Genomic DNA, 107,220 nt, shown 5'->3' with positions numbered 1-107,220 from the left:
GCGAGCGGGCCGACGCGGCTGGTGAGCGGACCTACGGCACGGGCGAGCGGGCCGACGCGGCTGGTGAGCGGACCTACGGCACGGGCGAGCGGGCCGACGCGGCTGGTGAGCGGACCTACGGCACGGGCGAGCGGGCCGAACTCTAGGCGGCCTTGGCCTTCGTGGCGTACATGTCCACGTACTCCTGGCCCGACAGCTCCATGACCTCGGCCATTACCGAGTCCGTCACGGCGCGCAGCACATAGCGGTCGCGGTCCATGCCCTCGTACCGCGAGAACTCCATCGGCTCGCCGAAGCGGACCGTCACCCGGCCCGGACGCGGCAGGCCCGCGCCACCCGGCTGGATCTTGTCCGTGCCGATCATCGCGAACGGCACCACCGGCGCACCCGTCATCAGCGTCAGCCGCGCGATGCCGGTGCGGCCCCGGTACAGGCGGCCGTCGGGGGAGCGGGTGCCCTCCGGATAGATGCCGAAGATCCGGCCCTCCTCCAGGACGCGGCGGCCGGTCATCAGCGCCGCCACACCGCCGTTGGCGCCGTCGCGGTCCACCGGGATCATTCCGACGCCGGTGAAGAACCACGCCATGAGGCGGCCTTTGATTCCCTTGCCCGTGACGTACTCGTCCTTGCCGATGAAGAAGACCTGACGGTCGCAGACGAGCGGCAGGACCATCGAGTCGATGAACGTGAGGTGGTTGCCGGCGAGAATGACCGGACCCGTGCCCGGGATATTGCCCGCTCCTTCCACGCGTGGGCGGAACAGCAGGCGCATGATCGGTCCCAGCACTGTCTTGATGAGCGCGAAACGGGACAACGGGTCCTCCGGTGTCGTGGATGTCCGGCCAAGTACGTACAGAAGTATGTGCAGGTGAGGACGATACTCGTGGGTTCCGCAGCATCGCACGTCGGGTTGACCGGTCCGATACGTGGTGTTGACGTGTGTTACCACGGCGTTCCGTCCATTGTCTCCCTTGCGAAAGGCGTAGCCGCTTACGATCAGCGCGTTGTGGGTCAGGTGTGCGACACCGCAACATCACACATTCGCAGTGCACCGTTACGGCGCAATGAGCCATAGCGGGCGCACGGACGAAAGGCGAGGGAGTGGTTATGGAGCAGGAGCAGCGGCCGGGCCGCAGAGCTCTACTGGGCGCGGCGGCCGTCCTCGGCGCGGGAGCGGCCATGTACGGCGCGGCGGGCACGGCGGCGGCCGAGGGGACGGCCGGCGGCGTCGGCCGCGGCCGCCTGCCGGTACCGACCGTCATCGGCCACCGCGGTGCCAGCGGCTACCGCCCGGAGCACACGCTCGGTTCGTACCAGCTCGCTCTCGACATGGGCGCGGATGTGATCGAGCAGGACCTCGTACCGACGAAGGACGGGCACCTGGTCTGCCGCCATGAGAACGACATCACCGCCACCACCGACGTCGCCCAGCACCCAGAGTTCGGTGACCGCAGGACCACCAAGAAGGTCGACGGCAATGACCTGACCGGCTGGTTCACCGAGGACTTCACGCTCGCCGAGCTCAAGACGCTGCGCGCCAAGGAGCGCATCCCGGCCGCCCGCCAGGAGAACACCCTCTACGACGGCCGCTGGGATGTGCCCTCCTTCGAGGAGGTGCTGCGGTGGGCCGAGGAGCAGGGGCGGCGGCGCGGCCGCCCGGTCTGGCTGCACGTCGAGACCAAACACCCCACGTACTTCCGCAAGCTCGGGCTGGGCCTGGAGGAACGTCTCGCCGGGCTGCTGCGCAGGTACGGACGCCACCGCGCGGACTCGCCCGTCTTCCTGCAGTCGTTCGAACCGAGCAGCCTCGAGCGGCTGTCGAAGCTGGTGTCCTCGCCGCGCGTCGTCCTGCTGGACGCGGCGGACACCAGGCCCTGGGACTTCGTCGAGGCCGGTGACCCGCGGACCGTCGCGGACCTCGTCAAGCCCGAGGGGCTGAAGTGGATCGCGAGCTTCGCGCAGGGCATCGGCCCGTGGCTGAACCTGATCATCCCGCTCGACGAGAACGGCAAGCTGGGGACGCCGACCACGCTCGTACGGGACGCGCACCGGGCGGGGCTGATCCTGCACCCGTACACGATGCGCAACGAGAACCAGTTCCTGCCCGCCGACTTCCGGCGCGGCACGGACCCGGCCGCGTACGGCGACGCCTTCGGTGCCTTCAAGACCTACTTCGAGACGGGCATCGACGGCATCTTCTCCGACAACCCCGACACCGCGCTGCTGGCGCGGAACGACTTCCTGGGGAAGTAGCGAACCACCTGAGCCCCCGGCGACGCCCCACCCGGGTGTCGCCGGGGGTCTTGCCGTGCCGAACCGCCACCCGGGTGTCGGGGGGAGTCCCGCCGTGCCGATCTGCCACCCGGGGCGTCCGGGGGAGTCCCGCCGTGCCGATCTGCCACCGGCCGCGTGGCAGGTTCCGCGTTTCGGCCGACTTCCCACGGACGGGTGAGCCGGCGGTCCGCGGGAAACCGGGGGCCGCACCTCCGGAGTCCCGCACGGTATGGGACCGGCAGAGCTGCTCACCGCGTACCGCCCGCTGCTGGCCGCCGAGGCCGAAGCCGAGGCCTACGGCACCGGCGTCGAACCCGGCGACCTCGAACAGGGCGTATGGCTGCGCCTGTTGGAGCGCACCCGCACCACCGGGCCTCCGCCCGCCCCCGCGGCCTGGCTCCTCGACGCGGTGCGCACCGAGGCGCGCGGGGCCCGCCATCGGGCCCGCCGCGAGGTGCCGTACGACGGCAGTGGTTCCACCGTTGACTCCACGGACGGGCGTGAGGACCCCTGGATGCCCCGGGGAGCGGCCGGTTCCTTCGGCGCTGACGCAGTCGGGGAGGAAGAAGAGGACGGGAAGCGCGGCGAGGAGACGATCCGCGACCCGGGAGCCGCCGTGGAGGACCGAGTTCTGGCCGCGGAGACCAGGCGGGCCGTCCATGCGGCGGTCGCCCGGCTCCCGGGCCGCTGCCCGCGTCTGCTGGCTGCGATGTTGTCGCCGAAGGACCCGACCTACCGCGAAGTCGCAGGCGAGTTGGGAATCTCACAAGGCAGTTTGGGGCCAGTACGTTCCCGATGCCTTGGATGTTTGCGCAGAATGCTCCTGGCGGAGGTTGCGGTGGCGGACTACAGGGGAAGGGAGCGTTAGCTCACCGGCGCCACGGAAGCCGGTGGCATCTCCCAGCCCCGCTGGGGGAGCACCCCACGACGGCTCCGCACAGGGCCCACAGCCCGGGCAATCCACCACCCTCACCGCCCGGGTGGACCGAACCTAGGGGAGGCATGCGCACATGGGCACGAGTGTGACCATCTCTGACGCGTCCGAGCAGGATGCCGAGCAGATCCTGAAGCTGCAATATCTCTGCTACCAGGGCGAGGCGGAACTCTACGGCGACTACACACTCGCGCCGCTCACGCAGACGCTGGACGACCTCCGCACGGAGCTGAACCGGGGCCGGGTGCTCGTGGCCCGGCTGGGCGACGAGGTCGTCGGCTCGGTGCGCGGCACGGTCGACGAGGACGGCACCGCCAGCCTCGTCAACCTCATCGTCCATCCCCGGATGCAGCGGCACGGCCTGGGTGGCCGGCTCCTCGCGGCCATCGAGGCGCGGCTGGCGGAGGACCTGGCGGCCAAGCGGTACCGGCTGTTCACGGGCCATCGCAGCCAGGGCAACATGAGGCTCTACCGCAAGTACGGATACGCGCAGGTCGGCACGGAAGAGATCTCCCGCAGGCTGAGCCTGGTGAGGATGGAGAAGGAAGCGGCGCCGCGGGCGTTCGTCGCGAGCGCCTGACGGCCGGCTGCTCGTATCTCGTACGAGGCACCGGCCGACCGGCCCATTGCGGGACGGGCGGACCGGTGCCCGGCCCTCTCCGGGCTTGGTGCCCGCCGACGGTGCCTCGTGCCCCGTGCCTCGTGCCCGACGGTGCCTCGTGCCCGACGGTGCCTCGTGCCCGACGGTGCCTCGTGCCCGACGGTGCCTCGTGCCCGACGGTGCCTCGCGCCTCGTGCCTCGTGCCCGACGGTGCCTCGTGCCCCGTGCCTCGTGCCCGACGGTGCCTCGTGCCCCGTGCCTCGTGCCCGACGGTGCCTCGTGCCCCGTGCCTCGTGCCCCGTGCCTCGTGCCCGACGGTGCCTCGTGCCCCGTGCCTCGTGCCCGACGGTGCCCCGTGCCCCGTGCCTCGTGCCCGACGGTGCCTCGTGCCGCGTGCCTCGCCGACGGTGCCTCGTGCCTCGCCGACGGAGCTCAGCGGTCGGCGGTGCGCCGGGAGTTACGCACGGCGGGCCCGGCGCAGCCAGATCAGCCCCGTGACAGGCAGCACCAGCGGCAGGAACAGATAGCCCATCCCGTAGTCGGACCAGACGGTCGCGTCGGGGAAGGCCGACGGTTCGACAAGCGTCCATGTGCCCACGCTCAGCACGCCGATGAGCTCCGCTCCACAGCACACCATCGCCAGGCGGCGGGCGGTCTCGCCGCCGCGCACGAGCGAGACGAGGATGAACGCGTAGACGACCGCGGCGACGGCAGAGAGGACGTACGCCAGCGGCGCCTCCTCGAACCTCATGATCATCTGTGCGATCGAGCGGGACGCGGCACCAACGGTGAACACCCCGTACAGCAGGACCAGAAGACGTCCCGGACCCTGTCCCAGGCCGCCGGTCCGAGGGGACGCGGAGGACCGGTCGCCGGCGCCAGTCCCGCCCGGGGGCGCGCCGGATGCGGTGGACTCGGGCACGGAAGCAGCGGATTCAGGCACCGGAGCCTCCCCAGATGTCGAACAGCCGTACTTCGAGCACGGCCAGCACCACCGCGCCCGCCGACACGGTCACCGAGCCCCAGCGCGTCCGCTCGGACAGTGACATGAAGCCGGCGGCCGGCACTGCGGCGGTCGCGCCGAGCAGATACGCGATGAAGATGCCGGTCCCGTCGTCCGGCTTCTCGCCGCGCGCCAGCAGCACCACGCCGATGACGAGCTGCACGACGACGAGGACCGTCACCACGGCCATGCCGATGAAGTGCCAGTCCTTGGTCGGCTGGTCCCGGTAGCCGGCGAGGCCGCACCAGGCGGCAAGCGCCAGCGCGGCCGCACCGACCGCGACGGTCAGCGCGTCGATCACCATGACCTCGCCGGCCTCGCCGCCAGGCACGCCGCCATCACAGGGAACGCAGCCGCCGAACGCCTCGCGACCGGGGCGGAAGAGCGGTTGAACAGCATGGGAAGACTGTAATGCGCCCGATCGATCCCGCGGGGGGCGCCCCCGGAGCGACCCCGTAGGCTCCCGGGCCGTGGTCACCTCCGCGACGCGCCGACTGGCCGAGGCGCGCCTGCACGAGGTCGGCATCCATCCCCCGCTGCTGATCGCCGCCGACGACATCACGCGCGGCAAACCCGACCCGGAGCCGTACCTGTTCGCCGCAGTGAAACTCGGCGTCCGTCCGTCCCGCTGCGTGGTCTTCGAGGACGCCCCGGCGGGGCTGGCGGCCGGGCGTGCCGCGGGCATGAGCACGGTGGCCCCGGCCACGACGCACGAGCACGCGGAGCTGGACGCGGATGTGGTCGTCGCAGATCTGTCGTACGTATCGGCGCGGCTCGGCACCGCGGGCAGGGAGATGACGCTCGCCGGCTGAGCCCGGACGGGTCGTCGAGCCCGGTACCGCCGCCGAGTGCCCGCGACCCGGGGCGGGCCCCACGCCCCGTACGGAGGCGTGGGGCCCGTCGCCTGCGTCCGCGGAACGCGACCGGTGTGTGACCCGGTGCTCCCCTCGTACGCCCCCATGCTGCATGCTGGGTTCCCGATCCCCCCATGACGGAGAGGCGCATGACATCCACCTTCCCGGACATTTCCATCAGTACGGAGCGCCTCGTGCTCCGCCCGTTCGAGGAAGGGGACGTACCCGCGCTCGCGGACATGATGAACGACGAACTGGTGACGGCCTGGACCTCCGTGCCCCACCCGTACTCCCTTGACGACGCCAGCGCCTGGGTCACGCGGATCGCGCCCGCCGAGCGCGCCGAGGGACGGGGCATCGTCTTCGCCGTCACCGAACTCCTCACCCAGGGTCTCGTCGGCTCCGTGCACCTGCAGCGCACGGACTGGCGCGTCCGCTCCACCGAAGTCGGATATGTCACCGCGCCCTGGGCGCGCGGTGAGGGATACGCCTCCGAATCCGTGCACGCCCTGGCCCAATGGCTCTTCCGGGACCAGAAGTTCGAGCGCATGGAGCTGCGCACCGCGGCCGACAACACCGCCTCCCAGCAGGTCGCGCAGAAGATCGGCAGCATCAACGAGGGCGTGCTGCGCAACGCGTGGATAGCCCGCTCCCGCACCGAGGACGGCGGCTGGACCGACATCCGCACCGACCTCATCGTCTGGAGCCTGCTGCCGGAGGACCTCGAAGACCTAGCGGAGGCCACGGCGGACGGCGACGGATTCTCCGCGTACCCCGACTGGGACTGACCGACCTCACCAGGGATGATCCGGTCCGGGCCACCGGGGTACTGTGCTCGTCCGGGGCGAACCCGCGTACCCCCACACGTGCCAACCGGCCCGCCCACCTCGCGGGCCGGCGACCTGCGACTTGCCCAGGAGACTGACGACGATGGCCGACCGGGTCACGGTGATCGGCTACGACGGCTCGGCACTGACCGCCGCGGCCGCCTCCGCGCTGGGCGCGGCCACGCTCGTGGCCGGCGCCGCGCACCATCTGGCGCTGCCCGAAGTGCCGCATTCCGCCGAGCGCATCAGGCTCGGCAGCGTCGACCTCGCCGCCCGCCGTATCGCCTCCCACCGCGGCACCGCGGTCGTCCTCGCCGACGGGGACCCCGGCTTCTTCGGCGTCGTCCGCACCCTGCGCGCGCCCGAGCACGGCCTCGAGGTCGAGGTGGTGCCCGCGGTGTCCTCCGTCGCCGCCGCCTTCGCGCGCGCCGGCATGCCGTGGGACGACGCGCAGATCGTCGTCGCGCACAGCCGCGATCTGCGCCGCGCCGTCAACGTCTGCCGGGCCCACCCCAAGGTCGCCGTCCTCACCTCGCCCGGAGCGGGCCCCGCCGAACTCGCCCTGCTGCTCGGCGAGGTGCACCGCACCTTCGTCATCTGCGAGGAACTGGGCACGGACCGCGAGCAGGTGACCGTCCTGACCTCCGACAAGGTCGCCGACCACACCTGGCGCGACCCCAACGTCGTCATCTCCATCGGCGGCTTCCAGACCACCGCCGCACCGGGCGTCGCCGTCCAGGGCGGAAGCTGGATCGCGGGACGCGACCCCGGCCAGCCACCCACCGTCCGCGGATGGGCGCTCCCGCCCGCGGACTACGGATTCGGGCCCGGCGCCCAGGACGCGCCGGGCGAGGGGGAGTCGCCCCACCTCCGCGCCGCCCAACTCGCCCGCCTCGGGCCCCGCGTGGGCGACCTCCTCTGGGACATCGGGTCGGGTACGGGCGCGGCCGCGGCCGAGGCCGCACGATTCGGCGCGGCCGTCATCGCCGTCGACCACGACCCGGACGCCTGCGGCCGCACCGCCGCCGTCGCCCGCCGCTACGGCGTCCAGCTCCAACTCGTACACGGCACCGCACCGGAGGTCCTCGAAGACCTGCCCGAACCCGACGTCGTACGGGTGGGTGGCGGCGGCGCCCCGGTGGTCGCCGCCTGTGCCGCGCGCCGCCCCGAACGGATCGTCGCCCACGCCCCCACACGCGACGCCGCGGAGGCCATGGGAACCGCCCTCACCGACGCCGGATACGGCGTGGAATGCGCCCTGATCCAGTCTGTGGAGTTGGACACGTCGGTCACCTCCTCGTGGACGGAACGCGAGCGCGCAGTGGCGTTTCTCCTGTGCGGCCACCGCCTTTCGCGGCGCTGACCCCCGCCCGGTTCCGCCCCTCGTACCCCGCCCTGGGCGGGGCGTGGGCGGAAGTCGGCCGGTGAACTGCCGCCAATGCGTGGGCGGTAGGCTGGCCGACCGTTGTACCGCCGCGCGGCGTTCGCTGTTTCGTTCGCCAATGTCCGGGACGTACCCCCGTTTTGGGTGCGAGTGGTACGACGGTCGGGGGACGCTCGACGTGCCGCGGGGCGTACACGCTCGTTGTTCTCACGGGGCGGTCGCTGCGTCGCGTCCGGGCGGCCGGACGAGCGGTTGGAAGGAGCACTACCTATGGCGAGGGGTACGCATGACTGACACCGGTCAGGTCCCGGGCGAGGGACTGCCGGAGAACGCAGGCGGACAGCAGGAGATGCCGCCGTACGCGGCTCCCGCCACCCCCGCAGGCTCCGGCCTGCCGGAACGGCCGGGCGGCGCCCCGGCCCAGGGTGCGTACGCCTTCCACGACCCGGCCGAGAGCGGTGCGGGCGGGGGTGAGGAGGAGGACGCGCTGCTGATGCCCGGCGCTCAGGGCGCCTGGGGCGACCTGCCCGCGGGTGCCGTGCCGTCTCAAGCCCAGGCGTATCAGCGTCCGCAGGCCCAGGCGAACGTCCCTTCGGCAGCGGGGCCGTCCGCCGGGTATCCGCAGCAGGCGTCCGGCCACCCGCAGGCGCAGCCGTCGCCGTACGCCTCCGCCGGGCACCCGCACGCGTATGTGCCACCGCAGGCCCAGCAGTCCGCGGACTCGGGAGCCTACGAGCCAGGGATACTCGGCCACGCGCCGACGCATACCGGGACGCCCGCCGGGACACACGAGACCGGCGGCCGTGACACCGGGTCCGTCGACTACGGTGCCGTGCGCATGCCGCAGCAGTCCTCGGTATCCCAGTCCGTCTCCCGGCCGATGGCTGCCCCCTCCCATCCGGCGCCCGTCTCCGCAACGCCTCCTGCGGGGACACCGACGCCCGGCCGGCGTCCCCTGCACCGCGGGCCGCAGGCGCCGGACACCTCGGGCGGGGTCGTCCGCTCGCTCGCCGATCGCGGCCCCGCGGGCGCGCCCGCGCAGGGCGCCGTCCCCTCTGTTCCGGCATCCGGTCCGGTACCGGGTCCCGAGTACCTCGACGTACCGCCCGGGGAGTCCGCGGTCGCCCTGTCCATGGCGGCGTACGCCGATCAGTACGCCGCGTCGCTCCCGGGGCCGCAACTCGGCGAGATCCCGCCGCAGAGCGCGCACTGGGACATGCAGCCGGCGCCGGACGGTGCCGCAGGGCCCGCCGACCATGCGCCTGCCTCCGCGGCGGCGCCCCAGGCTCACGACGCCGCCGGTCGCGCCGTCGTGGATCCCGCGGCCAGCGCAACGGCCAACCACCTCGCAACCGGCGGTGGTTCAGGCGCCGACGGCGCGGCGGACGTGCCGTACCAGGCCCCCGAGCCGCAGCCTGCTCAGGGCGACCCGGGGCAAGCCGGACACGTCCCGGCCGGATCGGGAGCCGCGTCCCTCCACGAGCCTCCGCTGCCTCAGAGCGGCGGGCCGGTTCCGCAGACCGCATCGGCCCAAGACCCGTCCGCCCACCCGGAGTCGGGGCACGGGCAGCTGCCGGGCGGTGACGTGGACGGGGAACCGCCCGCCGCGGACGAGGGCGTGAACGGCGGAGGTATGCACGGCCGGACGGCTGGCGCGGCCGACGGATCCGTGGCGGCGGGGAGCGCCGACGGGGCCGCTGTGACCAATGCGGCCTGGACTGTGACCGAGGCGGCCTGGACTGTGACCGAGGTGACGACGCAGGGTGTCCAGCAGCACGCGGCTGCCGCCCAGCCGGGCGACGTACAACCCACCACCACGGAACCGCCGTTGCACGTCACCGAACCCCATCAGTCGGCCGCTTCGGGAGCACCCGGCCCCGAGGCGGCGCGGCCCGCGGAAACCGAGGAAGCGCCGGCCGCGAGAAGCGATGTTGCCCCTGAGGCGACCGGTGGGACTCCGGCGCAGCCCCAGGAACCGGTAGGGGAGCAGGCGTCGGACACCTCCGAGGTGCAGTCCGAGAGCCCGGCCGGAGAGCCGGAGTCCGGGTCGGCGCCGGAGGCCGCCGCACCGTCGTGGCCCGAGCCCCCGGCGGAGCGTGAGACGCAGCCCGAGCCGCGGCCCGCCGCCGATCCCCAGCAGGGACAGGATGCCGCGCCGGTGGCCGAGCCTGTGCCCGCGACCGAACCCGTCGCCACGACGACGGCCCCGGGTACCGGCACCCCGGGATCCGCCGACCAGGAAGAGCCCGGCGCAGGGCATCGCCCGGTCCTGGCCGACGAACTGGTTGCGCCCAAGTCCCGGCCGCAGCAGCCCGCTGCGGAACCGGCCGCCGAGCCTGTGGCCGCCGCCGCGGCTGCCGACCAGGAAGGCGCCCAGGCCGCCGACCACGATGCAGCCACCGCTGCCGACGCCGAGGTGCCCGTCGACCCCCCGGCGTCCATCGACGCCGAGACACCCGTCGTCGCCGAGACACCCGCCGATGCCGAGGCGTCCGGCGACCGCGCCGTTGACGTACCCGATGCGTACGACGCGGGAGCCGCGGACGGCCGCGCCCCCGCCGAGGGCTACGGGGACGCCGAGCGCGAAGCCGTGCTCCGCGTCATCCGCGAACGCCGCGACATCCGCAACGGTTTCCGCTCCGACCCGATCCCGCACGACGTACTGCTGCGGGTCCTCGAAGCCGCCCACACCGCACCCAGCGTCGGCCACTCCCAGCCGTGGGACTTCGTCGTCATCCGCTCGGCCGAGACCCGGCGGACGATGCACGAACTGGCCATGCGCCAGCGGGAGGCGTACGCCCAGTCACTCCCGAAGGGCCGCGCCAAGCAGTTCAAGCAGCTCAAGATCGAGGCGATCCTCGACACCCCGGTCAACATCGTCGTCACCGCCGACCCCACCCGGGGCGGCCGCCACACCCTCGGCCGTCACACCCAGCCCCAGATGGCGCCGTATTCCTCCGCGCTCGCCGTGGAGAACCTCTGGCTCGCGGCGCGCGCCGAGGGTCTCGGCGTCGGCTGGGTCAGCTTCTTCGACGAGCGTGAGATGGTGCGCGCCCTCGGCCTCCCCGACCACCTCGAAGTGGTCGCGTACTTGTGCGTGGGATACGTCGACGAGTTCCCCGACGAGCCCGAGCTGATGCAGGCGGGCTGGTCCAAGCGCCGTCCGCTGTCCTGGGTCGTCCACGAGGAGACGTACGGCCGCCGCGCCCTCCCCGGCGCGGAACCGCACGACCTGCTCGCCGAAACCCTCCAGGGCATCCGCCCATTGGACGCCAAGGCGCTGGGCGAGGCATGGGAACGCCAGAAGCGGATGACGAAGCCCGCGGGTGCGCTGGGCATGCTGGAGATCATTTCCGCGCAGCTCAGCGGGCTGTCCCGGCAGTGCCCGCCGCCCATCCCGGAGCCCGCTGCGGTGGCGATCTTCGCGGGCGACCACGGTGTCCACGCCCAGGGCGTGACCCCGTGGCCGCAGGAGGTGACCGCGCAGATGGTCGCCAACTTCCTCGGTGGCGGGGCGGTCTGCAATGCCTTCGCCAACCAGGTCGGTGCCGAGGTCTGCATCGTCGACGTGGGTGTGGCGGGCGAACTGCCCAGCACGCCCGGGCTGTTGCCGCGCAAGGTCCGGCCGGGCACGGGCGACTTCACGGCCGGGCCCGCGCTCACCCAGGAAGAGGTGCTGCGGGCGATCGAGGTCGGCATCGAGACGGCCAGGGACTTGGTCGCCGCCGGCAACAAGGCGCTGCTCAGCGGCGAGATGGGCATCGCCAACACGACGGTCTCGGCGGCCCTCATCTCCGTTTACACCGACCTGGACCCGTCCGAGGTCACCGGCCGCGGCACCGGCATCAACGACGAGACGCACGCACGCAAGGTCGACGTCGTACGGCGTGCGCTGGAGCTGCACCAGCCCGACCCGGCCGATCCCATCGGGGTCCTGGCCGCGGTGGGCGGTCTGGAGCATGCGGCGATCGTCGGCCTGTTGCTGGGCGCCGCGTCACTCCGTACGCCGGTCATCCTCGACGGCGTGAGCGCGGGTGCGGCGGCCCTGGTCGCGCGAGCGATCGCCCCGGAGGTCCTGGCCGCGTGCATCGCGGGTCACCGCAGTGCGGAACCGGGGCATGTGGCGGCGCTGACGAAACTGGGGCTGCGCCCGCTGGTCGATTTGGACCTTCGCCTCGGCGAGGGTACGGGCGCGCTGTTGGCGCTCCCGCTGGTCCAGAGCGCGGCGCGGGCGATGCACGAGGTGGCGACGTTCGACTCGGCGGGCGTCACGGAAAAGGCGTAGCCCTCGCCGGGCGGGCCGCTCCGCGCTGGGGGTGCTCTTTCCCGGCGCGGGGCGTCCCCTGCGTGTAGGTGGCCGTTGGGCTGTTGTCGGTGGGTGCCGGGGGCGAGGTGGGACTGTCCCACCCCCCACCCCCCGACCACCCCCGCGCAGAGCGTCCCACCCGCACCGACGACCGCCCGCACACCATACGGATCCGCGGTGGCTCCGATCAGCGACGGGACGGCAGGCACGTCCTGGCACGTTCCGGCACGTCCGCCGAGGCCGCCCGGACGTCCGAGGCGGCCTCACCGTAGGGTGGGCGGCGAGGGCCGACGCTGTCGGCCTGCCGCTCCAGTGCCGCAGCGGCCATGTTCCAGCCTCTCCGCACGGAGGACTCGCACTCGCCATGACCGAGAACGCCGCCGGCGCCCCGACGCCGTACCCCGCCTACCCCGTCGGACTGCGGCTCGCAGGACGACGGGTCGTCGTGCTCGGCGCCGGACAGGTCGCGCAGCGGCGGCTCCCGGGGCTGCTCGCCGCGGGCGCGGACGTTTCGGTGATCTCCCCGTCCGCGACCCCCTCGGTCGAGGCCATGGCCGACGCAGGCGAACTGCGGTGGGAGCGGCGCCGCTACCGCGACGGCGACCTCGCCGAGGCCTGGTACGCGCTGATCACCACGGACGACGACGAGGCGAACGCCGCGGCCTCCGCCGAGGCCGAGGCCCGCCGCGTCTGGTGCGTGCGCAGCGACGACGCCGAGGCCGCGACCGCCTGGACCCCGGCCACCGGCCGCAGCGAGGGCGTCACCGTCGCGGTCCTCACGGGCCAGGACCCGAAGCGTTCTGCGGCCGTGCGGGACGCGGTCGTCGAGGGCCTGCGCGACGGTACGCTCACCGCTCCCCACCACCGCTCCCGCACTCCCGGTGTGGCCCTGGTCGGCGGTGGTCCGGGCGACCCGGACCTGATCACGGTCCGCGGGCGCAGGCTTCTCGCGGAGGCGGACGTCGTGATCGCCGACCGCCTCGGCCCGCGTGATCTGCTGGACGAACTCCCGCCGCACGTCGAGGTGATCGATGCCGCGAAGATCCCGTACGGCCGCTTCATGGCGCAGGAGGCCATCAACAACGCCCTGATCGAGCATGCCAAGGCGGGCAAGGCGGTCGTCCGGCTCAAGGGCGGGGATCCGTTCGTCTTCGGCCGGGGCATGGAGGAGGCCGAGGCGCTCGCCGAGGCGGGGGTTCCCTGCACGGTCGTGCCCGGGATCTCCAGCTCGATCAGCGTTCCCGCGGCGGTGGGCATCCCCGTCACGCACCGGGGCGTCGCGCATGAGTTCACGGTCGTCAGCGGCCATGTGGCGCCGGACGACGAGCGATCCCTCGTCGACTGGGAGGCGCTCGCCCGGCTGCGTGGCACGCTGGTGCTGCTGATGGGGGTGGAGCGGATCGGCGCCATCGCCGAGGCGCTCATCGCGTACGGCCGTGGCGCGGACACACCGGTCGCGGTGATTCAGGAGGGCACGACGGCGGCCCAGCGCCGGGTCGACGCGACGCTCGCCACCGTGGCGCAGAGGGTGCAGGCGGAGGGCGTACGACCGCCCGCGGTCGTGGTAATCGGCGAGGTCGTCGCCGTCGGTTCCCATAACCGCCGGTAACCTCAGCGCGTAGGGCGCCGTTGGCAGCACGACCAGGACAAGGCAGTATCACCCTGTGGCAGAACTCATCACGGTCGACGACCCCGACGACCCCCGCCTCGGCGACTACACGGGCCTGACCGACGTCGAGCTGCGCCGCAAACGGGAGCCCGCGGAAGGGCTGTTCATCGCCGAGGGTGAGAAGGTGATCCGGCGCGCCAGGCACGCCGGGTACGAGATGCGGTCGATGCTGCTGTCGTCCAAGTGGGTCGACGTGATGCGCGATGTCATCGACGAGGTGCCCGCCCCCGTCTACGCGGTGAGCCCCGATCTCGCGGAACGCGTGACCGGCTATCACGTGCACCGCGGCGCCCTCGCCTCCATGCAGCGCAAGCCGCTGCCCACCGCGGCGGAACTCCTCGCCTCCGCGCGCCGCGTGGTCATCATGGAGGCGGTCAACGACCACACCAACATCGGCGCCATCTTCCGCAGCGCCGCGGCGCTCGGCATGGACGCCGTACTGCTCTCCCCGGACTGCGCCGACCCGCTCTACCGGCGATCGGTCAAGGTCTCCATGGGAGCCGTTTTCTCGGTCCCGTACGCACGGCTGGAGACCTGTCCGCGCGGGCTGGAGTCGGTGCGTGAAGCCGGGTTCAGGCTGCTGGCCCTGACGCCCGACGAGAAGGCCACCTCCATCGACACGGCCGCATCGCACCGGCTCGAACGGGTCGCCCTGATGCTGGGCGCGGAGGGGGAGGGCCTCTCCACACAGGCGCTGGTGGCGGCGGACGAATGGGTCCGCATCCCGATGTCGCACGGCGTGGACTCGCTCAACGTGGGCGCCGCGGCGGCGGTCGCCTTCTACGCCCTGGCAAGCGGCCGCCCGGACGCCTGAACCTCAACCCCCCGGCCCGCGTGGTCGGCCGGGGCCGCCAGGCCCGAATCCGGCGGCGGGGCGGGCAGTTGCGCCTGCGACCCGTACGGCGCCTCGCGGTCCGGGGCCAGGCCCGGGCCCCGCGCCGGCCCCTGGCAGCCCTGAGCCGCCGCGATGCCCAGCGCCACGAGCAGCGTGACCGTGACGAACACGATCAGCCGCTGGCGCAGCAGCCGCCGGTTGACACGGGGGCGCCGGGCGGGCGGCTGACCCGGGCGTGTGTGCGTACGGGTGTTGGGGCGAGTGTTGCCCCGCGCCCCGCCGCGGGCAACCGGAGTGCGCGGACCCGGGCTGGGCGCCGTACGGGGCGTGGAGGCCCGGGGCGACTGGGCGCGGGACGAAGGCGTGGGCGTGGGCTGGCGCCGGACCGTGCGCTGCCGCGCGTAATCCTCGGCGGGCCCGCCTCCTGCCGCGTGCGGCGACTCCTCGCGCGACGCCGGGGGACGGTTTTCCGGCAGGCCGTGCGCCTCGCGCGCCGCGATCTCCTTGAGCCGCATCGAAAGCTGCAGGGTGGTGGGGCGGTCCGCCGGGTCCTTGGCAAGACAGGCCTGGATGAGCGGGGCGAGGGAGTCCGGTACACCGTGGAGCTGCGCTTCCTCGTGCACCACGCGGTAGAGCATGACCTCCGAACTGCCGTGCCCGAAGGGGGAGTCCGACGTCGCGCAGTACGCGAGGGTGGCGCCCAGCGCGAAGACATCGGTGGCCGGTGTCACGGCCGCGCCGCGTACCTGCTCGGGGGCGAGGAAGCCGGGGGAGCCCACGGCCGTACCGACGTGGGTCAGCGTGCTCGCTCCGGTCGCCCAAGCGATCCCGAAGTCGATGATCCGGGGGCCCTTGGGGGAGAGGAGGATGTTCGACGGCTTGAGGTCGCGGTGCACAACACCCGCGTCGTGCACGGCGACCAGGCCCTCGGACAGGGCCGCGCCGATCGACGCCGTACGCGCCGCCGAGAGGGGGCCCTCCTCGGTCACCTTGTCGTGCAGTGAGGGGCCGGGCACGTACTGGGTGGCGAACCACGGCCGGTCCGCCTCCAGGTCCGCCGCCACCAACCGGGCCGTGCACCCGCCGCGGATCCGCCGCGCCGCCGACACCTCGCGGGCGAACCGCGACCGGAACTCCTGATCCTCCGCCAGATCGGGCCGGATCACCTTGAGGGCCACGCGCTGACCGCGCCGGTCCGAGCCCAGGTAGACCACACCCATACCGCCGGCACCCAGCCGCCTGTGAAGCCTGAACGAGCCGACGACACGCGGGTCCTCGCGCCGGAGCCGCATCATCGCCATGTCCATCCCTGATAGCCGGTCCGCCTGACGTGCCACAGCTTACGGATTGCCGACCCGGTGTGCTCATAGGCGCCGCATGCGTCGGCCGACGGATTGTCAGTGTCCGGTGGGAACCTGGGAGTACGGGGTGAGAGGGCTGCTCATCGAAAGGCCGAATCCGACTGCGAGATCTCAACGGTCCATCGCATAAGGGGGATTGATCGAATGAAGGGTGACGGACCGGAGACAGTGATTGACGCCGGGGACACGACAAGGACGTACGAGACGGTGGTTCAGCGGGCCGGCCCCAGGTGGCGTCGGAGGCGGACAGGGGCCTGGTGGAAGTGAGCGAAGTCACGCTGCTGCGAGGCCTCGCGGGTGCCCGGGTTTCCGTGGTGCGCAGTGTGCTTCATGGCGGACCGGCCGCGCCCGGTGCCGGCGCCCGGTGGGCCCTGCCCAGGACGGCCGCTCGGGGACTGTCCCGTGGGGGATGACCCGCAGGTTTGGAAGCGGATCTCCACCCAGGGGAGTATCCGGTTCCGCCCCGCGTCATCCTCCGGGAGAACGGCCAATCGATACGGAGGCATGACGACCGGAGGTTCCGGCGTCCGTAATCTTGAAGTCAAGCGGCGGGCGATCACTCGTCCCCCGAGGCCGGACGCCCGCCGCTCCTGATCGGCACGTAGGGCGAGGGGAAGGGAGCGGGCCATGGCGGACACGGCAGGACGAGCGACTTTCGTGTCGCAGGGGCGCAAGGCAGTGGCCTCGTTCGGCATCCGCCCCTCCGGCACGCGCCACCCACTGGTCGCCGCCGCGATGGTGCTGCCGCTGGCAGCCGTGCTCTCGGTGGTCTTCGGCGGCTGGGAAGCCGTCGTCACACAAGCGTCGTCCGTGGTCGGGATGCTGGGGCGCTGAGCGGCGCCCCGAGCCCGGGAGAGCGGCCCGGGCCGGGGACAACCCGGCCATCAACCCCGTGGGGACGGGGGTGCGGCGGACGGCACGAATGCCCGGACAGCTGGGGAGCTGTCCGGGCATCGCGCTTTTTGCGCACCGCCCTCGCCGGGTGGGGGCGTTCCGCGCTGGGGATTGTCGTCGCGGTGCGGGGTGATCTCTGCGTGGCGATCGTGGGCCTGTTGCCGGTGGGTGCGGGGGCGGGGCGGGGTGGGTCCTCTCCCGGCGGCATGATTTTCGGGCCGGCACGAGTATCGGCTTTGACTGCGGCCCGTGTTCGGTCGGCCCACACATCACGCTTTGGCGCCTGGACAGGACCACCCCACCCCGCCCCCTCCTCCGTATGGCCCGCCGTCCCTTTCAGTGTGAAATGCCTTCCGGTAAGGGTCAGTTGAGGCGTGCCCGTGCGGATGGTGTATGTCCACTGGGTCATGGCGTTTGCCGGACGTTTCAAGCACGGGGCCTGCCTGGCCGGGTGCGCGCCGGCCTGTTGCTGAGGCCGCGGGTGTGGGGGTCGGTCGCGGGACGGCATGAGGGGGTAGGGCGGGACGGTCCCGGCAACGGGCGTAGAGCGTGATGTGTGGGCCGACCGAACACGGGGCAGCAGACAAAGCCGATACCCGTGCCGGCCCGTAAATCATGCAGCCCCGGGGGGACCGTCCCGCCCCGCCCCCGACCCACTCCCCGCTCGGAGCGCCCCGCTCGGAGCGCCCCGCTCGGAGCGCCCCCGCACCGACCACAACACCGCACCCACATCGGTCGTAGGATCCGCCCAGGGGCGGCACACGCGCTCGCCCCGGTCGGGGGAGAGGGGGCCACCGTGCGGACACCGACCGCCGAGGAGTTGCGGCAATTCGCCGGCCTCGGGCACGTGACCATGGCCCGCCCCGCCGTACAGCCGGGCCCAGGGGTCGCGAACGCACCCGCGTCCGCCGCCACGATTCCGCACCCGCTCCCCACCCCGGAGCCGGTCGTCCTCGCCGACCGGCCCGATGGCACCGTCGTACGGATCGGGGACATCGTCTCCAAGGCGCACGCCCCCGGCATCGACCCCACCGCGCTGACCGCACGGCTCCACGTCGCCGCTCACCCGCGGCTCCATGGCGTGCTGCTGCCGCCGTTGCCCGTCTCACGCGACGGCGGATTGCTCGGCCGCCTCCACGACGGGCGCGCGGCCAGTCTCTGGCCGTCGGGCCGGCCCGTCGCCCCCGACGACCCGGCCGCGGCCCCGTGGGAGGAGGCAGCGGTTCTCCTCGCACGGCTGCATTCCACCCCGCTCGCCGAACTCGCCCTGCCCGGGTCCGTGCCGCCGATGTGCGGTCCGGCCAAGGCCGCGCGGGCCATGGCCCGGCTGCGGGTGGCCTCGGTGAGCCCCGCCGCCCGGGACGCCGTCGAGGGCGCCTGGCACGGCCTGCCGCCCTGGGCACGCGACGAGGCGCCCGCCGGCGCTGCCGCCGCCCCCCACGCCGGATGCGTCGGCAACGCACGTATCGACCTCGCTGCTGTTGATCGCGACGCAGTCGATTCCGGGGTCGACCCCGCAGAGGTAGCCGTCGCCGCTCACGGAGCGGCGGTCGACCCCGCCGCCGTCGACCGTGGCGCCCTGTGCCACGGCGACTGGCATCTCGGGCAGCTCGTCCGGCACCCCGATCCCGACGGCCCGTGGCTGCTGATCGATGTCGACGACCTCGGACTCGGCGACCCCGCGTGGGACCTGGCCCGCCCCGCTGCCTGGTTCGCCGCGGGGCTTCTCGCGCCAGACGTCTGGCAGCGATTCCTGGACGCCTACCGCTCCGCCGGAGGACCGGCCGTACGATCCGAGGGCGACCCCTGGCCGCAACTGGACGTCCCGGCACGCGCGTTGACGGTCCAGACGGCGGCGCTCGCTCTCGTCAGGGCCGCAGCGGAGGGTCGAGTTCCGGACGAGGACGAGATGGCGTTGGTCGAGGCCTGCGCCCGAATCGCGGATCTGGGATCCGGAGGCATGTCGCAATGCGTCATGACGTAGCGAGAAGTATCTGCTGCCGGGCAGAATTCCCGGCAGTTCGACGTCCTACGGCGAGGAGCTGAGCCGAGCAATGCAATGTCCCAAGTGTCATGCGCCGATGCATACGTACAACCGCAACGGTGTCCAGATCGAGCAGTGCAGCGGGTGCCGGGGGATCTTCCTCGACTACGGGGAGCTGGAGTCGCTGACCCGGCTCGAATCGCAGTGGGCGCAGCAGGCTCCGCCGGCGCCGCCTGCCCCTCAAGCCTACCCCGCGGCCCCCGCGTGGGGCGCGCCCCATCACGGCCATCACGGTCACGGCCACCACGGCCATGGGCACCGGGGCTTCGGCCGGATGCTCTTCTCCTCCTGAGAAGACGCGCACCGGGCGTACGCAGCGCCTGCGCAAAAGCCGGGGCCGGAGCTTCAACGCTCCGGCCCCGGCCCATCGTGTGGACGATACTGGGATTGAACCAGTGACCTCTTCCGTGTCAGGGAAGCGCTCTCCCGCTGAGCTAATCGTCCTCGGTACTGCTGCTCGCGCGTACTGCGGTTGCTATGTACTGCTGTTGCGACGCGCTGCGCTTGCTCCGCGCTGCCGCATCTACGGACCGTAGTACGGCGGTTGGTGCGTGCGCGATACTGGGATTGAACCAGTGACCTCTTCCGTGTCAGGGAAGCGCTCTCCCGCTGAGCTAATCGCGCCGGGATCCCCGCCTGCCGTCGGGGCGAGGTCCTTGCGTGCCCTGCCCCCTGCCGAGGGAAGGTCCTGCGGACCAGTGGACGATACTGGGATTGAACCAGTGACCTCTTCCGTGTCAGGGAAGCGCTCTCCCGCTGAGCTAATCGTCCGTGGAGGTGGAGACGGGATTTGAACCCGTGTAGACGGCTTTGCAGGCCGTTGCCTCGCCTCTCGGCCACTCCACCAGTGCGGGGGTTCGGGTGGATCCCCCACGTCGAGCGGACGACGAGATTCGAACTCGCGACCCTCACCTTGGCAAGGTGATGCTCTACCAACTGAGCCACGTCCGCAGGTGCCTCCCCCGGAGTTCGTCCGGGAGGTGCTCCGAGCCCCCGGGGTGCATCCGCATCCCGGCGACGTGTTGAACTTTAGCGGATTCCTGGGCCAGCTCAAATTCCGTTTGCCCAGCGTGCTGCGCTCGGCTCCGCCGTGCCCGCGGCCCATCGCCGCCGGTCGTCCCTGTTCGGTATCCCTGGCGCCCCGCTCGGCAGCCCCGAACGTCCATGGCCGACACTCCGAACGTCCATGGCCGACATCCGCGAACGTCCGTGGCCGGCACTGCTGACGACCATGGCGGGCAGATCTGACGTCCACGCTCTGCGCCCTCGGGCGTGCGCCCCCGCCTCCGCCCCAGCGGCCGGTGCCCCCGCCCGGGCCACGGGCCGCCCACCATAGACTCGCTGCCGTGCACGACCTCGCCCCTCTCGCCCGCTTCGGGAACCTCGTTGCCGCTGACCTGCGCGATGTCACAGGCGACCCCGAAGCGCTGGACTCGGCGGGCTTCTGGGCGGTGGTCGCGGACTTCGAGGGCCGCCTGGTCTGCGCGCGCTTCGGGGACGTACGGCACGAGCCGGTGCCCGAGCCCGTACCGGGGGCCTGGACGGCTCCTTTGCCCGGCGACTGGTCGTTCTCCCTCGACCGCGCCGCGTACACGGCGGGCGTGCGGCGGATACGCGAGTACATAGCAGCGGGCGAGGTCTATCAGGTGAACCTCTGCCGGGTGCTGTCCGCGCCGCTGCCCGATCCCGGCGCGGCGGATGTCGATGCGCTCACCGCGCTGCTCGCGCGTGGGAACCCGGCCCCGTACGCCGGTACGGTCCGGCTCCCCGCGCATGGAGTGGAGGTGGCCACCGCCTCGCCCGAGCTGTTCCTGCGGCGAGCGGGACGGGTGGTGGAGTCGGGCCCGATCAAGGGCACCGGGCGCACCGCGGCGGACCTGCTGGAGAAGGACCGCGCGGAGAACGTGATGATCGTGGACCTGGTGCGCAACGACCTGGGCCGTGTCTGCGCCACCGGCTCGGTGACGGTCCCCGCGCTCTGCTCCGTCGAGCGCCACCCGGGCCTGGTGCACCTCGTCTCCACGGTGCGCGGCGAGCTGGCGAAGGGAGCGGGCTGGCCCGAGCTTCTTGCCGGAACGTTTCCTCCCGGCTCGGTCACCGGCGCTCCCAAGTCCAGCGCCCTCCGCATCATCGACGCGCTCGAGCCCGTGCCCCGCGGCCCGTACTGCGGCGGCATCGGCTGGGTCGACGCGGATCGCGGTACGGGCGAGCTTGCCGTCGGAATCCGGACGTTCTGGATCGAACGTACCCAGTCCGGGGGACCCGTACTGCGGTTCGGCACCGGTGCCGGGATCACCTGGGGCTCGGATCCGGACCGCGAGTGGGAGGAGACCGAACTGAAGGCCTCCCGGCTGCTCGCGGTAGCGTCGGGAACGTACGAGGAGTCCGGGAGGACACGACGATGAAGATCTGGCTCGACGGGAACATGCGGGACGTCGAGGCGGCGCGTGTGTCAGTGCTCGATCACGGGCTGACCGTCGGCGACGGCGTCTTCGAAACGATCAAGGCGGTCGAAGGGCGGGCCTTCGCGCTGACCCGGCATCTCCGGCGTCTGGCGCGCTCCGCCCGCGGCCTCGGACTGCCGGAGCCGGACCTCGACGAGGTGCGGCGGGGCTGCGAGGAGGTGCTCGCGGCCGAACCGGTGCCGCTCGCCCGGCTGCGCATCACGTACACCGGCGGGCTCTCGCCCCTGGGATCGGATCGTGGCACGTCCCCGGCCACGCTGGTGGTCGCCCTGGACGAGACGACCCCGCGGCCCGACCGCACGGCCGTCGTGACCGTGCCATGGACCCGTAACGAGAACGGCGCGCTGGCCGGCCTGAAGACCACGTCGTACGGGGAGAACGTCGTCGCGCTCGCCCGGGCGCGGGAGCACGGGGCCTCCGAAGCACTCCTGGCCAACACCGCCGGTCTGCTCTGCGAGGGGACCGGGGCCAACGTGTTCGTGGTCGTCGACGGCGAGCTGCTCACCCCGACGCTCTCCTCCGGCTGCCTCGCGGGCATCACCCGCGCCCTGGTCGTGGATTGGGCCGGGGCGAAGGAGACCGACCTGCCGTACGACGTACTGCGGCGGGCGGACGAGGTGTTCGTGACCTCCAGCCTCCGCGATGTCCAGGCCGTGCACCGCGTCGACGACCGGGAGCTGCCCGGCGCCCCGGGCCCGGTCACCGCCAAGGCGATGCGGATCTTCTACGAGCGCTCGGCCACAGACTTCGATCCGCGCTGAGGGCCGGGGATGCGGCAACCTCCCCGCGGGCCCCTGCGCTGTGAAAACGGGTGACGCCGGAGTGCGGCGCGAGGTAGAACACCTCTGATGACCACCACCCTGCGGCCCACGGGGCCGGACCGGCACGGCGCGAACGGGACGCGGTCCCGCGACTACGAGGTGTGTGTCAACGGCCGTCGCGTCGGCACGACCGGGCTCTCCACGGACGGACGGTTCGGTCCATCCGTGGGCCGGATCGTGGACCTGCGGATCGACGAGCCCGACCGGCGGCGCGGTCGCGGCACCGTCGCCGCGCTCGCCGCGGAGGAGGTTCTGCGCGGCTGGGGCTGCTCGCGTGTCGAGGCCACGGTCCCGGAGTCCGCGGAGGTGGCGCTGCGTCTGGCGACCGCCCTCGGATACACCGAGCGCAACCGCAGCATGGTCAAGCGCGTGCCCGACCAGCCGCTCCCGCTCCCCGAGGGCAGCGCCGTACGCCCCATGAGCGAAGGGGAGTTCGCGGTCTGGAGCGCCCGCGCCAAGCGCACGTATGCGCGGAGCTGGACGGAGAGGGGCGTGGCGGAGGGGGAGGCGTGGGCCATGGCCGAGGCCGACGACGCGGCGATGCTGCCGGACGGGATCGGGACCCGCGCGGCTGTGCTGCGCGTGCTCTCCCACGCGGGGGAGGACGTCGGAACCCTCTGGGTGTCGCTCGCGGACCGGCTGCCCGCTGACATCGACGCGTTCGTCTTCGAGGTGGAGGTCGCCGAACGGCACCGGGGAAACGGCCACGGGCGGGCCCTGATGCTGGCCGCCGAGCAGGAGTGCCGGACGGCCGGGGCCGATCGGCTGGGCCTGAACGTGTTCGCGGGCAACACCCCGGCGCTCGGGCTGTACGAGTCGCTGGGCTATGCGACGACCCGCCGCCACTTCTGGAAGCCCTTGATCTGAGCCCGGCCGCCGTCCGGGGCCGGTACCCGCGCCGGCCGTGGCTCAGCGGCCCAGGAGCCGGTCCGCGATCTCCTCGATCCGGGTGCGCAGCCCCTCTTGGCTCTTGCCTCCGTCGAGCCGCTGTCCGTCGATGACGTACGTGGGGGTGCCGGTCACCCCGATTGCCTTCCCCTCGGCCTGGTCGGCGTCCACGATCAGCATGTGGCGTCCGTCGATCAGGGAGGTGTCCATCTCCTCGGTGTCCAGGCCGAGTTCGCCCGCCACCTCCACGAGCAGGGGCTCACCGCGCGCCGCCAGGTCCTGCGTACGCGCCAGCACTGCCTCGATGTACGCCCATCCCTGTCCCTGCGCCGCGGCCTCCTCGGCGGCTTGGGCCGCCGCGTACGCGTGCTTGTGCTTCTCCAGCGGGAAGTGCCGCAGGCGCAGTTCGAGCGCGTCGCCGTAGCGCTCGCGCAGTGCGTGCAGGTCGTCGAGGGCTGCGTGGCAGTCCGGGCACTGCAGCTCGCACCAGATGTCGAGGACGGCGGGGGCGTTCGGGGTGGCGTTGCTCATGGCGACAGTCTCGCAGTACGCGGTGACGGGTCCGGACCGGGACCTGGGGAGGATCACGCCCCGGAGATGTCCCTGAAGGGGGCCGGGAGGCATGGCCGCTGTCGTCGCGACGGTGCAGGATGGAGGGCGGAGGACGGAACACCCACGACCGGGATGGGAGTGCGCCATGCTGACCACGACCGTATGCGTGGCGCTGTCCGCCGCTGGCCTGGCGATCGCGATCCTCACGGCGTACCGGCGTCGCTATGTGCGCGCGACGCGGATCGCCGCCTTCGCGCTGATCCCGGTCGGTCTTGCGATGGCGGGCCTGGCCGAGCTGGGCGGGAAGGTGGGGCGTGCCGTGGGCGACTGGGCCGCCGACCTGGTGTTCAAGCCCTCGGTGTGGACGGGTTTCGCCGTCCTCGCTGCCTCCGTGGTGCTCTTCGTGATCGCCAGAGCCGCCGGAGGGCGCAAGGGTCGCCGAGGTGCCGTCGAGGGGGCCGGGCGGCAGGGCGTGGAACCGGGGGCCTCGGCTCCCGCGGTCGGCCCGGGCCGGGCGGCGCCGCAGACGGCGCCCAAAGCGAAGCAGGAGGCGCCGAAATCGAAGCAGGGCCGGTCCGACGCCCTGGACGACTTCGAGGACATCGAGGCGATCCTGAAGAAGCACGGGATCTGACAAGAACCGTCACGTCACGACGAAGTCCCCTGAAAATTGCGCGTGTTGAGCGTGGGCAGCGGCGCCGCTGCGCCATCATCGGCGGGAGATGAACGACGACCTCGCCACCCCGGGCGCCGACCCCTCCCTGTCCCCTGGCACAGCCCATCTGTCCCACGGCACAGGGGAATCCGGCGCCGAGCCGCGCGGCTGCCTCTTCGCGCTCTCCCAGCCCCCGTTGATGCTCTTTCTGGCTGTGATCGGAGCGCTGCTGTTGTTCACCGCGCTCTACGACCTGTATGCGTGGTGACACCGACCGTGTCCGCCGCGGCGACCGTGCCCGCCAAATCGACCGTGCCCGCCGCGGCGACCGTGCCCGCCGTAGTGGGCCGCCGTCGGGCCGCTCCGTGACCGGTCAGTGCGCGGCTTCCCGGCGTCGCGCCCGGTACGCGGCCACATGCAGACGGTTGCCGCACGTCCTGCTGTCGCAGTAGCGCCGCGAACGGTTCCTGGAGAGGTCCACAAAGGCCCGCCGGCAGTCGGGGGCCTCACAGCGCCGCAGCCGCTCCTGTTCGCCCGCGACCACGAGGAAGGCCAGCGCCATGCCCCCGTCCGCCGCCAGGTGGTCGGCGAGGGATGCGCCGGGGGCGAAGTAGTGCACATGCCAGTCGTAGCCGTCGTGGTCCGTCAGCCGGGGCGTGGTGCCGGCCCCGGCGACCATCTTGTTGAGCAGCTCCGCCGCAGTCCGGGTCTCCTCGGCCGCGAAGACCTCGGCGAAAAGGCCGCGCACGGCTCGTACGGCATCCAGATCGTGATCGTCGAGCCGTCCTACGTCGCTGATGCTGTGCCGCTCGACGAAGCCGCGCAGCGCCGCGACGTCGGGAAGCGCGTCGGGCTCTTCGCCGTCGGGGGTGGTGTTCACCAGATCGACAACCGATTCGAGGGCGCACCGGGTGTCGTGGTTGATCAGCACGGTTTGCTCCCTGGCCGGTGGTCGGCTGCCGCCGGCGCCGCGCGCCCGCGCATCGCCGGATGGTGGCCGACTCTAGCGCCCGCAACGCAGCGGCGCCTTCGTCGCGGGTGCGATCCGCGGCGAAGGCGCCGTTGGCTGCTGTATGCGATGTTCCGGGCTCGCGCCGTCTCCCCGAGTCGGACGGCTACGGGCTGTGAGCGGTTGGGGCGGTTGGTCCCTGGGTGCCTCTCGGATGTCCCCCGGCTCAGCTTTCGGCCAGGATGTGGGAGAGCTCGGTATCGAGGTCGAAGTGGCGGTGCTCGGTGCCGGGCGGAACGGCGGCGTCCGTCCGCTTGAGGAACGATTCCAGCGCCCGCGCCGGGGCCTCGAGCAGCGCCTCACCCTCGGGGGAGCTCAGGGCGATGCAGACCACGCCCTGACCATGGCTGCGGGACGGCCAGACCCGGACATCGCCGGTGCCGGTCGGCCGGTGCAGTCCCTCGGCGAGGAGGTCGCGGGCGAACACCCACTCGACGGTCTCCTCGGCTCCGGTGTGAAAGGTGGCGTGCACGGCGTAAGGATCGGCCGTGTCATACCGCAGACCCGCTGGGACGGGCAGGGAGGATTCGCTCGACACAACGAGGCGCAGGTGCAGCTCGCAGCTGACCGTGGTGTTCATAAGCGCCAAGGCCTTTCGCTCAGTGTGCGCTCGGGGATTCGCACGTCGGCGAAATCGACATGCCACCTACGGTGTCGTTGTAAACCCCTCTGCCCGTTTTGAGGTTGTTCAGGTACCCCGAATGGTGGAGTTCTCGATCATCCTCGGCGCCCATTCCGGTGACGCTTCGTCGTCGGGTACTTTGGGTCGTATGAATGCGGAGAGTGACGAGCGGCAGGAGCTCGCCAAAGTGGCGGCCACCGGCCCGACGGGGGACGGTATGACGGGGAATGCCATGACGGATACCGGTGCGACGGCTGTCGGAGGGCGGCTCGGATCGAAGGCTCCGCAGTTCATCAAGGCCTCGAAGCCGCTGCATCTGAGCTGGCAGGTGGGGGTTTTCCTGGTCGGGCTCGCCATCGTGGTGGGCGGTGTGATCCTGCTGCCGCTGCCCGGGCCCGGCTGGTTGGTGATCTTCGCCGGCATGGCGATCTGGGCGAGCGAGTTCGTCTGGGCGCAGCTCGTGCTGCGCTGGACGAAACGGAAAGTGACCGAAGCGGCTCGCAGGGCGCTCGACCCGCGGGTGCGCCGGCGCAACATCATTCTGACCTCGATCGGCCTGGCGATCATTTTCGCTGGCGTCGGGGTGTACATCTCCCGTTACGGCCTGTTGATGCCGTGGCAGATCGGCCGCTGACGCCGAGTTGAGTCAGGGCACCCGCTGACATGCGGTAATCTGTGCCCTGCGCCGGGGCGATTAGCTCAGCGGGAGAGCGCTTCGTTCACACCGAAGAGGTCACTGGTTCGATCCCAGTATCGCCCACACCGGCCGAGGGCCGGAGGTTTTGAGCCTCCGGCCCTCGATGCTTTTCGGATTCCTTCGGGCGAGGCTCGGCCCGGAGAAGCTCGGCCCCGGAATTACCGCATTCGGCCGAGCGCATCGCGGATTTTCCGCGCGTCGCGCAGCCGGTGCTCGTAGGTCGCCCCGGTGGCCAGCAGAAGCAGCCCTGCGACGGCCGGTGGGAGCCAGCGGGGGAGGGCGTCGACGACCTGCACGATGTACGGGGCCAGCTCGTGCAGGGCGACCAGTGTCAGGACGGTGCCGCCGAGCAGCAGCGGCGCCTGGAGTCCTCGGCGGGCGCCGACCATCGTCACGGCCAGGGCGGCGAGACCGAGCAGCAGCGGCCTGACCCAATGCGTGTCGTGCCAGACCGCCATGAGGCTCGGCAGGAGCGTCGTGCCCAGGCCCGGCCCGTACGCCGTCCAGGACGACACGGGCGGGTCCTGACGGCGCTGGCGGAAGCCGATGAACAGGGCGGCGGCGGTCACCGGCAGGGTGTACGCCTCGGGGGCGGACACGTCCCATGCCGCGAGCCTGGACCACGCCGCCATGACGAACAGCGCAGCGGCGGCGTGGCGTGCGGCCCGGCGGTCCCGGCGCAGGGCCGTGGACGACATGACCACGCCGGCGAGTGCGAGGACGGCGGCGAAGATCGGCGGATCGCCCGCGGCCAGGCCGATCGCGAGGAGCAGCGCGGCGTAGCCCGTGCATTCGACGGCGAGACCGGCGGGCAGGGCACGCAGCCGAGCCGCGACGGTCGCCCCGGCCGCGGCGACCGCCACGACGGTGAAAGCGGTCCTGTGGGGCGGGAGATCCGCGGCGGCGCAGACCGCGACCGTGAGCGCAACGGCACAGGCGGTCGCGACGCCCGCCGTGACCCTCTGCCGTACGTGCGCCCAGGCGGCCGTTCCTGCGGCGGCCGAGGCCGCCGCGTGGACGACGAACAGACCGCTGAGGGCGCCCAGGGTCACCGGCTGCTCCGCCAGGCTCCAGAGGGCGGCTGTCAGCGTCATGACGGCGGCGCTGAGCAGCGCGGCGAGCGAGGGCGCCTCCGTCCACGTGCCGGCGTCCGGGCCGGCGGGAGCGGAGTCCTGGGCACCCGGTTCGCCCGGGGAGGACGTCGGCGGGTGCTCCTCCGCGGCGGCGGGCCCGGGGTGTGCGGAGGCCAGCGTCACGGAGGCCACGAGCAGCACCGCCACCTGCGCCACGAGCAGTGCCACGGCGACCGGGTGCGCGAGATCGAGGGCGACCGGCAGGACCGCGCCGAGGGCGCACCAGGCGATGACCGCCGCGGCCGCGAATGCGGCATGCCGCCGCCCGCTCGCCGTCCCACGGTTGGGCACCCCACGGTGTCGCACCGTGACCCTGCGGTGGAGCGCCATTGCCGTCACGGCGAGGACCCCGAGGACGGCGGGTACGGCGCCGGTGCCCGGCCAGTCGATGTCCACGCTCACGCTGCCAGGCGCGAGTGCGTCCCGGGCGCCGGAGGGTGCACCGGACCAGACGGCACCGGTCCACGTCACCGGCGCCAGGACGGCCGTCGCCACGGACGGCAGGGTCCAGAACACCGCGCCCGCGTGGACGAGTCCGCCTGCCGCCGACAGACCGGTCGCCATCGCCGTACGTGCGGCCGCGGCCCGGGCGGCGACCAGGACGACTGTGCCGCTCAGCAGGTAGCCGAGGACCGCCCAGGACCCCGGCAGGGCCGTCCTGAGCAGACCGCCGACCGCGCCGACCACGGCCAGGCCGCCCGCGCCCGCAGGCCAGGCGAGAGCGGCGGCGCGGCTCGCGGGCCATGGCGCGGGGCGGGGTACGGCTCCCGCGGCGGGGCCGGTGACGATTCCGGCTTCGGCTTCGGCTCCTTCGCCGTCATCCGGTCCCGCGGCGCCGGCCGCCGGTCCCGCCTGTGCGGGTGGCTCCGGCGAACAGGTCGGTGCGCCGTCGCCCGTGTGCTCCTCGCGCGAGTGGCGCCATGAGCCGGTCAGGCCGAGCGCGGCCGCCAGGAGCAGCAGCGCCGCGGCGCGCGCCGTCTCGGACAGGCCGGGAGACGTCGCCGACACCCCCGCCGCGAGCAGTGCGCCCGAGATGCCCGTGACGGATGCGCACACGGTCGCGGCCAGGCGTACGGACCGCTCGCGGAAGCCGAGGGCGAGTGCCAGGTCGGCCGCCGCCGTGACGAGGAGCGCCGAGCCGTAGCCCAGGGGTCCGGCTCCGGCGGCCAGAGCCGAGAGCGGCAGCGGAAGCTGGGCCAGGAGTACGGCGATGGGCAGGGGCAGCCGCAGCCTTCTCGCGCCGGTGTCCACCCGTGTACCGGAGTCGTCGGCGTCCCCCGCGGCGGGCGGCAGGCGAAGCCACAGCCCGTACGCGGCCCAGATCGCGGCCACCACGGCGGTTGCGAGCGCCGAATAGCCGGCCGGGTCCGCAGCCGCCAGGGCCACCTGGTGCACTGCGTATGCGTCGAGCAGCAGCAGGACCAGCCCGAGGCACGCCACCGCTTCCGCGGTCGCGGCGAGCGCACGGCGGAGGAGCAGAAGCGCGGGCGTGCCCATGGCGGTCAGTGTGAGGACGGCGAGTACGGCGGCCCGGCCGCCGATGCCCATGGCCCCCCAGCTCACGACGGTGAAGGCGGTCACGGCGACGGCGAGGAGCACCCCGCCGAGGGCGAGGAGCACGTTCTGAACGGTCGGCGGCCGGGCATCCCGCCGCGACGGCTGCGCGGCCCACGGACTCGGCGCCGGGGACCACGGACTCGGCGCGGGGGCCGATGGTCCGTGCGCCGGTGCGGACGGTCCGTGCGCCGGTGCGGACGGTCCGTGCGGCGGGGCCCAACGGGCCTGGGGAGCGGCAGCCGGGCCGGACTGCCGTAGCTGGTCCAGCAGTTGGGCCCTGCGCGTGAGCAGCCAGGCGCGGTGCGACTCCACCCGGGCCAGCGTGTGCTCGAGCTGTTGCAGCTCGGCTGCGGGCGGGAGGGCCGGGGGCACGTTGTTCATGTCCCCGGAGTGTGGTGGCCGCCACACGCCCGGGCATGGGTACGGATACTCAGATCCGGTGAGTACGCGACGCCCGCAGGCCTCTGCGCCCGTACGCCCGGTCGCGTTGCCGAGCCGGCCGCCACGGGCCCGTGCCCGGTTCCGGGTCCCGTGCCGTCGGGTCCTGCGATCTCCGCGGGTCAGGCCTGCGCGGACCGCGTCGCGGGCCCCGGATGTCGTTTGATGGAACTCTCCTGGGCACGGTATGGTTCTGGCCGTGCCGCCGGGGAAGCCCCCGGTCACAGGGGGCGATTAGCTCAGCGGGAGAGCGCTTCGTTCACACCGAAGAGGTCACTGGTTCGATCCCAGTATCGCCCACACCCCTACGAGGCCGGAATGCCAACGGGCAGCCCGGCCTTCGTCTTTGGCGAAGGCCGCGGGGCCCTACCCACCCTCGGGTGCGCCTGGATGTGCGCGGGCACGGTCCGGGAGCCCCGGCCCGCGTTCCTACGCCGCGGCCGGCAGGTCCGGTCGCAGCGGCCACGCCGGATCGACCGCCTCCTCCGTGCCGTTGCGTTCGAACCACGACTGCAGCCCCCGCGCCTGCGCCGCGTGCCAGACCGCTTGGCGGGCGTGCAGTTCGGCCGGACTGAGCTCCTCCAGCCGGGGCCCGAACCGCAGGCACAGAGCGCGTACGACCTCCAGTGCGCCCACCGCGTCGGCCGCCGCGTCATGTGCGGCGGACAGTGTCACGCCGTAGTGCTCGCACAGGTCGGAGAGGGTGCGCCGGCCCTTGCGGTACCGGTCCAGGTACTTGTCGAGGACCCGGGGGTCGAGCACGCACATCGATGTGCACCCCAGGTAGTCCGCAAGGGACTTGGCGCGGTGCCGCCTCAACTCCCGGTCCAGCAGGGTCAGATCGAATGGTGCGTTCATCACCACCAGGGGGGTCCCCGCGGCCGCCTGCGCGGCGAGAGCCCTGGCCACCTCCTCCATCACAGGCGCAGGCCAGCGGCCTTCCCGGTTCAGGTGATCCTGCGTCAGACCATGTACGGCGATGGCCTCTTCGGGTATCGGTACTCCCGGATTCACCAGCCACCGGTAGATGCGCGGTACCGCTCCCGAGGAGCTCTGCACCACCAGTGCGGCGGAGACGATACGGTCCTGCTCGACGTCGATGCCCGTTGTCTCGGTGTCGAATGCGGCGAGCGGTCCCTCGAACCAGCACGACATGTCAAACTCCTCGCGCGTTACCGGCAGATCGGAAATGAGACCCTCTGTCCGAGCTGGTGATACCCGGGCCGTTTGCGCCGTACGCGGGGCGGAGACAACACAATTGACGGGCCGTTCGAAAGTCACTCGGTCCGCAACGGGGATTCCATCGACAAGGCCCGGAAGGCTTTTCGGACATGGCGCTCGCGCAGCCCGAACAAGGGGGGCTGCTGCCCGAGCGGACAGCACCGCTGCGCGGCGGACTGGCCACCACCGCCTGCATGGAAACGCTCCAGGTGGGCTATCTCCACGCGGTCGCGGCCGCGGCGGGCTGCTCGCTTGCGCAGCCCTTTCCCGACAACGGAATCGACTGGCATGTCAGCCACAGTGCGCCGGGCCATGCGGTCGACGACGAAGTGACCATCAAGGTGCAGCTCAAATGCACCTATCAAATAGCGCCGCACCCGTCCGGTCCTTCGTTCTCCTTCACGCTCGACAACGAGCACTTGGTGAAGCTCGCACGCACCCCGGTGTCGGTGCACAAGATCCTCGTCGTGATGCTCGTGCCACGCAGCCCGGAGGAATGGCTGCGCGCCTCTCACGACCTCCTAGAACTACGGCACTGCTGTTACTGGACCAATCTGGCCGGTCACCGGGTGACCGGCCGGCGCAGGACCACGGTGCGGATCCCCACGACGCGGATCTTCGACGACCGGGCCCTCTGCGAAATCATGACCCGGGTCGGGGTGGGAGGGAGACCGTGATGCACCGGCCGTTCGACAAGTCCGTACGCCCCCACCCCCGAGAGTCCGGCGAGACCGCGGGCAGTGGCCCGGTCCCCGAGCGGGTCGACCCCGCCGTCCTCGGCGCGCTGCTGGGCCGCCACGGCTGGCGACGGCGCGGTGGCGAGGCCGGGCGCTACACGCGCTGGACGCCGCCCGGCCACGTCGCGGCCGGCACCAGCCTGCTGGTCCCCGAGAGCCGTGCCTTTCCCGACAGCGGGGACCTGATTGCCGAGGCCCTGATGGCGCTGGCCCGCAGCGCCAGCCCCTCCGCCCGTGACGTCCTCATGGGGCTCGCCGTGCCGAGCGACGAGATCCGGTGGTGGCGGGACGTGCCGCTGTCCGGGAGCGCCGGTGCGGCCTGGCCCGCGCAGGAGCAGCTTCGGACGGGGGCGCGGGCGATGCTGATCGCCGGGGCGCTCGCCGCGCGGGGGCGGGCCGGCTACCACGGCGCCCGCCACCGCCGGTACGCGGAGGCGGCCCTTGAGCACGTACGGGTCGGGCCGGAGCCGGGCAACGGCCGCCGGCTCACCGTGTTCGTGCCGGTCGAGCGCGGTCGTGCCGCGGTCACCGGTCTGCTGCGCGCCCTGCACGCCGCTCGTGACGCGGCCGACTACCAGCGCGCCACCGGCCGCATGGAGGCCTTCGACGCGGCCGTCGAACTCGGGGTGAGCCAGGAGCTGACCGAGGCGGTCGTGGCGCTGGTCCGCGGCTCGGAGGGGATCCGGACGGCCGTCCAGTGGTCGCCGGCGGCGGGCGCGCCCGAGGGGTTCGCGGACGGCCCGGAACCGGTGGAGTTCTCGCCCGGCGATCTGCCGGCCCTGCGCGAGGCGGGCGCGCGGTACGTACGGGACGAGCCGTCGGTTCCCGTACGGATCACGGGCGCGGTGGTGCGGATGCGGCGCTCGGCGCCCAGGGGGCCCGGGAGCGTACGGCTGCGGGTGCTCGCCGGGGCGGATGTGCCGCAGGTGCGGGTGGCCCTGGACGAGGACGCCTACCGCATCGCGGGCCATGCACACCTGGTCGGACTGCCGGTGCGGCTCAGCGGCCGCCTGGAGAGCCGGGGCGGGTTCCGCCGGCTCACCGGAGCGGAGGGGGTGGTGCCGGTGCACGTGGACGAGGAGGAGCGGGACCGGCTGCTCAAGTCGCTCCACGAGAACCTGGACTTCTTCCAGGAGGCATGCGGCGAGGAGGAGTGAGGATCAGCGAGAACGAGCGGACGACGCGGGTCGGGCCGCGTCCCAGCAGTTCCGGAAGAGACCGGAGTTCTAGAAGATGCCGGATTTCCGGTACCGGTAGAGGTCGCGCAACAGAGCCAGTTCCGCCCCATGGTGGATCATCTCGCGATTGATGTGCAGCACCAGGGCCGTCATCGTCCGCTCCGCGTACGGCCCTTCGGCCGGACCGCAGGGGCGCTGCAGACCCTCGTCCCCGAGTGTGCGCACACCGGCTGTCCACGCCGCGTACCCCGCATCGAGCCGCGCGAGGGCCTCCTCCGCCGTACCGGGGTAGGCGTACGACTCGTAACTGACGGGCGGGCCGCCGAAGTGCGAGGCGACCCGCGCCCCGAGGACCCCGACGAGGAGGTGGCCGAGCCGCCAGGCGATCGTGGTCACCGGTGCCGGGTCGGGCTCCGGGACGGCGAAGTCGATCGTGTAGGCGCCCGCTCCGGCAGCGATGGGGGCCGTGGATTCACCTCTGGGGCGCACGTTCCAACAGCCGGGCACCGGCTCCCAGAAGTACTCGTCGTCGGACAGCCCTTCCAGCCGCGGGCGCAACTGGTTCTTCCAGTGCCACTCGAGCTGTTCGACGAGCTCGTGGTTCCAGTCGTTGGCCATACCGGTCACGGTAGGCGGCGGGCTGCTCTTTCGCGTCGCCCCCGCGCGGCTCGGTACGATTCAGGCGCGCAGTGTCCGCTGCGCCAACACCCACAGTCAGGAGAGTCCGGTGTCAGACGTCCGTGTGATCATCCAACGCGATTCCGAGCGGGAAGAGCGCGTGGTGACCACGGGCACGACGGCGGCGGAGCTCCTCGGCGGCGACCGCAGCGTTGTGGCGGCCCGCGTCGCGCCCGCCGGCGGGGTCGCGACCCTGAAGGACCTCGCGCACGAGGTGGCCGACGGGGATGTCGTCGAGCCGGTCCTCATCTCCTCCGACGACGGTCTGAACATCCTGCGCCACTCCACCGCGCATGTGATGGCGCAGGCGGTGCAGGAGCTGTTCCCGGAGGCCAAGCTCGGCATCGGCCCGCCCGTCAAGGACGGCTTCTACTACGACTTCGACGTCGACACCCCGTTCCAGCCCGACGACCTCAAGCGCATCGAGAAGAAGATGCAGGAGATCGTCAAGCGCGGCCAGCGGTTCTCGCGCCGCGCGGTCTCCGATGAGGACGCCCGCGAGGAGCTGTCCGGCGAGCCCCACAAGCTGGAGCTGATCGGTCTCAAGGGCTCCGCCGCGGACGCCGCCGAGGGTGCCTCCGCCGAGGTCGGCGCCGGCGAGCTGACGATCTACGACAACCTCGACGCCAAGTCGGGCGAGCTGTGCTGGAAGGACCTCTGCCGCGGCCCGCACCTGCCGACCACGCGCGTCATCCCGGCGTTCAAGCTGATGCGCTCGGCTGCCGCGTACTGGCGCGGCAGTGAGAAGAACAAGCAGCTCCAGCGCATCTACGGCACCGCCTGGCCGTCGAAGGACGAGCTGAAGGCGTATCTGGACTTTCTCGCCGAGGCCGAGAAGCGTGACCACCGCAAGCTCGGCTCCGAGCTGGACCTGTTCTCCATCCCGGAGGACATCGGTTCGGGACTGGCCGTCTTCCACCCCAAGGGCGGCATCGTCCGCCGGGTCATGGAGGACTACTCGCGCAAGCGGCACGAGGAGGCGGACTACGAGTTCGTCTACACCCCGCACGCGACCAAGGGGAAGCTGTTCGAGAAGTCGGGCCACCTGGACTGGTACGCCGAGGGCATGTACCCGCCCATGCAGCTCGACGAGGGCGTGGACTACTACCTCAAACCCATGAACTGCCCCATGCACAACCTGATCTTCGACGCGCGGGGCCGCTCGTACCGTGAACTGCCGCTGCGGCTTTTCGAGTTCGGGACGGTCTACCGCTACGAGAAGTCGGGCGTCGTGCACGGCCTCACCCGCGCCCGCGGCTTCACCCAGGACGACGCGCACATCTACTGCACGCGCGAGCAGATGGCGGACGAGCTGGACTCGCTGCTCACCTTCGTGCTGAATCTGCTGCGCGACTACGGCCTGGAGGACTTCTACCTGGAGCTGTCCACCAAGGACCCGGAGAAGTTCATCGGCTCGGACGAGAACTGGGAGCAGGCCACGGAGGCGCTGCGCGAGGCCGCCGAGAAGCAGGGCCTGGACCTGGTGATGGATCCGGGCGGTGCGGCTTTCTACGGCCCGAAGATCTCGGTGCAGGCCAAGGACGCGATCGGCAGGACGTGGCAGATGTCGACGATCCAGGTCGACTTCAATCTGCCCGACCGCTTCGACCTCACCTACACCGCGGCCGACGGCTCCCGGCAGCGCCCGGTCATGATCCACCGCGCGCTGTTCGGCTCGATCGAGCGGTTCTTCGCGGTGCTGCTGGAGCACTACGCGGGAGTGTTCCCGGCGTGGCTCGCCCCGGTCCAGGCGGTCGGCATCCCGATCGGTGACGACCACGTGCCGTATCTGCGGGAGGTGGCCGCTGCGCTCCGGAAGCACGGCATCCGGGTCGAGGTGGACGCGTCGGCGGACCGTATGCAGAAGAAGATCCGCAACGCGCAGAAGTCCAAGGTGCCGTACATGCTCATCGCGGGGGACGACGACGTGTCGAAGGGCGCGGTCTCCTTCCGCTACCGCAACGGTGAGCAGAAGAACGGAGTGCCGGTGGACGACGCGGTCGCCGAGATCGTCGGCGCGGTCCGCGACCGCATCCAGGTCTGAACCGCCGCCCGGCCCCCGGCAGCGGGCCGGTTCGCACACCGCGCAGCGGGCCCCCGAGCCATCACCGCTCAGGGGGCCCGGGCTCGTCCTCCGGCCGTGCGAATGTCTGCAGCAGCCAGGAGGAGAACGAGCCGGTGACGGAGCCGAGCAGTGCGAGCCCGCATGCCATGAGCAGCACGGCGATGGCCCGGCCGGTCGGCGTCACCGGCGCCACATCGCCGTAGCCGGTCGTCGTCAGCGTCGAGCAGGCCCACCACACCGAGTCGCCGAACGTACGGATCGTGGCGCCGGGCGCGTCCCGCTCGGCCGCGTAGACGGCCAGTGCCGAGGCGAAGCCGATCAGCAGCGAGGTCAGCGTGGCGTAGGTGATCACCCGCGCGTAGAGGCTGAGAACGGGCTCCTCGTGGCGCTGCTTCATCACGTTGTACATCTGCACCATGCGCAACGGCCGTAGCAGCGGCAGCGCAAGCACCACGGCGTCGAGCGGGTGGCTGGGGACGAACCGCAGCCCCTGGCGGCTCAAGCCCAGTCGGACCGCGTAGTCGACGGCGAACGAGGTCCAGGTCGCCGCCGTCACCGCCAGCCAGAAGTCGTCCCAGCCGGACGAGAGGTCCTCGTCGAGAACCCGCACCGCGTACGAGGCGAGGAACAGGAGCGACGCGACGAAGAGCGGGACGGTGGTGCGCCGCTCCCAGCTCCGCAACCGGCTGTCGTCGTTCATCGGCTCAGCATCGCGGGCGGCCCCGGGGCGACCGCCCCGGCGACACGTTGCGAACGGGCGAAGCCATATGCTGCACAGCATGACGAGTGAGCCGGAACAGCAGATCGGAGTCGGGACGCCGGACGCGTTCCAGCGGATGTGGACGCCGCACCGCATGGCTTACATCCAGGGGCAGAGCAAGCCGAGCGGCCCCGGTACGGGGGACGGCTGCCCGTTCTGCACCCTCCCGGACAAGTCGGACGAGGACGGGCTGATCATCGCCCGAGGCGAGCACGTCTACGCGGTCCTGAACCTGTACCCGTACAACGGCGGCCACCTCATGGTGGTCCCCTTCCGGCACGTCGCCGACTACACGGATCTTGACCCCACCGAGACGGCGGAGCTGGCTGAGTTCACCAAGCGGGCGATGACCGCGCTGCGCACCGCCTCCGGGGCGCACGGCTTCAACATCGGCATGAACCAGGGCACGGTCGCGGGGGCCGGTATCGCCGTCCATCTGCACCAGCATGTGGTGCCGCGGTGGGGCGGCGACACCAATTTCATGCCGATCGTCGGACACACGAGGGTGCTGCCGCAGCTCCTCGCGGATACCCGGCGGATCCTCGCCGAGACATGGCCGGCCCAGGACTGAGAGGCTCAACCGCAAGGGCGCGGGCACCTTGGGTGCCAGCGCCCTGCCATGCGTAGGTACCGTGCGCGCACCCACGCGTACGGATGCGGGCGCTCCTGCGCGTACGGAAGAAGGAGCGCCTCCGCGGTACGGATGGGAGTGAGACGACGGACGAAGGAGGAGCGCCTACGCGTACGGATGGGGGTTCGTTTACGCGTCGTAGACGTCGGCCTTCATAGGTGTCGCGCCCTGGACGCTGCCGCTGAGCAGCGTGGAACGCGTGCCGAACTGCTCGGTGTCGACGCCGTTCTCCTCCAGGACCCGGATCGCGGCCGCATGCACCACCCGCAGGACCGGGGTGGCGGCACGCAGCGCGTCGTCCGCCATGAAGCGGTGGCGCCACGGCTTGTCGGCCCAGGCGTGCCGGAGCCCGAAGGGCTCCGGCAGCACGACCTTTCCGCCGAGGTAGTCCAGGACCGGCGGGAACCAGGTCAGGGGAGCGCGGGCGGCCAGCCGCACCACCTCCTTGGCGTCCACCAGTGGCAGGCCCACCTCCTTGGTCTCCCAGAACTTCACGGCCTTGGAGACCTCTTTGGTCTTGGCTGCGGGCTTGCTGGTGAACAGCGGGTGGACCGGGCCGAGCGCGTGCCCCGTCACCTCGATGCGCAGCGTCTCGTGGAGCACGGTGACGGTGACCAGCATCGTGATCACGAGCTGTCCGTCCCAGAGGACGAACTGCACGCCCAGATAGTGGCGGTTGCCGCTGCCGAACTGCTGCTCGTTGCAGATGCGCTGGATCTCGTGCCCCCTGATCTGGAAGGCGTCGGTGTCGCTGTCCTGCTGCCTGGCCACCTCGTCGGCGCCCTCGCCGATGGGGGAGACGATCCAGTGCGTGACCGACGGCTTCGGGAAGCCGCCGGTGTGCAGCGGCCCCCGCTCCAGCATCCGCAGCTGGTCGTGGACCGCTTTGATGACGTCCCAGCTCCGGAAGGGGTTGATCTCCTTGTCCGGGTCGCGGGAGATCAGTTCCTCCGCCAGATGCCAGCTCCCCCAGCGGGTGCCCATGCCGAGAATGCCCTTGGGGCCCGCGTAGAAGACGAGGTTGCTGCGCTCCTCTGCGGACAGCTTGGCCAGTCCCAGGCGCAGCCGCTCGGCGCTGGTCTCGTTCGGGTTCTGCGGTACGGCCTCGGGGATCTTCGCGCCGATGCCTCCGCCGGCGAGCATGCCGGCCCAGCACTCGCGCAGCACCTTCGCCGTACGCTCGCAGATCTGCTTCGCCCACAGCCAGCCGATCACCGGGGCGACCACCATCGCGCGCAGATAGATGCCCAAGAAGCCGGTGAACGGGAGGCGGATGAGGAAGATCACCGCAAGCACGCCCATGGCGATGAGCACGGCCGTGCCCAGTGCTCCCGCTCCGCGGTTCTGCGAACCGGCGAGCGTGCGGCGGAGCTGGAACGCCCCGAGCCACAGCAGCATGCCCGGCAGGAACAGCAGCCCGAAGACCACCATCACCACGGTCAGCCTGGTGTCGCGCTCCTTGCGGATGCGGTTGGCCGCCAGGCAGTGCTCGACCACGGCCTGCGGCTCGGTGCCGAAGGACTGGATGATCGGCTTCCGGGCGCCGCCGAGCAGCCGCACCTGCACGGCACGCGAGAACGCCTCGCCGAGGTTGGGCTCGAACAGGGACAGCCGCGCAGCCTTCACCTGCGACTTGTGCCAGTCGCTGTTCGCCTTCAGCAGGTCGGCGACCGGACTGTCCCGGTAGGCCGCCGAGGCCAGGGCGTTGGTCGCCGCCGTCTGTCCCGCTGCGCCCGTGAGCGGAACCTGCGCTCCGGGACTGAAGTCGAAACCGCCGTCTGCCACTACCGCCCCCAAGCCGCTGCGCTTCCGCTCAACGATCTTCCCGACTACAACGCCCGGCAACCATGCCCGTGTTCAGGACGTACCGTCGGACGTGCATCTCAGCGTATCGGCGGAGTGCCGCCCGCCGCACGGCAGTTGGACGGGCGACATCTCGACGACGGGCCGGATCCGGCCTCTTGCGAGCCGGACCCGGCCTCTTATATGCGCCCGGCCGGGCGTTCCGCGCCCGGATCCGGTTTCTTCTATGCGCTGGATTCCGCCTCCTCGCGGATCTTCGTGGCGAGCTGCGGCGGCATCGGCTCGTGCCGGCTGTACGAGCGGCTGAACCGGCCCGTGCCGTGGGAGAGCGACCGCAGATCCACCGCGTACCGGCCGATCTCGATCTCCGGCACCTCGGCCCGTACGAGCGTCCGCCCGCCCGGGGTCTGTTCGGTGCCCACGACGCGGCCGCGGCGCCCGGACAGATCGCTCATCACCGAGCCCACGTACTCGTCCGAAACGAGCACCTGGACCTCCGCATACGGCTCCAGCAGGTGGATCCTGCTGGAGGACGCGGCCTCGCGCAACGCGAGCGCGCCCGCCGTCTGGAAGGCGGCGTCCGAGGAGTCCACCGAGTGCGCCTTGCCGTCGAGCAACGTCACCCGTACGTCCACGAGCTGGTACCCGGCGGCGACGCCGCGGGAGGCCTGAGCCCGCACACCCTTCTCGACCGACGGGATGAACTGGCGCGGCACGGCACCGCCGACGACCTTGTCGACGAACTCGATACCGGAGCCCTCGGGGAGCGGTTCGACCTCGATCTCGCAGATCGCGAACTGCCCGTGCCCACCGGACTGTTTGACGTGCCGTCCGCGCGCGGCGGCCTTCTCGCCGAACGTCTCGCGCAGCGACACCTTGTGGAGCACGGCGTCGACCTGGACGCCGTACCGGCTGCGCAGCCGTTCGAGCACCACGTCCATATGGGCCTCGCCCAGGCACCACAGCACCACCTGATGCGTGTCCGGATTCTGCTCCAGACGCATCGTCGGGTCCTCGGCGACCAGACGGGACAGTCCGACGGAGAGCTTGTCCTCGTCCGCCTTGCTGTGCGCCTCGATCGCGACCGGGAGCAGCGGGTCGGGCATCACCCACGGCTCCATCAGGAGCGGGTCGTTCTTGGCGGACAGGGTGTCGCCCGTCTCGGCCCGGTTCAGCTTCGCCACACACGCCAGATCACCGGCGATGGCCTCGGGCATGACCCGTTGCTGCTTTCCGAACGGCGCCGAGAGCGCGCCGATCTTCTCGTCCACGTCGTGGTCCTCGTGACCGCGGTCCTCCAGGCCGTGGCCGGAGACGTGCACCGTCTCGTCGGGGCGCAGCGTCCCGGAGAAGACCCGTACGAGACTGATCCGGCCGACATACGGGTCGGAGGCGGTCTTGACCACTTCCGCGGCGAGCCGCCCCTTGGGGTCGCACGTCAGCGCGGGGCGCGGGGCGCCCTGCGGGGTCGTGACAGCGGGTGCCTCGCGCTCCAGCGGGGTCGGGAAGCCTCCGGTGATCAGCTCCAGCAGCTCGACGGTGCCGATGCCCTGCTTGCTGCCCTCGGAGGGGGGCGCCGCGGCCAGGACCGGGTGGAAGCTGCCGCGTGCCACGGCGCGCTCCAGGTCCTCGATGAGCGTCTTGACGTCGACCTCCTCGCCGCCGAGGTAGCGGTCCATGAGGGTCTCGTCCTCGCTCTCGGCGATGATCCCCTCGATGAGGCGGTTGCGGGCCTCCTCGATGAGCGGCAGGTGCTCGTCGTCGGGTGCCCGGTCCACCCGCTCGCTCGCGGAGTAGTCGTAGACGCGCTGGGAGAGCAGCCCGATGAGCCCGGCGACCGGGGCATGCCCGTCCGCGCTCTCCTCGCCGTGCAGCGGCAGATACAGCGGCAGGACGGCGTCCGGGTCGTCGCCCCCGAAGGCCCGCCGGCACACCGCCGTCATCTCCTCGAAGCCGGCGCGGGCCGACTCCAGATGCGTCACGACGATCGCGCGCGGCATGCCGACGGCCGCGCACTCCTCCCACACCATGCGTGTCGAGCCGTCCACGCCGTCCGCCGCAGAAACGACGAAGAGGGCCGCGTCCGCTGCTCGCAGACCGGCCCTCAGCTCTCCGACGAAGTCGGCGTATCCGGGTGTGTCCAGAAGATTGATCTTGATCCCGCCCCATTCCACAGGGACGAGGGAGAGCTGTACGGATCGCTGCTGGCGGTGCTCGATCTCGTCGTAGTCGGAGAGACTGCTTCCGTCCTCGACCCGGCCCGCCCGGTTCACCGCGCCCGCTGCGAGGGCGAGTGCTTCGACCAGCGTGGTCTTTCCCGATCCGCTGTGGCCGACCAGCACCACATTCCGCAGCGATGAGGGCTGGTCGGCCGATACTGCCCTGCCGGCGGCCCCGGGGTTTGTGTTCGTCCTGTCGCCCATGTGCCTCGCCTCCCGGTCTGCACCTGTTGCGTTCTTTCGAGCTTTCCACCGCTGCCAGGCCGCGTCCATACGTCGAACCCCGGGCACGCGCCGGGTGCGCTCGCCCCGGGCAAGCGCCTGCTGGCTACGATGGGGCGGCGCCGGTGGCCGCAAGGGCCGCGCGGCCCCCACCGACCCTCGGGAAGGCCATGCTGAACAAGTACGCGCGTGCGTTCTTCACGCGTGTTCTCACACCGTTCGCGTCACTCCTGCTGCGCCTCGGCGTCAGCCCCGATGCGGTCACCCTCACCGGTACCGCGGGCGTCGTGGCGGGTGCGCTGGTCTTCTATCCGCAGGGCGAGCTGTTCTGGGGCACTGTGGTTATCACCCTGTTCGTCTTCTCGGACCTGGTGGACGGCAACATGGCCCGGCAACTGGGCAGGTCGAGCCGGTGGGGCGCCTTCCTGGACTCCACGCTCGACCGGGTCGCGGACGCGGCGATCTTCGCGGGGTTCGCGCTCTGGTACGCGGGCGGCGGCGACAGCATCGCGCTGTGCGCGGTCGCGATCTTCTGCCTGGCCAGCGGGCAGGTCGTCTCGTACACCAAGGCGCGCGGCGAGAGCATCGGCCTGCCGGTCAATGTGAACGGGCTGGTGGAGCGGGCCGAGCGGCTGACGATCTCGCTGGTCGCCGCGGGCTTCGCCGGGTTCGAGACATTCGGCGTGCCCCACATCGGCATCCTGCTGCCGATCGCTCTGTGGATCGTTGCCGTGGGCAGTCTGGTGACACTGGGGCAGCGTATGGTCACCGTACGGCGTGAGGCCGCGGAGGCGGACGCGAGTGCGGCCCCGGCGCAGGGGAGCGAGGCATGATGAGCGGGATCGCGCACCGGCTGACCGACGGGCTCTACGGCCTGGGCTGGAGCACCGTCAAGCACCTGCCCGAGCCCGTGGCCGTGACGCTGGGGCAGCAGATCGCCGACACGGCCTGGAGACGGCGCGGGAGGAGCGTGCTGCGGCTGGAGGCCAACCTCGCCCGCGTTGTGCCGGAGGCGGGAGCGGAGCGGCTCTCGGAGCTGTCCCGCGCGGGCATGCGCTCCTATCTGCGCTACTGGATGGAGTCCTTCCGCCTCCCGGCCTGGAGCAACGAGCGCATTGCGAGAAGCTTCGAGGTCAAGGACCTGCACCTGCTGGAGGAGGGCCTGGCCGCGGGCAAGGGCTTGATACTGGCACTGCCCCACCTGGCGAACTGGGACCTGGCGGGCGCCTGGGTCACCACCCGGCTCGGGGTGCCCTTCACCACCGTGGCCGAGCGGCTGAAGCCGGAGACGCTCTACGACCGGTTCGTGGCCTACCGCGAGGGCCTGGGCATGGAGGTCCTTCCGCACACCGGCGGCAGCGCATTCGGAATGCTCGCGCGGCGGCTGCGCGCGGGCGGGCTGGTGTGCCTGGTCGCCGACCGCGACCTCTCCGCGTCGGGTGTGGAGGTGTCCTTCTTCGGGGACACGGCGCGGATGCCCGCCGGGCCCGCGATGCTCGCCCAGCAGACCGGCGCGCTGCTGCTCCCGGTCACGCTCAGGTACGAGGAGCCGCCCCTCATGCGGGGCCGGGTCCACCCGGCGATCGAGGTCCCGGCGACCGGCACGCGGACCGAGAAGACCTCCGCGATGATCCAGGCCCTGGCCGATGTCTTCGCCGCCGGGATCGCCGAGTCTCCGCAGGACTGGCACATGCTGCAGCGGTTGTGGCTGAAGGACCTCGAACCCCGGGAGGCGGCCGCCGGCTCGCCGACCGGCCCGGCGGAGTCCGGCGTGGTGTCCGACGAGGTGCCCGGCGGCGGCGTGGCGCGCGGCGGTTCCACCGGCCGGGACACCGGCTCCAGGGACGACAGTTCCGGAACGGAGAAGCCTTGAGGATCGGCATCGTCTGCCCGTACTCGTGGGACGTGCCGGGCGGCGTCCAGTTCCATATCAGGGACCTGGCCGAGCACTTGATCCGTCGCGGGCACGAGGTCTCCGTCCTGGCCCCGGCGGACGACGAAACGCCGCTGCCGCCGTACGTCGTCTCGGCCGGACGCGCGGTCCCGGTGCCGTACAACGGCTCGGTGGCCCGCCTCAACTTCGGCTTCCTGTCCGCCGCGCGGGTCCGCCGCTGGCTGCACGAGGGCGACTTCGACGTTCTGCACATCCACGAGCCCGCCTCGCCCTCGCTCGGGCTGCTGTCCTGCTGGGCGGCGCAGGGCCCGATCGTGGCCACGTTCCACACCTCCAACCCCCGCTCGCGCGCGATGGTCGCCGCGTACGCGATCCTGCAGGCGGCCCTGGAGAAGATCAGCGCCCGGATCGCGGTGAGCGAGTACGCGCGCCGCACCCTCGTCGAACACCTCGGCGGCGACGCGGTGGTCATCCCCAACGGCGTGGACGTCGGCTTCTTCGCGGACGCCGAAGCGAAACCCGAGTGGCAAAGCGGCACGATCGGCTTCATCGGCCGCATCGACGAGCCGCGCAAGGGCCTTCCGGTGCTGATGAAGGCGCTGCCCCGGATCATCGAGGAGCGGCCGGAGACCAGGCTTCTCGTCGCGGGACGCGGCGACGAGAAGGAAGCGGTCGCCGGGCTGCCCGCCGAGGTGCGCGAGCGCGTGGAGTTCCTCGGCATGGTCAGCGACGAGGACAAGGCGCGTCTGCTGCGCAGTGTGGACCTGTACGTGGCGCCCAACACCGGCGGCGAGTCCTTCGGCATCATCCTCGTTGAGGCGATGTCGGCGGGCGCCCCGGTCCTGGCCAGTGACCTGGATGCGTTCGCGCAGGTCCTGGACGGGGGAGAGGCGGGCGAGCTGTTCGGCGTCGAGGATTCGGACGCGCTGGCGGCCGCGGCGGTACGGCTGCTCGGCGACCCGGAGCGCCGGGAGGTACTGCGCGAGCGCGGCAGCCGCCACGTACGGCGCTTCGACTGGGCGACGGTGGGCGCGGACATCCTGGCCGTCTACGAGACGGTCACGGACGGCGCGGCCTCGGTCGCCGCGGACGACCGCACGAGCGGCCTGCGCGCCCGCTTCGGCCTGGCCAGGGACTGACGGACGGCAGGCAGGCGTACGGGATCGGACCCGAGGGCCATCGCCTTCTCATGCAGCCGCGGAGCACGGCATGGCCGCGCCCGGGCTCAAGTCCGCTTCCGCGGCGGCCTGTTGGTCCGTGCACGGCATGGCCGCGCCTGGGCTCAAGTCCGCTTCCGCGGCGGCCTGTTGGTCGTGGGCGAGGACTGGCTGGGCAGGGTGCCCGGGAGCGGCCGTCGTCGGTTGCGCGAACGGGGTGCCGGGGGGCCCGTCGTTGAGAGGGCCTGACCCGAAGCAGCCTTTGCGGCAAGCGATTTCAGGCCGGGTGCCGGGGGGATGGCTGCTGCGGCTCCGGGCGCCCTGGAATACCGCTCACCGGGGCCTCGCTGCGGCCCCGGCCGTCACCGGCGCCCGTGCCGGACCCGATGCTCGTCCTATCCGCCGCAGTGGAGAGATGGGGCACCCTGGCCCTGGGGCGGTCCGAGCGACCCGGGTCTGCTGCGGGAAGCGTGAACGGGAAGCCTGAACGGGAAGCGGGAAGCGGGACTCCGCCGGAGCGGTCCGCGCGAGCGCGGCGGGAATCCGCCGTGCCGGGAATGGAATTCCCTGCCGGTAGCCTTGCCGCCCGTGACCTCGACTTGGATCTGGATCGCGGTGGCGCTCGTCGCGATCGCCTTGTACCTGAGCTGGACCGCGGGGCGGCTAGACCGGCTGCACGCACGCATCGACGCCACCCGCGCCGCGCTCGACGCGCAGCTTCTGCGCCGCGCCTCCGTCGCGCAGGAGGTGGCGACGTCGGGGGTCCTGGATCCGGCCGCCTCGATCGTGCTGTACCAGGCTGCTCATGCCGCCCGCCAGGCCGAGGAGGAGCAGCGCGAGGTGACCGAGAGCGAGCTCAGCCAGGCACTGCGCGCCGTCTTCTCCGAGTCCGCGCAGGTCGATGCCGTACGTGATGCCCCCGGCGGCGAGGAGGCGGTCGGGGAGCTGGCGGCGGCGGTGCGCCGTGTCCCCATGGCGCGGCGCTTCCACAACGACGCCGTACGCGCCGCGCGTGCCCTGCGGCGGCACCGCAAGGTGCGCTGGTTCCGGCTCGCGGGACACGCGCCGTTCCCGCTCGCTTTCGAGATGGACGACGAGCCCCCCGCCGCTCTCGCCGCCCGCACGAGGACCTGACTCGCGCCGAACGGGTCGCAGCTCGCGCCCAACGGGGCCCGAGCTGCGACCCCGGTCCCTGACTCGCGCCCACCGTGCCCCGATCCGCGACCCCAGGCCCCTGACCCGTACCACGCCAGGACTCCGCGCCGGGTGCGACTCCTCGCGCCGGGCGCCTGAGCCGCGCCATGGTGCGGCGCCCCCCTTTCACCATCACGGCACGAGCCGCGGTCCGACCGGGCCACCGGCGAATGATTGGCCCTTGTCCGGGTACGGCGGCACACGGTTTGGTCTTCCCCGTACCAGTCAGGCGGTCCCCCCGAACCGGGTGCCGGTCGGGGACGGACATCGAACGGCCCTACGATGGGCTCATCGCACATTCGTCATCGAGTGAGGTCAAACCGTGTCCAGCACGCTCCCCAGCACGTCTGCCAACGCTTCCTCCGGGGCCCCCGAGACCGGCACCGCGCGCGTCAAGCGCGGCATGGCCGAGCAGCTCAAGGGCGGCGTGATCATGGACGTCGTCACGCCGGAGCAGGCGAAGATCGCCGAGGACGCCGGCGCGGTCGCGGTCATGGCGCTGGAGCGCGTGCCCGCCGACATCCGCAAGGACGGCGGCGTGGCCCGTATGTCCGACCCGGACATGATCGAGGGCATCATCGGGGCCGTGTCGATCCCGGTGATGGCCAAGTCCCGTATCGGCCATTTTGTCGAGGCCCAGATCCTCCAGGCCCTCGGTGTGGACTACATCGACGAGTCCGAGGTCCTCACCCCGGCCGACGAGGTCAACCACAGCGACAAGTTCGCCTTCACCACCCCCTTTGTCTGCGGCGCGACGAATCTGGGCGAGGCCCTGCGTCGGATCGCCGAGGGGGCGGCCATGATCCGCTCCAAGGGCGAGGCCGGTACGGGCAATGTGGTCGAGGCCGTGCGCCACCTCCGCCAGATCAAGAACGAGATCGGCAGGCTGCGCGCCCTCGACAACAACGAGCTGTACGCGGCCGCCAAGGAGTTGCGCGCCCCGTACGAACTCGTCAAGGAGGTCGCGGAGCTGGGCAAGCTGCCCGTCGTGCTGTTCTCCGCCGGCGGTGTCGCCACCCCGGCCGACGCCGCGCTGATGTGCCAGCTCGGCGCCGAGGGCGTCTTCGTCGGCTCCGGCATCTTCAAGTCCGGCGACCCGGCGAAGCGCGCCGCCGCCATCGTGAAGGCCACCACCTTCTACGACGACCCCAAGATCATCGCGGACGCGTCCCGCGGCCTGGGCGAGGCCATGGTCGGCATCAACTGCGACACCCTCCCCGAGACCGAGCGGTACGCCAACCGCGGCTGGTGACCGAGTACTTCGCGACGGGTGGGCGGCCGTGGGGGACCGCGGGCCGCCCACCGGCCGCGGAGCGCGGGAATCCCCGCCCGCGTCACCCCGCAGCACCCGCAGACCGCTGACACAACAACCGCACCGCTGAGAGGTCTTCTCCCGTGTCCACCCCAGTCATCGGCGTCCTCGCCCTCCAGGGCGACGTCCGCGAGCACCTCGCCGCGCTCGCCGAGTCCGGCGCCTCGGCCCACCCGGTCCGCCGGGCCGGGGAACTCGCCGAGATCGACGGCCTGGTGATCCCCGGGGGCGAGTCGACCACCATGTCCAAGCTGGCGATCACCTTCGGCCTGCTGGAGCCGCTGCGCGAGCGGATCCGCGGCGGCCTGCCCACGTACGGCACCTGCGCCGGCATGATCATGCTGGCGGACAAGCTGCTGGACGGCCGGGACGACCAGGAGACGCTCGGCGGCATCGACATGATCGTGCGCCGTAACGCCTACGGGCGGCAGAACGAGTCCTTCGAGGCCGCCGTGGACTTCACCGGCATCCAGGGCGGCGAGGTCGAAGGCGTCTTCATCCGTGCCCCGTGGGTGGAGTCCGTCGGCGGGGACGTGGAGGTCCTGGCCACGCACGAGGATCACATCGTCGCCGTGCGTCAGGGGCATGTGCTCGCGACGTCCTTCCACCCGGAACTCACTGGCGACCACCGCGTTCACCGGCTGTTCGTGGACACGGTGCGCAACGGCGGTTGAACCGATCCCGGTAGGATCACCGGTGTTGGTCCAGGAATGGGTTACGTGAAGGAGACAGGCGGATGTCCGGCCACTCTAAATGGGCTACGACGAAGCACAAGAAGGCCGTGATCGACGCCAAGCGCGGCAAGCTCTTCGCGAAGCTGATCAAGAACATCGAGGTCGCGGCCCGTATGGGCGGGGCGGACCCTGACGGCAACCCGACGCTCTACGACGCCATCCAGAAGGCGAAGAAGCAGTCGGTGCCGAACAAGAACATCGACTCCGCGGTCAAGCGCGGCGCGGGTCTCGAGGCCGGCGGTGCCGACTACGAGACGATCATGTACGAGGGTTACGGCCCCAACGGCGTCGCGGTGCTCGTCGAGTGCCTCACCGACAACCGCAACCGCGCCGCCTCGGACGTGCGCGTCGCCATGACCCGTAACGGCGGCTCGATGGCGGACCCGGGTTCGGTGTCGTACCTCTTCAACCGCAAGGGCGTAGTGATCGTCCCGAAGAACTCGCTGGGCGAGGACGACGTCCTGGCCGCGGTTCTCGACGCGGGGGCCGAGGAGGTCAACGACCTCGGTGAGAGTTTCGAGGTCCTCAGCGAGGCGACCGACCTCGTCTCGGTGCGCTCCGCGCTCCAGGAGGCGGGCATCGACTACGACTCGGCGGACGCCAACTTCGTCCCCACCATGCAGGTGGAGCTCGACGAGGACGGCGCGCGCAAGATCTTCAAGCTGATCGACGCTCTGGAGGACAGCGACGACGTGCAGAACGTCTTCGCCAACTTCGATGTCGCCGACGACATCATGGAGAAGGTCGAGGCCTGACAGCGGGTCACCCACGGGGTCAACAGTCGTACGGCAGTGGGCCGGCAGGGCAACATGCCCGGCCGGCCCGCCGCCGTATTGCGGGAGTTGTCAGCGAGGCCCGATAGCCTGCGGGAACGCAGGAACGGATGCGCTAGACGCGAGGGGAGGGCCGCGGTGCGGGTGCTCGGCGTGGACCCGGGGCTGACCCGGTGCGGCATCGGCGTGGTCGAGGGCGTGGCGGGCCGGCCGCTGACGATGCTCGGTGTCGGCGTCGTACGGACCCCGGCGGAGGCGGGCGTCGGCGAGCGCCTGCTGGAGATCGAGCGCGGCGTCGAGCGGTGGCTGGAGGAGCACCGGCCCGAATGCGTCGCAGTGGAGCGGGTGTTCAGCCAGCACAACGTCCGCACCGTCATGGGCACCGCCCAGGCCGCCGCCGTGGCGATGCTGTGCGCATCGCGTCGCGGGCTCCCGGTCGCCCTGCACACCCCCAGCGAGGTGAAGGCCGCCGTCACCGGCAACGGCCGCGCCGACAAGGCACAGGTGGGCTCGATGGTGACCCGTCTCCTGCGGCTGGACGCCCCGCCGCGCCCCGCCGACGCGGCGGACGCCCTCGCGCTCGCCATCTGCCACATCTGGCGCAGCCCGGCGATGAACCGGCTCCAGCAGGCGCACGCGGCGGCCCGCCGCTCCGCGCCGTCCCGTATCCCGCCGACCCCGAAGGGCACCGTCCGATGATCGCCTTCGTCAGCGGCCCCGTCGCCGCTCTCGCCCCGGACACCGCGGTCGTCGAGGTCGGCGGTGTCGGCCTCGCGGTCCAGTGCACCCCGGACACCCTCTCCGGGCTCCGCCTCGGACAGCCCGCGCGGCTCGCCACCTCCCTGGTCGTCCGCGAGGACTCGCTCACGCTCTACGGCTTCGCGGACGACGACGAGCGGCAGACCTTTGAACTGCTGCAGACCGCCAGCGGCGTCGGCCCGCGGCTCGCGCAGTCCATGCTCGCCGTGCACTCGCCGGACGCCCTGCGGCGCGCGGTGGCCACGGGGGACGAGAAGGCGCTCACCGCGGTCCCCGGCATCGGCAAGAAGGGTGCCCAGAAGCTGCTGCTCGAACTGAAGGACCGGCTCGGAGCGCCGGCCGGCGCGGTCCAGGCCGCCGCGCCCGCGGCGAAAGCGGCGGGTTGGCGCGACCAGCTCCACACCGCGCTCGTCGGCCTGGGGTACGCCCCGCGCGAGGCGGACGACGCGGTCGCCGCCGTTGCCCCCCGGGCCGAAGCCGGGGACGGCCCGCCCCCGCCCGTCCCCCAGCTCCTGCGCGCGGCCCTGCAGACCCTGAACCGGGCCCGGTGACGCCTGCGCGAGTCGGGCAGGGGATGACCCGCGGACCGAGCCGCGGGCGCACAGCCGACAACGACAGCCAAGGAGCGACGAGTTGAACTGGGAAGACGGCGCGGACCGCCTGGTGGGCCCCGCCGCCGACGGTGAGGACCAGGCGGTCGAGGCCGCCCTGCGTCCGAAGGACCTCGAGGAGTTCATCGGCCAGGAGCGGGTGCGCGAGCAACTGGACCTCGTACTGCGGGCGGCGCGCGCCCGCGGCGCGACCGCCGACCACGTCCTGCTCTCCGGCGCCCCGGGCCTCGGCAAGACCACCCTGTCCATGATCATCGCAGCCGAGATGGGCGCCCCGATCCGGATCACCTCGGGTCCGGCCATCCAGCACGCCGGAGACCTGGCCGCCATCCTCTCCTCCCTCACCGAGGGCGAGGTGCTCTTCCTCGACGAGATCCACCGGATGTCCCGCCCCGCCGAGGAGATGCTCTACATGGCGATGGAGGACTTCCGCGTCGACGTGATCGTCGGCAAGGGCCCCGGAGCCACCGCCATCCCCCTGGAACTCCCGCCCTTCACACTGGTCGGCGCCACTACGCGGGCCGGGCTGCTGCCGCCTCCGCTGCGCGACCGGTTCGGCTTCACCGGGCACATGGAGTTCTACGAGCCGGAGGAGTTGGAGCGCGTACTCCACCGCTCCGCCCGGCTGCTCGAAGTCACCATCGAGGCCGAGGGGGCCGCCGAGATCGCCGGCCGCTCCCGGGGCACCCCGCGCATCGCCAACCGCCTGCTGCGCCGGGTGCGCGACTACGCCCAGGTCAAGGCGGACGGCGTCGTCACCCGCGAGGTGGCCGCCGCGGCCCTCGGGGTGTACGAGGTCGACGCCCGCGGACTGGACCGCCTCGACCGCGCCGTGCTCGGCGCCCTGCTCAAGCTGTTCAACGGCGGGCCGGTCGGTCTGTCCACGCTCTCGGTCGCTGTGGGCGAGGAGCGGGAGACCGTCGAGGAGGTCGCCGAACCCTTCCTCGTACGGGAGGGGCTCCTGGCCCGTACGCCGCGCGGGCGGATCGCGACACCCGCGGCATGGCAGCACCTGGGCCTCGTACCCCCGCAGCAGAGCGGTGGGGCGCCGGGGCAGCAGGGGTTGTTCGGGGTGTGACCGCCGGGTTACGGCGCGGGGACTCGCCGAGCGCGGAACCCGGGTGCCATGCTGAACGTTGTTCCTCTGGTGCGGACTCGCTTAGACTCCGCCGATGCCGTCTTTGTCGATGGCTCGCCCACCCCCGAATACCAGGCCGCTCCCGTGCGGTCGTGCGAAGGAAACCTCGTCCCGTGAATAACGTCGGTCTCTTCCTCCCGTTCCTCGTGCTGATCGGGGCCATGTTCCTGATGACCCGGTCCGCGAAGAACAAGCAGCGCCAGGCCGCACAGATGCGTGACCAGATGCAGCCCGGCACCGGCATCCGCACGATCGGTGGCATGTACGCCACGGTCAAGGAGGTCGGCGACGACACCGTTCTTCTCGAGGTCGCCCCCGGCGTCCACGCGATCTATGCGAAGAACTCCGTCGGCGCCGTTCTCGACGACGCCGAGTACAACCGCATCGTCCACGGCATCGAGCCCGACGACGACCTCAAGGCAGACGGTCCCGTGAAGACCGACGGCCCGGTCGTCCCGGACGACGCCTCCTCGCTCATCTCCGACGAGGCCGCCCCGGCCGACGGCGACAAGCCGCGCATCGACCTCGGCAAGTCCGACGAGGACGCCGAGGCCGACACCGACGCGGCGGCCGGCACCAAGGGTGCCGCCGAGGCCAAGGACGGCAAGAAGGACGGCGACGCCGACGCGAAGTAGCCGGCCCCGGGACCGCGCCGCATCCACGGGGGTGCCCGGCGCGGTCCCAGGACGGTCAGGCAGCGGCGGGGCGCCGTCCCACAAGACTTCGTGGCCGCCTCCGCACACCTGATGCGGAGGCGGTTGGACAGGGAGAAACGAGAAGGTGGCAGCACCGAAGAAGGGCCGTAAGCCCTCCGGGGCACAGGGCAGGCCGGGGCGCGCCCTGGCGCTGATTCTGATCGCCCTGGTGGCGCTCACCGGGGGGATGTTCCTCTCCGGGCACACCAAGCCGCGGCTGGGCATTGACCTCGCGGGCGGTACGAGCATCACGCTCACCGCCAAGAACCAGCCCGGTGAGAAGAACGCGATCAACCCGACCAACATGAACACCGCGGTCGGGATCATCGAGCGTCGCGTCAATGGTCTGGGTGTCTCCGAGGCCGAGGTCCAGACGCAGGGCGATCAGAACATCATCGTCAACATCCCGCGGGGGACGAACGAGAAGCAGGCGCGCGAGCAGGTCGGCACCACCGCCCAGCTCTTCTTCCGCCCCGTTCTGACCGTCGCCCAGGGCAGCAAGACCCCCGAGCCCAGCACCAGTCCCAAGGCTCCGGACAAGGCCAAGGGCGGGGACCAGAAGAAGAGCGGACAGCAGGCCAAGCCCTCGAACGAGCCCTCCTCCGGCCCCACCACCCAGGGCCGTGCCGTGACCGACGCGCTGAAGGCCGACGGCGACCCGAAGAAGGCCGAAGGCGCGCCGCAGGGCGACGTCGCCGAGGCGGCCCCCTCTCCCCCCGGTTCCGGTGAGCCCTCCCAGTCCCAGCCGCCGGCCCCCCAGCCGCAGCCCGGCGCCGCCATCCCGGCCGACCTGCAGAAGAAGCTGAACGCGCTGGACTGCTCCACGCCCGAGAAGCGCGCTCAGGCCGGCCAGGGCAGCAGGCCCGGCGAGCCCACCGTCGCCTGCGAGGAAGACGGGTCGGTGAAGTACGCGCTCGGCCCGGCGGACGTCGAGGGCGTCGACGTCGACGACGCCAAGGCCCAGTTCGACCAGACCCGCGGCTCCGGCTGGGTCGTGACGCTGGACTTCAACGACAAGGGCGCGAAGAAGTTCGCGGACTCCACCGGCAAGCTGGCGGGCAAGCAGCAGCCGCAGAACCAGTTCGCGATCGTCCTGGACGGCGAGGTCGTCTCTGCGCCCGGCGTCGACAACGCGATCACCGGTGGCAACGCCGAGATCTCCGGCAACTTCACCCAGCAGAGCGCCGAGGACCTGGCGAACGTCCTGTCGTACGGTGCGCTGCCGCTGACGTTCGAGGAGTCCAGCGTCACCACGGTCTCCGCCGCACTAGGTGGTGAGCAGCTCCATGCCGGTCTGATCGCCGGTGCCATCGGCCTCGCGCTGGTGGTCATCTACCTGGTGGTGTACTACCGCGGCCTGGCGTTCGTCGCGGTGCTGAGCCTGATGGTCTCCGCGGCCCTCACGTACACGATCATGACGCTGCTCGGTCCCGGCATCGGCTTCGCGCTCAACTTGCCGGCGGTCTGCGGTGCGATCGTGGCGATCGGTATCACCGCGGACTCGTTCATCGTGTACTTCGAGCGCATCCGCGACGAGATCCGTGAGGGCCGCACGCTCCGCCCCGCGGTCGAGCGCGGCTGGCCGCGCGCTCGGCGCACCATCCTGGTGTCCGACTTCGTGTCGTTCCTCGCCGCGGCCGTGCTCTTCATCGTCACCGTCGGCAAGGTGCAGGGCTTCGCCTTCACGCTCGGCCTCACCACGCTGCTCGACGTGGTCGTGGTGTTCCTCTTCACCAAGCCGCTGATGACGCTGCTGGCCCGCCGGAAGTTCTTCGCGAGCGGCCATCCCTGGTCCGGTCTGGACCCGAAGCGGCTCGGTGCCAAACCCCCTCTGCGCCGCAGCCGTCGTACCCCCGGCGTTCCGACCGACCCCAAGGAGGCGTGAGATGTCGCGACTGGGCAATATCGGCGCCAGGCTCTACCGCGGTGAGGTCGGCTACGACTTCGTCGGCAAGCGGATGATCTGGTACGGCCTGTCCGTCCTGATCACCATCACCGCCATCGTCGGGCTCGGGGTCCGCGGCCTGAACATGGGCATCGAGTTCTCCGGCGGCGCGGTCTTCACCACTCCCAGGACCAGCGTCTCGGTGGCCGAGGCGCAGGAGGAGGCCGAGAGCGCGTCCGGGCACCAGGCGATCGTGCAGCAGCTCGGCAAGGACAGCCTCCGCATCCAGATCAGCGAGGTCGAGACCGAGCAGGCCGACAAGATCCGCGAGGAGCTGGCGAAGGACTTCGGCGTCCAGGCGCAGGACATCAACGCCGAGCTGGTCGGCCCGAGTTGGGGCGAGCAGATCGCCAACAAGGCCTGGCTGGGCCTCGGTGTCTTCATGGCGCTGGTGGTGGTCTATCTCGCCATCGCCTTCGAGTGGCGCATGGCGCTGGCCGCTCTCGTCGCCCTGATCCACGACCTCACGATCACCGTTGGCATCTACGCCCTCGTCGGCTTCGAGGTCACCCCGGGCACCGTGATCGGTCTGCTGACCATCCTCGGCTACTCCCTCTACGACACCGTCGTCGTCTTCGACGGTCTGAAGGAAGCCAGCAGAGGCATCACCAAGCAGACCCGCTACACCTACAGCGAGATCGCCAACCGCAGCCTCAACGCGACCCTGGTCCGCTCCATCAACACCACGGTCGTCGCACTGCTGCCCGTCGCGGGCCTGCTGTTCATCGGTGGCGGTGTACTCGGTGGCGGCATGCTGAACGACATCTCGCTGTCGCTGTTCGTCGGCCTGGCCGCCGGTGCGTACTCGTCGATCTTCATCGCCACCCCGCTGGTCGCCGACCTCAAGGAGCGCGAGCCGAAGATGAAGGCCCTGGCCAAGCGTGTGCGGGCCAAGCGCGCCTCCGCCGCCGCCAAGGCGGAGAACGAGCCGGAGGACTCGCCACGGGACGCGGCGCCGGGCGACGGTCTCGACGGCGAGGCGGCCGTGGTCGGCCAGCGCAGCAGTCCGACGCCCCGTAGCGGAGGCCGCCGCGGCCGTCCGTCGGGCAAGCGCCGGTGACCGCCGTGGAGCAGGAGGCGCTGAAGGATCTGCTTCTCGCCCGTATCCGGGACGTGCCGGACTATCCCAAGCCCGGGGTGCTGTTCAAGGACATCACGCCGCTGCTCGCCGACCCGGCGGCCTTCGGGGCCCTCACCGAGGCGCTCGCGGAGCTGTGCGTCCGCAACGGCGCCACGAAGGTCGTGGGCCTGGAGGCGCGCGGGTTCATCCTGGCCGCCCCAGCGGCGCTCCGGGCCGGGCTGGGCTTCGTCCCGGTGCGCAAGGCGGGCAAGCTGCCCGGCGCGACCCTGAGTCAGGCGTACGAGCTGGAGTACGGCACTGCCGAGATCGAGGTGCACGCGGAGGACCTCGTGCCGGGCGACCGGGTCATGGTCATTGACGACGTGCTGGCCACGGGCGGTACGGCCGAGGCCTCGCTCGAGCTGATCCGCCGCGCCGGGGCCGGGATCGCCGGCATCGCAGTCCTGCTGGAGCTGGGCTTCCTCTCCGGCCGCGACCGCGTTCGGCGGGCATTGGGCGGCGCTCCGCTCGAAGCCCTGATCACGGTGTGAGACAGGGCGCACACGGACCGTAGGAGCGCATCGCGGCGCGAAGGGGCGGGCACCCGGGACAACCGGGCGCCCGCCCCTCGGTCGTGCGCCGGTGACGGACTGCCGACTTGCTTCACGCCTCGGGTCGATACCATGGAGATTCTCCGGTCCTGATCGGAGGCCGGACGATCCCTCCTGGCATGCCCTCGCGAGGAGGGGCACACCCGAGGAGTGCTCTTGCCCGACAAGGCTCAGCCGCTGACCGCCGCGCAACCGGAGCAGCCCGCGGCCGAGGCCGCCGCGGCCGGAGACGGGTCTGCCGAGACCGCCTCCGAGGCCCCCAGCACCCCGGCCACGCAGGCTCCCGCCTCAGGCCCGCAGTCGTCCGCAGGCGAGCGTCCGGCCGGTGCCGTCGCCGCAGCCACCGGCTCCTCCGCTGCCGGACGCCCGACGCAGGGCCCGGCAGCCAGATCGGCCTCCTCCAACCGCGTACGCGCCCGTCTGGCCCGCCTCGGTGTGCAGCGCTCCAGCCCGTACAACCCGGTGCTCGAGCCGTTGCTGCGCATCGTCCGGAGCAACGACCCGAAGATCGAGTCGGGGACGCTGCGCCAGATCGAGAAGGCGTACCAGGTCGCCGAGCGCTGGCACCGCGGCCAGAAGCGCAAGAGCGGCGACCCGTACATCACGCACCCCCTCGCCGTGACCACCATCCTCGCCGAGCTCGGGATGGATCCGGCGACGCTGATGGCGGGCCTCCTGCACGACACCGTCGAGGACACCGAGTACGGCCTGGACACCCTGCGCCGCGACTTCGGCGAGCAGGTCGCCCTGCTCGTCGACGGCGTCACCAAGCTGGACAAGGTCAAGTTCGGCGAGGCCGCGCAGGCCGAGACCGTACGCAAGATGGTCGTCGCCATGGCCAAGGACCCGCGCGTCCTGGTCATCAAGCTGGCGGACCGCCTGCACAACATGCGCACCATGCGCTATCTCAAGCGGGAGAAGCAGGAGAAGAAGGCCCGCGAAACCCTGGAGATCTACGCCCCCTTGGCGCACCGGCTGGGCATGAACACCATCAAGTGGGAGCTGGAGGACCTCGCGTTCGCGATCCTCTACCCCAAGATGTACGACGAGATCGTGCGGCTCGTCGCCGAGCGGGCACCCAAGCGCGACGAGTATCTGGCGGTGGTCACCGACCAGGTGCAGAGCGATCTGCGTGCCGCCCGGATCAAGGCGACCGTGACCGGCCGCCCGAAGCACTACTACTCCGTCTACCAGAAGATGATCGTCCGCGGCCGGGACTTCGCGGAGATCTACGACCTGGTCGGCATCCGCGTCCTCGTCGACACCGTCCGCGACTGCTATGCGGCGCTCGGGACCATCCACGCACGGTGGAATCCGGTGCCCGGCCGGTTCAAGGACTACATCGCGATGCCCAAGTTCAACATGTACCAGTCGCTGCACACGACGGTGATAGGGCCCAGCGGCAAGCCCGTTGAACTCCAGATCCGCACCTTCGACATGCACCGCCGCGCCGAGTACGGCATCGCCGCCCACTGGAAGTACAAGCAGGAGGCGGTGGCGGGCGCGTCCAAGGTCCGCAGCGACGCGCCCAAGGGCAAGGCCGGCAAGGACGACGCCATCAACGACATGGCGTGGCTGCGGCAGTTGCTCGACTGGCAGAAGGAGACCGAGGACCCGGGCGAGTTCCTGGAGTCGCTGCGCTTCGACCTCTCCCGCAACGAGGTGTTCGTCTTCACGCCCAAGGGCGACGTCATAGCGCTCCCGGCAGGCGCCACCCCCGTGGACTTCGCGTACGCGGTGCACACCGAGGTCGGCCACCGCACGATAGGAGCACGGGTCAACGGCCGGCTCGTCCCGCTCGAATCGACCCTGGACAACGGCGACTTGGTGGAGGTCTTCACCTCCAAGGCGCCCGGTGCGGGTCCGTCCCGCGACTGGCTGGGCTTCGTCAAGTCCCCGCGCGCCCGCAACAAGATCCGCGCATGGTTCTCCAAGGAGCGCCGTGACGAGGCGATCGAGCAGGGCAAGGACGCCATCGTGCGGGCCATGCGGAAGCAGAACCTGCCGATCCAGCGGATCCTGACCGGCGATTCGCTCGTGACGCTCGCGCACGAGATGCGCTACCCCGACATCTCCGCGCTCTACGCGGCGATCGGTGAGAGCCATGTCTCCGCGCAGAACGTCGTGCAGAAGCTGGTGCAGGCCCTCGGCGGCGAGGAGGCAGCCAATGAGGACATCGCCGAGACCGCGCCGCCGATCCAACGCCGTACCAAGCGCCGGTCCAGCGCGGACCCGGGCGTGGTCGTCAAGGGCGTCGACGACGTATGGGTCAAGCTCGCCCGCTGCTGTACGCCCGTGCCCGGCGACCCCATCATCGGGTTCGTCACTCGCGGCAACGGCGTATCCGTGCACCGCGCCGACTGTGTCAACGTCGATTCGCTGTCCAAGCAGCCCGAGCGCATCCTCGAGGTCGAGTGGGCCCCCACACAGTCCTCGGTCTTCCTGGTCGCCATCCAGGTCGAGGCGCTGGACCGCTCCCGGCTCCTCTCGGACGTCACCCGCGTTCTGTCCGACCAGCACGTCAACATCCTGTCCGCGGCGGTCCAGACCTCCCGCGACCGGGTCGCCACGTCCCGCTTCACCTTCGAGATGGGCGACCCGAAGCACCTCGGCCATGTGCTGAAGGCGGTACGTGGTGTGGAGGGCGTCTACGACGTGTACCGCGTGACCTCGGCCCGCAGGCCGTAACGGATCTGTGGTCCCGATACGAAGCGGCCCCGGCGCTCGGCGCCGGGGCCGCCGGTGTCAGAGGCGGTCAGGGATCAACCACCGAACTCCTGCAGGCCCTTGAGCGCTTGGTCGAGCAGCGCCTGGCGGCCCTCCAGCTCCTGCGAGAGCTTGTCCGCCTTGGCGTTGTTGCCCGCGGCCCGGGCCTGGTCGACCTGCTGGCGCAGCTTGTCGACGGCGGCCTGGAGCTGGCCGGTGAGGCCCTCGGCGCGGGCCCGCGCCTCAGGGTTCGTACGCCGCCACTCGCTCTCCTCGGCGTCCTCCAGGGCACGCTCCACCGTGTGCATCCGGCCCTCGACCTTGGGGCGGGCATCGCGCGGTACGTGGCCGATGGCCTCCCACCGCTCATTGATCGAGCGGAAGGCGGCCCGCGCCGCCTTGAGGTCGGTGACCGGGAGCAGTTTCTCGGCCTCGGCCGCCAGCTCCTCCTTGCGGTCCAGGTTCTCCCGCTGCTCCGCGTCACGCTCGGCGAAGACCTCGCCCCGCGCCTGGAAGAAGATGTCCTGGGCGCCGCGGAAGCGGTTCCACAGGTCGTCCTCCGCTTCGCGCTGCGCACGCCCCGCGGCCTTCCAGTCCTGCATCAGCTCGCGGTACCGCGCCGCGGTCGGGCCCCAGTCGGTGGACCCGGACAGCTCCTCGGCCTCGGCGACGAGCTTCTCCTTGATACGCCGGGACTCCTCGCGCTGCGCGTCCAGCGCCGCGAAGTGCGCCTTGCGGCGCTTGGAGAACGCCGAGCGTGCGTGCGAGAACCGGTGCCAGAGCTCGTCGTCGGTCTTCCGGTCCAGGCGAGGCAGGCTTTTCCAGGTGTCGACCAGTGCGCGCAGCCGCTCTCCGGCGGCCCGCCACTGCTCGCTCGCGGCCAGCTCCTCGGCCTCGGCGACCAGCTCCTCCTTGGCCCTGCGGGCCTCTTCGCTCTGCCGCGCCTTGGCCGCCTTGCGCTGTTCCCGGCGCGAGTCGACCTCGCCGGTGAGCTTGTCGAGGCGCTGCTTGAGCGCGTCCAGGTCACCGACCGCGTGGTGCGCGTCCACCTGCTCACGCAGGTGCTCGATCGCGGTGGTGGCGTCCTTCGTGGACAGATCGGTGGTCCGCACGCGGCGCTCGAGGAGGCCGATCTCGACGACCAGCCCGTCGTACTTGCGCTCGAAGTAGGCGAGTGCTTCCTCGGGAGACCCTGCCTGCCACGATCCGACGACCTTCTCGCCGTCGGCCGTCCGCACGTACACGGTCCCCGCCTCGTCGACGCGTCCCCATGGGTCGCTGGTCACAGCGCCTCCTCCACATGATGCTCGCGCAGGGGTGCAGGCCCACGGGCATCGTCCACAGTTTCGTCACCGCCAACATAGGCGAACCATGGGTCGGCTGTCCGCATCCAGCACGACCGAAATTTGACGTTCGCGCGTGTCAGGACTTGCTCACGCGCCCGTCAGGACTTGCTCACGGTGGCCCTGTCGATCACAACTGTCGCGTTGGGCGCGGTGTTCTGCGCGGCGTCCCGCGGGGTGGCTCCGGCATCGGCGATCTTCTTGAGGACGTCCTCGCCGCCGGTGATGGTACCGAACGGGGTGTAGTCGGGCGGTAGCCGGCTGTCCTGGTAGACGAGGAAGAACTGGCTGCCGCCGCTGTTCCGCCCCTGCCCCGACTGGGCGTTGTACTGGTTCGCCATCGCGACCGTGCCCGCCGGGTAGACCTTGCCCTTGAGCTTCGGGTCTTTGAGGTTCTCGTCCGGGATCGTGTAGCCGGGGCCGCCCTGCCCGGTGCCCTTCGGGTCACCGCACTGCAGCACGTAGATACCACGCGTGGTCAGGCGGTGACATCTGGTGTGGTCGAAGTATCCTTTGCCCGCCAGAAAGTTGAAGGAGTTCACCGTGCGCGGGGCCTTGGCGGCGTCCATCGCGATGTCGATGTCACCGCAGGTCGTCTCCAGCTTCATCGTGTACGCGGCTGACTTGTCGATCGTCAGCGGCGGTTCCTTCTTCCACTGCTGCGTGCCCGGGGAGCCCTTGGCGGGCTCCGCGCAGGGATCCTTGGCGGTGGGGGAGGAGGAGGGGGCGGCGCTGTCGCTCTTCTCGTCCTCGCCGCCGAAGCCGGTCATCGCGTACGCCGCGGCGCCCGCCGCCAGTACGGCCGCAAGGCCCCCCGCGAGCACGACATTGCGCAGCCGTGTCCTGCGCCGCTGCACGGCACGTCGCTGCTGCTGCCGCTGGAACTTCTCCCGGGCGAGCTGCCGCCGCCGCTGGTCCTTCGTTGCCACCGGGTCCTCTCCCTCGCATGCGTCGTACGCCTTGCGGGCGTGATGTGAGTCGTACGGTAATACGGGTTCGCTGTGCGCCGTGCGCCGCCGGTAGGCTCTGAACTGCTCAGATTGCTGATGCCGGACGACACTGAGGAACGATCGTGCTGATTGCCGGGTTCCCTGCCGGAGCCTGGGGGACCAACTGTTACCTGGTCGCCCCCGCCGCAGGTGAGGAGTGCGTGATCATCGACCCGGGCCACGAGGCCACCGAAGGGGTCGAGGAGACGCTGAAGAAGCACCGACTGAAGCCCGTCGCCGTCGTCCTCACCCATGGCCATCTCGACCATGTCGCCTCGGTCGTCCCGGTGTGCGGTGCCCACGACGTCCCTGCCTGGATCCATCCCGAGGACCGCTACATGATGAGCGACCCGGAGAAGGCGCTGGGCCGGTCGATCGGACTGCCGCTGCTGGGGGACCTGACCATCGGCGAGCCCGACGACGTACGGGAGCTGTCGGACGGCTCCGGACTGAAGCTGGCGGGCATGGAGTTCACGGTCGCGCACGCGCCCGGTCATACCAAGGGGTCGGTGACCTTCCGGCTGCCCGAGAGCGCCGACATCCCGCCGGTGTTCTTCTCGGGAGACCTGCTGTTCGCCGGCTCCATCGGACGCACCGACCTGCCCGGCGGCGACCACGCCGAGATCCTCGAGTCGCTGGGTCGCGTGTGCCTGCCGCTCGACGACTCGACCGTGGTGCTGTCCGGCCACGGCCCCCAGACGACCATCGGCCGCGAGCGCGCCACCAACCCGTTCCTGCGGGAGGTGGCGGCCGGCCTCGGAGGCGGCGGAACTGCCGCTCCGCGACGAGGAATGTGACGACTTCTTCCGTGAGCACCTTCAAGGCCCCCAAGGGTACGTACGACCTGATCCCGCCCGTGTCCGAGACGTTCCTCGCCGTACGGGAGGCTCTTGCCGCGCCGCTGCGGCGTGCCGGGTACGGCTATGTGGAGACCCCCGGGTTCGAGAGCGTGGAGCTCTTCGCGCGCGGTGTCGGGGAGTCCACCGACATCGTGACCAAGGAGATGTACACCCTCACCACCAAGGGCGGTGACGAGCTGGCGCTGCGCCCGGAGGGCACCGCGTCCGTACTGCGCGCGGCCCTGGAGGCGAATCTCCACAAAGCGGGCAATCTGCCCGTGAAGCTCTGGTACTCCGGCTCGTACTACCGCTATGAGCGGCCGCAGAAGGGGCGCTACCGCCACTTCTCGCAGGTCGGGGCGGAGGCGATCGGTGCCGAGGACCCGGCGCTGGATGCCGAGTTGATCATCCTGGCGGTCGACGCGTACAGGTCGCTGGGTCTGCGGAACTTCCGGCTGCTCCTCAACTCGCTGGGCGACAAGGACTGCCGGCCGGTCTACCGCGCCGCGCTCCAGGAGTTCCTGCGCGGCCTCGACCTCGATGAGGACACCCGCCGGCGGATCGACATCAACCCGCTGCGCGTGCTCGACGACAAGCGGGAGGCGGTGCAGAAGCAGCTCACCGGCGCGCCGATGATGCGGGACCACCTGTGCGAGGCGTGCAAGGCGTACCACGAGCAGGTGCGCGAGCTGCTGACCGCGGCCGGCGTCGCGTTCGAGGACGACCCCAAGCTGGTGCGCGGACTGGACTACTACACGCGGACCACCTTCGAGTTCGTCCACGACGGGCTCGGCTCGCAGTCCGCGGTGGGCGGCGGCGGCCGGTACGACGGCCTGTCGGAGATGATCGGCGGCCCGGAACTGCCGTCCGTCGGCTGGGCACTGGGTGTGGACCGTACGGTGCTGGCGCTGGAAGCCGAGGGCGTCGAGCTCCAACTTCCCGCATCCACCCAGGTGTTCACGGTCCCGCTGGGCGAGGAGGCGCGGCGCACGCTGTTCGGTGTGATCACCGAGCTGCGGAGGGCCGGGATCGCGGCCGACTTCGCGTTTGGCGGCAAAGGCCTGAAGAACGCGATGAAGTCCGCGAACCGTTCGGGAGCGCGGTACGCGATCGTGGCCGGTGAACGCGATCTCGCGGAGGGCGTGGTGCAGCTCAAGGATCTGCAGAGCGGTGAACAAGCGCCGGTGGCGCTGGGCGAGATCGTCGCGGAGCTGCGGCGGAAGCTGGTCTGAAGCGGCACAACGGGCGGCCCGTCGGAGAGCGGCGGGCCGCCCTTTGCGTTGCCGGGCGCGCGGGGATGACGGGCCATGGGCCTTCCCCGGCGAGCCTGGTGGGTGGATCCTTACGGTGATCGAACGCCTGCCGGGCAACCATGGGCACTCACAGTCACTCGTCCGGTGGGCTACGCCCTGCGGGCGCCCGAACTGCGGCACAATGTGCGTGTCCGGCAGGCGAAATCTTCGGCAGCGACGGAAACGGCGATATGGCGACGACAGTGGTTGACGACCTGTCCACCGAGAGGGACGACCGGGAGCACGGCAGCCGCGATGCCGTCGGCAGCAGCCGGGGTTTCGCCTGGCTGCTGGTTATCACGGGCGCGGCGGGTCTGCTCGCGGCATGGGTCATCACGATCGACAAATTCAAGATCCTCGAAGCGAAGGTCGACGGGAAGACCTTCACGCCGGGCTGCAGCCTCAACCCGATCGTCTCCTGCGGCAACATCATGGAGAGCGACCAGGCCGCCGCCTTCGGATTCCCCAACCCCATGCTGGGTCTGGTCACCTACGGCATGGTGATCGCGATCGGCATGGGACTGGTCGCGGGCGCCCGCCACCGCCGCTGGTTCTGGCTCGGGCTGAACGCGGGCACTCTCTTCGGTGTCGGCTTCTGCAGCTGGCTGCAGTACCAGTCGCTGTACGTCATCGGCTCCCTGTGCCTGTGGTGCTGCCTGGCCTGGGTCGCCACGATCGTGATGTTCTGCTACGTCACGAAGTTCAACATCGAGCGACGCTTCCTCCCTGCGCCGGAGGGACTGCGGAGCGGGCTGATGGAGTTCCACTGGGTCCCGCCCGTGGTCTGGACCGGGATCATCGGCATGATGATCCTGACCCGCTGGTGGGAGTTCTGGACGAGCTGAGCACCGGCGGGGGCACTCCAAAACGACCGCAGCAGCTTCACTCCGATTTCCGCTCCGAGGGCCTGGGACGTCGCCGTCGTTCCCGGCCCTCGGGCGTGCGAGCGCGTCGCTCCGCCCGGTGCCGTCGCGCCTGCTGCCGTCGCGTCCGCTGTCTCCCCGCTGCCGCGCGCCCGCTGTCTCCCTCGCCCGCGGGCGGACGGCGGCCGAAGCCGGGCGGCAGGGGCGCCGGTGGCCGGCCCGGAACCGGGCCGGGCGTTGTCAGTCCGGTGACATACGCTTCCGGACGTGGAGCCCGACCTGTTCACCGCAGCCGAAGAGGACCGTCGCGAGAAGGACCCGGCAGCCAGTCCGCTCGCCGTGCGGATGCGCCCCCGGACCCTCGACGAAGTCGTGGGGCAGCAGCATCTGCTGCGCCCCGGTTCTCCGTTGCGCCGACTCGTCGGCGAGGGGAACGGCGGGCCCGCCGGCCCGTCCTCCGTGATCCTCTGGGGCCCGCCGGGCACGGGGAAGACGACCCTGGCGTATGTCGTCAGCAAGGCCACCAACAAGCGCTTCGTGGAGCTGTCGGCGATCACCGCGGGTGTGAAGGAGGTGCGCTCCGTCATCGACGGCGCCCGCCGGGCGTCGGGCGGATACGGCAAGGAGACCGTGCTCTTCCTCGACGAGATCCACCGCTTCAGCAAGGCCCAGCAGGACTCCCTGCTGCCCGCCGTGGAGAACCGCTGGGTCACCCTCATCGCGGCGACCACCGAGAACCCGTACTTCTCGGTCATCTCCCCGCTGCTCTCCCGCTCGTTGCTGCTGACGCTGGAGCCGCTCACCGACGAGGACCTGCGCGGTCTCGTCCACCGGGCTCTGGAGGAGGAGCGCGGGCTCGGTGGAGCGGTCCGGCTTCCGCAGGACGCCGAGGCCCATCTGCTGCGGATCGCGGGCGGGGACGCCCGCCGGGCCCTCACCGCCCTTGAGGCGGGCGCCGGTTCGGCCCTTGCGAAGAGTGAGGAGGAGGTCACCCTTCAGTCGCTGGAGGAGGCCGTCGACCGCGCCGCCGCGACGTACGACCGCGACGGTGATCAGCACTACGACGTCGCGAGCGCTCTGATCAAGTCCATTCGCGGCTCGGACGTCGATGCGGCCCTGCACTACCTCGCCCGGATGATTGACGCGGGGGAGGACCCGCGGTTCATCGCGCGGCGGCTGATGATCTCGGCCAGTGAGGACATCGGCATGGCCGATCCGACCGCGCTGCAGACCGCCGTGGCGGCGGCCCAAGCAGTGGCCATGATCGGGTTTCCGGAGGCGGCGCTCACGCTGAGCCATGCCACGATCGCCCTCGCTCTGGCGCCGAAGTCCAACGCCGCGACGGTCGCCATCGGCGCCGCGCTCGCCGACGTTCGGGCCGGAGTGGCCGGGCCCGTGCCCCCGCATCTGCGGGACGGCCACTACAAGGGCGCCAAGAAGCTCGGCCACGCCCAGGGCTACGTGTATCCGCACGATGTGCCGGGCGCCATCGCGGCCCAGCAGTACGCCCCGGACGCCCTCCACGGCAAGCGCTACTACGAGCCGACGCGCTACGGGGCGGAGGCACGCTACGCCGACGTCGTGGACCGCGTGCGGGCACGCCTGCGTGGTGAGGCGCCCCCGCGCCAGGCGGACGGCCCGCCTGCGGCCGGGGCGAAGGGGAGCGGCAGCAAGAGCGCGGCGCAGGGGGACGGCAGCGCGACCACGGCCGGGAAGGACGGCGGCAGTGGGGGCGCCCCGGACGGGACCCCGTCGGCGTCCGACTGACCGTCCCCGCACGGCATTTGACCCGCACTCGGCAGGGACCGTCCGGGATCTGTCCGAACCCCCGGCCAGCGGCTGACCGGGAGCGCGGACGCAGGAACCGCGTGCTGACCGGGAGCGCGGACGCAGGACCCGCGTGCTGTGGACGTGGCGACGGGGTCACGGAGCTCCGAACCGCCGCGGTTTACCCCCCGGAGCAACGTCGAGCGGCGCCCGGACCGCGCTCCAAGACCATCGCCGCGGTCGGACCTCCGCACCGGGGCTGCCCGGCTCACTCGCTACTCGCTCCCGAGCGCCTCCTCGAAGAGCCGGTGCATCGCACGTCGCAGCTCGGCGATGTCCCCCACCGGCTCGGGGAAGTCGAAGCGGGCGTCGAAGGGACGGTCGTCGGCGCCGCCGAACCGGACGCGGAGCCCGAACCGGTCGAGTGCCACCGGCACGGCCCGCTGCCGCACCCCGCAGCCCCCGGCCGAGCGCTCGCCCAGCAGTGAGCACAGCCCGCGCACCTGCTCGCTGTGGGCGGCGGCGAGATGCTGCAGCAGCTCCGCCTCGTGGCACACGAGCGGATCCGCGGCCGCCGCGGCGAACTCCTCGGGCTCCACGGACTCCGCGCCCCACAGATCGTCGACTGCCGCCTCGCCGATCTCCAGACGCAGCAGCATCCAGGCGGGACGGCCGTGTTCACCGGGCCCCGGATTCTCCCGAAAGGACTCACCGATCCCCAGGATCCGGCCCACCGGGTGGTGTTCGGCGAGCAGGATCGCGGCGTCCGCGCGGTCCTCGTTCCGGACGGGAGTGAGCCAGCCGCCGACCCATCCGCGACCCCGGATACGATGGGGTACGGCGACCGGTGCGACGTCGGTGATCTCAATCACAGCCGTCAGATCGTCGTCCTGTGCGTGGGCCGCGGCGCGAGCCGCGGGGGAGTCCCCAGGCACCAGCAGCAGCACGTCCCCGTCCGGTGTGACGGCGCGTGCCGCGGGCGCTGCGGCGCCCAGTTCGTCGAGGTCCGCACCCGGAATGCACAGGGCGGCCGAGGCGTTCGACTCCACGAGGGTTCGTACACGCTCGGCGGCCGTCGGTTGCCGGGTCTCGTCCAAGGGGCGCGGCTGACCCGGCCTTGCGCTGTCCGTCGTCGATTCCGCGGCGCGGCCGGTGCTGGGCAGGGGGCTCCCAGGTCGAAACATGCGTTCTCCTCCGCTAAGGTAAGCCTCACCTAACTTACACGGAGGTTCGTTCCACGTGAACCAGTCGCGTCCCAAGGTCAAGAAGTCGAGGGCGCTCGGCATCGCCCTGACGCCGAAGGCGGTCAAGTACTTCGAGGCCCGTCCCTACCCGCCCGGCGAGCATGGCCGCGGTCGCAAGCAGAACAGCGACTACAAGGTCCGTCTGCTGGAGAAGCAGCGTCTGCGCGCTCAGTACGACATCAGCGAGCGGCAGATGGTCCGTGCCTATGACCGCGCTCGGAAGGTCACCGGCAAGACGGGCGAGGCACTCATCGTCGAGCTGGAGCGCCGTCTGGACGCGCTCGTCCTGCGTTCGGGCATCGCCCGCACGATCTACCAGGCCCGCCAGATGGTCGTCCACGGTCACATCGAGGTCAACGGCCGTAAGGTCGACAAGCCCTCGTTCCGCGTGAGCCCGGACGACGTCGTGATGGTCCGCGAGCGCAGCCGGGAGAAGCACCCCTTCCAGGTTGCCCGCGAAGGTGGCTACGCCCCCGACGGCGAGACCCCGCGTTACCTGCAGGTCAACCTCAAGGCGCTCGCGTTCCGCCTCGACCGGGAGCCGAACCGCAAGGAGGTCCCGGTGATCTGCGACGAGCAGCTCGTCGTCGAGTACTACGCCCGCTGATCCTGGCGTAGACACTCACCGAGGCGCTCGGAGCGCACGAGCGCGTGTCCCGTCGACACACCATGCGCGCGTCCCGTCGACACACCGTCGCCTCGTGCGCCTCGCACCATCGCCTTGTGTGCCCTCGCGCCATCCCCTTGTGCGCCCGCACACCGGCGCCCGCCCGCGGACACCGGCTCGTACGGGTGTCCGCGCGCACCGCTCAGCCCGCCGTCTCCCCGCCCGTCACGGAGGGGGAGGCGGCGGGTTCGTGCACCGGCGGGGCCGATTCGCCCGGCTTCTCGCTGCGCTGCCCCGGCACCCGCGGCGGGTCGGTGCTTCCACGGCGCGCCCGCGCCACCACGGCGTCCAGGTCGAGGCGGGCCCCTTCCGACAGGCACTCCTCGTACCGCTCGGTCCCCAGAGCTTCCCGTGCCTGCTGCTCGCACTCCTGATGCGGCGCGTTGAAGTACCGCGAGCCGAACAACGGCAGCCCCACCGAGCGCCACAACTGGCCCGCCGCTCCCTGAAGAACCGCCGCCTCCTCGGGATCGCCCTCGGCGACCGTGAACAGCGCGAGCAGTTCGATAGCCGTCACGGCCCCCACAAGATCCCGGAAGATGTGGTCGATGGCGAGACACTCCTCCAGCAGCCTGCGGGCCTCGGTGCTCTCGCCCCGCGTCCAGGCCGCGTACCCCAGGACGTAGAGCGCGTACGCCAGCGTCCAGCGCTCGCCGTGGTCCTCGCAGACCTGGCGGACCTCCTCGCACAGCGCGACGGCACCCGCCAGGTCGCCCTGGAAGGCCACCGTGATGGCGAGGGCGACCTGGCCCATCAGCACATTGCTGTTCAGCTCGCCGATCTCCCGGTAGCGCTCAAGCGCCGTGCGCAACAGTTCCTCGGCGCGCGGCATGTCGTCGGAGACCAGCGCCAGGCAGCCGGTGCGGTGCAGCGCGTACGCCGCAGCGAGCCGGTTGCCGGTCCGCTCCGCCTCGCCGCTGCACTCCTGGAGCGCCGTGATCGCGCCGACCGAATCGCCCTGGAGCAGCGCCACATAGCCGAGCACCCACAGGGCCTTGAGCCGCGACTCCTCGTGCTCGCTCTCCAACTCGAGCGCCCGGTCGAGCCAGTGGCGTCCCTCCGCGACATGACCGCAGCCGACCCAGTAGAACCACAGGCTGCCCGCGAGGTGCTGCCCGATGTGCGCGTCCTCCGCACCCTCCAGGCTGAATTCGAGCGCGACCCGCAAATTGCCGAGCTCCGCGTCGATCCGGGCCGCCACCTCCGTCTGCCGCGGGCTGAACCACTCCAGCTCGCACCAGGTGGCCAGTCCCAGATACCAGTCGCGGTGGCGCCGGCGCAGCCGCGTGGCGTCGCCCATCGCCTCGAGCCAGCACGCCCCGTACGCGCGGACGGTCTCCAGCATCCGGTAGCGGACGCCGGCCGCGGTGTCCTCGCGGATCAGGACCGACTGGGCCACCAACTCCGCGATCACGTCCAGGAGATCGTCGGCGGCCAGGCCCGTGCCCGAGCAGACGTACTCGGCGGCCTCCAGGTCGAAGTGACCGACGAAGACCGAGAGCCGGGCCCACAGCAGCCGCTCCTCCGGGGAGCACAGCTCATGGCTCCAGCCGATCGCGGTGCGCAGCGTGCGATGACGCGGCAGTGCGGCGCAACCGCCGCCTGTGAGCAGCCGGAAGCGGTCGTCGAGACGCTGCAGCATCTGCTCCAGGGACAGTGCGCACAGCCGTCCGGCCGCCAGCTCCAGCGCGAGCGGGATGCCGTCGAGCCGGTGGCACAACTCGGCGACAGCCCACCGGTTGTCGTCGGCGATCCCGAATCCGGGCAGGACGGCGGCCGCACGCTCGGCGAAGAGCGTGGCGGCGTCACCGGCGGGCGGGGGCGCCGCCGAGGGGGAGCGCGTCGGTGCGGGTGCGGGCATGGGGGTCAGCGGGAAGATCTGCTCGCCCGGGACGCCCAGCGGCCGCCGCCCCGCCGCCAGGACGGTGAGCCCCGGTGCACGCCTGAGCAGATCGCGGACGAGGGTCGCGCAGCCCTCGGAGATGTGCTCGAAACCGTCGAGGAGAAGCAGGAGTTGGCGGTCGGCGAGCATCTCGGCGACCTCGGTCCGGGGTGGCCTGGCAGCGTGAGCGGCCAGCCCCAGCGCCTCGGCGAGCGCGTGCTCCAGAAGATGCGGGTCGTGGACGGACGAGAGCTCGGCGAGCCACACGCCGTCCGAGAAGCGCTCCTGTCCCAGCTGTGCCGCGCGCAGCGTCAGCCGCGTCTTGCCCACCCCGCCGACGCCGGTCACCGTGACGATCCTGGACCGCTTCACCAGCCGTCCCACTTCGGCCAGTTCCGCCCTGCGGCCGACGAACGAATTCAGTTCCGCGGGGAGGTTGCCGGGGGCGGGTTCGCGAAGGCCGTACGGGGCCGGGCCCTGTCGCGTGGAGCGTCGCATGACACACGGAGAGTACTCGCATATATGCGCACCGTACAAACCGGAACAGCGGCCGTTGCCGGTCCGACCGACCGTCCCCCTAGGTCGTCCTGGACGGGGCCGGCCCGTCATGCGTACGGGACCGTCTCGTCAACCCCGTGCGCCGGGCCGACCCGCAATCCGGTACGGGACGGTGCTCCCGGCGCGATAGGGTCGACATCTGCCCCGCCGTTCCCGGAGAGACCGCCCGTGACCGGCGGCGACCGATACGTCTACAGGGAGCGTTGCATCGTGTCCGGTGGAGAGGTGGCCGGTATCCTCGTGGCCGTCTTCTGGGCCATCCTGGTGTCGTTCCTCGCCGTGGTGCTGGTGAGGCTCGCGCAGGTGCTCAGGGCGACCACCCGGCTCGTCGCGGATGTCTCCGAGCAGGCGGTGCCGCTGCTCGGCGAGGCGTCGGCGACGGTGCGGACCGCGCAGAGCCAACTCGAGCGGGTCGACGCGATCGCGACCGACGTCCAGGAGGTCACCTCCAACGCGTCGGCGCTCTCCTCGACCGTCGCCAGCACCTTCGGCGGGCCGCTGGTCAAGGTCGCGGCATTCGGCTACGGGGTGCGCCGGGCGCTGAGCCGCAAGGATGCGCAACCACCCGCACGCCGCCGTACCGTGATCGTAGGACGCAGCGTGCCGCGCGCCCGGCGAGGCGGCCGCGGCGCCCGCGGCGGAAAGGCCTGAGCAACCGATGTTCCGCCGCACGTTCTGGTTCAGCACCGGCGTGGCCGCCGGGGTGTGGGCCACCACGAAGGTCAACCGCAAGCTCCGGCAGCTCACGCCGGAGAGCCTCGCCGCGCGGGCCGCGGACAAGGCCGTCGAGGCCGGCCACCGGCTCAAGGAGTTCGCCCTCGACGTCAAGGCCGGTATGGCGCAGCGCGAGGAAGAACTGAACGGCGCCCTGGGGTTGCAGTCCCAGGACCCCCACGACAGGGAACTGCCCGCGCCGCGCCGACCCGAGGCGCCGGGCCCGAGCCGCCCGTACAACCGGAATGAGGACCACTGATGGAGTCGGCTGAAATCCGTCGCCGCTGGCTGCGCTTCTTCGAGGAGCGCGGGCACACCGTCGTGCCGTCGGCGTCGCTCATCGCGGACGATCCGACGCTGCTGCTGGTCCCGGCGGGCATGGTGCCGTTCAAGCCGTACTTCCTGGGTGAGGTCAAGCCGCCGTTCCCGCGGGCCACCAGCGTGCAGAAGTGCGTGCGGACGCCCGACATCGAAGAGGTCGGCAAGACGACCCGGCACGGCACCTTCTTCCAGATGTGCGGCAACTTCTCCTTCGGGGACTACTTCAAGGAGGGCGCCATCAAGCTGGCCTGGGAGCTGCTGACCTCCTCCGTGGAGGACGGCGGCTACGGCCTGGAGCCGGAGAAGCTCTGGATCACCGTCTACAAGGACGACGACGAGGCCGAGCGGATCTGGCGCGACGTGATCGGCGTGCCCATCGAGCGCATCCAGCGACTGGGCATGAAGGAGAACTACTGGTCCATGGGCGTCCCGGGCCCCTGCGGACCGTGTTCCGAGATCAACTACGACCGCGGCCCCGAGTTCGGCGTCGAGGGCGGCCCGGCCGTCAACGACGAGCGTTACGTGGAGATCTGGAACCTCGTCTTCATGCAGTACGAGCGCGGCGAGGGCTCCGGCAAGGAGGACTTCCCGATCCTCGGGGAGCTGCCCGACAAGAACATCGACACCGGCCTCGGCCTCGAGCGCCTGGCGATGATCCTCCAGGGCGTCCAGAACATGTACGAGATCGACACCTCGCGCATGGTCATCGACAAGGCCACCGGACTCACTGGCGTCGCCTACGGCGCCGCCCCCGCGTCCGACGTCTCCCTGCGCGTGGTCTCCGACCACCTGCGCACCTCGGTCATGCTCATCGGCGACGGCGTCACTCCCGGCAACGAGGGCCGCGGCTATGTCCTGCGCCGCATCATGCGCCGTGCCATCCGCAATATGCGCCTGCTCGGCGCCGACCGTCCCGTCGTCGGCGAGCTCGTGGACACGGTCATCGAGGCCATGGGCCCCCAGTACCCCGAGCTGGTCGAGGAACGCAAGCGCATCGAGACGGTGGCCCTGGGCGAGGAGGCCGCTTTCCTCAAGACCCTGAAGACCGGCACCAACATCCTCGACACCGCCGTCTCCGACACCAAGGCCGCCGGCGGCAGTGTCCTGCCCGGCGACAAGGCCTTCCTGCTCCACGACACCTGGGGCTTCCCGATCGACCTCACCCTCGAAATGGCCGCCGAGCAGGGCCTGTCGGTGGACGAAGAGGGCTTCCGCCGTCTGATGAAGGAGCAGCGGGAGCGGGCCAAGGCCGATGCCAGGGCCAAGAAGCAGGGGCACGCCGACCTGTCCGCGTACCGCGAGGTCGCCGACACCTCCGGCGCCACCGACTTCATCGGCTACACCGACACCTCGGGCGAGTCCCGCGTCGTCGGCCTCCTGGTGGACGGCCTTCCCTCGCCCGCCGCCCACGAGGGCGACGAGATCGAGGTCGTCCTGGACCGCACCCCGTTCTACGCCGAGGGCGGCGGCCAGCAGGCCGACACCGGCCGGATCAAGCTGGACACGGGTGCGGTCGTCCAGGTCCGGGATGTCCAGCAGCCGGTGCCGGGCGTCAGCGTGCACAAGGGCGTCGTCCAGGTCGGTGAAGTCACCGTCGGCGCCCCGGCGTTCGCCGAGATCGACGTCACCCGCCGCCGGGCCATCGCCCGCGCCCACAGTGCCACGCACCTCACCCACCAGGCGCTGCGCGACGCACTCGGCCCCACCGCCGCCCAGGCCGGTTCCGAGAACGCCCCGGGCCGCTTCCGCTTCGACTTCGGTTCGCCGAGTGCCGTGCCCACGGCCGTGCTCACCGATGTCGAGCAGCGGATCAACGAGGTGCTGGGCCGCGAACTCGACGTCACCGCCGAGGTGATGAGCATGAGCGAGGCCAAGAAGCAGGGCGCCATCGCCGAGTTCGGCGAGAAGTACGGCGAGCGGGTCCGCGTCGTGACCATCGGCGACTTCTCCAAGGAGCTGTGCGGCGGCACGCACGTCCACAACACCTCGCAGCTCGGTCTGGTGAAGCTGCTCGGCGAATCCTCCATCGGCTCCGGTGTGCGCCGCGTCGAGGCCCTGGTGGGCATGGACGCGTACAACTTCCTCGCCCGTGAGGCCACGGTCGTCGACCAGCTCACCGAGCTGGTCAAGGGCCGCTCCGAGGAACTGCCCGAGCGTGTGGCCGGGATGCTGAGCCGGCTTCGCGAGGCGGAGAAGGAGATCGAGAAGTTCCGCGCCGAGAAGGTCCTCCAGGCCGCCGCGGGCCTCGCCGAGGGCGCCAAGGACGTACGAGGCGTGGCGCTGGTCACCGGCCGGGTGCCCGACGGCACCTCCGCAGACGACCTGCGCAAGCTCGTCCTCGATGTGCGCGGCCGCCTCCAGGGCCGACCGGCCGTCGTCGCCCTGTTCACCGTGGCGAAGGGCCGTCCGCTGACCGTGGTCGCCACCAGCGAGGCCGCCCGCGACCGGGGCGTCAAGGCCGGCGAGCTGGTCCGTACGGCCGCCAAGACGCTCGGCGGCGGCGGTGGCGGCAAGGACGACGTCGCCCAGGGCGGCGGCCAGAATCCTGCCGCGATCGACGACGCCGTGGCCGCCGTCGAGCGGCTCGTCGCCGAGAAGGCATGACGTGACGGAGGCTCAGCCCATGCGCCGCGGCCGGCGTATCGCCGTGGATGTCGGGGACGCCCGGATCGGGGTCGCCTCGTGCGACCCCGACGGGGTCCTCGCCACCCCGGTGGAAACCGTCCCCGGACGGGACATTCCAGCCGCGCAGCGCCGGCTCGCCGCCATCGTCGCGGAATACGAGCCGATCGAGGTCGTCGTCGGTCTGCCCCGCTCGCTCAGCGGCGGTGAAGGACCGGCCGCGAAGAAGGTGCGCACCTTCGCACAGGGCCTGGCCGAGCGCATCGCACCCGTACCGGTTCGCCTGGTGGACGAGCGGTTGAGCACCGTCACGGCGGCCCAGGGGCTGCGTGCTTCAGGGGTCGGTTCCAGGAAGGGCCGCGGGGTCGTCGACCAGGCGGCGGCCGTGGTCATTCTGCAGAACGCACTCGAAACGGAACGCGCGTCGGGTAAAGCTCCCGGGGAGTGCGTCCGAGTGGTCATCTGATCGCGATACGGTAACGTTCCGCGCGACCGGCATCGTTCGACATGCGGATGCCGCCGTACGGAAATGAGGCGGACCGGACGCCTGCGCACGGACGACGCGCACCGGAAGCCGTCTCGCGCCTCTAGGGGATCGATGACTGAGTATGGCCGGGGTCAGGGCTCCGAACCGTGGCATCCCGAGGACCCGTTGTACGGGGACCAGGGCTGGTACGGAGAGCCGCAGTGGGACGGTCGGACGACTCCCTACGACGCTGCGCAGCAGCAGTACCCCGGCAGACAGCAGCCCGCCCCGCAGGGCTATGCCCACCAGGAATACGGCCAGGAGGACTACGCCCGGCAGAGTCACCAGCAGCAGGGCTACGGTCATCAAGGCTATGACCAGCAGGGATACGGCCGGCAGGGCTACGGCGAGCCGGGGTATGACCAGTACGGCGACGCCCGGCAGGGGTACGGCTGGGATCCCGCCCCGGCCGACCGGCCGATGGCCTACGGCACCCCCGAGGACCCGTACGGCCAGCAGCCCCAGCACCATGACCCGTACGGCGGTCGGCGCCCCGACCCGTACGGCACCCCGGACGCCTATCCGCCGCCGCAGCCACCGGGCAGCCGGAACCAGCCGCACCACCACCCCAGTCACCACCAACAGGCGGCCCAGCCCTACGGCGACCAGCTCCAGTACACCGAGCCCCCGCGGCGTGACCGGCCCGCGCCCGACGAGACCGCGGAGTGGCAGGCCGTCCCCGAGCGCGATGAGCACCCCTTCTTCGCGGGTGACCACGGGCTTGAGGACGACGACGAGCCCGGCGGCTCAGGAAGCGGCCGCCGCGGAGACCGCGACCGCGAACGGGGCCGCGACCGCGGGCCCAAACGGCGCAGCGGTATGGCCCTGTTGCTCTCCGGTGCCGTGCTGCTCGGCGCGGTCGGTGGCGCCGGATACCTCGCGTACGACTTCTGGCAGGAGCACTTCGGCCCGCCGCCCGACTTCTCCGGGAGCGGCAGCGGCCAGGTCCAGGTGGAGATCCCGGACGGCGCCACCGGCAACCAGATGGGCAACATCCTCAAGAGTGCCGGCGTGGTGAAGAGCGTCGACGCCTTCGTGGAGGCGCAGAACGACAACCCCAAGGGCGATGCCATCCAGCCCGGGGTCTACGTCCTGCGCAAGGGCATGTCCGCGGATTCGGCCGTGGAGATGATGACGGACCCGGCAAACCTCAACGCGCTCATCATCGCCGAGGGGCTGCGGGCCACCTCCGTCTACCGCGCCATCGACAAGAAGCTCGACCTCCCGCAGGGCACGACCAGCTCCGTCGCCAAGAAGAAGGCGGGCAGCCTCGGACTGCCTCCCTGGGCCGACGGCCCCGCGGTCAAGGATCCGCTGGAAGGGTTCCTCTACCCGTCGCGGTACAGCGCGGCCAAGGGGACAAAACCCGAGGAGATCCTGCGGCAGATGGTCGACCGGGCGAAGAGCGTCTACAAGAAGCTGGACGTGGAGGGCGAGGCGAAGAGGCTTGGTCTTGAGTCGCCGCGCGACGTCGTGACGGTGGCCAGCCTCGTGCAGGCCGAGGGCAAGACGCACGACGACTTCCGCAAGATGGCCGATGTTGTCTACAACCGCCTCAAGCCCGGCAACCAGGAGACGAACGGGAAGATCGAGTTCGACTCGACGTACAACTACCTCAAGAACCAGAGCAACGTCGACATCCCGATCAACGAGATCCGGAACCACGACGACCCGTACAACACGTACTTCTACCGCGGGCTCCCGCCGGGCCCGATCGGCAATCCGGGCGACGAGGCACTGCGGGCGGCGATCGACCCGGACAGGGGCGGCTGGTTCTACTTCATCTCGCTGGACAACCAGAAGACCACCTTCACCAAGACCCTCGCCGAGCACCAGAAGCTCGTCGCGGAGTTCAACAAGAACCGTGAGAAGGGCAATTGACGCCATGACGGCCGGACAGCGGCGCACGGAACGACGCGCGGCGGTCCTCGGCTCGCCGATCGCCCACTCCCTCTCGCCGGTCCTGCACCGCGCCGCGTACGAGACGATGGGCTTGGACGGCTGGCGCTACGACCGTTTCGAGATCGACGAGGACACCCTCGCCGGATTTCTCGACGGCCTTCCGGAGGGCGACTGGGCAGGGCTGTCCCTGACCATGCCGCTCAAGCGCGCGGTCATCCCGCTGCTCGACGAGATCGGCGAGACCGCGGCGTCCGTCGAGGCGGTCAACACGGTGGTCTTCACGGACGACGGGCGCCGCACCGGCGACAACACCGACATCCCCGGCATGCTCGCCGCACTGCGCGAACGCGGCGTCGAGAAGGTCGACCGGGCCGCCGTGCTCGGTGCCGGAGCCACCGCTTCCTCCGCTCTCGCCGCCCTCTCCCGCATCTGCACCGGCCCCGTCACGGCCTATGTGCGCAGCGAGGCGCGGGCCGCGGAGATGCGGCAGTGGGGGGAGCGGCTCTCGGTCGACGTGGAGACCGCCGATTGGAACGACGCGGCCCTCGCCTCGTCCGCGCCTCTCGTCATCGCCACGACTCCCGCGGGCACCACCGACGCGCTGGCCACATCCGTACCGGACATGCCGGGGACGCTGTTCGACGTGCTCTACGAGCCCTGGCCGACCCCGCTGGCCGCGGCCTGGGCGGATCGGGGCGGAGCGGTCGTCGGCGGCCTCGACCTGCTCGTTCACCAGGCCGTGCTGCAGGTCGAGCGGATGACGGGGCGCGCGCCCGCGCCGCTGGCGGCCATGCGCGCGGCCGGTGAGCGGGCGCTGCGGGGGCGTACGGCGGAGGCGTAGGGGCGTACGGCGGCGGGCGAGCGCGAGGCGTGCGGCGGAGGGCACGAGGCGTGCGGCGGGCGGCGCGCGAGGCGTTTGGCGGAGGGGGTACGAGGCGTGCGGCGGAGGCGCGAGGCCCACCGGCCCGCCCCTCGCCCTCTCCGTACGGCGTCCGCTCCGTGGACCGGCGTCCGGACGGACCGCCCGGACGTGGGAGGATCGGAGGTGGCGGGCCCAGGGCCGCGCTCCCTCAGCGACCGCGGGGTGGGGGTACCCCCAGCGGCAGGTGGGAAGTGCCCCAGGCTGCGCCGCACGACCGAGGCGCGAGCATGAGGAGCACCGTTGAGCAGGTTGCGCTGGCTGACGGCGGGGGAGTCGCACGGCCCCGCACTCGTCGCGACGCTGGAGGGTCTCCCTGCCGGCGTCCCGATCACCACAGACATGGTGGCGGACGCGCTCGCGCGGCGGCGGCTGGGCTACGGCCGTGGCGCGCGGATGAAGTTCGAGCGCGACGAAGTCACCTTCATCGGCGGGGTGCGGCACGGTCTGACCCTCGGCAGCCCGGTTGCGATCATGGTGGGCAACACCGAGTGGCCCAAGTGGGAGAAGGTCATGGCGGCTGACCCGGTCGACCCGGCCGAACTCGCCGAACTGGCCCGCAACGCGCCGCTGACCCGCCCCCGCCCCGGCCACGCCGACCTCGCGGGGATGCAGAAGTACGGCTTCGACGAGGCCCGTCCCGTGCTGGAGCGCGCCTCCGCGCGCGAGACCGCGGCTCGGGTCGCACTGGGCACCGTGGCCCGGTCGTACCTCAAGGAGACGGCCGGGATCGAGATCGTCTCCCATGTGGTGGAGCTGGCCGCGGCCAGGGCACCGTACGGCGTGTACCCGAAGCCGTCCGACGTCGAGCGCCTCGACGCCGACCCCGTGCGCTGCCTCGACCGGGACGCGAGCAAGGCGATGGTCGCCGAGATCGACCAGGCCCACAAGGACGGTGACACCCTCGGCGGCGTCGTGGAGGTGCTGGCCTACGGTGTCCCCGTCGGCCTCGGCTCCCACGTCCACTGGGATCGGCGGCTCGACGCCCGCCTCGCCGGAGCGCTGATGGGCATCCAGGCGATCAAGGGCGTCGAGGTCGGCGACGGCTTCGACCTGGCGCGGGTGCCCGGATCCAAGGCTCATGACGAGATCGTCTCCACCGACGAGGGCATCCGCCGCCGCACCGGTCGCTCCGGCGGCACGGAGGGCGGGCTGAGCACCGGTGAGCTGCTGCGCGTACGCGCCGCGATGAAGCCCATCGCGACCGTGCCCCGGGCGCTGGCCACCGTCGACGTCACCACCGGCGAGGCAACCCAGGCGCACCACCAGCGCTCCGACGTCTGCGCCGTGCCGGCCGCGGGCATCGTCGCCGAGGCGATGGTGGCACTCGTGCTGGCGGACGCGGTCGCTGAGAAGTTCGGCGGCGACAGCGTGACCGAGGCGCGACGCAATGTGCAGGGCTACCTCGACAACCTGGCGATCCGGTGAGCGGCCGCGCAGAGCGTCCGGTGAGCGGCGACCGAGCGGACGAGAGCCCGGCGAGTGGCCCGGTCGTCGTCCTGGTCGGGCCCATGGGCGTCGGCAAGTCGACCGTCGGCGCACTGCTCGCCGAGCGGCTCGGCACCGACTACCGCGACACCGACGCGGACATCGAGCGCATGGCGGGCCGCCCCATCCCCGAGATCTTCATCGACGAGGGCGAGGCGCACTTCCGCGATCTGGAGCGCCAGGCCGTCCACGCCGCGGTCGTCGAGCACTCAGGCGTCCTGGCGCTCGGCGGCGGCGCGGTCATGGACCCCGATACGCGCAAGCTGCTCGCCGGACTGCCCGTGGTCTTCCTCGACGTGGGGGTGGGCGACGCGATGAAGCGCGTGGGTCTCAACGCCCCGCGCCCGCTGCTCGCCGTCAATCCGCGGCAGCGCTGGCGCGAGCTGATGGAGGAGCGGCGACCGCTCTACACGGAAGTCGCCCGCGTCGTCGTCCAGACCGACGAGCGCACCCCCGAGGACGTCTCCGACGCCGTCCTCGACGCACTGGACCTGCAGGCTGCCGGGACGGCCGGGCACGGAGCGGCTGATCCCGGGCCGGCCACCGCCGAACGCCCCCGCACCCCCGGCGGCGACGGCGGCCCCGGGACAGGAAGGACATCGTGACGCACCACGCAGTGAGGTACGCATGAGCGAGACCGGCAGCCCCACCCGTATCCGGGTCGGCGGCAGCGCGGGCACGGACCCGTACGAGGTCCTGGTCGGCCACCAGCTCTTGGGCGAGCTGCCCGGCCTCATCGGCAGCGCCGCCAAGCGCGTCGCCGTACTGCACCCCGAGGCGCTGGCCGCCACCGGCGAAGCGGTGCGCGAGGACCTGGCCGGCCAGGGCTACGAGGCCATCGCGGTCCAGCTCCCGAACGCGGAGGAGTCCAAGACCGCCGAGGTTGCCGCGTACTGCTGGAAGGCGCTCGGGCAGACCGGCTTCACTCGCTCCGACGTCATCGTGGGCGTCGGCGGCGGCGCCACCACCGACGTGGCGGGGTTCGTCGCCGCGACCTGGCTGCGCGGGGTTCGCTGGATCGCGGTCCCGACGACGGTGCTCGGCATGGTGGACGCGGCCGTCGGCGGCAAGACCGGCATCAACACCGCAGAGGGCAAGAACCTCGTCGGCGCCTTCCACCCGCCGGCCGGCGTGCTGTGCGACCTCGCGAGCCTCGCCTCGCTGCCCGCCAACGACTACATCAGCGGCCTCGCCGAGATCATCAAGGCGGGCTTCATCGCCGACCCCGTGATCCTCGAACTGATCGAGGGGGACCCGGCCGCCGCCCGTACGCCGGAGGGCCGGCACACCGCGGAACTCATCGAGCGGTCGATCCGGGTCAAGGCCGAGGTGGTCTCCGCGGACCTGAAGGAATCCGGTCTGCGCGAGATCCTGAACTACGGCCACACGCTCGGTCACGCCATCGAGAAGAACGAGCGGTACAACTGGCGCCATGGCGCGGCCGTTTCGATCGGTATGGTCTTCGCCGCCGAGCTCGGACGCCTCGCCGGACGTCTCGACGACGCGACCGCCGACCGGCACCGGGCCGTCCTGGAGTCGGTCGGGCTGCCGCTGGCCTACCGCGGCGACCAGTGGCCCAGGCTGCTGGAGACCATGAAGGTCGACAAGAAGTCCCGCGGCGACCTGCTGCGCTTCATCGTCCTCGACGGCCTGGCCAAGCCGACCGTCCTGGAGGGACCCGACCCGGCCGTGCTCGCGGCCGCCTACGCGGAGGTCTCCCGGTGACGCGCAGGGTCTATGTGCTGAACGGCCCGAACCTCGGGAGGCTGGGCTCGCGCGAACCCGATGTCTACGGCTCCACCTCGTACAAGGGCCTGGTCGAAGAGTGCACGCGGCTCGGCGAGGAGCTCGGCTTCGAGGTCGAGGTGCGCGAAACCAACGACGAAGGGGAGATGATCCGCTGGTTGCACGAGGCCGCCGACGGATCGATCCCCGTGGTGCTCAACCCGGGGGCATTTACGCACTACTCGTACGGGATGCGGGACGCGGCGGCCCAGCTCACCGCGCCGCTCATCGAGGTGCACATCTCGAACCCGCACGCGCGCGAGGAGTTCCGCCACACCTCGGTCGTCGCCGCGGTGGCGACGGGCACCATCGCGGGCTTCGGCATCGGCTCGTACCGGCTGGCGCTGCGCGCTCTGGCCGAGGAGCTGCCGGGCTGAGCCGCCGGACTCGGCCGAAGGGGTCTCGGTCGAAGGGACCTCGGTCGAGGGGGACTAAGCATGGGGGTCTCGGCCGAGGGTGCTTCGGCATGGGGGTCTCGGCCGAGGGTGCTTCGGCATGGGGCTCGAGTGAGGGTGCTTCGGCATGGGGCTCGGGTGAGGGTGCTTCGGCGGGGCTCGAGTGAGGGGACTCCGCATCCGCCGACCCGGACTCCGCAGAGACGGAAATCCGCGCCCGCGCCCGGGCACTTCCGGACGCTCACGCCCGCTCCCCAACGGAGGTGGCGGGAACCGAACGCGCCCGGTGGCTCACCCCGCGGCGGTCGGCAAACCGCAGACGGGCCCGGGAGCTTGGGCCCGTGGCAGCCGGGTCGGGGGGGACGAGTCTTCGCCCCGGCGAGCACCGGGATGGCTCTCCCATCCTCAGGGTAGCCGGGGGCTGAGCGCCGTCTCCTTCCGGCGGCCGCCGGAGGACGGGACCGCCTGCCCCAGGCGGCGCCCGGGGTTGGAGTGCCTTCCAGCGGTGCCGGGGGTGGGGGTGCCTTCCAGCGGTGCCGGGGGTGGGGGTGCCTCCCGGCGGGAGCGGAAGATAGCGTTCGGGCCACACGGCGGCGAAGGCCGTAGACCGCACGCTGTCCGGGGCGTGACGCCGTTCGATCACACGCAGTTCGACCACGAGACGGAGAGGCAGCGGATGCAGCACGCAGTGGGAGCTCCGCTGCCACCGCCCCACGGGCCTGGGGGGCGGCCGGGTGCGGGCTGGACGCCCGTACCGCCGCCGCGCGGGCAGGGCGCACCGCCGCCGCCCCCCGGCCCGCGGCCCCACCCGGGCGCTCCGCCCCCCGCGGGCCCGCCGCAGGCACCGGCCCCCGCGGGCCCGCCGCCCGGGCCTGTGCCCGGACCGGCGCATGCGCCCGGTTGGTCGGGGCCCCCGCCGCGGCACCCGTCCGCACCGCCCACCGACACCGGCCATATCCGTCTGCCGCCGGGAGGCCCCGTTCCCATGCCGGGCCCGCCCCCGGGCACGGTGGCCCCCGACCCCGCGCAGGCGACCATCGCTGTGCTCCTCATCGGTCCCGCCGGCGCAGGCAAGACGACGGTGGCCCGCTACTGGGCGGAGACCCGACGGGTGCCGACCGCGCACATCAGCTTGGACGACGTACGCGAATGGGTCCGGTCCGGTTTCGCCGACCCCCAGGCAGGGTGGAACGACCACTCCGAGGCGCAGTACCGGCTCGCCCGCCGCACCTGCGGCTTCTCCGCCCGCAACTTCCTCGCCAACGGGATCTCCTGCATCCTCGACGACGCGGTCTTCCCCGACCGCCCGGTCGTCGGGCTGGGCGGCTGGAAGCGGCATGTGGGGCCCGGGCTGATGCCGGTGGTGCTGCTGCCGGGCCTGGAGATCGTCCTCGAGCGCAACGCCGAGCGCTCCGGCAACCGCAGGCTCTCGGACGAGGAAGTGGCCCTGATCCACGGCAAGATGGCCGGCTGGTACAGCTCCGGCCTGCCGATCATCGACAACTCCCAGCTCGACGTCCCCACCACGGCCCGGATCCTCGACGACGTGCTGGCGCGCAGCATCGCGAGCCCGCCGAGCTGGTAGTTCCGGAGGCCGGCCCGGCCTCCGCAGAGGCCCCCGGCGGACAAGCCACGGTGCCGCGGACGAGCCGTGCCATGGACAGCCGCCCGTGGACAAGCCGTGCCGTGGGCAGGCGTGCCGCCGACAGCCGAGGGCATGCTCCCCGTGCCCGCACATCCCTGGCAGGCCCGCGACGTCCTCGCCCGCGTGCCATGGACAGCCCCCTGCGGACAAGCCACCGTGCCGCGGACGAGCCGTGCCATGGGCAGCCGCCCGTGGACAAGCCACCGTGCCGCGGACGAGCCGTGCCATGGGCAGCCGCCCGTGGACAAGCCGTGCCGCCGAACCGAGGTGCCGTCGCAGGCACCGAGCGCCGCCCACCGCCCACCGGACGCCGCGCTGCCGCTGCCCAGCCCCGCGCCGCCCCGTCCGGCGGTGCTCACCGGGCCGGGTCCTGTCTCCGCTCGTAGGCTCGAAGACATGGCAGAGGTGCACGCGGCCAGGCGTACGCGCCTGCGCGACTTGTGTACGGCGGCCGGACGGGCCGCCGTACTGGTGTCGCGTCCCGCGAACGTGCGCTATCTGGCGGGTGCCGCACCCCACGGCGCGGCCCTGCTGCTCGGTCCCGCGGAGGATGTGCTCCTCAGCCTCGGCCCCCCGTCGGGTGATCCGGCCGAGGGCCGTCTCGCCGAGGATCTGCGGGTCCTGGCCCTCCCCGCGCCCACCGCCGACGCGGCCGTTGCCGCCGCTGGACTCGCGGCCGAGGCCGGGGCCGACTCCCTGGCCGTCGAGGAGCACCACCTCACCGTCTCGCGGCACCGTGCGCTGGGAGGGGTCGCCCCGCGGGTCCGGTTCACCGACCTCGGCCGCGCGGTCGAGCAGCAGCGGCTGATCAAGGACGACGCGGAGATCGCCTGTCTGCGTATCGCAGCCGAGATCTCCGATCAGGCGCTCGGCGAGCTGCTGGAGTCGATTCTCGTCGGGCGTACGGAGCGCCACCTCGCCCTGGAGCTGGAGCGCCGCCTCGTCGACCACGGCGCCGACGGCCCGGCCTTCCCCACCTCGGTCGCGACGGGGCCGAACGCGGGCGCCGAGGGTCATCTGCCCACCGACCGCCGCGTCGAGGAGGGCGACTTCCTCAGCGTCCGCCTGGGCGCGAACTACCGCGGTTACCGCTGCGAACTGGGCCGTACGTTCGTCATCGGCACCTCGCCTGCGGGCTGGCAGATCGATCTCTACGAGCTGGTCTTCGCGGCACAGCGGGCCGGGCGCGAGGCGCTCGCACCTGGTACCGCGTACTGCGAGGTGGACCGCGCCGCGCGTCACGTCCTCGACGCGGCCGGCCACGGGGAGGGCCTGCCGCCATCGACAGGGCACGGTGTGGGACTGGAAATCGATGAGGAGCCTCAGCTCTCCCCGACGGCCATGGGTAAACTGGACGCTTGTGTGCCGGTCACCGTCGAACCGGGGGTCCACCTCCCGGGCCGGGGCGGTGTCCGGATCACCGACACGCTCGTCGTCCGTCACGAGGCGGACGGCGGACCAGAGCTACTCACCATCACGACCAAGGAACTGCTCGCGCTCTAGCAAGTCCGGCGCGCAACCGAGGTCTCACCGCCAGCCAGTCCAGGAGAATTACGCAACCGTGGCCACCACGAACGACCTGAAGAACGGCATGGTGCTCAAGCTCGAGGGGGGCCAGCTCTGGTCCGTCGTCGAGTTCCAGCACGTCAAGCCCGGCAAGGGCCCTGCCTTTGTCCGCACCAAGCTGAAGAACGTGCTTTCCGGCAAGGTGGTCGACAAGACCTTCAACGCCGGCGTGAAGGTCGAGACGGCCAACGTCGACAAGCGCGGCATGCAGTTCTCGTACAAGGACGGCAACGACTTCGTGTTCATGGACATGGACACGTACGACCAGCTCCACATCACCCCGGAGACCGTGGGCGACGCCGCCAACTTCCTCCTCGAGGGCTTCGAGGCCGTCGTCGCGATGTACGAGGGCAACCCGCTCTACGTCGAACTTCCGGCCGCCGTCGAGCTGTCGATCGAGTACACCGAGCCCGGCGTCCAGGGCGACCGCTCCACCGGCGGCTCCAAGCCGGCCCGTCTGGAGACCGGCTACGAGATCGGTGTCCCGCTCTTCATCACCACCGGAGAGAAGATCAAGGTCGACACCCGCTCCGGCGAGTACCTCGGCCGGGTGAACAAGTAACCGTGGCGGCACGCAACAGGGCCCGGAAGCGCGCGTTTCAGATCCTCTTCGAGTCCGATCAGCGCGGCGTCGCGGTGAAGACCGTGCTCGCCGACTGGCTGCGGCTCGCCCGGACGGACGACCGGCAGCCGCCTGTCGGCGAATACACGATGCAGCTCGTCGAGGGGTATGAGGCGCGCGCCGAGCGGATCGACGAGCTGATCGCCACCTACGCGGTCGGCTGGACGATCGACCGTATGCCGGTGGTGGACCGCAACATCCTGCGGCTCGGCGCCTACGAGCTGATCTGGGAGGACGACGTCCCGGACGCGGTGGTGATCGACGAGGCCGTGCAACTCGCCAAGGAGTTCTCCACGGACGAGTCGCCGGCCTTTGTGAACGGGCTACTGGGCCGTCTCAAGGACCTCAAGCCGTCCCTGCGCAGAGTCTGAACCGGCGCGGGACCTTGGGGACCCGCGATCGCGCGCGATCGCCGTACGCACGACACCGGGCCCGGAACGGAAAGCCGAAGCTTTCCGTTCGGGGCCCGATCGGTTCGTCCCGGCGCCCTCGGGGGCTCCCGAGGGCGGTCGGCGTAGGACGTGACGTTTCTGCTCCGGACCGGCTCGGGTCCGGATCACAGGTCGGATCCGCGGGTCAGGCGTCCTCGTGCTGCACGGCCCGGCGGGCGTCCGCGTCCAGCACGCCCCAGCTGATGAGCTGCTCGGTCAGGACCGAGGGCGACTGGTCGTAGATCACCGCGAGCGTGCGGAGGTCGTCCTGGCGGATGGACAGGACCTTGCCGTTGTAGTCACCGCGCTGGCTCTGGATCGTCGCGGCATAGCGCTGCAGCGGACCCGCTTTCTCGGCCGGAACATGCGCCAGGCGCTCCAGGTCCAGCACCAGCTTCGGCGGCGGCTCGGCCGCTCCGCCGGGCGTGGTGCCCGGCAGCAGCTCCTGCACCGGAACGCCGTAGAAGTCCGCGAGTTCGGCGAGACGCTGCACGGTGACGGCCCGGTCGCCACGCTCGTACGAGCCGACGACGACGGCCTTCCAACGCCCCTGCGACTTCTCCTCGACGCCATGGAGAGAGAGCCCCTGCTGGGTACGGATGGCGCGAAGTTTGGCCCCGAGCTGTTTGGCGTATTCGCTGGACATATAGCTCCCCGGACGAAGGCTGGTAACTCACTGTGAGGTTACGCAGCGTAATCCCACCTCGTCAAGCGGAACGGGTCAACACCTGTTGTCCCTGGAGGTCAGAGCGGTGAGGGGGCACCGGAAGGGTCGCGGGCACCCCCTGGTACCGTTAGCCCTGTACATCCCGACGTCCTTTAAGGTCCGTCCCGTGAGGCGGAGAAGGAGGTCCGCTTCCCATGGACACAACCGGCCCGGTAGGCCCGCTCTCCGCGCGCCCCGTGCTCGAGGCACCCGACATCGCCCGGGTCCTCACCCGCATCGCCCACGAGATCGTCGAACGCGCCAAGGGCGCCGACGACGTGGTGCTTCTCGGCATCCCCACCCGCGGCGTCTTCCTCGCCCGCCGGCTGGCCGCCAAGCTCGAGGAGATCACCGGACGACCCGCGCCCGTCGGCTCCCTCGACATCACCATGTACCGCGACGACCTGCGGCTGCGCCCCGCCCGCACCCTCGCGCGTACGGAGATCCCCGGCGACGGCATCGACGGCCGCCTGGTCGTGCTGATCGACGACGTGCTCTTCTCCGGCCGCACGATCCGCGCGGCGCTCGACGCGCTGGGCGACATCGGCCGCCCCCGAGCCGTACAGCTCGCGGTCCTCGTCGACCGCGGCCACCGCGAACTGCCCATCCGCGCCGACTACGTCGGCAAGAACCTCCCGACGTCGCTGCGGGAGACGGTGAAGGTCCAGCTCACCGAAGAGGACGGGCGCGACAGCGTGCTTCTCGGAGTACGTGAACCCGCCTCCGCAGTCGAGCAGTAGCAACCTCCCCACGGACCCGGTGACCCCGGGGCCGCGGTCACGCGCGCCCGCCCGCACACCTCAACTCCCACCACGGAGCCACCAGATGAAGCGTCACCTCATCTCGGCCGCCGACCTCACCCGCGACGACGCCGTCCTCATCCTCGACACCGCCGAGGAGATGGCCCGGGTCGCGGACCGGCCGATCAAGAAGCTGCCGACCCTGCGCGGCCGCACCGTCGTCAACCTCTTCTTCGAGGACTCCACCCGGACCCGTATCTCGTTCGAGGCCGCGGCCAAGCGCCTGTCGGCCGACGTCATCAACTTCTCCGCGAAGGGCTCCTCCGTGTCCAAGGGAGAGTCGCTCAAGGACACGGCTCTGACCCTGGAGGCCATGGGCGCGGACGCGGTCGTCATCCGCCACCACGCCTCCGGCGCTCCGCACCGCCTCGCCACCTCGGGCTGGATCAACGGCTCGGTCGTCAACGCCGGCGACGGTACGCACGAACACCCCACGCAGGCGCTGCTGGACGCGTTCACCATGCGCCGCCACCTCGCGGGAGCCCCCGACGGCGGCCCCACCCACCACCAGGGGCCCGGTGAAGGCAGCGGCCGCGACCTCTCCGGCCGCCGCATCACCATCGTCGGCGACGTCCTGCACAGCCGCGTCGCCCGCTCCAACGTCCATCTGCTGCACACCCTCGGCGCCGAGGTCACCCTCATCGCGCCGCCCACCCTGCTGCCGATCGGCGTCGAGACCTGGCCCTGCGAGGTCGGCTACGACCTGGACGCGGTACTGCCGAAGTCCGACGCCGTGATGATGCTGCGCGTCCAACGGGAGCGCATGAACGCCGCCTTCTTCCCCACCGAGCGGGAGTACGCCCGCAGGTACGGACTCGACGGAGAGCGGACGAGCCGGGCACCCGAGCACGCGATCGTCCTGCACCCCGGCCCCATGAACCGCGGCATGGAGATCACCGCCGAGGTCGCCGACTCGCCGCGCTGCACGGCCGTCGAGCAGGTCGCCAACGGCGTCAGCATCCGGATGGCCGTCCTGTACCTGCTGCTCGGCGGTGCCGAGCCCGCGCCGTCGAACCCCCGCACCGAGGAGAGCAAGTGACCATGAGCGAACCGAAGAAGACCCTCCTCCGCGGTGCGCGGATCCTCGGCGGCGAGCCCCAGGACGTCCTCATCACCGGCGAGACCATCACGGCCATCGGCACCGATTCGACGGTCTCCGGTGCCGAGGACGCCACCGTGATCGACGCGGAGGGCCAGGTCCTGCTGCCGGGCCTGGTGGACCTGCACACGCATCTGCGCGAGCCGGGCCGCGAGGACTCCGAGACCGTGCTCACCGGCACCCGCGCCGCCGCCATCGGCGGGTTCACGGCAGTCCACGCCATGGCCAACACCTTCCCCGTGGCGGACACCGCCGGCGTCGTCGAGCAGGTCTACCGGCTCGGCCGGGAGTCGGGCTACTGCGACGTCCAGCCCGTCGGCGCCGTCACCGTCGGCCTGGAGGGCAAGAAGCTCGCCGAGCTGGGTGCCATGCACGACTCCGCCGCCGGCGTCCGCGTCTTCTCCGACGACGGCAAGTGCGTCGACGACGCCGTGATCATGCGCCGGGCGCTGGAGTACGTGAAGGCCTTCGACGGCGTCATCGCCCAGCACGCCCAGGAGCCCCGCCTCACCGAGGGCGCCCAGATGAACGAGGGCGTCGTCTCCGCCGAACTCGGCCTCGGCGGCTGGCCCGCCGTCGCCGAGGAGTCGATCATCTCCCGCGATGTGCTGCTCGCCGCCCACGTCGGCTCCCGCGTGCACATCTGTCACCTCTCCACCGCGGGCTCGGTCGAGATCGTCCGCTGGGCCAAGTCCAAGGGCTGGGACGTGACCGCCGAGGTCACCCCGCACCACCTGCTCCTGACCGATGAGCTCGTACGGTCCTACAACCCCGTCTACAAGGTGAATCCGCCGCTGCGTACCGAAGCCGACGTCATGGTGCTGCGCGAGGCCCTCGCCGACGGCACCATCGACTGCGTGGCCACCGACCACGCCCCGCACCCCCACGAGGACAAGGACTGCGAGTGGGGCGCGGCGGCCATGGGCATGGTCGGCCTGGAGACCGCGCTCTCCGTCGTCCAGCACACGATGGTCGATACCGGCCTGCTCGGCTGGGCCCAGGTCGCCGAGCGCATGTCCTTCCGCCCGGCCGCCATCGGCCGCCTGGAGGGCCACGGACGCCCCGTCTCGGTGGGTGAACCGGCCAACCTGACCCTCGTCGATCCGGCATACCGTGGTGTCGTGGACCCCGCGGGCTTCGCCTCCCGCAGCCGCAACACCCCGTACGAGGGCCGTGAGCTGCCGGGGCGCGTCACCCACACCTTCCTGCGGGGCCGGGCAACGGTCGTGGACGGGAAGCTGGCGTGACACCACACATCCGACCGGCCGCCGAGCTGGCCGCCGAGCAGAAGTCCCAGGACGTCACCGACCTCGCCGCCCGCTTGGGGTGGGTCGTCGGCCTCCTGCTCCTCATCGCCCTGCTCTACTGGCTGATGCGCGAGGGCTGGAAGTGGCGCGGCGTGCTCCAGTCCGGCATCCCCGAGCTGCCCGAGACCCCTGAGACCGCCGGCGAGTCACGGCTGACCATGACCGGCCGCTACCACGGCTCGACCACCGCGGGACAGTGGCTCGACCGGATCGTCGCCCACGGCCTCGGCACCCGCAGCCGCGCCGAGCTGACGCTCACCGACGAGGGCCTGTCCGTCGTACGCCCCGGGGCCCGGGACTTCTTCGTGCCGGCGGCATCCCTGCGCGGCGCCCGGCTCGACAAGGGCATCGCCGGCAAGGTCCTCACCGAGGGGGGCCTGCTGGTGATCACTTGGCAGCACGGCGACACCCTGATCGACTCCGGCTTCCGCTCCGACCGCTCCGAGGAGCACCGGGCCTGGGTCACCACGCTCGACAGCACCACCACCCACCAGGAAGGCGCACGATGACGACCTCCACCCGGGGGGCCAGGACCCCCGCCGTACTCGTCCTGGAGGACGGCCGCACTTTCCGCGGCCGCGCCTACGGGGCCGTGGGGGAGACCTTCGGTGAGGCCGTCTTCTCCACCGGCATGACCGGTTACCAGGAGACGCTGACCGACCCCTCGTACCACCGGCAGGTCGTCGTCATGACCGCCCCTCACATCGGTAACACGGGCGTCAACGACGAGGACCCGGAGTCGAAGCGCATCTGGGTCGCCGGGTACGTGGTCCGCGACCCCGCCCGCGCGCCGTCCAACTGGCGCTCCGTGCGCAGCCTCGACGAGGAACTGGCCGCCCAGGGCGTCGTCGGGATCAGCGGGATCGACACCCGCGCCCTGACCCGTCACCTGCGCGAGCGGGGGGCGATGCGGGTCGGGATCTTCTCCGGCGCGGCGATCGGCGACGAGGCGGCCATGCTGGCGCGCGTCCAGGCGGCGCCGCAGATGAAAGGCGCGAACCTCAGCGCCGAGGTGGCCACCACCGAGACGTACGTCGTCCCGGCCATCGGCGAGAAGAAGTTCACGGTGGCCGCGGTCGACCTCGGCATCAAGGGCATGACGCCGCACCGCATGGCGCAGCGCGGCATCGAGGTGCACGTCCTTCCCGCCACCGCGGCGGTGGACGACATCTACGCGGTGAATCCGGACGGGGTGTTCTTCTCCAACGGTCCTGGCGACCCGGCCGCCGCCGACCACCCCGTCTCGCTCATGCGCGGCGTGCTGGAGCGAAGGACACCGCTGTTCGGCATCTGCTTCGGCAACCAGATCCTCGGCCGCGCGCTCGGCTTCGGCACGTTCAAGCTGAAGTACGGTCACCGCGGTATCAACCAGCCGGTCCAGGACCGCGCCACCGGCAAGGTCGAGGTCACCGCGCACAACCACGGCTTCGCCGTCGACGCCCCGCTCGACCGAGACTCCGACACCCCCTTCGGGCGCGCCCAGGTCTCCCACGTCTGCCTCAACGACGGCGTGGTCGAGGGCCTGCGGTGCCTCGACGTCCCGGCCTTCAGCGTCCAGTACCACCCCGAGGCGGCCGCGGGTCCGCACGACGCCGCGTACCTGTTCGACCGCTTCGTCTCCCTCATGGAGGACCAGCGTGCCCAAGCGCACTGACATCCAGTCCGTCCTGGTCATCGGATCGGGACCGATCGTCATCGGCCAGGCTGCCGAGTTCGACTACTCCGGCACCCAGGCCTGCCGTGTGCTCAAGGCCGAGGGCATGCGGGTGATCCTGGTCAACTCCAACCCGGCCACGATCATGACGGATCCGGAGATCGCCGACGCCACGTACGTCGAGCCGATCACCCCGGACATCGTCGAGAAGATCATCGCCAAGGAGCTTCCCGACGCGCTGCTGCCCACGCTCGGCGGCCAGACCGCGCTCAACACCGCGATCTCCCTGCACGAGGCGGGCACGCTGAAGGAGTACGGCGTCGAGCTGATCGGCGCCAACGTCGAGGCCATCCACAAGGGCGAGGACCGCGACCGGTTCAAGGAGGTCGTCGAGGCCGTCCGCGCCGGCACCGGCCACGGCGAGTCCGCCCGCTCGGTCATCTGCCACTCCATGGAGGAAGTCCTCGCGGGTGTCGAGCAGTTGGGCGGCTACCCCGTCGTCGTACGGCCCTCCTTCACCATGGGCGGTGCGGGCTCCGGGTTCGCGCACGACGAGGAAGAGCTGCGGCGTATCGCGGGCCAGGGCCTGACGCTCTCGCCGACCACCGAGGTGCTCCTGGAGGAGTCGATCCTCGGCTGGAAGGAGTACGAGCTGGAGCTGATGCGCGACAAGCACGACAACGTCGTGGTCGTCTGCTCCATCGAGAACTTCGACCCGATGGGCGTGCACACCGGTGACTCGATCACCGTCGCCCCGGCGATGACGCTGACCGACCGCGAGTACCAGATCCTGCGGGACATCGGTATCGCGGTCATCCGCGAGGTCGGCGTGGACACCGGCGGCTGCAACATCCAGTTCGCGGTCAATCCGGTCGATGGCCGAGTGATCGTCATCGAGATGAACCCCCGGGTCTCCCGTTCGTCGGCGCTGGCGTCGAAGGCCACCGGCTTCCCGATCGCGAAGATCGCGGCCAAGCTCGCCGTCGGCTACACCCTCGACGAGATCCCCAACGACATCACCCGGGAGACCCCGGCGTCCTTCGAGCCCACGCTCGACTATGTGGTCGTCAAGGTGCCGCGATTCGCGTTCGAGAAGTTCCCGGCCGCCGACGCCGCCCTCACCACCACCATGAAGTCGGTCGGCGAGGCCATGGCCATCGGCCGCAACTTCCCCGAGGCGCTGCAAAAGGCGCTGCGCTCCCTGGAGAAGAAGGGCAGCCAGTTCTCCTTCACCGGCGACCCCGGCGAGCGGGCCGCACTGCTCGAGGCCGCACGTGTCCCGACCGACGGCCGGATCAACACCGTCATGCAGGCCATCCGCGCCGGCGCCACCCCGGAGGAGATCTTCGCCGCCACGACCATCGACCCCTGGTTCACCGACCAGCTCTTCCTGATCAAGGAGGTCGCGGACGAGCTCGCCGAGGCCGACGAGCTCGGCCCCGAACTGCTCGCCGAGGCCAAGCGCTACGGCTTCTCCGACGCCCAGATCGCCGGCATCCGCAGGCTGCGCGAGGACGTCGTCCGCGAGGTCCGGCACGCCCTCGGCATCCGCCCGGTCTACAAGACCGTCGACACCTGCGCGGCCGAATTCGCCGCCCGCACCCCGTACTTCTACTCCTCCTACGACGAGGAGACCGAGGTCGCTGCGCGCGAGAAGCCCGCCGTCATCATCCTTGGCTCGGGCCCCAACCGCATCGGCCAGGGCATCGAGTTCGACTACTCCTGTGTGCACGCCTCCTTCGCCCTGCACGACGCGGGCTACGAGACCGTCATGGTCAACTGCAACCCCGAGACCGTCTCCACCGACTACGACACCTCCGACCGGCTCTACTTCGAGCCGCTCACGCTGGAGGACGTCCTGGAGATCGTCCACGCCGAAACCCAGGCCGGCCCGGTTGCCGGCGTCATCGTGCAACTCGGCGGCCAGACCCCGCTGGGCCTGGCCCAGGCGCTGAAGGACAACGGCGTGTCGATCGTCGGCACCTCGCCCGAGGCCATTCACGCCGCCGAGGACCGCGGCGCATTCGGCCGTGTCCTGACCGAGGCAGGACTGCCCGCACCCAAGTACGGCACCGCCTTCTCCTTCGATGAGGCCGGGCGCATCGCCGCCGAGATCGGCTACCCGGTCATGGTCCGCCCGAGCTACGTCCTCGGCGGCCGCGGCATGGAGATCGTCTACGATGAGCCCTCGCTGGCTGAGTACCTCACACGCCACGCCGGACTCATCTCCGAGCACCCGGTCCTCATCGACCGCTTCCTCGACGACGCCATCGAAATCGACGTCGACGCGCTGTACGACGGCCACGAGCTCTACCTCGGCGGCGTCATGGAGCACATCGAGGAAGCCGGTATCCACTCCGGCGACTCCGCCTGCGCCCTGCCCCCGATCACCCTCGGCGGCTTCGACATCAAGCGGCTGCGCACCTCGACCGAGGCCATCGCCAAGGGCGTCGGCGTCCGGGGACTGATCAACATCCAGTTCGCCATGGCCGGGGACATCCTCTACGTCCTGGAGGCCAACCCGCGAGCCTCCCGCACGGTCCCCTTCACCTCCAAGGCCACGGCCGTACCATTGGCGAAGGCCGCCGCCCGCATCTCGCTCGGCGCCACCATCGCCGAGCTGCGGTCCGAAGGCCTGCTTCCGGCGGACGGTGACGGCGGCACACTCCCGCTGGACGCGCCGATCTCCGTCAAGGAGGCCGTGTTGCCCTGGAGTCGCTTCCGGGACGCCTCCGGGCGGGGCGTGGACACCATTCTCGGCCCGGAGATGCGCTCCACCGGTGAGGTCATGGGCATCGATTCGGTCTTCGGCACGGCGTACGCCAAGTCCCAGGCGGGGGCGTACGGCGCGCTGCCCACCAAGGGCCGGGCCTTCGTCTCCGTCGCCAACCGCGACAAACGCTCGATGATCTTCCCCGCACGCGAACTGGTCGGCATGGGCTTCGAACTGCTCGCCACCTCAGGCACCGCCGAGGTCCTCAAGCGCAACGGCATCAACGCCACCGTGGTCCGCAAGCACAGCGAGGGCCAGGGGCCGCAGGGCGAGAAGACCATCGTCCAGCTCATCCACGAGGGTCACGTCGATCTGATCGTCAACACCCCCTACGGCACCGGCGGCCGCCTCGACGGCTACGACATCCGTACCGCCGCGGTCGCCCGCGGCGTGCCCTGCCTGACGACCGTCCAGGCACTGGCAGCGGCCGTCCAGGGCATCGAGGCACTCAGCCGCGGCGACGTCGGGGTCCGCTCCCTCCAGGAACACGCGGAGCATCTGACCGCGGCCCGGACGGCGTAGCCCTGATCCCGCCCACCCGCCCTCGGCGGCGGGTGGGCGGCTTCCCGGACATCCCGGACCCTGGACATCCCTGCTCGCCGCGGAAGGCCCGGCCCACCATGTACTCCCTCCTGTTCCGACTGGTCCTCCGGCGGATGGACCCCGAGCGCGCCCACCACCTGGCGTTCTCCTGGATCCGGCTCGCCGCCCGCGTCCCCGTCCTGCGGACGCTGGTCGCGGCCGTCCTCACACCGCGGGACCCGGCGCTGCGCACCGAGGCGCTGGGCCTGACGATGCCCGGCCCGTTCGGTCTTGCCGCCGGCTTCGACAAGAACGCGACCGGGATCGATGGGCTGTCCATGCTCGGATTCGGCCACGTCGAGATCGGCACGGTGACCGCGCAGCCCCAGCCGGGCAACCCCAGGCAGCGGCTGTTCCGGCTGGTCCCGGACCGCGCCCTGATCAACCGCATGGGCTTCAACAACGACGGTTCGGCCACCGTCGCCGCCCGGCTCAGCGCGCGCCGCGCGGTCTTCCCCGCGGTCGTCGGCGTCAACATCGGAAAGACGAAGGTCGTCCCGGAGGCTGAAGCTGTGGCCGACTACGTGACGTCGACCGAGCGCCTCGCGAGCCACGCCGACTACCTCGTCGTCAACGTCAGCTCCCCGAACACACCCGGACTGAGGAATCTGCAGGCCGTCGAGCACCTTCGCCCCCTGCTCTCCGCGGTCCGCGAGGCGGCCGACCGTACGGTCACCGGCCGCCGCGTCCCGCTGCTCGTCAAGATCGCCCCGGACCTCGCCGACGAGGACGTGGACGCCGCCGCCGATCTCGCGGTCGAGCTGGGCCTCGACGGCATCATCGCCACCAACACCACCATCGCTCGCGAGGGCCTCGGCCTGGCCACGGAGAAGCCGGAGATCGAGGCCGTCGGCGCCGGAGGACTCTCCGGCGCGCCCCTGAAATCCCGCTCCCTGGAGGTCCTGCGCCGGCTCTACGCGCGCGTGGGCGACTGCGTCACGCTCATCGGTGTGGGCGGCATCGAGACCGCCGACGACGCCTGGGAGCGCATCCTCGCCGGCGCCACGCTGGTCCAGGGGTACAGCGGATTCATCTACGCGGGCCCTTGGTGGTGCCGCACGATCAACGCCGGGCTCGCGGACCGCCTCGCCCGCAGCCCGTACGCCACCCTCGCCGACGCCGTCGGCGCCGAAAACCGGAAGGCTGCCGCCTGATGACCGAACCGGAGCCGTTCGGCGCGCGTCTGCGCCGCGCCATGGACACCCGCGGCCCGCTGTGCGTCGGGATCGACCCGCATGCCTCGCTGCTCACCGACTGGGGGTTGGACGACGACGTCACGGGTCTGGAGCGGTTCACGCGCACGGTCGTCGAGGCGCTCGCCGACCGCGTTGCCGTGCTGAAGCCGCAGTCCGCGTTCTTCGAGCGCTTCGGCTCCCGGGGCATCGCCGTACTGGAGAAGGCCGTGGCCGAGGCCCGCGACGCCGGAGCCCTGGTGCTCATGGACGCCAAGCGCGGCGACATCGGTTCCACCATGGGCGCGTACGCCGCCACCTATCTGCACCCAGGAAGCCCGCTGTTCTCCGATGCGGTGACGGTCAGCCCGTATCTCGGCTTCGGCTCGCTGCGCCCGGCCCTCGACGCGGCCTCGGCCGCCGGCTGCGGCGTCTTCGTCCTCGCGCTCACCTCCAACCCCGAGGGGGCCGAGGTGCAGCGCGCCACCGCTGCGGACGGCAGGTCCCTCGCGCAGGTGATGCTCGACCACATGGCGGCGGAGAACGCGGGCGCGGCTCCGCTCGGCTCGGTCGGAGCCGTCGTCGGCGCGACCCTCGGCGACGCGGACGCCGACCTCGCGATCAATGGTCCGCTGCTCGCCCCCGGGATCGGCGCCCAGGGGGCGACTCCGGCGGATCTGCCCGGTGTCTTCGGCGCCGCGGTGGGCAATGTCGTGCCCAGCGTCAGCCGCGGGGTGCTCCGGCACGGCCCGGACGCCGCGGGGCTGCGGGGGGCCGCGGCGGGGCTGGCCGACGAGGTGCGCGCGGCCGTGCGGGTGGGCTGATACGGCCGGGCCGGTCGGATCCGTGCCGGCGGGCACCGGCCCCGGAGTGCATCAGGATCCCGTCACGGACCGGGTGGAGACGAGGCGGTCGCAGTTCCCGGGCAGGGCCCGGCCGCACGCTTGAGCGGCGGTCTTTCCGCGGTCCCGCAGGTCACGCTGTTGAACAATTTCGAGGGGAACCGGAGACTTTTTGTCCTAAATGTCCCAGTCAAGTAAGGCTGACCAGGACTTTTCCGCCGTTCTCGCTGACTCCGGCGCACTTGGCCGCTAGTCTCCGTCGCAGAGCGAACGTGCAAGCGCGTTGCTCGTTGCTCCGCAGGTGTGGGGCGACTAGGTTCCTCACCGGTCCGTATCCGACGTTCGACATCCGAGGTGACGTAGGCGTGGCTCTTCCGCCCCTTACCCCTGAACAGCGCGCAGCCGCGCTCGAAAAGGCCGCCGCGGCTCGCCGGGAGCGGGCCGAGGTCAAGAATCGACTCAAGCACTCCGGTGCCTCGCTGCACGAGGTCATCAAGCAGGGCCAGGAGAACGATGTCATCGGGAAGATGAAGGTCTCCGCCCTCCTGGAGTCCCTGCCCGGCGTCGGCAAGGTCCGCGCCAAGCAGATCATGGAGCGTCTCGGCATCTCCGAGAGCCGTCGTGTGCGCGGTCTCGGCTCCAATCAGATCGCCTCCCTCGAGCGCGAGTTCGGCGGCGCCACCTCCTGATGTTCCCGGGCACTCCCGGGAACCTGGATAATCGCCCCATGGCCGCAACATCCCGGGGGACGCACCGTCCCCTCGAGTCGCCGGGGGAAACCCCGGCCCCTCCGGACGCACGTCCGCGACTGACCGTGCTCTCCGGCCCCTCCGGGGTCGGGAAGAGCACGGTCGTCGCTCATCTGCGCAAGGCACACCCCGAGGTGTGGCTCTCCGTCTCGGCGACCACCCGCAAGCCCCGTCCAGGGGAGCGGCACGGCGTCCAGTACTTCTTCGTCGAGGACGAGGAGTTCGACAAGCTCGTCGCCAACGGTGAGCTGCTGGAGTGGGCAGAGTTCGCCGGGAACCGGTACGGCACGCCCCGAAGAGCCGTCCTCGATCATCTGGACGCCGGAGAACCGGTGCTTCTCGAGATCGACCTCCAGGGTGCACGGCTGGTCCGTGCGTCCATGCCCGACGCGCAGCTCGTCTTCCTCGCGCCGCCGAGCTGGGACGAGTTGGTCCGCCGGCTCACCGGCCGGGGCACCGAGCCTCCGGCGGTCATCGAGCGCCGGCTGGAGGCGGCGAGGACGGAGCTCGCGGCCGAGTCCGAGTTCGATACCACCCTGGTCAACACCTCCGTCGAGGACGTGGCGCGTGAGCTGCTAGCCTTGATGCGAGTTTCCTGATCTTCTCCCCCTTTCGGAAGGTAGAGCGTGTCCTCTTCCATCACCGCGCCCGAGGGCATCATCAACCCGCCGATCGACGAGCTTCTCGAGGCCACGGACTCGAAGTACAGCCTCGTGATCTACGCGGCCAAGCGCGCGCGCCAGATCAACGCGTACTACTCCCAGCTCGGCGAGGGCCTGCTCGAGTACGTCGGCCCCCTCGTGGACACCCATGTGCACGAGAAGCCGCTCTCGATCGCCCTGCGCGAGATCAACGCGGGTCTGCTGACCTCCGAGGCCGTCGAGGGCCCCGCGCAGTAGCAGCAGCACTGGATCGTCATCCCTGGCCCGGCGGCGCGCCCGCCGGGCCTGTGGTGTGTCATGGGTGGGTACAGGCCGGTACGGGGTCATGGTGTGGGGAGAGCGATGGACAAGCCGAAGGTCGTCCTGGGTGTCAGCGGTGGGATCGCCGCCTACAAGGCGTGCGAGCTGCTGCGCCGCCTGACCGAGTCCGGGCATGACGTACGGGTCGTGCCGACCGACTCCGCGCTCCACTTCGTCGGCGAGGCGACCTGGTCCGCGCTCTCCGGAAACCCCGTGTCCACCGAGGTGTGGGGGTCCGTCCACGAGGTGCCGCACGTCCGCATCGGGCAGGCGGCCGACCTCGTGGTGGTCGCTCCCGCCACCGCGGACCTGCTCGCCAGGGCCGCCCACGGTCTCGCGGACGACCTGCTCACCAACACGCTCCTCACCGCACGATGTCCGGTGGTCTTCGCCCCCGCGATGCACACCGAGATGTGGGAGCACCCGGCCACGCAGGAGAACGTGGCGACCCTGCGCCGCCGCGGCGCCGTCGTCATCGAGCCGGCCGTCGGTCGACTGACCGGCGTGGACACCGGCAAGGGGCGACTCCCGGAACCCGCCGAGATCTTCGACGTCTGCCGCCGGGTCCTGGCCCGGGGAGCCGCGGGTGCAGAGGTGCGGGACATGGTGGGCCTGCACGTCGTGGTGAGTGCGGGCGGTACCCGCGAGCCGCTCGATCCCGTCCGCTTTCTCGGCAACCGCTCCTCGGGCAAGCAGGGTTACGCCCTCGCCCGTACGGCCGTGGCGCGCGGAGCCCGTGTGACGCTGGTCGCCGCCAACACCACCGGTCTGCCGGACCCCGCCGGGGTCGATGTGGTGCCGGTCGGCACCGCCGTCCAGCTCCGTGAGGCCGTGCTGAAGGCCGCCGCCGACGCGGACGCCGTGGTCATGGCCGCGGCCGTCGCCGACTTCCGTCCCGCGCACTACGCCGAGGGCAAGATCAAGAAGAAGGACGGCGAGGAGCCCGAACCCGTCGCCCTGGTGCGCAATCCGGATGTGCTCGCCGAGCTCTCTGCCGACCGGGCGCGGTCCGGCCAGGTGATCGTCGGCTTCGCCGCCGAGACGGACGACGTGCTGGCCAACGGTCGCGCCAAGTTGGAGCGCAAGGGCTGTGATCTGCTCGTCGTCAACGAGGTGGGGGAGCGCAAGACCTTCGGTTCGGAAGCGAACGAGGCGGTCGTGCTGGGTGCGGACGGCAGCGAGACACCCGTGCCCTTCGGGCCCAAGGAGGATCTCGCCGAGATCGTGTGGGATCTGGTGAGCCGGCGCGTCCGCTGATATTTTCCGATCGTTCCGCGTTGATCCGGAACAGGTACGACACGCCCGGCTCGCGGGATGCGAACGGAGGACGAGCGACCCGTGAACGGGTGGTTCCGCAGGTCATAGCGCTCCCACGGAGCGAGATGCCTTGTCCGTTCGCCGGAAGTGACCGATAAACTGGTGCCGGATCCGCGTCGGGCGCAGCCCCCGCACGGGTCCAGCCATGATCAGCCAGCAGCCGCTGCAACCCCAGGGAGCGATGTGTCCCGCCGCCTGTTCACCTCGGAGTCCGTGACCGAGGGCCACCCCGACAAGATCGCTGACCAGGTCAGCGACACGATTCTCGACGCTCTGATCCAGGAGGACCCCACGTCGCGGGTCGCCGTGGAGACCTTGATCACCACGGGCCTGGTGCACGTGGCCGGCGAGGTGACGACCAAGGCGTACGCGCCGATCGCCACCCTCGTCCGCAACAAGATCCTCGAGATCGGTTACGACTCCTCCAAGAAGGGCTTCGACGGCGCCTCCTGTGGCGTCTCGGTGTCCATCGGAGCGCAGTCGCCGGACATCGCGCAGGGTGTCGACGCCGCGTACGAGAAGCGGGTCGAGGGCGATGACGACGAGCTGGACCGGCAGGGCGCGGGCGACCAGGGCCTGATGTTCGGGTACGCCTGCGACGAGACGCCCGAGCTGATGCCACTGCCGATCAACCTGGCCCACCGGCTCTCCCGCCGGCTCTCGGAGGTGCGGAAGAACGGGACCATCCCCTACCTCCGTCCCGATGGCAAGACCCAGGTCACCATCGAGTACGACGGCGACAAGGCGGTCCGCCTCGACACCGTCGTGGTCTCCTCGCAGCACGCCTCCGACATCGACCTGGATTCGCTGCTGGCGCCCGACATCCGCGAGTTCGTCGTCGAGCACGTCCTCAACCAGCTCATCGAGGACGGCATCAAGCTCGACACCAACGGCTACCGCCTGCTGGTGAACCCGACCGGTCGCTTCGAGATCGGCGGCCCCATGGGCGACGCCGGCCTCACCGGCCGGAAGATCATCATCGACACCTACGGCGGCATGGCCCGCCACGGCGGCGGCGCCTTCTCCGGCAAGGACCCGTCCAAGGTCGACCGCTCGGCGGCGTACGCCATGCGCTGGGTCGCGAAGAACGTGGTGGCGGCCGGTCTGGCCTCCCGCTGCGAGGTGCAGGTCGCGTACGCGATCGGTAAGGCGGAGCCCGTCGGTCTCTTCGTGGAGACCTTCGGCACCGCCACGGCCGACGTGGAGAAGATCGAGAAGGCCATCACCAAGGTCTTCGACCTCCGTCCGGCCGCGATCATCCGCGATCTGGACCTGCTCCGCCCGATCTACGCCCAGACCGCGGCCTACGGTCACTTCGGCCGCGAGCTCCCGGACTTCACCTGGGAGCGCACGGATCGCGTCGACGCGCTCCGCGCCGAGGTGGGGCTGTAGGCCTCCGGCACCTCACGGCGGCGGCCCCGGACCGAGTGGTTCGGGGCCGCCGCCGTCCTACGCGGGCATGCGCGCGGTACGGCGTCCGCGAACCGAGGTGTCGGCCCCGTCTGGTAGGACGGTGTGTGTGAGCAGCGAGAACGGGCCGCCGGGCGAGGACCCGGCGAGGACGTCCCCGGCGGAGGAGCCGCAGGGCGGCGAGCAACTCGCGCTCATCCGCGAGACCGTGCGCAAGGCGAAGGTGCCCCGCGCCAAGCCCCGTACCTGGCGCGGGGCGCCACTCGCCGAGCACGACCCCGTGGCGCGGGTGCTCGTCGACAAGGGCCTGATCCACCTCGACCAGTTCTTCGACTACGCCGTGCCCGCAGCGATGGACACCGAGGCCCGTCCAGGCGCCCGCGTCCGGGTCCGTTTCGGCGCCCGCGTGGTCAAGGGCCGCCGCGAGGGCGGAGAACTGCACGACGGGTTCATCGTCGAGCGGCGCGCCGAGAGCGACTACCGCGGGCCGCTGGCCCCCATCGCCCAGGTGCTCTCCCCGGAACCGGTGCTCGGCCCGGGCCTGCTGTCCCTGTGCCGAGCCGTCGCCGACCGCTACGCCGGCGCGCTCGCCGATGTCGTCCAACTCGCCGTGCCCCCGCGCCGCGTCCGCCCCGAGGCCGAGCCCGCCACGGACCCGTTGCCGCCGCCGCGGCCGCCTGAGCCCGGCCCCTGGACGCGGTACGCAAGCGGCCCCGGCTATCTCCAGGCCCTGGCGCGCGGTGACGCCCCCCGGGCGGTGTGGACCGCGCTCCCCGGCCCCCACTGGGCCGACGAACTCGCCCGCGCCGCCGCCGCCGCGCTCGCCTCCGGGCGGGGCGCGCTCGTCGTCGTGCCCGACGGGCGTACGGCCGCGCGCGTCGACGCGGCGCTCACCGCCCTCGTCGGCACCGGCCGCCACGTGCTGCTCACCGCGGACAGCGGGCCCGAGGAGCGATATCGCAGATGGCTCGCGGTAAACCGCGGCAGTGTGCGCGCCGTGGTCGGTACCCGGGCCGCCATGTTCTCCCCCGTACGGGACCTCGGACTCGCCGCGATCTGGGACGACGGGGACTCCAGCCACAGCGAGCAGCACGCGCCGCAGCCGCACGCCCGCGAGGTGCTGCTGCTGCGCGCGGCGCACGAGAAGGCCGCCTTTCTGCTGGGAGGGGTCGGCTGCACGGTCGAAGGAGCCCAACTGGTCGAAACGGGCTGGGCGTTGCCGCTCGCGGCCCCGCGCGAGCAGGTCCGTTCCTCGGCGCCACTGGTCCGTACCATCGGCGACGCCGACCAGGCGCGCGACGAGGCCGCGCGCGCCGCCCGGCTGCCCACGATGGCCTGGCAGGTGGTGCGGGAGGGGCTGCGTACGGGCCCGGTCCTGATCCAGGTGCCACGCCGGGGGTATGTGCCGCGGCTGTCGTGCGAGCGATGTCGTACCCCGGCTCGCTGCGCACAGTGCTCGGGGCCGCTCCAGGGGGAGGACGAGGGCGTGCTGCGCTGCGGCTGGTGCGGGCGGACGGAGTCCGACTGGCACTGCGCCGAGTGCGGGGGAGTGCGGCTGCGAGCACAGGTCGTCGGGGCGCGGCGCACCGCCGAGGAGTTGGGCCGGGCCTTCCCCGCCGTACCGGTGCGGACCTCGGGGCGCGACCACGTCCTGGACACGGTGTCCGGCAGACCCGCGCTGATCGTCAGCACGCCGGGCGCGGAGCCGGTCGCCGAGGGCGGCTATGCCGCTGCGCTGCTGCTCGACGGCTGGGCCATGCTCGGCCGGCCCGACCTGCGTGCGGGGGAGGAGGCACTGCGCCGCTGGCTGGCCGCGGCGGCGCTGGTGCGGGGCCAGGACGACGGCGGCACGGTGGTGGTCGTCGCCGAGCCGACGCTGCGTCCCGTGCAGGCCCTGGTCCGCTGGGACCCCGCGGGGCATGCGGTGCGCGAACTCGCCGAGCGGGCCGAACTCGGCTTTCCGCCGGTCTCGCGAATGGCGGCGCTCGTCGGCCGCCCTGACGATGTGCAGGATCTGCTGTCCACGATCCAACTGCCCGTCGGGACGGAGGTGTTGGGGCCCGTTCCGCTGCCCGCTCCGCCGCCGGGCCGGCCGCGTCGCGCGGGCGACCCGCCACCGGCCGCGCAGGGCGGGGGCCGGACGGGGGAGAACTGGGAGCGCACCCTGCTGCGCGTCCGCCCGGGGAACGGTGCGGCGCTGGCGGCCGCGTTGAAGGCCGCCCAGGCGGCTCGTGCGGTGCGGCGCGAAGGGGAGCCGGTGCGTGTCCGCATGGACCCGCCCGACCTGGGCTGAGGGGCGGCCTCGGATCGGTCCTTACTGCGACCGCGGACGCCGGTGCGGCGCAGCGGCTCGTACGCGCTCCCCTCACGCAGCGCCGGCCGCCGATCTGCACCAGGTGCAGTGGCGGCCCGATGGCGCATGACGCGGCGGAACTGCGCCGGACGGCGAAGACGCCGACGCGAACGGAAGCAACGGCGGGGCGACGGAAGACTCAGCCGTGGCGGGGACCCGGAAGAGCGGTCTGACGGGAGTCCTCCCGCACCGGCGCCCCGGCAGCGGTGTGCGGTGCCACCGAGCGGGCCGCGGGCACGGCCGGCTGCGACCCGCCGTGCCGGAGCCCGGAGGGCGACGGCGTGACGGACAGCTCCGGGCCCTCGGTCGTACGGACCGGGGCCTCGCTGTCGCCACCGCTGGTGGCGGCGGTGCGGCGGGACCCGTAACGGCGGTGCACCGCCTGCTTGGTGACCCCGAGTGCAGAGCCCACCGCGTCCCAGGAGAACCCCAGGGACCGGTCGAAGTCGACGGCCGCGGTCACCAGGGTCTCGACACTGTCCCGCAGTTCCTGGGCGAGTCGCACGGTCGGTGCGGGCGCCCTTCCGTAGACGACGAATCCCGCGGACGGGCCGGTGCGCCGCGGCCGGTAGACGTTGCCCAACTGGGCGGTGAGGGTACGCAGTGCGTCCACCTGCCGGCGGACCCGCTCGATGTCCCGCACCAGGAGGTGCAGACTGGCCCGAGCCTGGGCGTCGTGGGTTGCGTGGTCGGCCATGAACAAGCCTCTCGAACCGGCGTTGAATAGGATCGGGCCGCAACTGTGGCCCGATTTCGGTCAATCTCTCTTGACCGGACCAACGCGCCACCTGCCGAAGTGGTCACGGTCCGGTGAGCGTGAGCCTGTTGCCAAGGGGCGCGCGGGAGTGCGCGTGCCGTCACGGACGTGACAGCTGCCGCGATTCCGGAGGTCATAGACTGAAGTGCCGCCGGGGCCGGCAGCCCGGCGCCGTCGTTCCCGCCTGAGAGGCAGCGCATCACCGATGAAGCTCGTCTTCGCCGGCACCCCCGAGGTCGCCGTACCCGCCCTTGACGCCCTGATCGCCTCGGGGCGCCACGAGATCGCCGCCGTCGTCACCCGGCCCGACGCGGCCGCGGGGCGCGGGCGCCATCTGGTGGCCAGCCCCGTCGCGCAGCGCGCGGAGGAGGCGGGCATCGAGGTGCTCAAGCCGGCGCGGCCGCGTGACGAGGACTTCCTCGGCCGCCTCAGCGAGATCGGCCCCGACTGCTGCCCCGTCGTGGCCTACGGCGCGCTGCTGCCCAGAACCGCTCTCGATGTCCCCGCCCACGGCTGGGTGAACCTGCACTTCTCGCTGCTGCCGGCATGGCGCGGCGCCGCCCCCGTGCAGCACGCGGTGCTGGCGGGAGACGAGGTCACCGGCGCGACGACATTCCTGATCGAGGAGTCCCTCGACTCGGGGCCGGTCTACGGCGTGGTGACCGAGAACGTACGCCCGACCGACACCAGCGGCGATCTGCTGACCCGTCTCGCCTTCGCGGGCGCGGGCCTGCTGGCCGCGACGATGGACGGTATCGAGGACGGCACGCTCAAGGCCGTGCCGCAGGCCACCGAAGGCGTCACCTACGCGTCGAAGATCAACGTCGAGGACGCGGAGATCGACTGGTCGGCGCCCGCACTGCGCGTGGACCGGCTCGTCCGCGCCTGTACGCCCGCACCGGGCGCCTGGACCGTCTTCCGCGGCGAGCGCCTGAAGGTCATGTCGGTGACGCCTGCCGGGGACCGTGCGGACCTGGGTCCCGGAGACCTCGCCGCCACCAAGAAGGCGGTCCACGCCGGCACCGGTTCGCACGCCGTCGAGCTGCAGTGGGTGCAGCCTCAGGGCAAGAAGCCGATGCCGGCTGCCGATTGGGCGCGCGGTGTGCGTATCGCGGGCGGGGAGAAGCTGGGCGGGTAGGGCCGGTTCCGGCCGGGTCCTTGGGCGCGGACCACGGGACGTAGGCTGGTGGGCACAAGACCCCATGCGTACCCGGAGCACATTTCCCGTGAACGACCAGCGCCGTCGTGGCCGTCCCGGCAAGCCGTACCGCCGCCCCAAGAAGGATCCCGTCCGCATCCTCGCCTTCGAGGCGCTGCGGGCCGTCGACGAGCGCGACGCATACGCCAACCTCGTCCTGCCGCCGTTGCTGCGCAAGGCCCGGGAGAGCGAAGGGTTCGACACCCGGGACGCGGCGCTGGCGACCGAGCTGGTGTACGGCACGCTGCGCCGCCAGGGCACCTACGACGCGATCATCGCCGCGTGCGTCGACCGGCCGCTGCGTGAGGTCGACCCTCCCGTGCTCGATGTACTCGGCCTCGGCGCGCACCAACTCCTCGGCACCCGCATCCCGACGCACGCCGCGGTCTCCGCGACCGTCGAACTCGCTCGGGTCGTATTGGGTGATGGGCGGGCCAAGTTCGTCAACGCCGTGCTGCGCAGGATCGCGGACGACGACCTCGACGGCTGGCTGGACCGCGTGGCGCCGCCCTATGACGAGGACCCCGAGGACCATCTGGCCGTGGTCCACTCGCATCCGCGCTGGATCGTCTCGGCTCTGTGGGACGCGCTGGGGGCACCCCCAGCGGTAGCCGGGGGAGGCGGCAGCGCCGGAATCGAGGACCTGCTGGAGGCCGACAACGAGCGGCCGGAGGTGACGCTCGTCGCGCGCCCAGGCAGGTGCACGACGGACGAGTTGCTGGAGACGCTGGGGGAGGAGGCCGGTCTGCCCGGCCGCTGGTCCCCGTACGCGGTGCGGTTGGCGGACGGCGGTGAGCCCGGAGCGCTCGACGCCGTCCGCGAGGGTCGCGCCGGAGTGCAGGACGAAGGCAGCCAGCTCGTCGCCCTCTCGCTCGCAAACGCGCCCCTGGACGGAGACGACAGCCGATGGCTCGACGGCTGCGCGGGTCCCGGCGGCAAGGCGGCGCTCTTGGGGGCGCTGGCAGCGGAGCGGGGCGCCGCGTTGCTCGCCGCCGAGAAGCAGCCGCACCGGGCGCGGCTGGTCGCCCGGGCACTCGACGGGAACCCTGGGCCGTACCAGGTGATCACGGCGGACGGCACGCGGCCGCCGTGGCGCTCCGGCACGTTCGACCGGGTGCTGATGGACGTCCCGTGCACCGGCCTCGGCGCGCTGCGCCGCCGGCCGGAGGCGCGCTGGCGGCGCCGCCCCGAGGACCTCGACGGCTTCGCGCCACTGCAGCGCGCTCTTCTGCGGGAGGCGCTCGGCGCCGTCCGCGTCGGCGGTGTCGTCGCGTACGCGACGTGCTCGCCGCACCTGGCGGAGACGCGCGCCGTCGTGGACGACGTGCTGAAGGGCCGCGGCGGGACCGCGCCCGGGGCGGAGTGGATCGACGCCCGCCCGTTGATGCCCGGGGTACCGGCACTGGGCGCAGGACCGGACGTCCAGCTCTGGCCCCATTTGCACGGCACGGACGCGATGTACTTGGCGCTATTGCGGCGTACGGGCTGACCGCGCTCCGGCTGCACGCGAAAGGCCGTCACCGGACGAAGGCCACGATGTGGCGGGCGGCTTGGGCACATTGACGCACCCCGCGGATGCGGACGCGTTCGAGGGCCGCGCCGGGTTCTCCGCTGCGCGTGCAGAGTCACCAGGGCAGTCTCCGGGCCCCCTCGGATGCGGCCGGGCGCTCGCTGGGTCCTGCGTACCTGGCCAGCGGTCCGAGAATGGCGGTTGCGGTCCAGACCCCCGACGCTCAACGACCGACCACTGGCCACCGACCACCGGCTACCGGCCACTGGCCACCGACCAGTCCCCCCGACCCCCGACCGCCGACCGCCGACCGGCGGCCGCCGACCGCCGACCGCCGACCGCCGACCGCCGACCGCCGGCCACCGGCCACCGGCCACCGGCCTGGAGCCTGCGTGCCGCGGCTTCCTCGATCCGCTGCCGACACAGCCGGACGACGGCGTTCCCGCCGGTGGCGAGCAGAACGAGGAGAACAAGGAGCGCGACGAGGCCGTCCGCCGCCGGGCCGGTGCAACGCCCGTCAGAGCATCGAGCCGTCGCGCGTCGTCCCTCGTACGTTCGCCTCCTGCATGACTGCCTCGTGCACGTCGGTGTCCGGCACATGCGTCTCGGGGACGTCCGCGTCGTGCATGTCCGCGTCGTGCATGTCCGCCCAGCCCAGCGGGTGCTCCTGCGCGCCGACGGCGGTCTCCTGCGGTTCCCCACCGGCCTCGCTGAAGACCGTCAGTGCCTCGATCAGCGGAGCGCTGCTCAGGGGCGAGACGCGCCACGATCGAGGCGATCTCGCGCCGCCGCCGGGCCATGACGTCGTCGACGAGCCTGTGCCCGTCCTCGGTCAGCCGCAGGACGGTCTCGCGGCGGTTGTCGGGGTTGGTGCGGCGGTCCGCGAGCCCTGCCGCGATCATGCGGTCGATCATCCGCATCGCGGTCGACGGGTTCACCCCGAGCCGGTCTGCGAGCGTCACGAGCTTGGCCGAGCGGTGCGTGGACAGCACGATGAGCAACCGGAACTGAGCAAGTGTCACGCGGTCCTCGACTGCCGCCAGGGACCGCGAGGACACGCCGACCAGCAGCCGGGACGCGGTCAGCACCGCACGTGTCACCGCCTCGACGTCGTCGGAGTCCGGCGAGGCCGGAGAAGCTTCGCTCATACCCCCTTTGTACCGCGTTCCGGCGTACTCCCCGGCCGCCGTAACCCTCCCCATTACCTTCTTCGTGGCCCCGCAATGGGGCTCCCGGCCTCTGGAGCTGGCATGACTGGGTCCCCCTGTCGAGTGCATGGCCTGGGGGGTGGTGTCACCGGCTCCGGAGGCACTGACAGACCGCTGATTAGGGACATGACCACCGGCTTCTTCGCAGGTCGGGAGGCTCTTCGTAATGTGGATGTGGCGATCGGTGCCGTGGGACGGCCGGGTGGGTACGACCGGAGAGTGCACGTGATCGACACCAGTGACATCGGCGTCTTCCTCGGCCTGGATGTCGGCAAAGGCGAACATCACGCCACCGCCGTCACTCCCGCCGGGAAGAAGGCCTTCGACAAGCGGCTTCCCAACAGCGAGCCCAAACTCCGCGAGGTCTTCGCCAAGTTGAAGACCAAGCACAGCACGGTCCTGGTCGTGGTCGATCAGCCCGCTTCGATCGGTGCCCTGCCACTGGCCGTGGCCAGGGACATGGGCTGTGAGGTCGCGTACTTGCCCGGCCTGACGATGCGGCGGATCGCCGACCT

Annotated in this window: 92 protein-coding genes, 7 tRNA genes and 2 pseudogenes; 75 read left to right on the top strand and 26 right to left on the bottom strand. The window is 71.5% G+C overall.

Annotated features, from left to right (window positions below):
• Window positions 1–142 precede the first annotated feature (142 nt).
• The gene (locus AB0M26_RS17180) at window positions 143–772 is read right to left on the bottom strand and encodes a lysophospholipid acyltransferase family protein (RefSeq protein ID WP_365261348.1); all 630 of its coding nucleotides are present in this window, start codon (window positions 770–772) and stop codon (window positions 143–145) included.
• A gap of 335 nt (window positions 773–1,107) precedes the next feature.
• Here AB0M26_RS17180 and AB0M26_RS17175 point away from each other — a divergent pair, with 335 nt between their 5' ends.
• The 3 genes from AB0M26_RS17175 (at window position 1,108) to AB0M26_RS17165 (ending at window position 3,788) form a co-directional block, all read left to right on the top strand.
• A complete protein-coding gene (locus AB0M26_RS17175; protein ID WP_365261283.1) occupies window positions 1,108–2,253 on the top strand; it encodes a glycerophosphodiester phosphodiesterase in 1,146 nt (381 codons plus the stop codon).
• 250 nt (window positions 2,254–2,503) lie between these two features.
• Window positions 2,504–3,142: a sigma-70 family RNA polymerase sigma factor gene (locus AB0M26_RS17170; protein ID WP_365261281.1), complete on the top strand. Its 639-nt coding sequence runs from the start codon at window positions 2,504–2,506 to the stop codon at window positions 3,140–3,142.
• Between the two features lie 142 nt (window positions 3,143–3,284).
• On the top strand, window positions 3,285–3,788 hold the full coding sequence (locus tag AB0M26_RS17165) for a GNAT family N-acetyltransferase (protein WP_365261278.1): 504 nt from the start codon (window positions 3,285–3,287) through the stop codon (window positions 3,786–3,788).
• Window positions 3,789–4,266: 478 nt separating this feature from the next.
• On the opposite strand, the gene AB0M26_RS17160 is transcribed toward AB0M26_RS17165, so the two are convergent.
• Both AB0M26_RS17160 and AB0M26_RS17155 read right to left on the bottom strand, forming a co-directional pair.
• Window positions 4,267–4,647 (bottom strand): hypothetical protein, encoded by a 381-nt coding sequence (locus AB0M26_RS17160; protein WP_365261345.1) that lies wholly within the window; start codon window positions 4,645–4,647, stop codon window positions 4,267–4,269.
• 97 nt (window positions 4,648–4,744) lie between these two features.
• Window positions 4,745–5,113, bottom strand: coding sequence for a hypothetical protein (locus tag AB0M26_RS17155; RefSeq protein WP_365261342.1), 369 nt, complete (start codon window positions 5,111–5,113; stop codon window positions 4,745–4,747).
• 166 nt (window positions 5,114–5,279) lie between these two features.
• On the opposite strand from AB0M26_RS17155, the pseudogene AB0M26_RS17150 reads away from it, so the two are divergent.
• The 6 genes and pseudogenes from AB0M26_RS17150 to AB0M26_RS17125 all read left to right on the top strand — a co-directional run.
• A pseudogene (locus AB0M26_RS17150) lies at window positions 5,280–5,624 on the top strand (HAD-IA family hydrolase); the annotation flags it as partial.
• A 191-nt stretch (window positions 5,625–5,815) separates the two neighbouring features.
• Complete coding sequence (locus AB0M26_RS17145) at window positions 5,816–6,454, top strand: GNAT family N-acetyltransferase (RefSeq protein ID WP_365261275.1); 639 nt, start codon at window positions 5,816–5,818, stop codon at window positions 6,452–6,454.
• Between the two features lie 142 nt (window positions 6,455–6,596).
• Entirely contained in the window at window positions 6,597–7,856 is a 1,260-nt protein-coding gene (gene cbiE, locus AB0M26_RS17140; protein ID WP_365261272.1) for a precorrin-6y C5,15-methyltransferase (decarboxylating) subunit CbiE, read from the top strand.
• 307 nt (window positions 7,857–8,163) lie between these two features.
• Window positions 8,164–12,162: a nicotinate-nucleotide--dimethylbenzimidazole phosphoribosyltransferase gene (gene cobT, locus AB0M26_RS17135; RefSeq protein ID WP_365261270.1), complete on the top strand. Its 3,999-nt coding sequence runs from the start codon at window positions 8,164–8,166 to the stop codon at window positions 12,160–12,162.
• Window positions 12,163–12,547: 385 nt separating this feature from the next.
• Window positions 12,548–13,792, top strand: a complete 1,245-nt coding sequence (cobA, locus tag AB0M26_RS17130; RefSeq protein ID WP_365261267.1) for a uroporphyrinogen-III C-methyltransferase — start codon at window positions 12,548–12,550, stop codon at window positions 13,790–13,792.
• 55 nt (window positions 13,793–13,847) lie between these two features.
• A complete protein-coding gene (locus tag AB0M26_RS17125) occupies window positions 13,848–14,666 on the top strand; it encodes an RNA methyltransferase (protein ID WP_365261264.1) in 819 nt (272 codons plus the stop codon).
• On the opposite strand, the gene AB0M26_RS17120 is transcribed toward AB0M26_RS17125, so the two are convergent.
• A complete protein-coding gene (locus tag AB0M26_RS17120) occupies window positions 14,633–15,988 on the bottom strand; it encodes a protein kinase (protein WP_365261261.1) in 1,356 nt (451 codons plus the stop codon). The genes AB0M26_RS17125 and AB0M26_RS17120 overlap by 34 nt on opposite strands.
• A 687-nt stretch (window positions 15,989–16,675) precedes the next feature.
• Between AB0M26_RS17120 and AB0M26_RS17115 the strand changes: the two genes are divergently transcribed.
• The 3 genes from AB0M26_RS17115 (at window position 16,676) to AB0M26_RS17105 (ending at window position 19,278) form a co-directional block, all read left to right on the top strand.
• Window positions 16,676–16,882 (top strand): hypothetical protein, encoded by a 207-nt coding sequence (locus AB0M26_RS17115; RefSeq protein ID WP_365261258.1) that lies wholly within the window; start codon window positions 16,676–16,678, stop codon window positions 16,880–16,882.
• A gap of 856 nt (window positions 16,883–17,738) precedes the next feature.
• Window positions 17,739–18,926 carry an aminoglycoside phosphotransferase family protein gene (locus AB0M26_RS17110; protein ID WP_365261255.1) on the top strand — a complete coding sequence of 396 codons (1,188 nt, stop codon included), beginning with the start codon at window positions 17,739–17,741 and terminating at the stop codon, window positions 18,924–18,926.
• A gap of 70 nt (window positions 18,927–18,996) precedes the next feature.
• Window positions 18,997–19,278 carry a zf-TFIIB domain-containing protein gene (locus AB0M26_RS17105; RefSeq protein WP_365261252.1) on the top strand — a complete coding sequence of 94 codons (282 nt, stop codon included), beginning with the start codon at window positions 18,997–18,999 and terminating at the stop codon, window positions 19,276–19,278.
• 80 nt (window positions 19,279–19,358) lie between these two features.
• Here AB0M26_RS17105 and AB0M26_RS17100 read toward each other — a convergent pair.
• The 5 genes from AB0M26_RS17100 to AB0M26_RS17080 all read right to left on the bottom strand — a co-directional run bounded on the left by AB0M26_RS17100 (window position 19,359) and on the right by AB0M26_RS17080 (window position 19,937).
• Window positions 19,359–19,430: transfer RNA gene (locus AB0M26_RS17100), tRNA-Val, on the bottom strand.
• Window positions 19,431–19,538: 108 nt separating this feature from the next.
• Window positions 19,539–19,610 (bottom strand) — tRNA-Val (locus AB0M26_RS17095).
• Window positions 19,611–19,685: 75 nt separating this feature from the next.
• Window positions 19,686–19,757: transfer RNA gene (locus tag AB0M26_RS17090), tRNA-Val, on the bottom strand.
• Between the two features lies 1 nt (window position 19,758).
• A tRNA-Cys gene (locus AB0M26_RS17085) sits at window positions 19,759–19,832 on the bottom strand.
• Between the two features lie 32 nt (window positions 19,833–19,864).
• Window positions 19,865–19,937 (bottom strand) — tRNA-Gly (locus tag AB0M26_RS17080).
• A gap of 395 nt (window positions 19,938–20,332) precedes the next feature.
• On the opposite strand from AB0M26_RS17080, the gene AB0M26_RS17075 reads away from it, so the two are divergent.
• From AB0M26_RS17075 to AB0M26_RS17065, 3 genes are all read left to right on the top strand, one after another.
• Window positions 20,333–21,391 (top strand): chorismate-binding protein, encoded by a 1,059-nt coding sequence (locus tag AB0M26_RS17075; RefSeq protein ID WP_365261249.1) that lies wholly within the window; start codon window positions 20,333–20,335, stop codon window positions 21,389–21,391.
• Entirely contained in the window at window positions 21,388–22,212 is an 825-nt protein-coding gene (locus AB0M26_RS17070; RefSeq protein ID WP_365261246.1) for an aminodeoxychorismate lyase, read from the top strand. Before AB0M26_RS17075 ends, AB0M26_RS17070 begins: the two co-directional genes overlap by 4 nt.
• A gap of 87 nt (window positions 22,213–22,299) precedes the next feature.
• Window positions 22,300–23,139 (top strand): GNAT family N-acetyltransferase, encoded by an 840-nt coding sequence (locus AB0M26_RS17065; protein WP_365261243.1) that lies wholly within the window; start codon window positions 22,300–22,302, stop codon window positions 23,137–23,139.
• Between the two features lie 42 nt (window positions 23,140–23,181).
• Here the strand turns inward: AB0M26_RS17065 and AB0M26_RS17060 are convergent, their stop codons facing one another.
• A complete protein-coding gene (locus AB0M26_RS17060) occupies window positions 23,182–23,691 on the bottom strand; it encodes a DsbA family protein (protein WP_365261240.1) in 510 nt (169 codons plus the stop codon).
• Between the two features lie 166 nt (window positions 23,692–23,857).
• Between AB0M26_RS17060 and AB0M26_RS17055 the strand changes: the two genes are divergently transcribed.
• Both AB0M26_RS17055 and AB0M26_RS17050 read left to right on the top strand, forming a co-directional pair.
• A complete protein-coding gene (locus tag AB0M26_RS17055) occupies window positions 23,858–24,346 on the top strand; it encodes a hypothetical protein (RefSeq protein ID WP_365261237.1) in 489 nt (162 codons plus the stop codon).
• An 88-nt stretch (window positions 24,347–24,434) separates the two neighbouring features.
• On the top strand, window positions 24,435–24,635 hold the full coding sequence (locus tag AB0M26_RS17050; protein WP_365261234.1) for a hypothetical protein: 201 nt from the start codon (window positions 24,435–24,437) through the stop codon (window positions 24,633–24,635).
• 105 nt (window positions 24,636–24,740) lie between these two features.
• On the opposite strand, the gene AB0M26_RS17045 is transcribed toward AB0M26_RS17050, so the two are convergent.
• Both AB0M26_RS17045 and AB0M26_RS17040 read right to left on the bottom strand, forming a co-directional pair.
• A complete protein-coding gene (locus tag AB0M26_RS17045; protein WP_365261231.1) occupies window positions 24,741–25,298 on the bottom strand; it encodes a CGNR zinc finger domain-containing protein in 558 nt (185 codons plus the stop codon).
• A 244-nt stretch (window positions 25,299–25,542) separates the two neighbouring features.
• Window positions 25,543–25,956: an SsgA family sporulation/cell division regulator gene (locus tag AB0M26_RS17040; protein WP_003959770.1), complete on the bottom strand. Its 414-nt coding sequence runs from the start codon at window positions 25,954–25,956 to the stop codon at window positions 25,543–25,545.
• A gap of 190 nt (window positions 25,957–26,146) precedes the next feature.
• Between AB0M26_RS17040 and AB0M26_RS17035 the strand changes: the two genes are divergently transcribed.
• Window positions 26,147–26,632, top strand: coding sequence for a TIGR02611 family protein (locus tag AB0M26_RS17035; RefSeq protein ID WP_365261339.1), 486 nt, complete (start codon window positions 26,147–26,149; stop codon window positions 26,630–26,632).
• A 54-nt stretch (window positions 26,633–26,686) separates the two neighbouring features.
• A tRNA-Val gene (locus AB0M26_RS17030) sits at window positions 26,687–26,758 on the top strand.
• Between the two features lie 95 nt (window positions 26,759–26,853).
• On the opposite strand, the gene AB0M26_RS17025 is transcribed toward AB0M26_RS17030, so the two are convergent.
• On the bottom strand, window positions 26,854–29,766 hold the full coding sequence (locus AB0M26_RS17025; protein WP_365261228.1) for a hypothetical protein: 2,913 nt from the start codon (window positions 29,764–29,766) through the stop codon (window positions 26,854–26,856).
• 285 nt (window positions 29,767–30,051) lie between these two features.
• Between AB0M26_RS17025 and AB0M26_RS17020 the strand changes: the two genes are divergently transcribed.
• Window positions 30,052–30,123 (top strand) — tRNA-Val (locus AB0M26_RS17020).
• Between the two features lie 129 nt (window positions 30,124–30,252).
• On the opposite strand, the gene AB0M26_RS17015 is transcribed toward AB0M26_RS17020, so the two are convergent.
• Window positions 30,253–30,978 (bottom strand): 3'-5' exonuclease, encoded by a 726-nt coding sequence (locus AB0M26_RS17015; RefSeq protein ID WP_365261225.1) that lies wholly within the window; start codon window positions 30,976–30,978, stop codon window positions 30,253–30,255.
• Window positions 30,979–31,154: 176 nt separating this feature from the next.
• On the opposite strand from AB0M26_RS17015, the gene AB0M26_RS17010 reads away from it, so the two are divergent.
• Complete coding sequence (locus AB0M26_RS17010; RefSeq protein ID WP_365261223.1) at window positions 31,155–31,721, top strand: DUF4365 domain-containing protein; 567 nt, start codon at window positions 31,155–31,157, stop codon at window positions 31,719–31,721.
• On the top strand, window positions 31,721–32,938 hold the full coding sequence (locus AB0M26_RS17005) for a hypothetical protein (RefSeq protein ID WP_365261220.1): 1,218 nt from the start codon (window positions 31,721–31,723) through the stop codon (window positions 32,936–32,938). The genes AB0M26_RS17010 and AB0M26_RS17005 overlap by 1 nt, the downstream gene beginning before the upstream one ends.
• Window positions 32,939–33,007: 69 nt before the next feature.
• Here the strand turns inward: AB0M26_RS17005 and AB0M26_RS17000 are convergent, their stop codons facing one another.
• Window positions 33,008–33,577 (bottom strand): DinB family protein, encoded by a 570-nt coding sequence (locus tag AB0M26_RS17000; RefSeq protein ID WP_365261217.1) that lies wholly within the window; start codon window positions 33,575–33,577, stop codon window positions 33,008–33,010.
• A 109-nt stretch (window positions 33,578–33,686) separates the two neighbouring features.
• Here AB0M26_RS17000 and thrS point away from each other — a divergent pair, with 109 nt between their 5' ends.
• Window positions 33,687–35,681 (top strand): threonine--tRNA ligase, encoded by a 1,995-nt coding sequence (gene thrS, locus AB0M26_RS16995; protein ID WP_365261214.1) that lies wholly within the window; start codon window positions 33,687–33,689, stop codon window positions 35,679–35,681.
• Between the two features lie 61 nt (window positions 35,682–35,742).
• On the opposite strand, the gene AB0M26_RS16990 is transcribed toward thrS, so the two are convergent.
• Entirely contained in the window at window positions 35,743–36,402 is a 660-nt protein-coding gene (locus AB0M26_RS16990; RefSeq protein WP_365261211.1) for a potassium channel family protein, read from the bottom strand.
• A gap of 67 nt (window positions 36,403–36,469) precedes the next feature.
• On the opposite strand from AB0M26_RS16990, the gene AB0M26_RS16985 reads away from it, so the two are divergent.
• Entirely contained in the window at window positions 36,470–37,033 is a 564-nt protein-coding gene (locus AB0M26_RS16985; protein WP_365261208.1) for an HIT domain-containing protein, read from the top strand.
• 189 nt (window positions 37,034–37,222) lie between these two features.
• Here AB0M26_RS16985 and AB0M26_RS16980 read toward each other — a convergent pair whose 3' ends face one another.
• Both AB0M26_RS16980 and AB0M26_RS16975 read right to left on the bottom strand, forming a co-directional pair.
• On the bottom strand, window positions 37,223–38,878 hold the full coding sequence (locus tag AB0M26_RS16980; RefSeq protein ID WP_365261205.1) for a hypothetical protein: 1,656 nt from the start codon (window positions 38,876–38,878) through the stop codon (window positions 37,223–37,225).
• A 242-nt stretch (window positions 38,879–39,120) separates the two neighbouring features.
• On the bottom strand, window positions 39,121–41,319 hold the full coding sequence (locus AB0M26_RS16975) for an elongation factor G-like protein EF-G2 (protein ID WP_365261202.1): 2,199 nt from the start codon (window positions 41,317–41,319) through the stop codon (window positions 39,121–39,123).
• A 188-nt stretch (window positions 41,320–41,507) separates the two neighbouring features.
• Here AB0M26_RS16975 and pgsA point away from each other — a divergent pair, with 188 nt between their 5' ends.
• The 15 genes from pgsA (at window position 41,508) to AB0M26_RS16900 (ending at window position 57,908) form a co-directional block, all read left to right on the top strand.
• Window positions 41,508–42,170, top strand: a complete 663-nt coding sequence (pgsA, locus tag AB0M26_RS16970) for a phosphatidylinositol phosphate synthase (RefSeq protein ID WP_365261199.1) — start codon at window positions 41,508–41,510, stop codon at window positions 42,168–42,170.
• Window positions 42,170–43,210 (top strand): phosphatidylinositol mannoside acyltransferase, encoded by a 1,041-nt coding sequence (locus AB0M26_RS16965; RefSeq protein WP_365261337.1) that lies wholly within the window; start codon window positions 42,170–42,172, stop codon window positions 43,208–43,210. The genes pgsA and AB0M26_RS16965 overlap by 1 nt, the downstream gene beginning before the upstream one ends.
• The gene (locus AB0M26_RS16960; protein ID WP_365261196.1) at window positions 43,207–44,370 is read left to right on the top strand and encodes a glycosyltransferase family 4 protein; all 1,164 of its coding nucleotides are present in this window, start codon (window positions 43,207–43,209) and stop codon (window positions 44,368–44,370) included. The genes AB0M26_RS16965 and AB0M26_RS16960 overlap by 4 nt, the downstream gene beginning before the upstream one ends.
• A 606-nt stretch (window positions 44,371–44,976) precedes the next feature.
• Window positions 44,977–45,522, top strand: a complete 546-nt coding sequence (locus AB0M26_RS16955) for a hypothetical protein (protein ID WP_365261194.1) — start codon at window positions 44,977–44,979, stop codon at window positions 45,520–45,522.
• Between the two features lie 463 nt (window positions 45,523–45,985).
• Window positions 45,986–46,834, top strand: coding sequence for a pyridoxal 5'-phosphate synthase lyase subunit PdxS (gene pdxS, locus AB0M26_RS16950; protein ID WP_365261334.1), 849 nt, complete (start codon window positions 45,986–45,988; stop codon window positions 46,832–46,834).
• 143 nt (window positions 46,835–46,977) lie between these two features.
• The gene (gene pdxT / locus AB0M26_RS16945; RefSeq protein WP_365261191.1) at window positions 46,978–47,568 is read left to right on the top strand and encodes a pyridoxal 5'-phosphate synthase glutaminase subunit PdxT; all 591 of its coding nucleotides are present in this window, start codon (window positions 46,978–46,980) and stop codon (window positions 47,566–47,568) included.
• 62 nt (window positions 47,569–47,630) lie between these two features.
• Window positions 47,631–48,383: a YebC/PmpR family DNA-binding transcriptional regulator gene (locus tag AB0M26_RS16940; protein ID WP_365261188.1), complete on the top strand. Its 753-nt coding sequence runs from the start codon at window positions 47,631–47,633 to the stop codon at window positions 48,381–48,383.
• 156 nt (window positions 48,384–48,539) lie between these two features.
• Window positions 48,540–49,100, top strand: coding sequence for a crossover junction endodeoxyribonuclease RuvC (gene ruvC, locus AB0M26_RS16935; RefSeq protein WP_365261185.1), 561 nt, complete (start codon window positions 48,540–48,542; stop codon window positions 49,098–49,100).
• Complete coding sequence (gene ruvA, locus AB0M26_RS16930; RefSeq protein ID WP_365261182.1) at window positions 49,097–49,711, top strand: Holliday junction branch migration protein RuvA; 615 nt, start codon at window positions 49,097–49,099, stop codon at window positions 49,709–49,711. Before ruvC ends, ruvA begins: the two co-directional genes overlap by 4 nt.
• Window positions 49,712–49,793: 82 nt before the next feature.
• Window positions 49,794–50,849 (top strand): Holliday junction branch migration DNA helicase RuvB, encoded by a 1,056-nt coding sequence (gene ruvB, locus AB0M26_RS16925; RefSeq protein ID WP_365261179.1) that lies wholly within the window; start codon window positions 49,794–49,796, stop codon window positions 50,847–50,849.
• Window positions 50,850–51,022: 173 nt separating this feature from the next.
• Window positions 51,023–51,544: a preprotein translocase subunit YajC gene (gene yajC / locus AB0M26_RS16920; RefSeq protein WP_365261176.1), complete on the top strand. Its 522-nt coding sequence runs from the start codon at window positions 51,023–51,025 to the stop codon at window positions 51,542–51,544.
• A gap of 145 nt (window positions 51,545–51,689) precedes the next feature.
• Window positions 51,690–53,489, top strand: a complete 1,800-nt coding sequence (gene secD, locus AB0M26_RS16915) for a protein translocase subunit SecD (RefSeq protein WP_365261173.1) — start codon at window positions 51,690–51,692, stop codon at window positions 53,487–53,489.
• Window position 53,490: 1 nt separating this feature from the next.
• The gene (secF, locus tag AB0M26_RS16910; protein WP_365261170.1) at window positions 53,491–54,609 is read left to right on the top strand and encodes a protein translocase subunit SecF; all 1,119 of its coding nucleotides are present in this window, start codon (window positions 53,491–53,493) and stop codon (window positions 54,607–54,609) included.
• 5 nt (window positions 54,610–54,614) lie between these two features.
• Complete coding sequence (locus AB0M26_RS16905) at window positions 54,615–55,160, top strand: adenine phosphoribosyltransferase (protein WP_365261331.1); 546 nt, start codon at window positions 54,615–54,617, stop codon at window positions 55,158–55,160.
• A gap of 216 nt (window positions 55,161–55,376) precedes the next feature.
• Complete coding sequence (locus AB0M26_RS16900) at window positions 55,377–57,908, top strand: bifunctional (p)ppGpp synthetase/guanosine-3',5'-bis(diphosphate) 3'-pyrophosphohydrolase (protein ID WP_365261167.1); 2,532 nt, start codon at window positions 55,377–55,379, stop codon at window positions 57,906–57,908.
• Between the two features lie 74 nt (window positions 57,909–57,982).
• Here the strand turns inward: AB0M26_RS16900 and AB0M26_RS16895 are convergent, their stop codons facing one another.
• A complete protein-coding gene (locus AB0M26_RS16895) occupies window positions 57,983–59,212 on the bottom strand; it encodes a DUF349 domain-containing protein (RefSeq protein WP_365261165.1) in 1,230 nt (409 codons plus the stop codon).
• A gap of 158 nt (window positions 59,213–59,370) precedes the next feature.
• Complete coding sequence (locus tag AB0M26_RS16890) at window positions 59,371–60,198, bottom strand: peptidylprolyl isomerase (RefSeq protein ID WP_365261163.1); 828 nt, start codon at window positions 60,196–60,198, stop codon at window positions 59,371–59,373.
• A gap of 143 nt (window positions 60,199–60,341) precedes the next feature.
• Here AB0M26_RS16890 and AB0M26_RS16885 point away from each other — a divergent pair, with 143 nt between their 5' ends.
• The 4 genes from AB0M26_RS16885 (at window position 60,342) to AB0M26_RS16870 (ending at window position 65,019) form a co-directional block, all read left to right on the top strand.
• A complete protein-coding gene (locus AB0M26_RS16885; protein WP_365261160.1) occupies window positions 60,342–61,055 on the top strand; it encodes an MBL fold metallo-hydrolase in 714 nt (237 codons plus the stop codon).
• 11 nt (window positions 61,056–61,066) lie between these two features.
• Window positions 61,067–62,329, top strand: a complete 1,263-nt coding sequence (gene hisS, locus AB0M26_RS16880) for a histidine--tRNA ligase (RefSeq protein ID WP_365261157.1) — start codon at window positions 61,067–61,069, stop codon at window positions 62,327–62,329.
• A gap of 251 nt (window positions 62,330–62,580) precedes the next feature.
• Window positions 62,581–63,234, top strand: a complete 654-nt coding sequence (locus AB0M26_RS16875) for a vitamin K epoxide reductase family protein (protein WP_365261154.1) — start codon at window positions 62,581–62,583, stop codon at window positions 63,232–63,234.
• Window positions 63,235–63,519: 285 nt separating this feature from the next.
• Complete coding sequence (locus AB0M26_RS16870; protein WP_365261151.1) at window positions 63,520–65,019, top strand: replication-associated recombination protein A; 1,500 nt, start codon at window positions 63,520–63,522, stop codon at window positions 65,017–65,019.
• A gap of 275 nt (window positions 65,020–65,294) precedes the next feature.
• Here AB0M26_RS16870 and AB0M26_RS16865 read toward each other — a convergent pair whose 3' ends face one another.
• The gene (locus AB0M26_RS16865; protein ID WP_365261148.1) at window positions 65,295–66,203 is read right to left on the bottom strand and encodes a DUF2470 domain-containing protein; all 909 of its coding nucleotides are present in this window, start codon (window positions 66,201–66,203) and stop codon (window positions 65,295–65,297) included.
• A 55-nt stretch (window positions 66,204–66,258) separates the two neighbouring features.
• Here AB0M26_RS16865 and rpsD point away from each other — a divergent pair, with 55 nt between their 5' ends.
• Window positions 66,259–66,870 (top strand): 30S ribosomal protein S4, encoded by a 612-nt coding sequence (gene rpsD, locus AB0M26_RS16860; protein WP_365261145.1) that lies wholly within the window; start codon window positions 66,259–66,261, stop codon window positions 66,868–66,870.
• Window positions 66,871–67,072: 202 nt separating this feature from the next.
• Here the strand turns inward: rpsD and AB0M26_RS16855 are convergent, their stop codons facing one another.
• On the bottom strand, window positions 67,073–69,310 hold the full coding sequence (locus AB0M26_RS16855; protein ID WP_365261142.1) for an AAA family ATPase: 2,238 nt from the start codon (window positions 69,308–69,310) through the stop codon (window positions 67,073–67,075).
• A gap of 270 nt (window positions 69,311–69,580) precedes the next feature.
• On the opposite strand from AB0M26_RS16855, the gene AB0M26_RS16850 reads away from it, so the two are divergent.
• From AB0M26_RS16850 to nusB, 14 genes are all read left to right on the top strand, one after another.
• Window positions 69,581–70,021, top strand: coding sequence for a DUF948 domain-containing protein (locus AB0M26_RS16850; RefSeq protein ID WP_365261139.1), 441 nt, complete (start codon window positions 69,581–69,583; stop codon window positions 70,019–70,021).
• A 7-nt stretch (window positions 70,022–70,028) separates the two neighbouring features.
• Window positions 70,029–70,343 carry a DUF6167 family protein gene (locus tag AB0M26_RS16845; protein ID WP_365261136.1) on the top strand — a complete coding sequence of 105 codons (315 nt, stop codon included), beginning with the start codon at window positions 70,029–70,031 and terminating at the stop codon, window positions 70,341–70,343.
• Window positions 70,343–73,009, top strand: a complete 2,667-nt coding sequence (alaS, locus tag AB0M26_RS16840; RefSeq protein WP_365261133.1) for an alanine--tRNA ligase — start codon at window positions 70,343–70,345, stop codon at window positions 73,007–73,009. The genes AB0M26_RS16845 and alaS overlap by 1 nt, the downstream gene beginning before the upstream one ends.
• Before the next feature lie 19 nt (window positions 73,010–73,028).
• Entirely contained in the window at window positions 73,029–73,493 is a 465-nt protein-coding gene (gene ruvX, locus AB0M26_RS16835; protein WP_365261328.1) for a Holliday junction resolvase RuvX, read from the top strand.
• Between the two features lie 132 nt (window positions 73,494–73,625).
• Entirely contained in the window at window positions 73,626–75,434 is a 1,809-nt protein-coding gene (gene mltG, locus AB0M26_RS16830) for an endolytic transglycosylase MltG (protein WP_365261130.1), read from the top strand.
• A gap of 4 nt (window positions 75,435–75,438) precedes the next feature.
• Window positions 75,439–76,296 carry a shikimate dehydrogenase gene (locus tag AB0M26_RS16825; RefSeq protein ID WP_365261326.1) on the top strand — a complete coding sequence of 286 codons (858 nt, stop codon included), beginning with the start codon at window positions 75,439–75,441 and terminating at the stop codon, window positions 76,294–76,296.
• 321 nt (window positions 76,297–76,617) lie between these two features.
• Complete coding sequence (aroC, locus tag AB0M26_RS16820; protein WP_365261127.1) at window positions 76,618–77,802, top strand: chorismate synthase; 1,185 nt, start codon at window positions 76,618–76,620, stop codon at window positions 77,800–77,802.
• An 83-nt stretch (window positions 77,803–77,885) separates the two neighbouring features.
• Window positions 77,886–78,467, top strand: coding sequence for a shikimate kinase (locus tag AB0M26_RS16815; RefSeq protein ID WP_365261323.1), 582 nt, complete (start codon window positions 77,886–77,888; stop codon window positions 78,465–78,467).
• A gap of 22 nt (window positions 78,468–78,489) precedes the next feature.
• Complete coding sequence (gene aroB / locus AB0M26_RS16810; protein ID WP_365261124.1) at window positions 78,490–79,587, top strand: 3-dehydroquinate synthase; 1,098 nt, start codon at window positions 78,490–78,492, stop codon at window positions 79,585–79,587.
• Complete coding sequence (gene aroQ / locus AB0M26_RS16805; protein ID WP_365261121.1) at window positions 79,584–80,024, top strand: type II 3-dehydroquinate dehydratase; 441 nt, start codon at window positions 79,584–79,586, stop codon at window positions 80,022–80,024. Before aroB ends, aroQ begins: the two co-directional genes overlap by 4 nt.
• A gap of 694 nt (window positions 80,025–80,718) precedes the next feature.
• On the top strand, window positions 80,719–81,627 hold the full coding sequence (locus tag AB0M26_RS16800) for an AAA family ATPase (RefSeq protein ID WP_365261118.1): 909 nt from the start codon (window positions 80,719–80,721) through the stop codon (window positions 81,625–81,627).
• A gap of 456 nt (window positions 81,628–82,083) precedes the next feature.
• Window positions 82,084–83,190, top strand: coding sequence for an aminopeptidase P family protein (locus AB0M26_RS16795; protein WP_365261115.1), 1,107 nt, complete (start codon window positions 82,084–82,086; stop codon window positions 83,188–83,190).
• A 58-nt stretch (window positions 83,191–83,248) separates the two neighbouring features.
• On the top strand, window positions 83,249–83,815 hold the full coding sequence (efp, locus tag AB0M26_RS16790) for an elongation factor P (protein WP_365261112.1): 567 nt from the start codon (window positions 83,249–83,251) through the stop codon (window positions 83,813–83,815).
• A gap of 2 nt (window positions 83,816–83,817) precedes the next feature.
• The gene (gene nusB, locus AB0M26_RS16785) at window positions 83,818–84,246 is read left to right on the top strand and encodes a transcription antitermination factor NusB (protein WP_365261110.1); all 429 of its coding nucleotides are present in this window, start codon (window positions 83,818–83,820) and stop codon (window positions 84,244–84,246) included.
• A gap of 205 nt (window positions 84,247–84,451) precedes the next feature.
• Here nusB and bldD read toward each other — a convergent pair whose 3' ends face one another.
• The gene (gene bldD, locus AB0M26_RS16780) at window positions 84,452–84,952 is read right to left on the bottom strand and encodes a transcriptional regulator BldD (RefSeq protein WP_004948690.1); all 501 of its coding nucleotides are present in this window, start codon (window positions 84,950–84,952) and stop codon (window positions 84,452–84,454) included.
• A 215-nt stretch (window positions 84,953–85,167) separates the two neighbouring features.
• Between bldD and pyrR the strand changes: the two genes are divergently transcribed.
• From pyrR to AB0M26_RS16710, 14 genes are all read left to right on the top strand, one after another.
• Window positions 85,168–85,752, top strand: coding sequence for a bifunctional pyr operon transcriptional regulator/uracil phosphoribosyltransferase PyrR (pyrR, locus tag AB0M26_RS16775; protein WP_365261106.1), 585 nt, complete (start codon window positions 85,168–85,170; stop codon window positions 85,750–85,752).
• A gap of 85 nt (window positions 85,753–85,837) precedes the next feature.
• Window positions 85,838–86,851, top strand: a complete 1,014-nt coding sequence (locus AB0M26_RS16770; protein WP_365261104.1) for an aspartate carbamoyltransferase catalytic subunit — start codon at window positions 85,838–85,840, stop codon at window positions 86,849–86,851.
• A gap of 2 nt (window positions 86,852–86,853) precedes the next feature.
• Window positions 86,854–88,158: a dihydroorotase gene (locus tag AB0M26_RS16765; protein ID WP_365261101.1), complete on the top strand. Its 1,305-nt coding sequence runs from the start codon at window positions 86,854–86,856 to the stop codon at window positions 88,156–88,158.
• A complete protein-coding gene (locus AB0M26_RS16760) occupies window positions 88,155–88,727 on the top strand; it encodes a hypothetical protein (protein WP_365261098.1) in 573 nt (190 codons plus the stop codon). The genes AB0M26_RS16765 and AB0M26_RS16760 overlap by 4 nt, the downstream gene beginning before the upstream one ends.
• Window positions 88,724–89,872: a glutamine-hydrolyzing carbamoyl-phosphate synthase small subunit gene (gene carA, locus AB0M26_RS16755; RefSeq protein WP_365261095.1), complete on the top strand. Its 1,149-nt coding sequence runs from the start codon at window positions 88,724–88,726 to the stop codon at window positions 89,870–89,872. The genes AB0M26_RS16760 and carA overlap by 4 nt, the downstream gene beginning before the upstream one ends.
• The gene (gene carB, locus AB0M26_RS16750) at window positions 89,856–93,167 is read left to right on the top strand and encodes a carbamoyl-phosphate synthase large subunit (RefSeq protein WP_365261092.1); all 3,312 of its coding nucleotides are present in this window, start codon (window positions 89,856–89,858) and stop codon (window positions 93,165–93,167) included. Before carA ends, carB begins: the two co-directional genes overlap by 17 nt.
• Before the next feature lie 98 nt (window positions 93,168–93,265).
• A complete protein-coding gene (locus AB0M26_RS16745) occupies window positions 93,266–94,381 on the top strand; it encodes a quinone-dependent dihydroorotate dehydrogenase (protein WP_365261089.1) in 1,116 nt (371 codons plus the stop codon).
• Window positions 94,381–95,223, top strand: a complete 843-nt coding sequence (gene pyrF, locus AB0M26_RS16740; RefSeq protein WP_365261086.1) for an orotidine-5'-phosphate decarboxylase — start codon at window positions 94,381–94,383, stop codon at window positions 95,221–95,223. The genes AB0M26_RS16745 and pyrF overlap by 1 nt, the downstream gene beginning before the upstream one ends.
• Window positions 95,224–95,606: 383 nt before the next feature.
• Window positions 95,607–95,930 (top strand): integration host factor, encoded by a 324-nt coding sequence (locus AB0M26_RS16735; protein WP_059125536.1) that lies wholly within the window; start codon window positions 95,607–95,609, stop codon window positions 95,928–95,930.
• 38 nt (window positions 95,931–95,968) lie between these two features.
• Window positions 95,969–96,589, top strand: a complete 621-nt coding sequence (gene gmk, locus AB0M26_RS16730) for a guanylate kinase (RefSeq protein ID WP_365261083.1) — start codon at window positions 95,969–95,971, stop codon at window positions 96,587–96,589.
• 27 nt (window positions 96,590–96,616) lie between these two features.
• Window positions 96,617–96,889 (top strand): DNA-directed RNA polymerase subunit omega, encoded by a 273-nt coding sequence (gene rpoZ / locus AB0M26_RS16725; protein WP_003982715.1) that lies wholly within the window; start codon window positions 96,617–96,619, stop codon window positions 96,887–96,889.
• A 105-nt stretch (window positions 96,890–96,994) separates the two neighbouring features.
• Window positions 96,995–98,209 carry a bifunctional phosphopantothenoylcysteine decarboxylase/phosphopantothenate--cysteine ligase CoaBC gene (coaBC, locus tag AB0M26_RS16720; protein WP_365261080.1) on the top strand — a complete coding sequence of 405 codons (1,215 nt, stop codon included), beginning with the start codon at window positions 96,995–96,997 and terminating at the stop codon, window positions 98,207–98,209.
• A gap of 243 nt (window positions 98,210–98,452) precedes the next feature.
• On the top strand, window positions 98,453–99,661 hold the full coding sequence (metK, locus tag AB0M26_RS16715; RefSeq protein ID WP_365261077.1) for a methionine adenosyltransferase: 1,209 nt from the start codon (window positions 98,453–98,455) through the stop codon (window positions 99,659–99,661).
• 127 nt (window positions 99,662–99,788) lie between these two features.
• Window positions 99,789–101,972, top strand: coding sequence for a primosomal protein N' (locus tag AB0M26_RS16710; RefSeq protein ID WP_365261075.1), 2,184 nt, complete (start codon window positions 99,789–99,791; stop codon window positions 101,970–101,972).
• A 199-nt stretch (window positions 101,973–102,171) separates the two neighbouring features.
• On the opposite strand, the gene AB0M26_RS16705 is transcribed toward AB0M26_RS16710, so the two are convergent.
• Window positions 102,172–102,729 carry a hypothetical protein gene (locus AB0M26_RS16705; protein ID WP_365261072.1) on the bottom strand — a complete coding sequence of 186 codons (558 nt, stop codon included), beginning with the start codon at window positions 102,727–102,729 and terminating at the stop codon, window positions 102,172–102,174.
• 265 nt (window positions 102,730–102,994) lie between these two features.
• On the opposite strand from AB0M26_RS16705, the gene fmt reads away from it, so the two are divergent.
• Together fmt and AB0M26_RS16695 are read left to right on the top strand one after the other, a co-directional pair.
• Window positions 102,995–103,927 carry a methionyl-tRNA formyltransferase gene (gene fmt / locus AB0M26_RS16700; RefSeq protein ID WP_365261069.1) on the top strand — a complete coding sequence of 311 codons (933 nt, stop codon included), beginning with the start codon at window positions 102,995–102,997 and terminating at the stop codon, window positions 103,925–103,927.
• An 88-nt stretch (window positions 103,928–104,015) separates the two neighbouring features.
• Window positions 104,016–105,476, top strand: coding sequence for a transcription antitermination factor NusB (locus AB0M26_RS16695; RefSeq protein WP_365261066.1), 1,461 nt, complete (start codon window positions 104,016–104,018; stop codon window positions 105,474–105,476).
• 538 nt (window positions 105,477–106,014) lie between these two features.
• Here the strand turns inward: AB0M26_RS16695 and AB0M26_RS16690 are convergent.
• Complete coding sequence (locus AB0M26_RS16690) at window positions 106,015–106,140, bottom strand: hypothetical protein (RefSeq protein WP_365261355.1); 126 nt, start codon at window positions 106,138–106,140, stop codon at window positions 106,015–106,017.
• A 48-nt stretch (window positions 106,141–106,188) separates the two neighbouring features.
• Window positions 106,189–106,645 (bottom strand): annotated as a pseudogene (locus tag AB0M26_RS16685) (MarR family transcriptional regulator); the annotation flags it as partial.
• 285 nt (window positions 106,646–106,930) lie between these two features.
• Between AB0M26_RS16685 and AB0M26_RS16680 the strand changes: the two are divergent.
• Window positions 106,931–107,220 (top strand): transposase (locus AB0M26_RS16680; RefSeq protein WP_365261063.1); only part of this gene is annotated, 290 nt, incomplete at its 3' end.

The organism is Streptomyces sp. NPDC051776 (assembly GCF_040681345.1).
Classification (GTDB): domain Bacteria; phylum Actinomycetota; class Actinomycetes; order Streptomycetales; family Streptomycetaceae; genus Streptomyces.
Note: the sequence above shows the minus strand (reverse complement) of the source record. Positions and strands in the feature narration are given on the sequence as shown.

What these genes read in the sequence shown, in the direction of transcription:
- AB0M26_RS17040 (WP_003959770.1), bottom strand. Translation starts at nt 25,956, where the DNA reads ATGAACACCACGGTCAGCTGCGAGCTGCACCTGCGCCTCGTTGTGTCG.
- fmt (WP_365261069.1), top strand. Translation starts at nt 102,995, where the DNA reads ATGAAGCTCGTCTTCGCCGGCACCCCCGAGGTCGCCGTACCCGCCCTT.
- AB0M26_RS16795 (WP_365261115.1), top strand. Translation starts at nt 82,084, where the DNA reads ATGGCAGAGGTGCACGCGGCCAGGCGTACGCGCCTGCGCGACTTGTGT.
- pdxS (WP_365261334.1), top strand. Translation starts at nt 45,986, where the DNA reads ATGGCCGAGCAGCTCAAGGGCGGCGTGATCATGGACGTCGTCACGCCG.
- ruvX (WP_365261328.1), top strand. Translation starts at nt 73,029, where the DNA reads ATGCGCCGCGGCCGGCGTATCGCCGTGGATGTCGGGGACGCCCGGATC.
- pgsA (WP_365261199.1), top strand. Translation starts at nt 41,508, where the DNA reads ATGCTGAACAAGTACGCGCGTGCGTTCTTCACGCGTGTTCTCACACCG.
- cobA (WP_365261267.1), top strand. Translation starts at nt 12,548, where the DNA reads ATGACCGAGAACGCCGCCGGCGCCCCGACGCCGTACCCCGCCTACCCC.
- AB0M26_RS17035 (WP_365261339.1), top strand. Translation starts at nt 26,147, where the DNA reads ATGAATGCGGAGAGTGACGAGCGGCAGGAGCTCGCCAAAGTGGCGGCC.
- AB0M26_RS16770 (WP_365261104.1), top strand. Translation starts at nt 85,838, where the DNA reads ATGAAGCGTCACCTCATCTCGGCCGCCGACCTCACCCGCGACGACGCC.
- AB0M26_RS17010 (WP_365261223.1), top strand. Translation starts at nt 31,155, where the DNA reads ATGGCGCTCGCGCAGCCCGAACAAGGGGGGCTGCTGCCCGAGCGGACA.
- AB0M26_RS17065 (WP_365261243.1), top strand. Translation starts at nt 22,300, where the DNA reads ATGACCACCACCCTGCGGCCCACGGGGCCGGACCGGCACGGCGCGAAC.
- ruvA (WP_365261182.1), top strand. Translation starts at nt 49,097, where the DNA reads ATGATCGCCTTCGTCAGCGGCCCCGTCGCCGCTCTCGCCCCGGACACC.
- alaS (WP_365261133.1), top strand. Translation starts at nt 70,343, where the DNA reads ATGGAGTCGGCTGAAATCCGTCGCCGCTGGCTGCGCTTCTTCGAGGAG.
- AB0M26_RS17050 (WP_365261234.1), top strand. Translation starts at nt 24,435, where the DNA reads ATGAACGACGACCTCGCCACCCCGGGCGCCGACCCCTCCCTGTCCCCT.
- AB0M26_RS17000 (WP_365261217.1), bottom strand. Translation starts at nt 33,577, where the DNA reads ATGGCCAACGACTGGAACCACGAGCTCGTCGAACAGCTCGAGTGGCAC.
- AB0M26_RS16975 (WP_365261202.1), bottom strand. Translation starts at nt 41,319, where the DNA reads ATGGGCGACAGGACGAACACAAACCCCGGGGCCGCCGGCAGGGCAGTA.
- AB0M26_RS17170 (WP_365261281.1), top strand. Translation starts at nt 2,504, where the DNA reads ATGGGACCGGCAGAGCTGCTCACCGCGTACCGCCCGCTGCTGGCCGCC.
- AB0M26_RS16815 (WP_365261323.1), top strand. Translation starts at nt 77,886, where the DNA reads ATGGGCGTCGGCAAGTCGACCGTCGGCGCACTGCTCGCCGAGCGGCTC.
- AB0M26_RS17180 (WP_365261348.1), bottom strand. Translation starts at nt 772, where the DNA reads ATGCGCCTGCTGTTCCGCCCACGCGTGGAAGGAGCGGGCAATATCCCG.
- AB0M26_RS17070 (WP_365261246.1), top strand. Translation starts at nt 21,388, where the DNA reads ATGAAGATCTGGCTCGACGGGAACATGCGGGACGTCGAGGCGGCGCGT.
- bldD (WP_004948690.1), bottom strand. Translation starts at nt 84,952, where the DNA reads ATGTCCAGCGAATACGCCAAACAGCTCGGGGCCAAACTTCGCGCCATC.
- AB0M26_RS16845 (WP_365261136.1), top strand. Translation starts at nt 70,029, where the DNA reads ATGTTCCGCCGCACGTTCTGGTTCAGCACCGGCGTGGCCGCCGGGGTG.
- AB0M26_RS16990 (WP_365261211.1), bottom strand. Translation starts at nt 36,402, where the DNA reads ATGAACGACGACAGCCGGTTGCGGAGCTGGGAGCGGCGCACCACCGTC.
- cobT (WP_365261270.1), top strand. Translation starts at nt 8,164, where the DNA reads ATGACTGACACCGGTCAGGTCCCGGGCGAGGGACTGCCGGAGAACGCA.
- AB0M26_RS16855 (WP_365261142.1), bottom strand. Translation starts at nt 69,310, where the DNA reads ATGCGACGCTCCACGCGACAGGGCCCGGCCCCGTACGGCCTTCGCGAA.
- aroB (WP_365261124.1), top strand. Translation starts at nt 78,490, where the DNA reads ATGAGCGAGACCGGCAGCCCCACCCGTATCCGGGTCGGCGGCAGCGCG.
- AB0M26_RS16745 (WP_365261089.1), top strand. Translation starts at nt 93,266, where the DNA reads ATGTACTCCCTCCTGTTCCGACTGGTCCTCCGGCGGATGGACCCCGAG.
- AB0M26_RS16985 (WP_365261208.1), top strand. Translation starts at nt 36,470, where the DNA reads ATGCTGCACAGCATGACGAGTGAGCCGGAACAGCAGATCGGAGTCGGG.
- AB0M26_RS16865 (WP_365261148.1), bottom strand. Translation starts at nt 66,203, where the DNA reads ATGTTTCGACCTGGGAGCCCCCTGCCCAGCACCGGCCGCGCCGCGGAA.
- AB0M26_RS17055 (WP_365261237.1), top strand. Translation starts at nt 23,858, where the DNA reads ATGCTGACCACGACCGTATGCGTGGCGCTGTCCGCCGCTGGCCTGGCG.
- AB0M26_RS17025 (WP_365261228.1), bottom strand. Translation starts at nt 29,766, where the DNA reads ATGAACAACGTGCCCCCGGCCCTCCCGCCCGCAGCCGAGCTGCAACAG.
- AB0M26_RS16940 (WP_365261188.1), top strand. Translation starts at nt 47,631, where the DNA reads ATGTCCGGCCACTCTAAATGGGCTACGACGAAGCACAAGAAGGCCGTG.
- pyrF (WP_365261086.1), top strand. Translation starts at nt 94,381, where the DNA reads ATGACCGAACCGGAGCCGTTCGGCGCGCGTCTGCGCCGCGCCATGGAC.
- cbiE (WP_365261272.1), top strand. Translation starts at nt 6,597, where the DNA reads ATGGCCGACCGGGTCACGGTGATCGGCTACGACGGCTCGGCACTGACC.
- AB0M26_RS17060 (WP_365261240.1), bottom strand. Translation starts at nt 23,691, where the DNA reads ATGAGCAACGCCACCCCGAACGCCCCCGCCGTCCTCGACATCTGGTGC.
- AB0M26_RS17115 (WP_365261258.1), top strand. Translation starts at nt 16,676, where the DNA reads ATGGCGGACACGGCAGGACGAGCGACTTTCGTGTCGCAGGGGCGCAAG.
- AB0M26_RS17120 (WP_365261261.1), bottom strand. Translation starts at nt 15,988, where the DNA reads ATGGCGATGATGCGGCTCCGGCGCGAGGACCCGCGTGTCGTCGGCTCG.
- gmk (WP_365261083.1), top strand. Translation starts at nt 95,969, where the DNA reads ATGGCCGCAACATCCCGGGGGACGCACCGTCCCCTCGAGTCGCCGGGG.
- AB0M26_RS16965 (WP_365261337.1), top strand. Translation starts at nt 42,170, where the DNA reads ATGAGCGGGATCGCGCACCGGCTGACCGACGGGCTCTACGGCCTGGGC.
- AB0M26_RS16875 (WP_365261154.1), top strand. Translation starts at nt 62,581, where the DNA reads ATGGCGACGACAGTGGTTGACGACCTGTCCACCGAGAGGGACGACCGG.
- AB0M26_RS17105 (WP_365261252.1), top strand. Translation starts at nt 18,997, where the DNA reads ATGCAATGTCCCAAGTGTCATGCGCCGATGCATACGTACAACCGCAAC.
- AB0M26_RS16690 (WP_365261355.1), bottom strand. Translation starts at nt 106,140, where the DNA reads ATGCACGACGCGGACATGCACGACGCGGACGTCCCCGAGACGCATGTG.
- carA (WP_365261095.1), top strand. Translation starts at nt 88,724, where the DNA reads ATGACGACCTCCACCCGGGGGGCCAGGACCCCCGCCGTACTCGTCCTG.
- mltG (WP_365261130.1), top strand. Translation starts at nt 73,626, where the DNA reads ATGACTGAGTATGGCCGGGGTCAGGGCTCCGAACCGTGGCATCCCGAG.
- AB0M26_RS17165 (WP_365261278.1), top strand. Translation starts at nt 3,285, where the DNA reads ATGGGCACGAGTGTGACCATCTCTGACGCGTCCGAGCAGGATGCCGAG.
- AB0M26_RS16705 (WP_365261072.1), bottom strand. Translation starts at nt 102,729, where the DNA reads ATGGCCGACCACGCAACCCACGACGCCCAGGCTCGGGCCAGTCTGCAC.
- secF (WP_365261170.1), top strand. Translation starts at nt 53,491, where the DNA reads ATGTCGCGACTGGGCAATATCGGCGCCAGGCTCTACCGCGGTGAGGTC.
- AB0M26_RS16765 (WP_365261101.1), top strand. Translation starts at nt 86,854, where the DNA reads ATGAGCGAACCGAAGAAGACCCTCCTCCGCGGTGCGCGGATCCTCGGC.
- AB0M26_RS16800 (WP_365261118.1), top strand. Translation starts at nt 80,719, where the DNA reads ATGCAGCACGCAGTGGGAGCTCCGCTGCCACCGCCCCACGGGCCTGGG.
- coaBC (WP_365261080.1), top strand. Translation starts at nt 96,995, where the DNA reads ATGGACAAGCCGAAGGTCGTCCTGGGTGTCAGCGGTGGGATCGCCGCC.
- AB0M26_RS17005 (WP_365261220.1), top strand. Translation starts at nt 31,721, where the DNA reads ATGCACCGGCCGTTCGACAAGTCCGTACGCCCCCACCCCCGAGAGTCC.
- pyrR (WP_365261106.1), top strand. Translation starts at nt 85,168, where the DNA reads ATGGACACAACCGGCCCGGTAGGCCCGCTCTCCGCGCGCCCCGTGCTC.
- AB0M26_RS17145 (WP_365261275.1), top strand. Translation starts at nt 5,816, where the DNA reads ATGACATCCACCTTCCCGGACATTTCCATCAGTACGGAGCGCCTCGTG.
- AB0M26_RS17015 (WP_365261225.1), bottom strand. Translation starts at nt 30,978, where the DNA reads ATGTCGTGCTGGTTCGAGGGACCGCTCGCCGCATTCGACACCGAGACA.
- AB0M26_RS16825 (WP_365261326.1), top strand. Translation starts at nt 75,439, where the DNA reads ATGACGGCCGGACAGCGGCGCACGGAACGACGCGCGGCGGTCCTCGGC.
- AB0M26_RS17175 (WP_365261283.1), top strand. Translation starts at nt 1,108, where the DNA reads ATGGAGCAGGAGCAGCGGCCGGGCCGCAGAGCTCTACTGGGCGCGGCG.